Origin of the sequence: Ensifer soli, from assembly GCF_041928815.1 — a bacterium.
In the GTDB taxonomy this organism is placed as follows: domain Bacteria; phylum Pseudomonadota; class Alphaproteobacteria; order Rhizobiales; family Rhizobiaceae; genus JBHFEI01.
The window spans coordinates 57,271-167,981 of record NZ_JBHFEI010000002.1 but is presented as its reverse complement, the minus strand read 5'-3'; the positions used below and the strand labels follow the sequence as shown (position 1 = coordinate 167,981).

General features: G+C 67.3%; 107 protein-coding genes (2 of these 107 only partly in view). 44 read left to right on the top strand and 63 right to left on the bottom strand.

Annotated elements, in window-relative coordinates; genetic code table 11:
- Window positions 1-477 carry the end of a nickel-dependent lactate racemase gene (gene larA / locus ACEVQ6_RS03490; RefSeq protein WP_374887514.1) on the top strand. Its footprint begins 819 nt before the window's first position, so the window shows 477 of its 1,296 coding nt (coding positions 820-1,296); its start codon lies beyond the left edge, outside the window; the stop codon is at window positions 475-477.
- Window positions 478-484: 7 nt separating this feature from the next.
- Here the strand turns inward: larA and ACEVQ6_RS03485 are convergent, their stop codons facing one another.
- Window positions 485-1,234: a FadR/GntR family transcriptional regulator gene (locus ACEVQ6_RS03485; protein ID WP_374887513.1), complete on the bottom strand. Its 750-nt coding sequence runs from the start codon at window positions 1,232-1,234 to the stop codon at window positions 485-487.
- Between the two features lie 122 nt (window positions 1,235-1,356).
- On the opposite strand from ACEVQ6_RS03485, the gene ACEVQ6_RS03480 reads away from it, so the two are divergent.
- Genes ACEVQ6_RS03480 through larB form a run of 4 tightly spaced genes read left to right on the top strand, consistent with a single transcriptional unit; the run spans window position 1,357 to window position 5,074 of the window.
- Window positions 1,357-2,262, top strand: a complete 906-nt coding sequence (locus tag ACEVQ6_RS03480; protein ID WP_374887512.1) for an NAD(P)-dependent oxidoreductase — start codon at window positions 1,357-1,359, stop codon at window positions 2,260-2,262.
- 9 nt (window positions 2,263-2,271) lie between these two features.
- Entirely contained in the window at window positions 2,272-3,570 is a 1,299-nt protein-coding gene (locus ACEVQ6_RS03475) for a LarC family nickel insertion protein (protein ID WP_374887511.1), read from the top strand.
- On the top strand, window positions 3,567-4,388 hold the full coding sequence (locus ACEVQ6_RS03470; RefSeq protein ID WP_374887510.1) for an adenine nucleotide alpha-hydrolase family protein: 822 nt from the start codon (window positions 3,567-3,569) through the stop codon (window positions 4,386-4,388). The genes ACEVQ6_RS03475 and ACEVQ6_RS03470 overlap by 4 nt, the downstream gene beginning before the upstream one ends.
- On the top strand, window positions 4,385-5,074 hold the full coding sequence (larB, locus tag ACEVQ6_RS03465; protein WP_374887509.1) for a nickel pincer cofactor biosynthesis protein LarB: 690 nt from the start codon (window positions 4,385-4,387) through the stop codon (window positions 5,072-5,074). The genes ACEVQ6_RS03470 and larB overlap by 4 nt, the downstream gene beginning before the upstream one ends.
- Window positions 5,075-5,113: 39 nt before the next feature.
- On the opposite strand, the gene ACEVQ6_RS03460 is transcribed toward larB, so the two are convergent.
- The 4 genes from ACEVQ6_RS03460 to ACEVQ6_RS03445 form a co-directional block, all read right to left on the bottom strand.
- The gene (locus ACEVQ6_RS03460) at window positions 5,114-5,962 is read right to left on the bottom strand and encodes a fumarylacetoacetate hydrolase family protein (protein WP_374887508.1); all 849 of its coding nucleotides are present in this window, start codon (window positions 5,960-5,962) and stop codon (window positions 5,114-5,116) included.
- 30 nt (window positions 5,963-5,992) lie between these two features.
- Window positions 5,993-6,736, bottom strand: coding sequence for an SDR family oxidoreductase (locus tag ACEVQ6_RS03455; protein ID WP_374887507.1), 744 nt, complete (start codon window positions 6,734-6,736; stop codon window positions 5,993-5,995).
- 315 nt (window positions 6,737-7,051) lie between these two features.
- Window positions 7,052-7,795, bottom strand: coding sequence for a FadR/GntR family transcriptional regulator (locus ACEVQ6_RS03450; RefSeq protein WP_374887506.1), 744 nt, complete (start codon window positions 7,793-7,795; stop codon window positions 7,052-7,054).
- A 5-nt stretch (window positions 7,796-7,800) separates the two neighbouring features.
- Window positions 7,801-9,246 carry an FAD-binding oxidoreductase gene (locus ACEVQ6_RS03445; RefSeq protein ID WP_374887505.1) on the bottom strand — a complete coding sequence of 482 codons (1,446 nt, stop codon included), beginning with the start codon at window positions 9,244-9,246 and terminating at the stop codon, window positions 7,801-7,803.
- Window positions 9,247-9,410: 164 nt separating this feature from the next.
- Here ACEVQ6_RS03445 and gloA point away from each other — a divergent pair, with 164 nt between their 5' ends.
- A complete protein-coding gene (gloA, locus tag ACEVQ6_RS03440; RefSeq protein ID WP_374887504.1) occupies window positions 9,411-9,824 on the top strand; it encodes a lactoylglutathione lyase in 414 nt (137 codons plus the stop codon).
- A 59-nt stretch (window positions 9,825-9,883) separates the two neighbouring features.
- Here gloA and ACEVQ6_RS03435 read toward each other — a convergent pair whose 3' ends face one another.
- The 4 genes from ACEVQ6_RS03435 to ACEVQ6_RS03420 all read right to left on the bottom strand — a co-directional run bounded on the left by ACEVQ6_RS03435 (window position 9,884) and on the right by ACEVQ6_RS03420 (window position 14,527).
- On the bottom strand, window positions 9,884-10,843 hold the full coding sequence (locus ACEVQ6_RS03435; RefSeq protein WP_374887503.1) for an ABC transporter permease: 960 nt from the start codon (window positions 10,841-10,843) through the stop codon (window positions 9,884-9,886).
- Between the two features lie 10 nt (window positions 10,844-10,853).
- Complete coding sequence (locus tag ACEVQ6_RS03430; protein ID WP_374887502.1) at window positions 10,854-12,356, bottom strand: sugar ABC transporter ATP-binding protein; 1,503 nt, start codon at window positions 12,354-12,356, stop codon at window positions 10,854-10,856.
- 5 nt (window positions 12,357-12,361) lie between these two features.
- Window positions 12,362-13,345 carry an ABC transporter permease gene (locus ACEVQ6_RS03425; RefSeq protein WP_374887501.1) on the bottom strand — a complete coding sequence of 328 codons (984 nt, stop codon included), beginning with the start codon at window positions 13,343-13,345 and terminating at the stop codon, window positions 12,362-12,364.
- 126 nt (window positions 13,346-13,471) lie between these two features.
- Window positions 13,472-14,527 carry a sugar ABC transporter substrate-binding protein gene (locus tag ACEVQ6_RS03420; protein ID WP_374887500.1) on the bottom strand — a complete coding sequence of 352 codons (1,056 nt, stop codon included), beginning with the start codon at window positions 14,525-14,527 and terminating at the stop codon, window positions 13,472-13,474.
- Between the two features lie 321 nt (window positions 14,528-14,848).
- Here ACEVQ6_RS03420 and ACEVQ6_RS03415 point away from each other — a divergent pair, with 321 nt between their 5' ends.
- Window positions 14,849-16,108, top strand: coding sequence for a glycerate kinase type-2 family protein (locus ACEVQ6_RS03415; RefSeq protein WP_374887499.1), 1,260 nt, complete (start codon window positions 14,849-14,851; stop codon window positions 16,106-16,108).
- A gap of 447 nt (window positions 16,109-16,555) precedes the next feature.
- On the opposite strand, the gene ACEVQ6_RS03410 is transcribed toward ACEVQ6_RS03415, so the two are convergent.
- Window positions 16,556-17,605 carry a dipeptidase gene (locus ACEVQ6_RS03410; RefSeq protein WP_374887498.1) on the bottom strand — a complete coding sequence of 350 codons (1,050 nt, stop codon included), beginning with the start codon at window positions 17,603-17,605 and terminating at the stop codon, window positions 16,556-16,558.
- A gap of 355 nt (window positions 17,606-17,960) precedes the next feature.
- Here ACEVQ6_RS03410 and ACEVQ6_RS03405 point away from each other — a divergent pair, with 355 nt between their 5' ends.
- Together ACEVQ6_RS03405 and ACEVQ6_RS03400 are read left to right on the top strand one after the other, a co-directional pair.
- Window positions 17,961-19,196, top strand: coding sequence for an alpha/beta hydrolase (locus ACEVQ6_RS03405; protein ID WP_374887790.1), 1,236 nt, complete (start codon window positions 17,961-17,963; stop codon window positions 19,194-19,196).
- Between the two features lie 19 nt (window positions 19,197-19,215).
- Window positions 19,216-20,232: a LacI family DNA-binding transcriptional regulator gene (locus ACEVQ6_RS03400; protein ID WP_374887497.1), complete on the top strand. Its 1,017-nt coding sequence runs from the start codon at window positions 19,216-19,218 to the stop codon at window positions 20,230-20,232.
- Window positions 20,233-20,260: 28 nt separating this feature from the next.
- Here the strand turns inward: ACEVQ6_RS03400 and ACEVQ6_RS03395 are convergent, their stop codons facing one another.
- From ACEVQ6_RS03395 to ACEVQ6_RS03380, 4 genes are all read right to left on the bottom strand, one after another.
- Entirely contained in the window at window positions 20,261-21,304 is a 1,044-nt protein-coding gene (locus ACEVQ6_RS03395; RefSeq protein WP_374887496.1) for a Gfo/Idh/MocA family protein, read from the bottom strand.
- On the bottom strand, window positions 21,304-22,089 hold the full coding sequence (locus ACEVQ6_RS03390) for a ThuA domain-containing protein (protein WP_374887495.1): 786 nt from the start codon (window positions 22,087-22,089) through the stop codon (window positions 21,304-21,306). The genes ACEVQ6_RS03395 and ACEVQ6_RS03390 overlap by 1 nt, the downstream gene beginning before the upstream one ends.
- Window positions 22,090-22,216: 127 nt before the next feature.
- Entirely contained in the window at window positions 22,217-22,558 is a 342-nt protein-coding gene (locus tag ACEVQ6_RS03385; protein ID WP_374887494.1) for an SMR family transporter, read from the bottom strand.
- Window positions 22,555-23,142: a TetR/AcrR family transcriptional regulator gene (locus ACEVQ6_RS03380; RefSeq protein ID WP_374887493.1), complete on the bottom strand. Its 588-nt coding sequence runs from the start codon at window positions 23,140-23,142 to the stop codon at window positions 22,555-22,557. The genes ACEVQ6_RS03385 and ACEVQ6_RS03380 overlap by 4 nt, the downstream gene beginning before the upstream one ends.
- 133 nt (window positions 23,143-23,275) lie before the next feature.
- Here ACEVQ6_RS03380 and ACEVQ6_RS03375 point away from each other — a divergent pair, with 133 nt between their 5' ends.
- The 3 genes from ACEVQ6_RS03375 to ACEVQ6_RS03365 are packed head-to-tail and all read left to right on the top strand — an operon-like array spanning window position 23,276 to window position 24,388.
- A complete protein-coding gene (locus tag ACEVQ6_RS03375) occupies window positions 23,276-23,671 on the top strand; it encodes a group II truncated hemoglobin (protein ID WP_374887492.1) in 396 nt (131 codons plus the stop codon).
- A 1-nt stretch (window position 23,672) separates the two neighbouring features.
- Window positions 23,673-24,041 (top strand): DUF423 domain-containing protein, encoded by a 369-nt coding sequence (locus tag ACEVQ6_RS03370; RefSeq protein WP_374887491.1) that lies wholly within the window; start codon window positions 23,673-23,675, stop codon window positions 24,039-24,041.
- Window positions 24,042-24,091: 50 nt separating this feature from the next.
- Window positions 24,092-24,388, top strand: a complete 297-nt coding sequence (locus tag ACEVQ6_RS03365) for a hypothetical protein (RefSeq protein ID WP_374887490.1) — start codon at window positions 24,092-24,094, stop codon at window positions 24,386-24,388.
- A gap of 63 nt (window positions 24,389-24,451) precedes the next feature.
- On the opposite strand, the gene ACEVQ6_RS03360 is transcribed toward ACEVQ6_RS03365, so the two are convergent.
- The 4 genes from ACEVQ6_RS03360 to ACEVQ6_RS03345 form a co-directional block, all read right to left on the bottom strand.
- Entirely contained in the window at window positions 24,452-24,712 is a 261-nt protein-coding gene (locus tag ACEVQ6_RS03360; RefSeq protein ID WP_374887489.1) for a hypothetical protein, read from the bottom strand.
- Window positions 24,713-24,909: 197 nt separating this feature from the next.
- Window positions 24,910-25,341 (bottom strand): DUF2325 domain-containing protein, encoded by a 432-nt coding sequence (locus ACEVQ6_RS03355; RefSeq protein WP_374887488.1) that lies wholly within the window; start codon window positions 25,339-25,341, stop codon window positions 24,910-24,912.
- A gap of 337 nt (window positions 25,342-25,678) precedes the next feature.
- A complete protein-coding gene (locus ACEVQ6_RS03350; protein ID WP_374887487.1) occupies window positions 25,679-26,674 on the bottom strand; it encodes an energy transducer TonB family protein in 996 nt (331 codons plus the stop codon).
- Between the two features lie 19 nt (window positions 26,675-26,693).
- The gene (locus tag ACEVQ6_RS03345; RefSeq protein ID WP_374887486.1) at window positions 26,694-27,113 is read right to left on the bottom strand and encodes a hypothetical protein; all 420 of its coding nucleotides are present in this window, start codon (window positions 27,111-27,113) and stop codon (window positions 26,694-26,696) included.
- Window positions 27,114-27,320: 207 nt separating this feature from the next.
- Between ACEVQ6_RS03345 and ACEVQ6_RS03340 the strand changes: the two genes are divergently transcribed.
- Both ACEVQ6_RS03340 and ACEVQ6_RS03335 read left to right on the top strand, forming a co-directional pair.
- Window positions 27,321-27,680: a DUF883 family protein gene (locus ACEVQ6_RS03340; protein WP_374887485.1), complete on the top strand. Its 360-nt coding sequence runs from the start codon at window positions 27,321-27,323 to the stop codon at window positions 27,678-27,680.
- Between the two features lie 117 nt (window positions 27,681-27,797).
- Window positions 27,798-28,226 (top strand): hypothetical protein, encoded by a 429-nt coding sequence (locus ACEVQ6_RS03335; protein ID WP_374887484.1) that lies wholly within the window; start codon window positions 27,798-27,800, stop codon window positions 28,224-28,226.
- 204 nt (window positions 28,227-28,430) lie between these two features.
- Here the strand turns inward: ACEVQ6_RS03335 and ACEVQ6_RS03330 are convergent, their stop codons facing one another.
- The 3 genes from ACEVQ6_RS03330 to ACEVQ6_RS03320 all read right to left on the bottom strand — a co-directional run bounded on the left by ACEVQ6_RS03330 (window position 28,431) and on the right by ACEVQ6_RS03320 (window position 30,894).
- Window positions 28,431-29,936 carry a sensor histidine kinase gene (locus ACEVQ6_RS03330; RefSeq protein ID WP_374887483.1) on the bottom strand — a complete coding sequence of 502 codons (1,506 nt, stop codon included), beginning with the start codon at window positions 29,934-29,936 and terminating at the stop codon, window positions 28,431-28,433.
- A 176-nt stretch (window positions 29,937-30,112) separates the two neighbouring features.
- On the bottom strand, window positions 30,113-30,691 hold the full coding sequence (locus ACEVQ6_RS03325) for an RNA polymerase sigma factor (protein ID WP_374887789.1): 579 nt from the start codon (window positions 30,689-30,691) through the stop codon (window positions 30,113-30,115).
- Window positions 30,692-30,693: 2 nt separating this feature from the next.
- On the bottom strand, window positions 30,694-30,894 hold the full coding sequence (locus ACEVQ6_RS03320; protein ID WP_374887482.1) for a NepR family anti-sigma factor: 201 nt from the start codon (window positions 30,892-30,894) through the stop codon (window positions 30,694-30,696).
- Window positions 30,895-31,028: 134 nt separating this feature from the next.
- Between ACEVQ6_RS03320 and ACEVQ6_RS03315 the strand changes: the two genes are divergently transcribed.
- Both ACEVQ6_RS03315 and ACEVQ6_RS03310 read left to right on the top strand, forming a co-directional pair.
- Entirely contained in the window at window positions 31,029-31,823 is a 795-nt protein-coding gene (locus ACEVQ6_RS03315) for a response regulator (RefSeq protein WP_374887481.1), read from the top strand.
- A gap of 112 nt (window positions 31,824-31,935) precedes the next feature.
- Window positions 31,936-32,943 (top strand): sensor histidine kinase, encoded by a 1,008-nt coding sequence (locus ACEVQ6_RS03310; RefSeq protein WP_374887788.1) that lies wholly within the window; start codon window positions 31,936-31,938, stop codon window positions 32,941-32,943.
- Window positions 32,944-33,228: 285 nt separating this feature from the next.
- On the opposite strand, the gene ACEVQ6_RS03305 is transcribed toward ACEVQ6_RS03310, so the two are convergent.
- The 7 genes from ACEVQ6_RS03305 to ACEVQ6_RS03275 form a co-directional block, all read right to left on the bottom strand.
- Window positions 33,229-34,839 carry an FGGY-family carbohydrate kinase gene (locus ACEVQ6_RS03305; protein ID WP_374887480.1) on the bottom strand — a complete coding sequence of 537 codons (1,611 nt, stop codon included), beginning with the start codon at window positions 34,837-34,839 and terminating at the stop codon, window positions 33,229-33,231.
- A 63-nt stretch (window positions 34,840-34,902) separates the two neighbouring features.
- Window positions 34,903-35,616, bottom strand: coding sequence for an HAD family hydrolase (locus ACEVQ6_RS03300; protein WP_374887479.1), 714 nt, complete (start codon window positions 35,614-35,616; stop codon window positions 34,903-34,905).
- A gap of 91 nt (window positions 35,617-35,707) precedes the next feature.
- Complete coding sequence (locus ACEVQ6_RS03295) at window positions 35,708-37,192, bottom strand: mannitol dehydrogenase family protein (protein WP_374887478.1); 1,485 nt, start codon at window positions 37,190-37,192, stop codon at window positions 35,708-35,710.
- A gap of 157 nt (window positions 37,193-37,349) precedes the next feature.
- Entirely contained in the window at window positions 37,350-38,351 is a 1,002-nt protein-coding gene (locus tag ACEVQ6_RS03290; RefSeq protein WP_374887477.1) for an ABC transporter ATP-binding protein, read from the bottom strand.
- Window positions 38,352-38,385: 34 nt separating this feature from the next.
- The gene (locus ACEVQ6_RS03285) at window positions 38,386-39,210 is read right to left on the bottom strand and encodes a carbohydrate ABC transporter permease (protein WP_374887476.1); all 825 of its coding nucleotides are present in this window, start codon (window positions 39,208-39,210) and stop codon (window positions 38,386-38,388) included.
- A 15-nt stretch (window positions 39,211-39,225) separates the two neighbouring features.
- Complete coding sequence (locus ACEVQ6_RS03280) at window positions 39,226-40,098, bottom strand: carbohydrate ABC transporter permease (RefSeq protein WP_374887475.1); 873 nt, start codon at window positions 40,096-40,098, stop codon at window positions 39,226-39,228.
- 276 nt (window positions 40,099-40,374) lie between these two features.
- On the bottom strand, window positions 40,375-41,685 hold the full coding sequence (locus ACEVQ6_RS03275; protein WP_374887474.1) for an ABC transporter substrate-binding protein: 1,311 nt from the start codon (window positions 41,683-41,685) through the stop codon (window positions 40,375-40,377).
- A gap of 176 nt (window positions 41,686-41,861) precedes the next feature.
- Here ACEVQ6_RS03275 and ACEVQ6_RS03270 point away from each other — a divergent pair, with 176 nt between their 5' ends.
- Entirely contained in the window at window positions 41,862-42,080 is a 219-nt protein-coding gene (locus ACEVQ6_RS03270; protein WP_374887473.1) for a hypothetical protein, read from the top strand.
- 20 nt (window positions 42,081-42,100) lie between these two features.
- On the opposite strand, the gene ACEVQ6_RS03265 is transcribed toward ACEVQ6_RS03270, so the two are convergent.
- Window positions 42,101-43,054 carry a sugar-binding transcriptional regulator gene (locus ACEVQ6_RS03265; protein ID WP_374887472.1) on the bottom strand — a complete coding sequence of 318 codons (954 nt, stop codon included), beginning with the start codon at window positions 43,052-43,054 and terminating at the stop codon, window positions 42,101-42,103.
- Window positions 43,055-43,216: 162 nt separating this feature from the next.
- On the opposite strand from ACEVQ6_RS03265, the gene ACEVQ6_RS03260 reads away from it, so the two are divergent.
- The 5 genes from ACEVQ6_RS03260 to ACEVQ6_RS03240 all read left to right on the top strand — a co-directional run bounded on the left by ACEVQ6_RS03260 (window position 43,217) and on the right by ACEVQ6_RS03240 (window position 50,139).
- Window positions 43,217-44,578, top strand: coding sequence for an NAD(P)-dependent oxidoreductase (locus tag ACEVQ6_RS03260; RefSeq protein WP_374887471.1), 1,362 nt, complete (start codon window positions 43,217-43,219; stop codon window positions 44,576-44,578).
- A 15-nt stretch (window positions 44,579-44,593) separates the two neighbouring features.
- Complete coding sequence (gene preA / locus ACEVQ6_RS03255; protein WP_374887470.1) at window positions 44,594-45,907, top strand: NAD-dependent dihydropyrimidine dehydrogenase subunit PreA; 1,314 nt, start codon at window positions 44,594-44,596, stop codon at window positions 45,905-45,907.
- Window positions 45,908-46,030: 123 nt separating this feature from the next.
- Window positions 46,031-46,570: a biliverdin-producing heme oxygenase gene (locus ACEVQ6_RS03250; protein ID WP_374887469.1), complete on the top strand. Its 540-nt coding sequence runs from the start codon at window positions 46,031-46,033 to the stop codon at window positions 46,568-46,570.
- A complete protein-coding gene (locus ACEVQ6_RS03245) occupies window positions 46,567-49,137 on the top strand; it encodes an HWE histidine kinase domain-containing protein (RefSeq protein ID WP_374887468.1) in 2,571 nt (856 codons plus the stop codon). Before ACEVQ6_RS03250 ends, ACEVQ6_RS03245 begins: the two co-directional genes overlap by 4 nt.
- A gap of 93 nt (window positions 49,138-49,230) precedes the next feature.
- Entirely contained in the window at window positions 49,231-50,139 is a 909-nt protein-coding gene (locus ACEVQ6_RS03240; protein WP_374887467.1) for a DMT family transporter, read from the top strand.
- A 74-nt stretch (window positions 50,140-50,213) separates the two neighbouring features.
- On the opposite strand, the gene ACEVQ6_RS03235 is transcribed toward ACEVQ6_RS03240, so the two are convergent.
- On the bottom strand, window positions 50,214-50,864 hold the full coding sequence (locus ACEVQ6_RS03235; RefSeq protein ID WP_374887466.1) for a TetR family transcriptional regulator C-terminal domain-containing protein: 651 nt from the start codon (window positions 50,862-50,864) through the stop codon (window positions 50,214-50,216).
- A gap of 242 nt (window positions 50,865-51,106) precedes the next feature.
- On the opposite strand from ACEVQ6_RS03235, the gene ACEVQ6_RS03230 reads away from it, so the two are divergent.
- Genes ACEVQ6_RS03230 through hydA form a run of 3 tightly spaced genes read left to right on the top strand, consistent with a single transcriptional unit; the run spans window position 51,107 to window position 54,269 of the window.
- On the top strand, window positions 51,107-52,357 hold the full coding sequence (locus ACEVQ6_RS03230) for a Zn-dependent hydrolase (RefSeq protein ID WP_374887465.1): 1,251 nt from the start codon (window positions 51,107-51,109) through the stop codon (window positions 52,355-52,357).
- The gene (locus ACEVQ6_RS03225; protein ID WP_374887464.1) at window positions 52,354-52,776 is read left to right on the top strand and encodes a hypothetical protein; all 423 of its coding nucleotides are present in this window, start codon (window positions 52,354-52,356) and stop codon (window positions 52,774-52,776) included. Before ACEVQ6_RS03230 ends, ACEVQ6_RS03225 begins: the two co-directional genes overlap by 4 nt.
- Before the next feature lie 38 nt (window positions 52,777-52,814).
- On the top strand, window positions 52,815-54,269 hold the full coding sequence (hydA, locus tag ACEVQ6_RS03220; RefSeq protein WP_374887463.1) for a dihydropyrimidinase: 1,455 nt from the start codon (window positions 52,815-52,817) through the stop codon (window positions 54,267-54,269).
- 9 nt (window positions 54,270-54,278) lie between these two features.
- On the opposite strand, the gene ACEVQ6_RS03215 is transcribed toward hydA, so the two are convergent.
- Window positions 54,279-54,689 carry a cupin domain-containing protein gene (locus ACEVQ6_RS03215; RefSeq protein WP_374887462.1) on the bottom strand — a complete coding sequence of 137 codons (411 nt, stop codon included), beginning with the start codon at window positions 54,687-54,689 and terminating at the stop codon, window positions 54,279-54,281.
- Window positions 54,690-54,786: 97 nt separating this feature from the next.
- On the opposite strand from ACEVQ6_RS03215, the gene ACEVQ6_RS03210 reads away from it, so the two are divergent.
- The 7 genes from ACEVQ6_RS03210 to ACEVQ6_RS03180 all read left to right on the top strand — a co-directional run bounded on the left by ACEVQ6_RS03210 (window position 54,787) and on the right by ACEVQ6_RS03180 (window position 63,737).
- Window positions 54,787-55,596, top strand: coding sequence for an ABC transporter ATP-binding protein (locus tag ACEVQ6_RS03210; protein WP_374887787.1), 810 nt, complete (start codon window positions 54,787-54,789; stop codon window positions 55,594-55,596).
- A 36-nt stretch (window positions 55,597-55,632) separates the two neighbouring features.
- On the top strand, window positions 55,633-55,968 hold the full coding sequence (locus tag ACEVQ6_RS03205) for a hypothetical protein (RefSeq protein WP_374887461.1): 336 nt from the start codon (window positions 55,633-55,635) through the stop codon (window positions 55,966-55,968).
- Between the two features lie 3 nt (window positions 55,969-55,971).
- The gene (locus tag ACEVQ6_RS03200; RefSeq protein ID WP_374887460.1) at window positions 55,972-56,850 is read left to right on the top strand and encodes an ABC transporter permease; all 879 of its coding nucleotides are present in this window, start codon (window positions 55,972-55,974) and stop codon (window positions 56,848-56,850) included.
- The gene (locus ACEVQ6_RS03195; RefSeq protein ID WP_374887459.1) at window positions 56,847-57,722 is read left to right on the top strand and encodes an ABC transporter permease; all 876 of its coding nucleotides are present in this window, start codon (window positions 56,847-56,849) and stop codon (window positions 57,720-57,722) included. The genes ACEVQ6_RS03200 and ACEVQ6_RS03195 overlap by 4 nt, the downstream gene beginning before the upstream one ends.
- A 15-nt stretch (window positions 57,723-57,737) precedes the next feature.
- Window positions 57,738-58,730, top strand: coding sequence for an ABC transporter substrate-binding protein (locus tag ACEVQ6_RS03190; protein WP_374887786.1), 993 nt, complete (start codon window positions 57,738-57,740; stop codon window positions 58,728-58,730).
- Window positions 58,731-59,191: 461 nt separating this feature from the next.
- Window positions 59,192-60,400 carry an efflux RND transporter periplasmic adaptor subunit gene (locus ACEVQ6_RS03185; protein ID WP_374887458.1) on the top strand — a complete coding sequence of 403 codons (1,209 nt, stop codon included), beginning with the start codon at window positions 59,192-59,194 and terminating at the stop codon, window positions 60,398-60,400.
- Window positions 60,401-60,410: 10 nt separating this feature from the next.
- Complete coding sequence (locus tag ACEVQ6_RS03180; protein WP_374887457.1) at window positions 60,411-63,737, top strand: efflux RND transporter permease subunit; 3,327 nt, start codon at window positions 60,411-60,413, stop codon at window positions 63,735-63,737.
- Window positions 63,738-63,836: 99 nt separating this feature from the next.
- Here ACEVQ6_RS03180 and ureG read toward each other — a convergent pair whose 3' ends face one another.
- The 16 genes from ureG to urtA all read right to left on the bottom strand — a co-directional run bounded on the left by ureG (window position 63,837) and on the right by urtA (window position 76,436).
- The gene (gene ureG / locus ACEVQ6_RS03175; protein WP_374887456.1) at window positions 63,837-64,448 is read right to left on the bottom strand and encodes an urease accessory protein UreG; all 612 of its coding nucleotides are present in this window, start codon (window positions 64,446-64,448) and stop codon (window positions 63,837-63,839) included.
- Window positions 64,449-64,488: 40 nt separating this feature from the next.
- Entirely contained in the window at window positions 64,489-65,172 is a 684-nt protein-coding gene (locus ACEVQ6_RS03170; protein ID WP_374887455.1) for an urease accessory protein UreF, read from the bottom strand.
- Window positions 65,165-65,644: an urease accessory protein UreE gene (ureE, locus tag ACEVQ6_RS03165; RefSeq protein ID WP_374887454.1), complete on the bottom strand. Its 480-nt coding sequence runs from the start codon at window positions 65,642-65,644 to the stop codon at window positions 65,165-65,167. The genes ACEVQ6_RS03170 and ureE overlap by 8 nt, the downstream gene beginning before the upstream one ends.
- Window positions 65,645-65,751: 107 nt before the next feature.
- Window positions 65,752-67,464, bottom strand: coding sequence for an urease subunit alpha (gene ureC / locus ACEVQ6_RS03160; RefSeq protein ID WP_374887453.1), 1,713 nt, complete (start codon window positions 67,462-67,464; stop codon window positions 65,752-65,754).
- Between the two features lie 22 nt (window positions 67,465-67,486).
- Window positions 67,487-68,116 (bottom strand): Urease operon accessory protein, encoded by a 630-nt coding sequence (locus ACEVQ6_RS03155; RefSeq protein WP_374887452.1) that lies wholly within the window; start codon window positions 68,114-68,116, stop codon window positions 67,487-67,489.
- The gene (locus ACEVQ6_RS03150) at window positions 68,113-68,511 is read right to left on the bottom strand and encodes a lysozyme inhibitor LprI family protein (protein WP_374887451.1); all 399 of its coding nucleotides are present in this window, start codon (window positions 68,509-68,511) and stop codon (window positions 68,113-68,115) included. The genes ACEVQ6_RS03155 and ACEVQ6_RS03150 overlap by 4 nt, the downstream gene beginning before the upstream one ends.
- 59 nt (window positions 68,512-68,570) lie before the next feature.
- Window positions 68,571-68,927, bottom strand: coding sequence for a GFA family protein (locus ACEVQ6_RS03145; RefSeq protein WP_374887450.1), 357 nt, complete (start codon window positions 68,925-68,927; stop codon window positions 68,571-68,573).
- 1 nt (window position 68,928) lies between these two features.
- Window positions 68,929-69,234, bottom strand: a complete 306-nt coding sequence (locus tag ACEVQ6_RS03140; protein WP_374887449.1) for an urease subunit beta — start codon at window positions 69,232-69,234, stop codon at window positions 68,929-68,931.
- A 10-nt stretch (window positions 69,235-69,244) separates the two neighbouring features.
- Window positions 69,245-69,499 (bottom strand): DUF1272 domain-containing protein, encoded by a 255-nt coding sequence (locus ACEVQ6_RS03135; RefSeq protein WP_374887448.1) that lies wholly within the window; start codon window positions 69,497-69,499, stop codon window positions 69,245-69,247.
- A gap of 9 nt (window positions 69,500-69,508) precedes the next feature.
- Window positions 69,509-69,811, bottom strand: a complete 303-nt coding sequence (locus ACEVQ6_RS03130) for an urease subunit gamma (RefSeq protein WP_374887447.1) — start codon at window positions 69,809-69,811, stop codon at window positions 69,509-69,511.
- 46 nt (window positions 69,812-69,857) lie between these two features.
- A complete protein-coding gene (locus ACEVQ6_RS03125) occupies window positions 69,858-70,688 on the bottom strand; it encodes an urease accessory protein UreD (RefSeq protein WP_374887446.1) in 831 nt (276 codons plus the stop codon).
- A gap of 25 nt (window positions 70,689-70,713) precedes the next feature.
- Window positions 70,714-71,409: an urea ABC transporter ATP-binding subunit UrtE gene (urtE, locus tag ACEVQ6_RS03120; RefSeq protein ID WP_374887445.1), complete on the bottom strand. Its 696-nt coding sequence runs from the start codon at window positions 71,407-71,409 to the stop codon at window positions 70,714-70,716.
- Between the two features lie 23 nt (window positions 71,410-71,432).
- A complete protein-coding gene (urtD, locus tag ACEVQ6_RS03115; RefSeq protein ID WP_374887444.1) occupies window positions 71,433-72,194 on the bottom strand; it encodes an urea ABC transporter ATP-binding protein UrtD in 762 nt (253 codons plus the stop codon).
- 4 nt (window positions 72,195-72,198) lie between these two features.
- Window positions 72,199-73,359 carry an urea ABC transporter permease subunit UrtC gene (urtC, locus tag ACEVQ6_RS03110; protein WP_374887443.1) on the bottom strand — a complete coding sequence of 387 codons (1,161 nt, stop codon included), beginning with the start codon at window positions 73,357-73,359 and terminating at the stop codon, window positions 72,199-72,201.
- A complete protein-coding gene (urtB, locus tag ACEVQ6_RS03105; RefSeq protein WP_374887442.1) occupies window positions 73,356-74,972 on the bottom strand; it encodes an urea ABC transporter permease subunit UrtB in 1,617 nt (538 codons plus the stop codon). Before urtB ends, urtC begins: the two co-directional genes overlap by 4 nt.
- 174 nt (window positions 74,973-75,146) lie before the next feature.
- Window positions 75,147-76,436: an urea ABC transporter substrate-binding protein gene (gene urtA, locus ACEVQ6_RS03100; RefSeq protein ID WP_374887441.1), complete on the bottom strand. Its 1,290-nt coding sequence runs from the start codon at window positions 76,434-76,436 to the stop codon at window positions 75,147-75,149.
- A 304-nt stretch (window positions 76,437-76,740) separates the two neighbouring features.
- Here urtA and ACEVQ6_RS03095 point away from each other — a divergent pair, with 304 nt between their 5' ends.
- On the top strand, window positions 76,741-80,133 hold the full coding sequence (locus ACEVQ6_RS03095; RefSeq protein ID WP_374887440.1) for a hybrid sensor histidine kinase/response regulator: 3,393 nt from the start codon (window positions 76,741-76,743) through the stop codon (window positions 80,131-80,133).
- Window positions 80,126-81,052, top strand: a complete 927-nt coding sequence (locus ACEVQ6_RS03090) for a response regulator (RefSeq protein WP_374887439.1) — start codon at window positions 80,126-80,128, stop codon at window positions 81,050-81,052. The genes ACEVQ6_RS03095 and ACEVQ6_RS03090 overlap by 8 nt, the downstream gene beginning before the upstream one ends.
- A gap of 758 nt (window positions 81,053-81,810) precedes the next feature.
- Here ACEVQ6_RS03090 and ACEVQ6_RS03085 read toward each other — a convergent pair.
- The 11 genes from ACEVQ6_RS03085 to ACEVQ6_RS03035 all read right to left on the bottom strand — a co-directional run bounded on the left by ACEVQ6_RS03085 (window position 81,811) and on the right by ACEVQ6_RS03035 (window position 95,427).
- Window positions 81,811-82,926 carry a branched-chain amino acid ABC transporter substrate-binding protein gene (locus tag ACEVQ6_RS03085; RefSeq protein ID WP_374887438.1) on the bottom strand — a complete coding sequence of 372 codons (1,116 nt, stop codon included), beginning with the start codon at window positions 82,924-82,926 and terminating at the stop codon, window positions 81,811-81,813.
- Window positions 82,927-83,043: 117 nt separating this feature from the next.
- Window positions 83,044-83,388 (bottom strand): DUF6867 family protein, encoded by a 345-nt coding sequence (locus ACEVQ6_RS03080; RefSeq protein WP_374887437.1) that lies wholly within the window; start codon window positions 83,386-83,388, stop codon window positions 83,044-83,046.
- 47 nt (window positions 83,389-83,435) lie between these two features.
- Complete coding sequence (locus tag ACEVQ6_RS03075) at window positions 83,436-84,161, bottom strand: ABC transporter ATP-binding protein (protein WP_374887436.1); 726 nt, start codon at window positions 84,159-84,161, stop codon at window positions 83,436-83,438.
- Window positions 84,158-85,030: an ABC transporter ATP-binding protein gene (locus tag ACEVQ6_RS03070; protein ID WP_374887435.1), complete on the bottom strand. Its 873-nt coding sequence runs from the start codon at window positions 85,028-85,030 to the stop codon at window positions 84,158-84,160. The genes ACEVQ6_RS03075 and ACEVQ6_RS03070 overlap by 4 nt, the downstream gene beginning before the upstream one ends.
- Window positions 85,030-86,586: a high-affinity branched-chain amino acid ABC transporter permease LivM gene (gene livM / locus ACEVQ6_RS03065; protein WP_374887434.1), complete on the bottom strand. Its 1,557-nt coding sequence runs from the start codon at window positions 86,584-86,586 to the stop codon at window positions 85,030-85,032. Before livM ends, ACEVQ6_RS03070 begins: the two co-directional genes overlap by 1 nt.
- A 4-nt stretch (window positions 86,587-86,590) precedes the next feature.
- A complete protein-coding gene (locus ACEVQ6_RS03060; protein WP_374887433.1) occupies window positions 86,591-87,493 on the bottom strand; it encodes a branched-chain amino acid ABC transporter permease in 903 nt (300 codons plus the stop codon).
- A gap of 306 nt (window positions 87,494-87,799) precedes the next feature.
- Window positions 87,800-90,226 (bottom strand): GcvT family protein, encoded by a 2,427-nt coding sequence (locus ACEVQ6_RS03055; protein WP_374887432.1) that lies wholly within the window; start codon window positions 90,224-90,226, stop codon window positions 87,800-87,802.
- A gap of 166 nt (window positions 90,227-90,392) precedes the next feature.
- On the bottom strand, window positions 90,393-90,935 hold the full coding sequence (locus ACEVQ6_RS03050) for a sarcosine oxidase subunit gamma (protein ID WP_374887431.1): 543 nt from the start codon (window positions 90,933-90,935) through the stop codon (window positions 90,393-90,395).
- 3 nt (window positions 90,936-90,938) lie between these two features.
- Entirely contained in the window at window positions 90,939-93,890 is a 2,952-nt protein-coding gene (locus tag ACEVQ6_RS03045) for a sarcosine oxidase subunit alpha family protein (RefSeq protein WP_374887430.1), read from the bottom strand.
- A complete protein-coding gene (locus tag ACEVQ6_RS03040) occupies window positions 93,887-94,165 on the bottom strand; it encodes a sarcosine oxidase subunit delta (RefSeq protein ID WP_374887429.1) in 279 nt (92 codons plus the stop codon). The genes ACEVQ6_RS03045 and ACEVQ6_RS03040 overlap by 4 nt, the downstream gene beginning before the upstream one ends.
- Before the next feature lie 11 nt (window positions 94,166-94,176).
- A complete protein-coding gene (locus ACEVQ6_RS03035) occupies window positions 94,177-95,427 on the bottom strand; it encodes a sarcosine oxidase subunit beta family protein (protein WP_374887428.1) in 1,251 nt (416 codons plus the stop codon).
- A gap of 183 nt (window positions 95,428-95,610) precedes the next feature.
- Here ACEVQ6_RS03035 and cysQ point away from each other — a divergent pair, with 183 nt between their 5' ends.
- The gene (gene cysQ / locus ACEVQ6_RS03030; RefSeq protein ID WP_374887427.1) at window positions 95,611-96,387 is read left to right on the top strand and encodes a 3'(2'),5'-bisphosphate nucleotidase CysQ; all 777 of its coding nucleotides are present in this window, start codon (window positions 95,611-95,613) and stop codon (window positions 96,385-96,387) included.
- Between the two features lie 282 nt (window positions 96,388-96,669).
- On the opposite strand, the gene ACEVQ6_RS03025 is transcribed toward cysQ, so the two are convergent.
- Window positions 96,670-97,077 carry a GFA family protein gene (locus ACEVQ6_RS03025; protein ID WP_374887426.1) on the bottom strand — a complete coding sequence of 136 codons (408 nt, stop codon included), beginning with the start codon at window positions 97,075-97,077 and terminating at the stop codon, window positions 96,670-96,672.
- Between the two features lie 186 nt (window positions 97,078-97,263).
- On the opposite strand from ACEVQ6_RS03025, the gene ACEVQ6_RS03020 reads away from it, so the two are divergent.
- Window positions 97,264-98,298: a DUF2793 domain-containing protein gene (locus ACEVQ6_RS03020; RefSeq protein ID WP_374887425.1), complete on the top strand. Its 1,035-nt coding sequence runs from the start codon at window positions 97,264-97,266 to the stop codon at window positions 98,296-98,298.
- A 9-nt stretch (window positions 98,299-98,307) separates the two neighbouring features.
- On the opposite strand, the gene ACEVQ6_RS03015 is transcribed toward ACEVQ6_RS03020, so the two are convergent.
- On the bottom strand, window positions 98,308-98,664 hold the full coding sequence (locus ACEVQ6_RS03015) for a response regulator (RefSeq protein WP_374887424.1): 357 nt from the start codon (window positions 98,662-98,664) through the stop codon (window positions 98,308-98,310).
- 301 nt (window positions 98,665-98,965) lie between these two features.
- Between ACEVQ6_RS03015 and ACEVQ6_RS03010 the strand changes: the two genes are divergently transcribed.
- On the top strand, window positions 98,966-99,478 hold the full coding sequence (locus ACEVQ6_RS03010; protein WP_374887423.1) for a Dps family protein: 513 nt from the start codon (window positions 98,966-98,968) through the stop codon (window positions 99,476-99,478).
- Window positions 99,479-99,507: 29 nt separating this feature from the next.
- On the opposite strand, the gene ACEVQ6_RS03005 is transcribed toward ACEVQ6_RS03010, so the two are convergent.
- Complete coding sequence (locus ACEVQ6_RS03005; RefSeq protein WP_374887422.1) at window positions 99,508-100,263, bottom strand: Crp/Fnr family transcriptional regulator; 756 nt, start codon at window positions 100,261-100,263, stop codon at window positions 99,508-99,510.
- A 266-nt stretch (window positions 100,264-100,529) separates the two neighbouring features.
- Here ACEVQ6_RS03005 and ACEVQ6_RS03000 point away from each other — a divergent pair, with 266 nt between their 5' ends.
- Entirely contained in the window at window positions 100,530-101,381 is an 852-nt protein-coding gene (locus ACEVQ6_RS03000; RefSeq protein WP_374887421.1) for an SDR family NAD(P)-dependent oxidoreductase, read from the top strand.
- Between the two features lie 23 nt (window positions 101,382-101,404).
- Entirely contained in the window at window positions 101,405-102,037 is a 633-nt protein-coding gene (locus tag ACEVQ6_RS02995) for an alpha/beta hydrolase (RefSeq protein ID WP_374887420.1), read from the top strand.
- A 37-nt stretch (window positions 102,038-102,074) separates the two neighbouring features.
- Here ACEVQ6_RS02995 and ACEVQ6_RS02990 read toward each other — a convergent pair whose 3' ends face one another.
- Entirely contained in the window at window positions 102,075-103,034 is a 960-nt protein-coding gene (locus tag ACEVQ6_RS02990) for a ring-cleaving dioxygenase (RefSeq protein ID WP_374887419.1), read from the bottom strand.
- Window positions 103,035-103,315: 281 nt separating this feature from the next.
- Here ACEVQ6_RS02990 and ACEVQ6_RS02985 point away from each other — a divergent pair, with 281 nt between their 5' ends.
- Entirely contained in the window at window positions 103,316-104,494 is a 1,179-nt protein-coding gene (locus ACEVQ6_RS02985) for an aminotransferase (protein ID WP_374887418.1), read from the top strand.
- A gap of 265 nt (window positions 104,495-104,759) precedes the next feature.
- Here ACEVQ6_RS02985 and ACEVQ6_RS02980 read toward each other — a convergent pair whose 3' ends face one another.
- Window positions 104,760-105,668 (bottom strand): transglutaminase-like domain-containing protein, encoded by a 909-nt coding sequence (locus ACEVQ6_RS02980; protein WP_374887417.1) that lies wholly within the window; start codon window positions 105,666-105,668, stop codon window positions 104,760-104,762.
- Window positions 105,669-106,018: 350 nt separating this feature from the next.
- Here ACEVQ6_RS02980 and ACEVQ6_RS02975 point away from each other — a divergent pair, with 350 nt between their 5' ends.
- The 4 genes from ACEVQ6_RS02975 to ACEVQ6_RS02960 form a co-directional block, all read left to right on the top strand.
- Window positions 106,019-107,932 (top strand): sensor histidine kinase, encoded by a 1,914-nt coding sequence (locus ACEVQ6_RS02975; protein WP_374887416.1) that lies wholly within the window; start codon window positions 106,019-106,021, stop codon window positions 107,930-107,932.
- 74 nt (window positions 107,933-108,006) lie between these two features.
- Window positions 108,007-109,245 (top strand): AGE family epimerase/isomerase, encoded by a 1,239-nt coding sequence (locus ACEVQ6_RS02970; protein ID WP_374887415.1) that lies wholly within the window; start codon window positions 108,007-108,009, stop codon window positions 109,243-109,245.
- Window positions 109,246-109,338: 93 nt separating this feature from the next.
- On the top strand, window positions 109,339-110,709 hold the full coding sequence (locus ACEVQ6_RS02965) for a glutamine synthetase family protein (RefSeq protein WP_374887414.1): 1,371 nt from the start codon (window positions 109,339-109,341) through the stop codon (window positions 110,707-110,709).
- Window positions 110,709-110,711 carry the 5' portion of an NAD(P)/FAD-dependent oxidoreductase gene (locus ACEVQ6_RS02960; RefSeq protein WP_374887413.1) on the top strand. Its footprint extends 1,308 nt past the window's final position, so 3 of the gene's 1,311 nt are visible here — the first part of the coding sequence; the start codon lies at window positions 110,709-110,711; its stop codon lies beyond the right edge, outside the window. Before ACEVQ6_RS02965 ends, ACEVQ6_RS02960 begins: the two co-directional genes overlap by 1 nt.

Here is a 110,711-nt window from a genome sequence, read left to right as displayed (position 1 = left end):
ACGCGGATCGGCCTTTCCCGCCGCTTCTCGACCGTCGTCACCTCGTCCGCCGGCTACCCGCTCGACAAGACCTACTACCAGACGATCAAGGGCATGGTGACGCCGCTCGACATCCTCGCGCCCGGCGGCACGCTGATCATGGCGTCCGAATGTTCGGAAGGATTCGGCTCGCCGGAGTTCCGCGAGGCGCAAGGGAAGCTGGTCGCGCTCGGGGCCGAGCGGTTTCTTTCGACCCTGACGGCGAAGTCGCTGGCCGAGATCGACGAGTGGCAGACGGAGATGCAGTTGAAGCCGATGCGCGTCGGCCGGATCGAACTCTTCACCACCGGCCTTGCCGGGGACGACCGGCGGCTGACCGGCGTCGAGATGATCGGCGACCTGACCGGGGCGATCGCGGCGAGCATCCGCCGCAGCGGCGACCGCCATGTCGCGATCATCCCGGAAGGCCCCTATGTCATTCCGCACCTTGCCGCCTGAGGCGCGCTCAGCGCGCGCCGCCGGCGAGATCGCGCAGTTCGGCGAAACGCTGGGCGCTGCGGCCGAGGTGGTTGCGCAGCGTCCGGCGCGCCGCCTTCTCGTCGCCGTCGCGGATGGCGGAAAAGATCGCCCCGTGTTCGCGGCGCATCCTCGCCATGTGGGCGGCCCTTTCCGCCTCGTCCATCGTGTCGAAACGCGCCCACTGGCGCGGCACCATCACCGAGCCGAACGTATCGAACAGACGGGCGTAGTAGGGATTGCGGGTGGCGACCAGGATCGCCCGGTGGAAGGCGAAGTCCTCCTCCGAGCCGCTGCCCCCGGCAAGGATCGACCGGTCGAGCGCGTCGAGCTTGACGCGCATCCGCTCCAGATCCTCCTCCGTGCGCCGGAGTGCGGCGAGCCCGGCCGCCTCCACCTCGATGCCGATGCGCAGCTCCAGCACGCTCAGCACGTCGTCGATCGATTCGACGTCGGTGACGGCGATCGAGAAGGCGCGCGGCTTCGGATCGCTGGCGACGAAGGCGCCGAGCCCCTGGCGCGTGGTGATCAGCCCCTTGGCCCTGAGCGAGGCCAGCGCCTCGCGCACCACCGTGCGGCTCACCCCCGTCGCCGCCATGATCGCCTGTTCGGTCGGCAGGCGCTGGCCGGGGGCGAGGTCGCCGGATTCGATCTGCGCGATCAGCGTGTCGACGAGGCCGCTGCGCAGGTTCTGCGATTGCGGGATGGTGCCGAAGACCGCTGCATCCTTGTCCGCCATCTCTGTGACACGCCTCCGCCCAGTAGGAATGCTCTTTCGCTTTCCCTGCTAGCCGATGGCGGCGAGAAAAGCAAAACAGGCCACGTTTCGGGCGCGGCCCCGTCTTTCAGGGAGGAAAGATCATGACGGAACGGATCGGTTTCATCGGGCTCGGCGCCATGGGCTCCGGCATGGCCGCCAATCTCCTGCGCAAGGGCTTTACCCTGACGGTGATGGCCCATCGCAGCCGCGAGGCGGTGGAGCGGCTCGTCGCCGAAGGCGCGCGCGAGGTGGCGACGCCGAAGGCGATGGCGCTCGAAAGCGACATCGTCATCCTCTGCGTCACCGGCTCGCCAGAGGTCGAGGCGGCGATCAAGGGCAGGGACGGCCTTGCCAGCGCCGGCAAGCCGCTCTTCGTCATCGACTGCTCGACCTCCAACCCGGCCGTCACCGTGCCGCTCGCCGAGGAACTGGCGAAAAGCGGCATCACGCTCGTCGACGCGCCGCTCGCCCGCACACCGAAGGAAGCGGCCGAGGGCGCGCTCGACTGCATGATCGGCGGCTCGGACGCGGATTTCGCCCGGGCGAAGCCGGTGCTCGACGCGTTCTGCGCCCGCGTCACCCGGACGGGGCCGACCGGCAGCGGGCACACGATGAAGCTGATCAACAACTTCGTCTCGATGGGCTATTCGACCATCTATTCGGAAGCGCTGATGCTCGGCGCCAAGGCGGGGCTGACGCCGCAGGTGATCGACAGCGTGCTGCGCGGCAGCCGCATGGATTGCGGCTTCTACCAGATGTTCTTCGAATATGTGCTGAACCGCAACCCGAATGCGCTGCGCTTCGCCATGCGCAACGCGCTGAAGGACATGACCTACCTCGCCGCCTACGCCCAGAGCGCGCAGGTCGCCAACCCGATCGGCGCGGCCGTGCGCAACAGTTTCGCGAGCGCCGTGGCCGCAGGCCATGGCGACGGCGTCGTGCCGATGCTCTCCGACGTGATCGCCGGACTGAACGGGGTCACGCTCGCCGTCAAGACAACGGAGTAAGGCGACCCTATGGCCGAGATCCACTTCGATCCGCTCGGCGGTGCGGCCGGCGACATGATCGTCGCCGCCCTTCTCGATCTCAGGCCGGACCTCGAAGGACGCCTGAGGGCAGAGATGGCCGCCTGCCCGCTGATCGACAGCGTGCGGCTCGACGTCACCACGCATTCCGACGGCGTGCTGACCGGGCGGCGCTTCCTCGTGGCGAGGGACACGGCCGCGCCGGCACCGCACGATCATCACGATCATCACGATCATCACGATCATCACGATCATCACGATCATCACGATCATCACGATCATCCGCATGGCCACCGCCATCCGCATCGTCAAGCGCAACATCGTCACGACGGCGGCCACGGCCACACCGACTGGCGGGTGATACGGGCCGCCCTCGAAGGATCGGCGCTGGCGCCGGGCGTGATCCGCCATGCGGTGGCGATCTTCACCCACCTCGCCGAAGCCGAGGCACATGTGCACGGGACGACGGTCGATACGGTGCGCTTCCATGAGGTCGGTGCTTGGGATTCGATCGCCGACATCGTTGCGGCCGCGATCCTGATCGAGGCCATCGGGGCGAGCCGCGTCACCGTCGGGCCGCTGCCGCTCGGTTCCGGCCGGGTGCGCGGCAGCCACGGCCTGCTGCCCGTACCGGCGCCCGCGACCGCGCGGCTCCTCGAAGGATTCGAGACCATCGACGACGGCATCGCCGGCGAGCGCGTCACGCCGACGGGCGCGGCGATCCTCAGGCACCTCTGCCATCCGCCCGTCCGGCGCGACGGTCCGCGCCGGCTGACCGGCTCGGGCCACGGCTTCGGCGCGCGGCGGCTTCCGGGCGTCAGCAACTGCCTGCGCGTCCTGTCCTTCGAGACGGCCGAGAATGCGACAGAGGACCGGGTCGCCAGCCTCGAATGCGAGATCGACGACCAGAGCGGCGAGGACCTCGCCATCGCCGTCGCACATCTGCGGGCGGAACCGGGCGTTCTCGACGTGGTACAGGCGCCGGTCTTCGGCAAGAAGGGGCGGATGATGACGCGGTTGACGGTGCTGGCCAGGCCGGCGGCGCGCGACGAGGTGCTGCGCCGCATCTTCGAGGAGACCGCGACCATCGGCGTCCGCCATCACGAAATCCGCCGTGCGCTGCTGCCGCGCTCGGCCGTGATGGCGGAGGTCGACGGCATGGCGCTGCGGCTGAAGCAGGTGGAGCGGCCGGACGGCCGGGGCACCAAGGTCGAGGCGGACGACCTCGCCGCCATCCCCGGGCGCCGGTCGCGTGACAGGCTGCGCCGGGCGGCGGAGGACGAGGCATGACGACGATGGAGCGGCTCGCCGGCCTCCTGGAAACGATCGGGCCGATGGCGATCGCCGTCAGCGGCGGCGTCGATTCGATGGCGCTGGCCGCGCTGGCCCATCGCCGGCTCGGGCCGGAGAAGGTGCTGGCCGTCCACGCGGTCTCCGCCGCCGTGCCCGCCGCCGCGACCGCGCGGGTCGAAACCTGGGCCACGCGGGAAGGCTGGACGCTGCGCCTGATCGACGCCGGCGAGATGGCCGACCCCGCCTATCGCGCCAATCCCGTCGACCGGTGCTTCTTCTGCAAGGGCCATCTCTACGGCGCGATCGCGCGGCTCACCGACCGGCAGGTCCTGTCCGGCGCCAACGGGGACGATCTTGCCGAATACCGCCCGGGACTGGCGGCGGCGCGCGACCATGGCGTGCGCCATCCCTATCTCGAAGCCGGCTTCGACAAGGCGATGGTGCGGGCGCTGGCGAGGGACCTCGGCCTCGACGGCCTCGCCGAACTGCCGGCCTCGCCCTGCCTGTCGAGCCGCGTCGAGACGGCGATCGAAATCGAGCCGGAGATGCTGCTCGCGATCGATGCGGTCGAACGCCGCCTCACGGAACATCTCGTCGCCCGCCGCCTCGCACCCGGCACCGTGCGCTGCCGCGTTCGGCGGAACGGCATTTTCATCGAGCTGGACCCCGCGAGCCTCGACCTTGTCCAAGGCAGCGGGGAAAGGGAGATCGCCGCCGCCGTGGCCGCCCTGCTGCCGCCGCGCCTTGCAGCGCGCGGCATCCGCTTCGCCTCCTACCGCAACGGCAGCGCCTTTGTCGGGGTGCCGGCCGGATGACGGAGGTGGTGTTCGATTTCGACCGCGCCGGACGCATCGGCCTCGACGAAGCGGTGTTCTGCGCCGGAAAGTCGCCGGCGCAGCTGGCGTTCATCCTTGATCAGGCCCAGGCGCGCAAGGCTGGCCTGCTCCTGACCCGGCTCGACGAGACACTGGCCCGCGAGCTGCCCGAGCGTCATCGCGCCGCGCTAGATTGCTGTCCTGTCTCGCGCACTGCCTTCTTCGGGCCGCTGCGGCCGGTCGCCGTGCGGGGCGCGGTCGCCGTCGTCGCCGCAGGCACCACGGACGCGCCGGTCGCGCGCGAGGCGGCGCGCACGCTCCGCCATGCCGGGGTCGAGGCGACGCTGATCGTCGATGTCGGGGTCGCCGGCCTCTGGCGGCTGATGGAAAGGATCGAGGAGATCCGAAATTTTCCGGTCGTCATCGCCGTCGCCGGCATGGATGCGGCGCTTGCGAGCGTCCTCGGCGGCCTGACGGCGTCGACGCTGATCTGCGTCCCGACCTCGATCGGCTACGGTGCCGCCGAGGGCGGCCGCACCGCGCTCAACGCCATGCTGGCGAGCTGCGCGCCGGGCCTCGTCGTCACCAATATCGACAGCGGCTACGGCGCCGCATCCGCCGCCCTGCGCGTGATCGGCCAGGCCCGGCGGCTCGCCGGCATCGTCGGCGGCGACCGGGCCGGCTGAGGGATCCCCGCCGGAAAACGGCGGGGATCCGTCCGGGCCTCAGGCGGCGTCGACCGTCGTCTGCCGCTGTTCGCCGAGCCCCTCGATGCCGAGCCGGATCACCTGCCCCGCCTTGAGGAATACCGGTTCCGGCTTGATGCCGAGGCCGACTCCCGGCGGCGTGCCGGTCGAGATGATGTCGCCCGGCTGCAGGCTCATGAACTGCGAGATGTAGTGGACGAGGAAGGGCACGGTGAAGATCATCGTCCGCGTCGACCCGTCCTGCCGCGACACACCGTCGACCGTCAGCCACATCTTGAGGTTCTGCGGGTCGGCGATCTCGTCGCGGGTGACGACCCAGGGGCCGATCGGGCCGAAACTGTCGGCCGACTTGCCCTTCGTCCACTGGCCGCCGCGCTCGGCCTGGAACGCGCGCTCGGAGACGTCGTTGATCAGGCAGTAGCCGGCCACGTGCCGCATCGCCTCCGCCTCGGAGACATAGCGCGCCTCGTCGCCGATGACGATGCCGAGCTCGACCTCCCAGTCCGTCTTCCGCGATCCGCGCGGGATGATGACGGGGTCGTTCGGTCCGGTGATGGCGCTGGTCGCCTTCATGAACAGGATCGGCTCCTTCGGGATGTCGGCGCCGGTCTCGGCGGCATGGTCGGCATAGTTGAGCCCGACGCAGATGAACTTGCCGACCCGCCCGACGCACGGTCCGAGGCGGCCGGGATCCGCGACGAGCGGCAGTGCCGCCGGGTCGAGCGCGGCGATGGCGGAAAGCCCTTCCGCCGTCAGCGCCGCGCCGGCGATATCCGGCACATGGGCGGAAAGATCGCGGACCTTGCCGTCGCGATCGAGGAGAGCGGGCCTTTCAGCGCCCGGAGCGCCGTAGCGGAGCAGTTTCATCGGAGTGTCCTTAGGGGTTCGGGAAGGATGTCAGGCATTGGTCCAGCCGCCGTCGACGACGACGGCGTTGCCGGTCATGAAGGCGGATTCGTCGCTGGCGAGGAAGACCACGAGTTCGGCGATCTCCTCCGCCGTGCCGAGCCGGCCCATCGGCTGGCGGGCGATGAAGGCGGCGCGCGCGGCGGCGTAGTCGCCTGTCGCCGCCATGCGGTCATGCAGAGAGGGGCTGTCGACGGTGCCCGGGCAGATGGCGTTCGCGCGGATGCCCTTGCCGATGTAATCGAGCGCGATCGACTTGGTCATGCCGATGACGGCGGCCTTGCTGGCGCCGTAGACGAAGCGGTTCGGCGCGGCGATGACGGTCGAGGCGACCGAGGCCATGTTGACGATGGCGCCGCCGCCGCGGCCGATCATGCCGGGCAGCAAGGCGCGGATCATCCGGTACATCGCCTTGACGTTGAGGGCCATCGAAAAATCAAAGGCGTCCTCGTCGCAATCGAGGATCGCGCCGTTGTGGACGAAGCCGGCGCAGTTGAACAGGATGTCAGGCGCGGCGGTCCCGGCGGCAAACTCCGTGATCGCCTTCGGATCGAGCACGTCCAGCCGGTGCGTCGAAAGTCCCGCGATACCGTCGAGGCCGGCGAGCTTTGCCGGATCGACATCGGTCGCGACGACGGTCGCGCCTTCACGCGCGAAGGCGAGCGCGCTCGCCCGGCCGATGCCCTGCCCTGCGGCGGTGACCACCGCCGTCCTGCCAAGAAGTCTTCCTGCCATGATCGTCAAATTCCCGGTTGATGGAACGAGGCCGGGCACGCCCGGCCGATCGTCGGTTGAACGCACGCGGAAACCCCGCGCGGATGGGCGGACGCGCGGTCCGGCGAAGCGAAACGCCGCCTGCGACCGGATCGGGACAAAGGACGCTCGGCCCGGGGCGCGTCTCGATCCCCGGATTGGCGCCTATGCTCCAGGCCGTTGTTTGACGCATGCCTTTTCGCAAGGACCGCAGCACGCTTCTGCGAGACTGCTCTATCCTTTTGTTTTTGCCGCAGTGTCTAACGCCGAAGCGGTCCCGGTCCGGCTGGACATGCTCTAGTTCGCAACAGCCGTGGCGGCTCCTTCGGCGGGAGGTCCCGCGCCGCCGACGCGCTGGGCCGCGCCGGCGAGATGGTCGCGCATCGCCTGCTCGGCGGCCTGCGCATCGCCGGCCGCGATCGCCTCGAGGATGCGCTCGTGCTCGCCGAGCGTCACGCTCGCCATGGCGTCGGAGCGCTGGCGGTTGCCGGCGGCGAGGATGCTGTCGCGCACCCGTTCCGAAACGAAGACGAGGAACTGCACGGTATAGGCGTTCTGCGTTGCCGCGGCGACAGTGCGGTGGAATTCGATGTCGGTCTTCAGCCAGGTGACGCTGCCATAGGGGGCGGCACGCATCGTCTCCTGCGCGGCACGCATCGCGGCAAGGTCTTCGTCCGTGCGCCGCTTCGCCGCCAGCGCCGCCACCTGAACCTCGATGATGCCGCGCAGTTCGAACAGGCTGCGGAAGGCGTCGGCCTGCTGCAGCGAATCGTAATCGATCGTCAGCACCGTCGGGTTCGGCGTGTCGGAGACGAAGGCGCCGCGCCCCTGCTGCGACCAGATGCGCCCCTCCGAGCGCAGCCGCGCGATCGCCTCGCGCACCACATTGCGGCTGACGCCGAAGGTGAGCGCCAGCGCCTGCTCGGTCGGCAGCTGGTCGCCGGGCTTCAGCCTGCCTTGCGCGATCTCGCGCGAGATCGAGCTGGCGACGAGGGTGGAGAGATGGGGGCCGCGATTGACCTTGTCGAGTTTCAGCGTCATGGCCGTCACCTGTAGCCGATTGGCGCCAGGGGCGCCAGAATCCGCCCGGCGCTCATGATTCCCGTCGGATCGAGCGCCTGCTTGACGCGGGTCGCAAGGTCGAGCGAGACCGGATCGATCCTCTCCAGGAAAGCGCTCCGCTTGACCCGGCCGATGCCGTGCTCGGCGCTGATCGAGCCGGAAAAGCGGTCGACGACATCAAAGATCACCGCTTCGGCCGCATGGAACAGCGCCTCCACCGCCTCCGGCCCCATGCCGACGGGCGGCACGACGTTGAGATGGACATTGCCGTCGCCGACATGGCCATAGGTGACCGCGAGCGCGTCCGGATGGCGGGCGGCGAGGGCTTCGAGCGCGGCGTCGACAAAGGCTGCCAGTGTCGAGATCGGCACGGAGACGTCGGTGCGCAGGTAACGGCCGCCGCGTCCCTGGGCCTCGACCATCACCTCGCGCAACAGCCAGAGCCGCTCGCCCTGCGCCCGGCTGGAGGCGACGACGCCGTCGACGACGAGACCGCCGGCATCGATCAGGAAATCCTCAAGGATCGCCTTCAGATCGACACGCCCGCCCGCCGCCGCCTCGATCAGGACATAGACCGGACAGGCCTCCGACAGGGGCTCGGAAAAATCCGGGCGGGCGGCGAGCGCGATCTCGATGCCGCCGCGCAGGATCAGCTCGAAGGCGGTGAGCAGATCGCTGCATTCGCGCCGCGCACGCGCATAGAGCGCCATCACATCCTCGACGGAGCGCAGGCCGACCAGCGCCGTCTCCACCTGCGTCGGCCTCGGATGGAGTTTGAGCGCCGCGGCGGTGACGATGCCGAGCGTGCCCTCGGCCCCGATGAACAACTGCTTGAGGTCGTAGCCGCGATTGTCCTTGCGCAGCATCTTCAGCCCGTTCCAGACGCGGCCGTCGCTCAAGACCACTTCGAGGCCGAGCACGAGGTCGCGGGTCATCCCGTAGCGCAGCACGTTGAAACCGCCGGCATTGGTCGCGACAGTCCCGCCGATGCGGCAGCTTCCCTGCGCGCCGAAGGTGATCGGCAGCAGGCAGTCGACGGCGTCCGCCTGGCGCTTGGCCTCCTCCAGGATGCAGCCGGCCTCGACCACCATGGCGAAGTCGATCGGGCTGACCGTGCGCACCCGGTCGAGACGCTCCAGCGAAACGACGAGCTCGCCGCCGCCGGGATCGGCCACCGCCGCGCCGACGAGGCCGGTCAGCCCGCCCTGCGGTACGACGGGAATGGCGTGCGCGTGGCACAGCGCCAGGATCCGCGAGACGTCCGCGACGCTGCGCGGCCGGGCGACGGCGAGCGGCCGGCCGACATGGTCGCCGGACCAGTCGCGGCTGTAGCGGGAGAGGTCCTCGGCGCCGGTCATCAGAATGCCATCCGGCAGCGCGGCGGAAAGCGCCGCGAGCCTGCCTGCCTCGAGATCGGGAACGACATTCATGCGCGGGTCTCCGGGGGTGGAGGAAAACATCTGGACAACTGAACCTGTTGCATGGTTATCATACAACACTGGTTTTGAACTTCAAGTGAATCCGCATGTCCAGAGACAGTGGAATGCGAAAAACCAGAATGAAAACGATAGGTTGTTGATGGAGGAGAAAAGCGATGGACAACACCGCGTCCGGCTTCCGCATGATGCATACGATGATCCGCGTCCGGGATCTCGACACTTCGATCAGGTTCTACACCGGTCTTCTCGGCATGACGCTGCTGCGCCGCGACGACTATCCCGGCGGCAAGTTCACCAATGCCTTCGTCGGCTACGGCCCGGAGGACACCCATGCCGTGGTCGAGCTGACCCTCAACTGGGGCCGCGAGGAGCCCTATGACCTCGGCACCGGCTTCGGCCATCTGGCGCTCGGCGTGCGCGACATCCACGGCGTCTGCGCCGCGCTCGAGAAGCAGGGCGCGAAGATCCCCCGCCCGCCCGGGCCGATGGCCCACGGCACCACCCACATCGCCTTCATCGAGGATCCGGACGGCTACCGCATCGAGCTGATCGATCTCGACACGATGTGACGACGCGCCGGGGCCGAGCGACAGGCCGCGGCCCCGGAACGTCCCGCCCGAGACCGTCCTCATTTGATGATCGCGATCTTGCTGCGGTCGATGGTGATGGCGACGGCGATGATGAGGACCGCGCCGAAGACGACGTTTTCGAAGAAGATGTTGACGCCGACGAAGGTCATGCCGATGCGCACGATCGAGATGATCAGCGCGCCGACCGCCGTCCGCCCGACCCCGCCGAGGCCGCCGGTGATCGCGGTCCCGCCGACGATGACGGCGGCGATGGCCGGCAGCAGCAACTGGTTGGCAAGGCTCGGCGAACCGCTCGACAGCCGCGCGGCGAGCACCACGCCGGCGATCGCGGCGAGCGTGCCGGAAATCGCGAACGCGATGACCTTCGTCCGGTCGACATGGATGCCGGCGGCAAGGGCGGCCGGCTCCCCGGCGCCGACGGCGAGGCTGTGGCGGCCGAAGCGGCTGTAGCGCAGCACGAGGAAGCTTGCGAGACCGACGACGGCCGCGATGATGACGACGACCGGCAGGCCATGGACCGTGCCGTTGATCCAGCCCGTGTAGAGGCGCCCGCCCTCCTCGATGGTGATCGCCCGCCCGGCCGCGACCCAGAGCGCGATGCCGGCGACCACGCCCCCGGTCGCAAGCGTCGCGACGAAGGACGGCACCCGGAGCCGGACATGGACGAGGCCGCTCATCAGTCCGAAGGCGAGACCGGCGGCGATCGCGATCGGAAAGGCGAGCACGCCGAGCGAGGGGAGAAGCTGGGCCAGGATGACACTCGACAGCGACGCCACCGCCTGGATCGACAGGTCGATGCCGCCGATCAGGATGACGAAGGTGACGCCCGTCGCCAGGATGAAGAGCACGGCGGTATTGGAGAGAAGCAGCGCCAGCGTCTCGCCGGTGAGGAAGCCCGGCGCCGCCAGCTCGATGACGACGATCAGCACCACCAGGAGCGCAGGCGGAATGGCGGCCTGCATCGCGCCGCCGCCGAACCATTCGGATATCCTGTTCATCAAAACCTCCTCACACCATGGCCCGGACAAGATCGACCTGGTCCGGCTTGCTGCCGGGACTTGCATCGAAGCGCGCGGTGATCTCCCCGTCGCGCATCACCAGGACCCGGTGCGACAGGCCGATCGTCTCCTCCAGCGTGTCCGACAGGAGCAGGATGGCGACGCCGTCGTCCGAAAGGTCGCGCACCAGCTCGTAGACCTCCTCCTTGGCGCCGACATCGAGGCCGCGCGTCGGATGGTCGAGGACGAGGATGCGCGAGCCGGCGGTCATCCAGCGGGCAAGCACCACCTTCTGCTGGTTGCCGCCGGACAGCTTGCGGCAGGCGACGTCCGGCCCCGGCGCCTTGATGCGCAGGCGCCGGATCCAGTCGGTGGCGAGCTTTCGCTCCAGGCCGTAGTCGATGGCGCCGCGGCGCATCACCGGCGTCAGGTCGGCGAGCGTAATGTTCTCCGCGATCGACAGGAACATCACCAGCCCCTCGATGCGCCGCTCGCGCGGGATATAGCCGATGCCCCGCCCGACCGCGTCGCCGGGGGAGGAAAGCCGCACCGCCTCGCCCCTGATCTTCAGCGTGCCCTCCGTCTGCGGCAGGAAGCCACCGAGCGTGCGGGAGATCTCCTCTCGGCCCGAGCCGACGACGCCGGCGATGCCGACCACCTCGCCGGCGCGAATCTCGAAATCGACATGACGGTAGGCGCCCTTCAGCCCGAGGCCCTTCGCCTCGATCACCACGTCCGCGCGCGGCGCTTTCTGCCGGGGCTCCTTGTAGTAGGCCGTGTGCAGGCCGCGCCCGACCATGATCTCGTGCAGTTGCGGCGCGGTGACGTCGCCCGCCCGGTGTTCGGCGACCACCTCGCCGTCCTTCATCGTATAGACCCGGTCGGAGATGCGCAGCACCTCGTCGAGCCGGTGCGAGACGAAGACGAAGCTCGCCCTCGCCTTCAGCGCCGTCACCCGGCCGAAAAGCACGTCGATGTCGGCACTGGTCAGAACAGAGGTCGGCTCGTCGAGCAGGATGACCAGCGGCCGCGAGACGCTTTCTTCCAGCGTCAGCGCCTTGGCGAGCTCGACCATCTGGCGGGCGGCGAAGCTCAGTTCGGAGGTGCGCGTCGCCACGTCGATGTCGACGCCGATCTTGTCGAGCTGGCGGCGGGCGGCGGCGCGCATCGCCTTCCAGTTGACGACGCCGAGCCGGGTGAACCGGTCTTCCTGACCGAGATAGATGTTCTCCGCGACGGAGAGATTGAGCAGCAGCGACTGCTCCTGGAACACCATGCCGATGCCGTACCGGGCGGCGTCGCGGGTGCCGCGCAGCTTCAGCGGCGCGCCGTCGAGCGTCATCGTTCCGGAATCGGGCCGGAGCGTGCCGGCGAGCGTGCGCATCAGCGTCGACTTGCCGGCGCCGTTCTCGCCGATCAGGCCGACGACCTCGTTTTCGCGGATGTCGACGCTGACATTCTTCAGGGCCTGAACGCCGAGGAAGGATTTGGAAATGGCCTGGACGGACAGCATGGCGCTCACTTCACGATTTTCAGGCGGATACGGTCGAGCGACAGCGCCACGGCGGCGATGATCATCAGTCCCTGCACGGTCTGCTGGACGTAAGGGGAGATGCCGAGCAGCACCATGCCGTTGGCGAGCACGGTGACGATCAGCACGCCGACGAGCGTGTTGAGCACGCCGCCCTCGCCGCCGGTCAGTGCCGTGCCGCCGACGACGACGGCGGTGACGGCGGCAAACAGCCGGCCATCGGCGATGACCGCGTTCGACTGGCCGAGCTGGGCAGCCGACAGCACGCCGGCAATGCCGAAGAAGAAGCCGGCGAGCCCGAAGGCGATGATGCGCACGCGCTGCGGATTGACGCCGGAAAGCTCGGCCACGTCCTCACCGCCGCCGAGCGCCAGGATGTGGCGGCCGAGGCGGGTGTGGTACTGGACGACGATCGCGAAGAGGAAGGCGCCGGCCGCCACCCAGACGGCGATCGGCAGGCCGAGGAACCGTTCCAGCGCCAGCGCCCGGATCGATCCGTCCATCAGCCGGACGGCCGAGCCGCCGAGCATGAAGACGGCGAGGCCGAGACCGATGAACCAGACGCCGAGCGTCGTCATGAAGGAGGGGATGCGCAGCACCGTCTGCACGATGCCGTTCAGCAGCCCGATCGCCGTGCTCGCGGCGATGGCGGCCAGAACCGCCAGCCAGCCATAGTCGTTGCCGTTGCCATCGTTCGCGGCGAGCAGCACCAGCACCATCGCCGCGACCGACAGCGCGCCCTCGACCGACAGGTCGATGCTGCCCATCAGGATGATGAAGGTCATGCCCATGGCGAGCGTCAGCGGCACCGCGGCGGAATTGGCGATGCGCACGAGATTGCGCGGCTCGATGAAATTCGGATTGGCGATGCTGATCAGGATGCAGAGCACGACCAGCACCACCAGCGGCGCGAAGGCCCGAAGCCGCGCGGCATTCCTGCCCGAAAGCGCGCGCGCGAAAAACCCACCCATCGATGCCTCCCGTTCCCCTCCGGCAACGGGCTTCATGGTTTCAGAATTCAGGGACAATGACCATACTCCGGGAAAGACGGGGCACCGGCGGCACTTCAAGGCGCCGCCGGCAGGGGCGTGGCGCGATCAGACGCGGATCGGCCCGACGACACGGCCCCAGAGGTCGTTCCAGTCGACGCTCGGCTGCGCCTCGACATTGGTCTTGTAATACTCCTCGACATTGTCCTTGGCGATCGTCACGACCTTGCCGTAGAACTCGCGGTGCTCGGGCGGCTCGCTTGCAGGGTCGAACTTCTTCTGCAGCGCCGCCAGCCCGATCGCCAGCCCCATGCCGCCCTGCCAGAAGGGGTCGGAGGTAATGGTGCAGGCGAATTCGCCGCTGCGCACCGCATCGACCGCCGTCTTGATCCCGTCGATGCCGACGACCGGAACCTTGCCGGCCAGCCCCTCGCCGCGCAGCGCCTCCAGCGCGCCGACGCCCATGTCGTCATTGGCGGCCCAGATGCCCTTGATCTCGTCGCCGAAGCGGGTGAGCAGGTTGGAGGTGAGGTCGAAGGCCTCGGTCGATTTCCAGTTGGCCACCTGGAAATCGAGCAGCTTGATGTCGGGATGGGCGGCGAGCGCCTCGTCGAGCCCCTTCTTGCGCTCGATCGCCGCCGTGGTCGAGATCATGCCGCCAAGCGCGATGATGCCGCCCGAACCGCCGATCGTCTTGAACAGGATCTCGGCGATCTGCTTGCCGCTGGCGATCCCGTCGAACTCGATGTGCGAGACATAGTTCGGACTGAAATCGACCGGATGCAGGTCGGCCGGCTTGTTCCACTGGGTGACGACATAGGCCCCGGCCGCCTTGCAGGCCTCCACGATCGGGCGGGCGTCGGGCGTGTCGTTCGGATCCGAGTTCAGCACCATGTTGCCGCCGGTCTTCGCCAGCATCGCCTTGATGTCGGCGATGCCCTTCTCGCTGTTGCCCTCGGAGACGAGCGTGACATGCTCGAGGCCGACGGACGTGGCGAAGGCCTCAGCCCCGGATTTCCACACCGCGTGATAGGGGTTCGAAAGCGAGCGGATCGAGGTCACCAGCGTCGGCGCCCCTTGCGCGTAAAGGCGTTTCGGCAGGGCGGCGATACCCAGCCCCGCCGCGGCCCCGAGCAAGAGGGTGCGGCGCCTGATTTCTCCCATGCGCGTCGAAGTCCACTGGTCCTGCATTCTCGATCCTCCCGTTGAAACGACATCTTCCGCCTGCCGCGCTCCTGTTCCTCCGGGCGGCGGGCGGCTGCGAAGACCTGTCGTCAACGCTCCTCTGTTGTACGACAACCCTTCAAGACGGGAACCTTACCCCTTCTCTTGACGCGACACAAGGGACTTGCGATGTTGCGCCGCCGAAGCCGTCCGGCCGAGGCGCCGGGCGGCACTGAGCGCCCGCATTCTCTTCCCTCCCGCCATCGAGTGTCGGCCGTCAGCGCCGCGACACGGTCGCAACACCAGCCAGCGGAACAGCCGATGACCGATCCGAGAGCCCTTCTTCGCGCCACCTTCGACGCCGCCGTGCGCGCCGCCGATCCGCTCGACGGTATCGCCCGGCACCTGCCCGAACGGCCGAAGGGCCGCACCATCGTCGTCGGCGCCGGCAAGGGTTCGGCGCAGATGGCCGCCGCGCTGGAATCGCTTTGGGAAGGCCCGCTCGAGGGCGTCGTCGTCACCCGTTACGGCTTCGGCGCGCCCTGCCGGAGGATCGAGATCATCGAGGCCTCCCATCCGGTCCCGGACGCCGCCGGCCTCGTCGCCTCGCGCCGGCTGATGGAGGCGGTCCGGGGCCTGACCGCGGACGATCTCGTCATCGCGCTGATCTCCGGCGGCGGTTCCGCCCTGCTGCCGGCGCCGGCCGGCGCCATCACGTTGGCGGAGGAGATCGCCGTCAACGAGGCGCTGCTCGCCTCCGGCGCGCCGATCTCGGCGATGAACACGATCCGCAAGCACATCTCGACGATCAAGGGCGGACGCCTTGCCGCCGCCGCCCATCCGGCGCGCGTCGTCTCGCTGATCGTCTCCGACATTCCCGGCGACGATCCGGCGATGGTCGCCTCCGGCCCGACGGTGGCCGATGCCGGCAGCCGCGCCGAGGCGCTCGCCTTCGTCGAGACCTATGGCATGGTGCTGCCGGACGCGGTAATGGCCCATCTCCGCTCGCCGGCGGCGGACGGGCTTTCTCCGGACGATCCGCGCCTTGCCGGCCATTCGGTTCATATCGTCGCCTCCGCCTCCGTCTCGCTGGAGGCGGCCGCGGCGGAGGCGCGGCGGCAGGGGATCGAGGCGGCGATCCTCTCCGACGCGATCGAGGGCGAAGCGCGCGACGTCGCCCTCGTCCATGCCGCGATCGCCCGCGAGATCGCACACCGTGACCGGCCCTTCACCCGGCCGGTGCTGCTTCTGTCCGGCGGCGAGACGACGGTCACCCTTCGCGCCAGGGGCAAGGGCGGTCGCAACAGCGAATTCCTCCTCGCCTTCGCGCTCGCCATCAACGGCGTCGACGGCATAGAGGCGCTTGCCGCCGATACCGACGGCATCGACGGGTCCGAGGACAATGCCGGCGCCTTTGCCGATGGCGGCACGGTCGCCCGCCTGCGCGGCGCCGGCCTCGACGCGCGCGCGCTGCTCGCCGGCAATGACGCCTGGACAGCCTTCGACAGCATCGGAGACCTGCTCATCACGGGGCCGACCGGCACCAACGTCAACGACTTCCGTGCCATCCTGATCCGCTGAGGATGGACAAACCGGCGCGATCGGACAGAAAAGGCACGCTCTGTCTTGAAAGCGTCACGATCACCCTCTATCTGTTGATCATCGGTTACGGAATTCGTTTCCGGCTGGTGACCACGGATGTACTGGCACCGCTGTCGAGACGAGTAGGAGAGGTCGGGTTCTGCCCGGCCTTTTTCCGTTTTTATCCCTGAGAACACAGGACTGACCTGCGACCGGCCTCGATGCGGCGGGATCGGGATGCCGCCGGAAAAGCAAAAGCCCGGTGCGGGAGGAGGTGCACCGGGCTTCTAAACAGGCCAGCAACCGGGAGGAGGAGTGTTGCTGGCGGTTACGAAACGGTCTGGGAGGAGGAGTGACCGTTTCGATGAGAGGATCATACAGGATCAGCGGTTAAAAAACAGGCAAGACCTTGCAATGCACCATTGCACTCCGCGCATAGCTTGCCGCTCACTCGTGCCAGGCATCGGCGAGAATGCGCAGCCAGTTCTCACGGCAGATCCGCGCCAGGTCGTCCGAACCGTAGCCGGCATCGGCAAGGGCGGCGACGAGCACCTGCGTTCCGGCGGCGTCGCCGATCGCCTCGGGAATGGTGGCGCCGTCGAAATCCGAACCGAGGCCGACACAGTCGATCCCGACCCGCTCGACCAGACGGTCGACATGGCGGACCATGTCGGAGACGGGCGTCGCGGCGTTTTCCTGCCCGTCGGAGCGCAGCATCGTCGTGGCGAAGTTGAGGCCGACGATCCCCCGGCTCTCGCGGATGGCGTCGAGCTGGCGGTCCGTCAGGTTGCGCGCGACGGGGGTCAGCGCATGGACGTTGGAGTGGCTGTGCACGAGCGGCCGGTCCGAGGTCCGCGCCACGTCCCAGAAACCCTTTTCGTTGATATGGGCGAGATCGACGACAATGCCGAGCCGGTTGCAGGTGCGCACCAGATCGAAGCCCGCCGCCGTCAGGCCGGGCCCGATGTCCGGATCCGCGGGATAGGCGAAGGGCACGCCGTGGCCGAAAAGCGTATGCCGGCTCCACACCGGGCCGAGGGAGCGCAGTCCCGCCGCATGGAACACCTCGAGCGCGGCCAGATCCGCGCCGATCGCCTCCGCCCCCTCGATGTGCAGGACGGCGGCGAAGACACCCTTCCTGATCGCCGCGCGGATCTCGCCCGTCGACCGGCAGAGCGCCCAGGCGCCGGCCCGGTCGAGACGGTGCGCGATCGCGGCCATTTCCATCGCCGTATCGAGCGCCGCATGCCGGTCGAGCGGCCGCGGCAGGGGGATCCTGTAGTGGCCGTTCTCGTCGGGGATGCGCGGCTGCATGTCCGGCGAGGAGACGTAGATCGCCGAAAGCCCGCCAACGACGGCGCCGGCGCGTGCGCGCGGCGCGTCGAGATGGCCCTCGGCGGTGCCTTCGACGAACTGGCGCACCGGGTCGCCACCGTCGCGGGCATGGCTCCAGAGCCGGTGAAGCACGTCATTGTGGCCGTCGAATACTGCCTGCATCGATTCCGATCCTGAACGGGGCGTCGGGCGGACCTGTCTGAAAGACGGGACCGCGCTATATCGCCACCTACAGCATGGCGGATGAAAAGGGAATCATCCGCCATGCGGCCGCTCTCCCCTTTCGCCACCGCACCGTCCCGCTGTGGCGCGGGCGCCGCACCGGTGCCGGGCAATGGCGAAAGGGGAGAGCGGAAATGCCGGAGGGGGTGTCGGACGCCCGGCTTTTCTGCCATCAGTCTCGACCGGGCCGTGCGACGGCAAGGCAGCGCGGCGCCTCGTGCCGCGCCGGAACAACGGGTTGGAGCAATCGGGCATGACGCGCGATGGAATGGGGGCCGCGACCGCGGCCCGGGGAATGGCGGCGACCATGACGCGGCTCGCCGTGCTGCTCGTGCTTGGGCTCGCGCTTGGCGGATGCGCCGGACGGGCCGCCGGCGTGCTCGTCGCGGGGCCGACGACAGAGGGCGCCTCCAAGGTCGACCTGCTCGTCGCCACCACCCGTGCGCGCACGGCGCAGCCCGGCATCCTTTTCAACGGCGAACGCGCGACCGAGGTGTCGACGACCGAGATCGTCGTCTCGATCCCGCCCGACGCCAACCGCAAGGTCGGCCAGGTGCAATGGCCGAAGAAACTGCCGCCCGACCCGGCCAAGGAATTCTCGACCGTCAGCATCACCCCGCTGACGCGGCCGGAGGCGAGCCGCGCCTGGGTGAAGCGCAACATGCCGGAAAACCGCCGCATGCTGATCTTCGTGCACGGCTTCAACAACAAGTATGAGGATGCCGTCTACCGCTTCGCCCAGATCGTCCATGATTCGCGCGCCGACGTCGCGCCGGTGATCTTCACCTGGCCGTCGCGCGCGACGATCTTCGACTACAATTACGACAAGGAAAGCACCAACTATTCGCGCGATGCGCTGGAGGAACTGCTGCGCGTCGCGGCCCGCGACCCGGCCGTCGGCGAAATCACCGTCATGGCCCATTCGATGGGCTCGTGGCTGACGATCGAGGCGCTGCGGCAGATGGCGATCCGCGACGGCCGGGTGGCGAAGAAGATCAGCAACGTCATCCTCGCCTCGCCCGACCTCGACGTTGACGTGTTCCAGAAGCAGCTCGACGCCATGGGCGCCGACAAGCCGAAATTCACCATCTTCGTTTCGCGCGACGACCGGGCGCTGACGATCTCGCGCACGATCTCCGGCAATATCGACCGCCTCGGCCAGATCGACCCGACGCAGGAGCCCTATCGCAGCAGCCTCGAGAAGGAAGGCATCACCGTGATCGACCTGACGGCGCTGAAAGGCGCCGACCAGCTCAACCATGGCAAATTCGCCGAAAGCCCGGAAGTGGTGCAACTACTCGGCAACCGGCTGATCGCGGGCCAGACGGTCACCGATTCCGATGTCGGGCTCGGCGAGCGGATCGGCGGCATCGCGCTCGGCACGGCCCAGACGGTCGGCACCGCCGCCGGCATCGCGGTCAGCACGCCGATCCTGATCTTCGATCCGACGACCCGGGAGAATTACGGCGGCCAGTTCGAACGGCTCGGCCGGTCCGTCTCCAACACGGTCGGCTCGGCCGTCGTCCAGTGACCAAGGCGGGAGGGCGGCGATGAACCTCAAGCAGTTCGCCGCCCGGCTCGGCCTTTCCCCCACGACGGTCAGCCGGGCGCTGAGCGGCTATCCCGAAGTCAAGGCCGCAACGCGCGAACGCGTGCTGAAGGCGGCGGCCCTCTACGGCTACCGGCCGAACACCAGCGCGCTCGGGCTTGCGACCGGCCGCGTCGGGGCGATCGGCATCGTCTTCAAGGGCGACACAGAATTCGGCCCGCATACGAGCGAATTCATGGGCGGCCTCGGAACGCGGCTGCAAAGGGACGAGATCGACATGCTCGTCGTCACGGTCGGCTCGGCCGAGGCGGAATTCGCCGCCTATCGCCGGCTGGCGGCGAGCAAGCGCGTCGACGGCATCGTGCTCCATTCGCCCGTGGTCGAGGATCCGCGCATCCCGCTGCTGGAGGAGCTCGGCCTTCCGTTCGTCATCCACGGCCGCGCCACGGCCGAGGGCCGGCATGGCTGGCTCGACATCGACAATGCCGGCGCGATCCGGCAGGCGACCGGCCTTCTCGCCGATCTCGGCCATCGCCGCATCGGCTTCATCAACGGCGTGCGCGGCAGGACCTTCGCCGAGCACCGGCTGGAAGGCTATGTCGATGTGCTGACGGAGCGGGAGATCGCGCTCGATCCGCAGCTCTGCGGCAACGGCGAGTTCACGGACGAGATGGGATTCCGGCTGATGCAGGGCTTCCTCGACCTCGACGACCCGCCGACCGCCGTGCTGGCGGGATCGATGATGTCGGCGCTCGGCGCGATGCGGGCGATCCGCATCGCCGGCCTGAGGGTCGGCGACGACATCTCCCTGATCGCCCATGACGACGTCTTTCCCTATCTCAGCCCGGAAAACCTGGTGCCGACGCTGTCGACGACGCGCTCGCCGATCCGCGCGGCCGGCGCGCGCATCGGCGACCTGATCCTCGACCTCGTCCAGGGCGGCGACGGTCACACGCTCAGGGAGGTTTGGCCCGTCGAGCTGGTGATGCGCCATTCGACCGCTGCCTGCCCCCGCTGAAAAGACAGCATGGAAAAGGCAACGCGGATCAGACGGTCAGTTCCCGCCGGTCGCGCTCCGTCACCACCGCGAGGTCGAGCACCTTCTGCAGGTTGGCCGCATGCCGGAAGCCGGGATCGACCTGTTCGCCCGCGGCGACGGCGGCGGCGAAACGCTGGTAGTTGGTCGGCACCGTCCCGGCATCGATCTCGCGCCAGACCGCGGTTTCGACATCGCTGCCGAGGCAGCCGCTGAGCCAGGATCCGTCGGGCGTGTGGCGAAGGTCGAGCGCGCCCTTGTCGCCGTGCAGCCGGAGGCGGAGTTCGTTAAGGTGGCCCGTCGCCCAGCGACTGGCATGGATCACGCCCATCGCGCCATTGTCGAACTCGGCGGTCATTGCGAAGCTGTCATTGGCGTCGAGGTCGTATTCGCCGATCCGGTTTTCCGGCGCCTTGTCGAAGGTCTTCAGCCGCGCGAAGATGGTGCGCACGTCGCTCGCCGTCGCATAGCTCGCGAAATCGAGAATGTGGATGCCGACATCGCCGAGCACGCCGTTCGAGCCGTGCTTGGTCGACAGGCGCCAGAGCCATTGCGATTCCGTCGCCCAGTCGCCCCAGGCGCGCGAGATCAGCCAGCTCTGCAGGTAGGAGGCCTCGATGTGGCGTACCGTGCCGATCTCGCCGGCCTCGACCATGGCGCGCGCCCGCTGCAGGGGCGCGACATTCCGGTAGGTCAGGTTGACCATCGTCGTCAGCCCGGAACGTTCCGCGGCTTCCGCCATCTCGGCCGCCTTCGGAAAGTTCTCCGCCAGCGGCTTCTCGCAGAGCACATGCTTTCCGGCGGCGATCAGCGCCAGCGTCGTCGCGTGATGGACGCGGTCCGGCGTGACATTGGTCGCAGCGTCGAAGTCGCCCCAGGCGATCGCGTCGTCGAGCGTCGAGAAGGTCTCCGGAATCGCGTGGCGCTCGGCAAAGGCCCTGGCGCGGGTGGGATCGACATCGACGGCGCCGACCAGGTCTACGCCCTCGATCGCCGCGAAGGCATGGGCATGGGCGTTCGCCATGCCCCCGGTGCCGAGCACGAGAAGACGCATCAGCGATACCCCGCCTCGCCCGCTTGGTGCAGCCGCGGTCCCCGCTCCTCGATCGGCTCCAGCGCGCGTTCGACCGGCACGTTGGGCGCGTCGTGGATCGCGGCATAGGTGCCTTGCGGATTGTAGGCCCATTTCACCGCGTTGCGCAGCACCTTCTGCACGGTGGCGTCGTGGTAGGTCGGATAGGTCTCGTGGCCGGGGCGAAAATAGAAGATGTTGCCGGCGCCGCGCCTCCAGGTCATGCCGGAGCGAAACACCTCTCCGCCGGCAAACCACGAGATGAAGACGGTCTCGAGCGGCTCCGGCACCGAGAACTGCTCGCCATACATCTCCTCGTTCTCGAGGACGAAATTGTCCTCGAGGCCTTCGGCGATCGGATGGCGCGGATTGATCACCCAGAGGCGCTCGCGCTCGCCGGCCTCGCGCCATTTCAGCGCGCAAGGGGTGCCCATCAGCCGCTTGAACGGCTTGGAGAAATGACCGGAATGCAGGACGATCAGCCCCATGCCTTCCCAGACCCGGCGCGCCACCCGCTCGACGATATCGTCCGACACGGCGCCGTGATCCTTGTGGCCCCACCAGAGCAGGACATCGGTCCCGGCAAGACGCTCGGCGGAAAGCCCGTGCTCGGGTTCCTGCAGCGTCGCCGTCGTCGCCGAGATCGCGGCATCGGCGTTGACCGCCTCGGCGATCGTCGTGTGCATGCCGCGCGGGTAGAGGCCGCGCACGATGTCGTTGGTCTGCTCGTGGATGTTCTCGCCCCAGACGATGGTGCGTATGGCCATGATCGCGCTCCGCTCGAAGGATACAAACGACGTTCGCCGCCGTGACAGGAAGGAAAAATTGAAACCGCTTTCAATTTTTCCTTATGGCCACGTCTGCGATTCGGCAAGAGGGCCGCCGCCCGTGCCATCAGTGAAACGTCGATTTCGAGAAAAGGTTCAGCACCATCACGCCGGCAATGATCAGCGCGAGGCCGATGACGGCCGCGAGATCGAGCGTCTGGCCGAAGACGAGGAAACCGACGAGAGAGATCAGCACGATGCCGAGCCCGCTCCAGATCGCATAGGCGATGCCGACCGGAATGTAGCGCAGCGTCGAGGAGAGGAAATAGAAGGCGACCGCGTAGCAGACGACCATCGCGAGCGTCGGCACGAGCCGTGTGAAATGCTGCGCGGCCTGCATCGCCGAGGTGCCGAGCACCTCGAAGACGATGGCAAGCACCAGCAGCGAATAGAGCATGACGGGGTTCATGGCCGGGTTCCGGAGGCAGGAGGAGCGGGTGCCGCGAGCGCCGCCAGTTCGACGCGGATCGCGGCGCGGGTGGCGGCGTCGAGATCGTGGCTTCCGAGCAGATCGGCGAGCCAGACGCCGTCGGCGGCAAAGCGGGCGAGCTGATGGCGCGGGGCGCCGTCGGTCGCGCCAAACCGCTCCGCCTTCGCCGCCACCCAGTCGTGCCAGCGGGCGCGCAAGGAGGGGACACCGAGGATCGCGGCGGTGAGGCCGCGCCAGCCCTCGCCCTCGGCGGAGAGGCCGAGGTCGAGGCTGCAGGCGACATAGGCGCGGGTGAAGCGCCCCTCCGCCACCGGATCGGCCGCGATAGCCGCCTCGATCGCCGTATCGAACCGGCCGACGAGATCCTCGAACAGGGCATCGATCAGCGCGTCGCGACCGGGGAAATGGTGCAGCAGCCCGCCTTTGGAGACGCCGACCGCCTTCGAGACGGCATCGAGCGTCAATGCCGCGGGACCTTCGACGGCGCAGAGATCGGCCGCCGCCGCCAAAAGCTTGCGGCGGACCTGTTGCGGCTTCTTCGGGCGGCGATGGGCGTCGGACATGCCACCATAAACATACCAACCGGACGGTTTGTCAAGCAGGCGCGCGATGAATCGCCGCAACCGCTCCTGACCCGCGGAAAGCCGTTGAGGCGCAGGCATTCCCGGCGGTAGAACCGGGCGGAAGGAGACACCGATGAGCGACGCCGGGACCATCACGCTTTACGAGGCCGTCGGCGGCGAGGCCGCTGTGCGCGCGCTCACCCGTCGCTTCTACCAGCTGATGGACACGCTTCCCGAGGCGGCGCGATGCCGGGCACTGCATCCGGCGGACCTGTCGAAAAGCGAGGAGACCTTCTACGAGTACCTGACGGGCTGGCTTGGCGGGCCGCCGCTCTACACCAGCAAGCGCGGCCATCCGATGCTCCGGCGCCGGCACTTCGGCGCCTCGATCGGCGCGGCCGAGCGCGACGAATGGCTGCTGTGCTTCACCCGCGCGCTGACGGAGACCGTGCCCGGCGCCGAGGTGCGGCAGGTCATTCTCGAGCCGGTGACGCGGCTTGCCTTCCACATGCAGAACAGGGACGACTGAGATGAGGGCGTTTTCCGTACGCGCGACGGTGGTGCTGGTCGCGGGGGTGATGGGGCTTTACGGCGTGGCAAGCGCCGCCGCCGCCTCGCACGGCGCCGATCCGCGCCTGCTCGGCGGCGCCTCGGCCATGTGCCTGGCGCATGCGCCGGCGCTGCTCGCCCTCGTCGCCGGCTGGCGGCGGATCCCGACCGCCGCCATCGCCGCCCTGCTGCTCGCCTTCGGCACCGCCGGCTTCGCCGCCGACCTGACGCTCCGGCACATGACCGGCCACGGCCTCTTCCCGATGGCCGCGCCGATCTTCGGCCTCACGATGATGGCGGGATGGCTGGCGATCGCGCTCGGCGCCTTCCGGCTCGGCGACGACGCCTGACCGGATCAGGCGGACGCAGCGGGAATAGGCCCGAAGCGCAGGAGGTTTCCATGCGGATCGTGGACATGGAATTCCTCCATGGTCCACGGCTTCAGGCTGATGGCCGCCAAAGGCGCCGGACCACGCTGCCCGACCTCGGCATGGAGCGCGGCGATGCCGCCGCCGCGGAGATGGACGGACGTGGTCTCGCAGCGCGTGCGATCCGCAGTCGTAGAAAGTGCAGATCGATCCCGGGACGGCGCAGGATCAGGCAGCCTTCGTCGGGATGGACCCGTTCGGCAAAACCCAAGCCTGTCACGGCAGAAGGCAAGCGTTTCGTCGAGATCGAGCGACGGCAGGACGGGTAGCACCTCGATGCGATCCGGCGCGTTCACCGGCTCGTCTCTCGTCTTGTTGCGCGGGTGAAAGTCTCACGCCCTCTCGCGCCGACGGGCGCGGCACCCGTCGCTAGGGGGAAAACGTATCACATTGTCGCGCCCCGGCGCGCCCGCAACCGGCGACGGCGAAAGCGGCGGTCGCGTCTCCTCGACGGGGAAGTCCGTGACGTTCGGCGGCCTCTGCGCACGGGCGGCGAGAAGCTCGTAAAGCTCGGGCACGAGCCCGTCGCCGAACTGGCTGGCGAGCTTGTGCAGGCCGATCATCGTGAAGGAATCCGGGCGCCTGTCGTCCATGGCCATTCAACTCCACTCGGACGAGCGGGCGGCGGCCCGTGCCGCCGGCGCGCGCATGGGATGCAGGGGCCGACCGGCGCGTGCCGGCCGAAGGGAGGATCGGCACTTTCCGACGTGTTCCTGCCGGAGCGGGATCGCTTCAGCGTCGGAAGAGGCCGTGAAAACGGAGCATGTGAGCATGGCGGGTGACTGCGTTTTCATCGTTCGACCGATCGGGAGGGGCGCCCGTCGGGCACCGGCTGGCCATTCATGTCCTGCAGGGCGCGCTCGAGGCTCGACTTGCTGCCGTTGCGCAGCGGCACGAAGGCCTTGCCCCACTTCTTGCAGCCGCTCTTCACGCGCATGCAGGCATCGTGGCTGATACAGTCGATCGGGCAGAAGACGCAGTCGACCGAAGGAAGCACCCGGTCGATGCGCGACACCGCCTCGCGCAGGCCGCCATCGTGATGGATGAGCTCTGCGCCGAAGGCCGAGGCGATCTGGCGCAGATGGGCGACCTGGCAATCGCGCCCGCCGACATAGAGGAAACTGCGGACGCGCACGCCCTCGGAAGCGGCCTCCGCTCCGGATCCGCCGCCCGAAGGGCCTGGCGCGCCCCGCCCGGTTTTCCTGCGCTGCTTGTCCCCCATGCGGCCGCCCTCTCGATCATCGTCGTGACGCTCGGGCCTGCATGCTGCACCCCGGCGCGAAGCCTCGTGCTTCGCCATGACGGGACCCTATAAAACATGATAAAAAGAGTAAAGTATAAACATGAGTTTTTTGATCATATTTTATGGTGGAGATCGGAGGCCTCCGCTACGCGGAGGCGGGCATAGGGGCGGCGACCGCGCCGTAAGGGTAAAGATCCGAAGACCGGGCAGGCGTGAAGCGGGAGCGTTTCCAGCCAGGACGAGAGTGCCTCCGCGCGGAAAATCTGCAAGAACCGCGCATTGAACCTGCGACAATGCGGCGATCGCCGGGCCTGCGCTAGAACTTGTAAACCATGGGAATGGTGAAGACCCAGCGGTCGCGACCGACCCCGTCGGGGAACCGGGGAAAAGGTGCCGCGCGCTGCACCGTGTCCACCGCCGCCTGATCGAGGATGGCGGAGCCAGCGCTCTTGACGACGCGGGCATTGAGGATCGCTCCGCTTGCCGCGAGCGTAAACTGGACCTGCACGGTTCCCTGATGCCCTTCCCGCCGCGCGGCGGTCGGATAACGGAAGGCGCGGTTGACCTTTGAACGGACCTTGCCGTTGTAATTCGATACGACCGCATTGCCGGCGTCGCGCCGCTTGCTGCCCGTCCGGCCCGAGGCGGCGGCACTGCCGGTCACCTGTCCGTCGGCGGCACCCTTTCGCTGGCTGGCGGCCGAAGCACCGTCCTCGCCCGTCTGCGCCGGCTTCCGGCGGGCAGGCTTTTCCGCCACTTTCTTCTTGGGCTTTTCCGTCTTGGCCTCGCGCGCCGGCCGGATCTCGCGCACCGGCTCGACCGGAGCGATCTCCTCCGGCTTCGGCGTCGGCACCACCACCGCCTGCGGCGGCAAAGACGCGACGACCTCAGGCTCCTCCGCCAGGACGGGCGGCATCTCTTCGGCCGGCAGGATCACGTCCGCCGCCTGCGGCGGAACGGCGTCTTGCGGCGCGATCTCGCTCATAGTCTCGGCCGGAACCGGGGAGACCGCCGCTTCGGGCGGGATCTCGGCGGCGTCCATCGGCTGGATCGCCTCGCTCGGCGGCAGCGTCGCCGTCTCGACGGGCGGGGTCTCCTCGACAGGCTCGACGGCGGGAGCGATCACGTCGCTGACGGCGCCGGTCTGCAGCGTCTCCTCAAAGGCGGAACCGAGCAGGGCAACCTCCATCGCCTCGCCGCCGGCGATCTCGACGGAAGGCGGAGCGGGCCGCAGAAGGCTCGCGGCGGCGACATGGACGCCCAGCGACAGGACGATGGCCGCCGTCCATTTGATCGCGGTTCTGAATGTCATGGCCGGCCCTCCGTGGCCGTCAACCCTTCAGTTCGGCGCCGGCCTTCGAGCCCGTCTTTAAGGCCTTCATGCAGGCGGACGTGTCCACGCCCTCGCCGGCGCAGACCGGGGTATCGTTGATCAGCAGCCCCTTCAGCCCCTCGCATTTCGTTCCCGAAACATCGAACTGGCGCACCTTCTGCTTGCCGGCCGGCAGATCGCGGAAATCGAGCACGGCCATCCTCTCGACCCGCCCCTGCAGATCGAAAAAGACGAACTCGAAGGAAACCTTGTCGAGCGACCGATCAAGGCCGTTTTCCGCCAGGAATGTCAGCTTGCAGCCGGCGGCGGAAGACGCCAGGGCGTTGAGCTCGACCGAGAGCGTCGCTGCCGTCTCCTGTGCTGCCGCACCCGCCGTCGCAAGAACGCCCGCCAGCATCGCGCCCAGAACCCGCTTCATCGCCATCTCCGCCACTCGCTCGTTTCGAACCTACCTAGTAAAATATGATATTCATAGTCAAGATAAAATCGAAAAGACGAGCAGGAACAATCCCCTTGTCGATACGTTGTCTGGCCGAGGCTCTGGCCAGGCCTTTGCGTTGCCGGTCAGAGATCGTTCCCGTCGCCGGCTTCCCGGCCCCTCCCAGCGAAGAAGGAGCACACATAGATGGCAACCGGCCTTTTCTCCACCTCCCCGAAGAAGCGCAACGGCGCCTTCCTCCATGACAGCGTCGAGGACCAGATCGCGGAGATCCGCCACGACATCGCCGCGCTCGCGCGGCTGCTCTCCGATCGCGGCAACGCGGCAGGGAAGGATGTGAAGGCGAAGGCGCAGCAGGCGCGCGCCGGGGCCGAGGCCGGGATCGGCGACCTTCTCGCCCACGGCGAGCAGCTGATCGACGACCTGCGCGACCGCTATGCCGGCACCGAACGCCAGGTCGTCGCTACGGTCCGCCGCCACCCGATCGCAACGATCGGCGCCGCCGCAGCGCTCGGCATTCTTGTCGCGTCGCTGCTTCGCCGGTGATAGATACGCTGTCCACCATCCGCCGCGCTGCGACCCCGGTCGCGGCGCGGCCGCGTTGACAGGGGCGGACCGTCGCGGCGGACGAGGTGGCGGCACTGCGAGAGGGGAACTGACATCATGGGTTCATGGCTGGCCTTGCTGCCGGGACTGTTTTTCGGCGATATTGACCTGAAACTGCAGAGCTGCAAACGCAATGCGGGCTTTTCCGCCGTCGTGCTGCTGTTCGTCGTCACCGCCTATGTCTTCCTGATGATCGCCGCCGCCATCGCCCTGTCGGCCGTCTATGGCGCGCTCACGGCGAGCCTCATCATCGGCGGCGCCTCGCTCGGTCTCGCCCTCGTGCTGGTCGGCGTGATGGCATCGCTGAATGCCCGCGACCGGCGCATCGCTGCTGAACGGCGGACCCGGAAGGCGGCTGCGACCAATCTGGCAATGGCGACCGGCCTGACCCTCTTCCGGAAGAACCCGCTTGTTGCCGTCGGCGCCGCCATCGCCATCGGCACTGTGCTCGGCCTGACCGTCGGCAAGCGCCGCGACGACGACTGACGTCGCGGCCGTCCCGACAAGGGCAGGGTCACGACTTCGTCCTCTTTTACAGAATCTACGCTTCCAAACGCACGCGGCGGGACGCAGGCTGCCGAGACCATGTCCCGTGAACATGGGTTTACTGGACAGCTCCATCCCTCTCTTTCAACGCATTGTCCGGACGTCAAACCCGGCCCGAACGGACAACCTCCTGAACGCTCATCTTTAGAGCGGCAAGCGGATCAGGGCGGTGACGCCGGCCGGGAGGTATTCGACCTGGACGGAACTGCCGAGAACCTTGTCAAGGCTGCGCTCGATCAGGATCGAGCCGAAACCGCGCCGGGTGGGCGGCGAGACCGGCGGTCCGCCAACCTCGGTCCAGGTCAGGTGGAGGACAGCACCCTCCTCCTCTCGCACGCTGCGTGCCGTGATGACGATCTTGCCGTCCGGCACCGAGAGGGCGCCATACTTTGCCGCATTGGTCGCGAGTTCGTGCAGCACCAGGCCGAGACCGACCGCCTGGTCGGGGCCGAGCAGAATCTCGTCCTTGTGGATTTCGACCTGCTTCGCATAGTCGCGGGTATAGGGCGAGACCTGCTTCATCAGGAGCGGCGACAGACGCACCACGTCCCACTCATGATCGGAGAGCAGCCCGTGCGCCTCGGAAATCGCCTGCAGGCGCCCGGCAAACGCCGTCATGAACTCCTGCGGATCGCTGGTCTGACGCAACGTCTGGCGCGCCAGCGATTGCAGCATGGCGAGCGTGTTCTTCACCCGATGATTGAGTTCGCGCAGCAGCAGCCGGGTGCGCTGGATGGTCTGCTGCTCGGCCGTGACGTCGATGTTGATGCCGAGGAAAAGCGTCGGGTTGCCCTTCTCGTCGCGCTCGTGCACGCGACCGCGGCCGAGCAGCCAGCGGCCTTTCCGGCGTTCGCGGAAGATGCCGTCATATTCTTCGTCGGCCTTCATCGCGGCGCGCAGCCGCTCCATCATCTTGACGCGGTCGTCCGGATGGATCGCCTCGACGATATCGCGCGCATGGATGTCGCGGCCGGCAGGCAGGTTGAACATCCGCATCATCGCTTCGTTGCCGGACACGATGCCGCTGCGCACGTCCCAGCGCCAGCTTCCGACATTGGCGGCCTCCAGCGCCAGCGCATGGCGGCGCTCGTCGCGGGCGAGCGCCTGCTCCGCGATCGCCCGGCGGCGCGCCTCGTCCTTGTATTCCAGGAGCGAGGCGGCAAGCCGCGCCAGATCGCGCAGCTGTTGCATCAGCACCTCTTCGACGGCGGCGCGCGGCGACAGGTCGAAGACGCAGATCGTGCCCACCGGCTGGCCGGCAAGGACGATCGGCACGCCGGCATAGAACGAAAGCCCGGGGGCGCCGACCACACGCCGCTGTCGGCTGAAGCGCGGATCGCGGGCCGCATCGTTGACGACGAGCCCGTCGCGCGCGACGAGCGTGTGCGCACAGAAGCTCTCAAGCGACGGCGCCCGGGTCTCGGACGTTCCGCTGCGCGCGACGAACCACTGGGTCTCGGCACCGACCAGCGTGACGAGGGCCAGCGGCGCATCGAAGAGCCGGGCGGCGACGGCGACGAGCGGCTCGAATTCGGGCGCCTCCGCTGCAGGATCGATCGTCAGGCCCTTGAGAACAGAGAGCCTGTCCGGCGAATTCAACATCGCCTCGACAGGCTCCGGCACCGTCGTCTGCCCGGAGCCGGAACGCATTTCGTCGGCCGACGCCTCCCGCCCTCCGGCGTCACCTTTCGTCCGATCGTCTGTCAATTCAAACCCACGTTCCTTTTGGTCGGCGCATGCGGGGCATCCTCCCCTTCAAAATGCGCCCGTCACCGCTTACGGACGGGACTATCGACGTTACCACCGGCGGCAGCAAGCCGAAAATTTTAGGAAATGAAGGCCCGGGACGTGACCGGAGCCGATGTCGCGTCGGGGCCGTATTCATGCTCGCCGGAAACCTGCAGCATGTCCTGAAGCCGCTGGCGGGCGCGGTTGACGCGGCTCTTGATCGTGCCCAGCGCGCAGCCGCAGATCTCCGCCGCCTCCTCGTAGGAGAAGCCCGAGGCGCCGACGAGGATGATCGCCTCGCGCTGGTCGGGCGGCAGGCGGTCGAGCGCCTGGCGGAAATCCTGCAGGTCGAGCGAGCCGTACTGCGCCGGATGCTGGGCGAGCGATTCGGTGAAGTAGCCGTCGCTGTCCTGCACCTCGCGGCCGCGCTTGCGCATCTGGCTGTAGAGCTCGTTGCGAAGGATGGTGAAGAGCCATGCCTTCATGTTCGTGCCCATCTCGAAGTGGTCCTGCTTCGCCCAGGCCTTCATGATCGTGTCCTGCACCAGATCGTCGGCCCGGTCATGGCGACCGATCAGCGACATGGCAAAGGCACGCAGGCTCGGCAGCGCCGCCAGCATCTCGCGCTTGAAGCCGGAACGGTCCTGCTGTGTGGGTGTCGTCTTATCCCGCTCCATGGTCACGCTTCGTTCCTCATCCGCTCGGCGGACTTGCTTTCGGCGGCGTCGAGCTTCTCGAGCAGGTCGAGAAAGCGGTCTGGAATGGCCTCTTCCTGTACCGAAACATAAAGTGCGCGCAGCTTTTTCGCAATCTGCGCATTAGGATCCCCGGCGAGACTTCTCTCGCCGCGGAACACGCTCGCCCCTGTCGTGTCGTTCATTGCCACTGCCTTCTGGTCCATCTAAGACCGGAAACGCGCGCGCCAAAATTTTGTTCCCGACCCGGAACCTTTTTTTCCGATCGGCGTTCAAACGACATTCGGTACAGAACCGATACCGACTGAGGGAGCCATTCATGTCACTGTCCACCCGCATCGCCCCGCATCTTCCCTATTTGCGGCGCTATGCCCGTGCGCTCACCGGATCGCAGACCTCCGGCGACGCCTATGTCGCAGCCGTTCTGGAGGCGCTGATCGCCGACATTTCGATCTTTCCGGAGACGTCGAGCGACCGGGTCGGCCTCTTCCGTCTGTTCACCAAGCTGTTCGGGTCCTCCTCGGTGCTGGTTCCGGAGCCCGTCTCGCCCTTCGCCTGGGAACAGCGCGCCTCCCTGAACCTTGCCTCCGTGTCCCCCCTGCCCCGGCAGGCCTTCCTGCTCGTCTCCGTCGAGGGCTTTACGCCAGGCGAGGCGGCGGATGTTCTCGAAGTCGACGCCGACCGGATGGCCCATCTGATCGACCGCGCCTCCCAGGAAATCTCGCGGCAGGTCGCGACCGACATCATGATCATCGAGGACGAACCGCTGATCGCCATCGACATCGAGCAGATGGTCGAGAGCCTCGGCCACAACGTCACCGGCATCGCGCGCACCCGCGACGAGGCCGTGGAGCTCTTCGAGAAGACGCAGCCGAGCATGGTGCTCGCCGACATCCAGCTCGCCGACGGCAGCTCGGGCATCGACGCGGTCAACGACATCCTGAAGACGAGCGCGATCCCGGTGATCTTCATCACCGCCTTCCCGGAACGGCTTCTCACCGGCGAGCGTCCGGAACCGACCTTCCTCGTCACCAAGCCGTTCAATCCCGACATGGTGAAGGCCCTGATCAGCCAGGCCCTGTTCTTCAACGAGACGCGAAAGAAAGCGGCCTGAAAAGCCCAGCAATCACCAAGACAGGCGCACCGGTGACGGTCTGCGCCTGTCGCCGCCTTGCGCGCATGCCAAGGGCCATCCGGATGACAAGAAGGCACGTATCGTGACTGAAATGGATCCGCCGTTGCCCTCTTCCGCGCCCGATGCCTGGCGCCTCGGTCTCCTCGACCGGGCGCTCGGCAGGACGGGCGCCGGATACGTCTTCCAGGATGCGGCCGGGACGATGGTCGCCTGCGGCCATGTGCCCGGGGCGATCGGCCCGCAATTGCGCGAGAATGCCGACGAGCGGACGATCTTCGGCGAACGGGACGGCGGGCGCCTCAGGACGACGAGGGAAACGGTCTTTCGCGACCGTTCGAGCCAGACGATCGAGATCGAATGTGCGGCGCGGGCCTCGATCTACCGTTTCGAGCTCGAATATGTCGTCTTCGGCGAGCGTGCGGGCGTCCTCTCCGTGATCACGGACGTGTCGGAGCAGCGCCACCGCGAGCGTATCCTCAAGACGCTGCTGCGAGAGGTCAGCCACCGCTCGAAGAACCTCCTGGCGATCATCCAGGGCATCGCCACGCAGACGGCGCGGCAGGCACGATCCCTCGACAATTTCCTCGTTGCCTTTCGCGGCCGGATCCAGTCGCTGTCGAATTCTCAGGACCTCGTGACCGATTCAAGCTGGCGCGGCGCCTATTTCTTCGAACTCGTCGCGCGCCAGACGTCCGCCTACTGGCCGGCTTCCGCGCCGCCGATGGTGCCGACGGGGCTCAATGCCCATCTGAGCCCCAACGCGGCCCTGCATGTGGGGCTGGCGCTGCACGAACTCATCGTCAATTCCGCCTCGCACGGCACGATCGCCGCCGGCGCCGACGCGATCAGCCTATATTGCGGCGACACGGTCTTCGAGAACGCGCCCGCCATCGAGATCGTCTGGATCGAGCATCTCGCTCCAGCGCGGGCGCCCGTCGGAGAGGGCGAGCCGAGCTTCGGCCGCACCGTTCTGGAGCGCGTCGTTCCCGCCGCGGTCGCAGGCAAGGCCCTCTATCTCTTCTCGCCAGAGCGCGTCGAGTATCACCTGACCCTTCCCGCCCGCGAATACGAGATCCTGCGCGGTACAGGCGAGGCCTGAGCCGTCGCTTCAGGCCGGAAGGACGGATGCACGTCCTTCCCGCGCCGTGCGAGGGAGGCCGCCTTTTTCGATGGATGTACTGAAAAAGAAACAGCCAGTGCCGAGGGGAGGCACTGGCTGATAACACAACTCACCGGGGGGGCGTGTGAGTTGAGAGAGACGGAGAGTGGGGGCGCTTCGCATTGGGGGCGGTGCGAAGCCTCTTCCGTACAGCCCAAGAACGGCGAAGCAGGCGAAAAGGTTCCGGGCGCCCGACGAAAAAACGCAAGGACCGCAGGAAGGTTTTCAGGCAGCCGGTCCGGCCCGACCGCCGCGCCCGATCGCATCGAGTTCCGCGCGGTGGCGCAGCATCGCCAGGTAGCAGGCATAGTCCCGGTCATAGGCGCCGCGCCGTGCGGGATCCGGAAGGTATTCCTGCCCTTCCGGGCTCATCGCCGCGCCGGCGCCGGCGAGCGTGTCGTGAAGACCTGCGGCGACGGCGGCGCCGATCGCCGTGCCGAGCAGCACCGCATCGACCGCATCGGCGGCGGCCACGCGGCAGCCGGTGATGTCGCTGTAGAGTTCCATCAGCAGCGGGTTTCGCAAGTGTCCGCCGGTCGCGTGCAGGCAGTCCGGCGCATAGCCGGCCTGCCGCATCATGTCGAGGATATGGCGAAGCCCGAGAGCGATGCCGACGGCGGTGCGCCAGTAGAGCCGGCAGAGCGCGTCGAAGGAGGCATCGAGCGTCAGGCCGGAGACGACGCCGACCGCATGCGGATCGGCAAGCGGCGAGCGGTTGCCGTGGAAATCCGGCAGCACATGCAGCCGGCCGCCGAATTCGTCGCCGTGAAGCGCGCGCAGTTCGCGCACCCGCGCGATAATCCGGGCATGCAGCGCCGCGTCCGGCTCGCCGCCGGCACTGTGGCTGCGCACGATATGGTCGAGCAGCGCCCCGGTGGCGGACTGGCCGGCCTCGACCAGCCAGAGCGACGGCAGAACCGCCTCGTAATAGGGCCCCCACAATCCGAAAGCGGGCTTCATCTCCCGGGCGAACGCGACGATGCAGCTCGACGTGCCGCCGACCAGCGCCATCTGCCCCTCAAGGTCGCCCGGGACCCGGGCGAACCGGCCGAGCACGCCGAGCGCGCCGGCATAGGCGTCGATCAGGCCGGCCGCGACGCGGCAGTCGGTGTCGAGGCCGAGGCCGGCTGCCGCCTCGGGGGTCAGCGTGCCGACCGCCGTTCCGGGCAGCGCCGTGTTCTCAGGAAGCCCGGTGCGGGCCAGCAGATCCTCAAGGCCGATCGCGGCGAGGAAGCTCTCGTCCCAGCCCTTCGACCGGTGGGACAGGTAGTTCCATTTCGCCGTCAGCGTGCTGCGCGAGCGCGCGGCACTGCCGGTCGCCCGCCAGGTCATGAAATCGGCGAGATCGAAGACGAGGCCCGCCTTTTCCCACTGCTCCGGCAGGTTGCGCTTCAGCCACATCAGCTTCGGCATTTCCATTTCCGGGGAAAGGACGCCGCCGGAATGAACCAGCACGGGATGGCCGGTCGCGGTGCAGTCGTCGGCTTCCTTCAGGGCGCGATGGTCGAGCCAGACGATCGTGTCCCAGCGCCGGTGGCCTTGCGCGTTGACCGAGAGCGGCGCGCCGGCGCCGTCGCGCACGACGAGCGAGCAGGTGGCATCGAAACCGATCGCGGCGATCCGCGCCTCGCCGACGCCGGCCTTGGCCCGCGCGGTGCGCACCGCGATGCAGACGGCGGTCCAAATGTTTTCCGAATCATGTTCGGCGACGTTTTCCGCGGGACGGTTCATCTCGATCGGGTAGTCCGCCCGGCCGATGAGCAGCCCATGGCGGTCGAAGACACCGGCGCGCGCGCTGCCCGTGCCGATATCGACCGCGACGATCAGATCCCGCATGGAATGCCGCTTCTCCTGCCTCGATTCCGGCACATTGCTCCGACGACGACCCGTCGCCTATGGTCAGCGCACCGCTTCTCCCGCGACAAACTGGCCCAATTCCCGCATGTCGTCAAACAGGAGATCCGGCCCGAGGCCCTGAAGCATCCGGCGGTGGGCCGCGTCGCGGGAGTGGGACGCACCGGCATAGGCGAAGACGCGCATGCCGGCCGCCTTCGCCGCCGCAATCCCCGCCGGGCTGTCCTCGATGACGACGCAGGCGGAAGGCGAAACACCCATCGAACGGCTGGCGTGGAGGAAGAGATCCGGCGCCGGCTTGCCGCGGCTGACCATGGTGGCGCTGAAGATGTTCGGCTCGAACAGGTCGATGAGGCCGGTGACCGTCAGCGACAGCCGGATGCGCTCCGGCTGGCTCGAGGAGGCGACGCAATGGGGAACGGGCAGGCGGCGCACCGCCTCGGCGATGCCCTCGACCGGCTGCAGCTCGGCCCGGAACCGCGCATAGAGCGAGGTCCGCACCCGTTCGAGAAACTCGTCGCCGGCGGCAAAACCGTATTCGGCGCTCAGGACCTCGCACATGCTCTTCATGCTGCGACCAAGGAAGCGCTCGGTCACGTCCGGCAGGCTCATCGTCACGCCGGAGGCGGCGAGTTCGGCGACGAGCACCGCCATCGAGATCGGCTCGCTGTCGACGAGCACGCCGTCGCAGTCGAAGATCACAAGGCCGATCGGCGGGCCGACGGGGGGACGGATGGGAGAGGAAGAAGGTGTCGCCATGCTCCGGCCTTTACCGCAAGCCGGCGGCGGCATCAACCACGATGCCGCCGTCGCCGCGCCGCCGGGCATCTGCCGGGCCGGGCGACACGCCTCAGTCCGCCAGGCTGCCGTCGAGATAGGCGGACAGCGTTTCCCGCGTCCCCTTCTCGTAGAGATGGCGCAGCGCGCGGGCGAACCGGCGGCGGAACAGGTCCGACGTCGCGACCTCGCCGAAGATGTCGGACAGTGCGAGGAAGGCATCCGGATCGGACTTCGCCGCGAGCGCCGCCGCCTGCAGCCGCTCGGCGCTGGCATCGTTGAAGACGATCGCCTTGCCGCTGTCGGAGGTCCCCTCGAAATAGCGGCACCAGAGCGCCGAGACGAGCGCCAGGCCGACGACGTCCTCGCCCGCGGCCAGCCGGTCGGCGGTCGAGGGCAGGATGAATTTCGGCTGGCGGTTCGAGCCGTCCTGGGCGAGACGCGGGATGGTGTCGCCGATCTTCGGATTGGAGAAGCGGCTCTCGATCAGGGTGTAGTAGTCCCGAAGGTCCGTATCGGGCACCGGCGGGATGACAGGAATGATCTCCTCGGTCTCGAGCTTGGCGAGGAAGGCGCGGATCAGCGGTTCCTCCATCGCTTCATGGACGAAATGGATGTCGAGGAGCGAAGCCGGATAGGCGATCGCCGCATGGCCGCCGTTGAGGATGCGGATCTTCATGTGCTCGTAAGGGGCGACGTCCGGGACGAACTGCACGCCGACCTTTTCCAGGGCCGGGCGTCCCTGCGGAAATTTGTCCTCGAGCACCCACTGCTTGAACTCCTCGCAGAAGACCGGCCAGTTGTCCTCGATACCGTAGTCCGACGCGGTGACGTCGATCTCGCGCCTGCTGGTCGCCGGGGTGATGCGATCGACCATGCCGTTCGGGAAGGCGACGTTTTCATCGATCCAGTCGGCGAGCGCCGGATCGGACAGGCGGGCAAGACCGACGACGGCGGCGTGGGTGACCTCGCCATTGCCGGGGATGTTGTCGCAGGACATCACGGTGAAGGGCGGCACGCCCGCCTCCCTTCGCGCCTTCAGTCCGGCGATCACCAGGCCGAACACGGTTTTCGGCGCCTCGGGATGGGCGGCGTCCGCCGCGATCGCGGGGTGCTCGGGGTTGAACCGGCCCGAGGCCGGATCGATGAAGTAGCCGCCCTCGGTGATGGTCATCGAGACGATGCGGATCTGCGGATCGGCGAGCCGGGCGATCGTCGCCGCCGGATTGCCGGGCGAGAGATAGTCGATCATCGCGCCCGTCACATGGGCGGCGGTGCGGTTGTTGTCCTGCTCGACGACGGTCGTCAGATAGTCCTGCTCGGCGAGCCGGGCGCGCATCGTCTCGTCCGAGGGGAGCACGCCGGCGCCGATGATCGCCCAGTCATGGTCGAGGCCGCTGTTGAACAGGTCGTCGAGATAGACCGCCTGGTGGGCACGGTGGAAGTTGCCGACGCCGAAATGGACGATGCCCGGCTTCAGGCTCGCCCGCGCATAGGCCGGGATGCCCGCCCTGTCCTTGATGGCGTCGAGAGTGGCAAGCGAGAGTTTGGTCGTCATGGGTCTCTTCCTTTGCTGCGCGGGGCAGAACGGGTCCGGCTGGAGAAAAAGGCAGTCCCGGCGGGTATCGCGCGACACGGGGAATGCCCGAAGCGCGGCGTTGCCGGATGCTCCTCCTCCATCCGGCAGCCGGTGATTCGCGGCTGACGGCAGCCTTTTAGCGGATCGCCTTGCCCTTGTCGTCAAAACGGTGGATACGGGCCGGATCCGGCGTCAGATAGACCGTGTCGCCATGGGCGACCGGCGTGTCGCCGCCGGCGCGCACCGTCATCATGCCGATCGTGTCCACGTTGACATGGAGGAACGTGTCGGAGCCGAGGTGCTCGGCGACACCGACGGTGCCGCGCCACTGGCCCGTGTCCCGCGAGAGCGCCAGGTGCTCCGGCCGGACGCCGACGGTGGCGGCCTTGTAGGGCGCGGCCAGCGTACCGGTGACGAAATTCATCCGCGGCGAGCCGATGAAGCCGGCGACGAAGAGGTTGTCGGGCCGGTTGTAGAGATCCATCGGCGAGCCGACCTGCTCGATATTGCCTGATTGCAGTACGACGATCTTGTCGGCCATCGTCATCGCCTCGACCTGGTCGTGGGTGACGTAGATCATCGTCGTCTTCAGTTGATGATGCAGTTCGCTGATCTCGAGGCGCATCGTGCCGCGAAGTGCTGCGTCGAGGTTCGACAGCGGCTCGTCGAAGAGGAAGGCCGAGGGCTCGCGCACGATGGCGCGGCCGATGGCGACGCGCTGGCGCTGGCCGCCGGAGAGCTGGCCCGGCCGGCGTTCGAGATAGCTGGTGAGGTTGAGGACGCGGGCGGCCTCCTTCACCTTCCTGTCGATCGCGGCCGGATCCATCTTCGCCATCTTCAGCGGGAAGGCGATGTTCTTGTACACGGTCATGTGCGGATAGAGCGCGTAGGACTGGAACACCATGGCGAGCCCGCGTTTTGCCGGTGCCGCGCCCGTGACGTCGCGCCCGTCGATCTCGATCGTGCCGCTCGTCGTGTCCTCCAGACCGGCGATCAGGCGCAGCAGCGTCGACTTGCCGCAACCCGACGGGCCGACGAAGACGACGAACTCGCCGTCGTTGATGGTGAGGTCGATGCCCGGAATGACCTGGGTGGCGCCGAACGACTTGTTGACCTTCTTGAGTACGATATTTCCCATTTTGTCCCTCCCCGCTTTTTTCCGCGGTATCGATTTACTTGACGGCGCCGAAGGTCAGGCCGCGAACGAGCTGCTTCTGGCTGAACCATCCCATGATCAGGATCGGCGCGATGGCGAGCGTGGAGGCCGCCGAGAGTTTTGCCCAGAACAGACCCTGCGGGCTGGAGAACGAGCTGATGAAGGCCGTCAGCGGCGCCGCATTGGTCGCCGTCAGCCGGATCGTCCAGAACGCCTCGTTCCAGGCGAGGATGATGTTGAGCAGCATGGTGGAGGCGATCCCCGGCACCGCCATCGGCGTCAGCACGTGGACGATCTCGTTCCAGAGCGAGGCGCCGTCCATCCGCGAGGCTTCCAGGATCTCGCCGGGGATTTCGCGGAAGTAGGTGTAGAGCATCCAGACGACGATCGGCAGGTTGATCATCGTCAGCATCACGGTCAGGCCGAAGAGCGAATCGAGCAGGCCGAGATCGCGGAAGATGATGTAGATCGGGAAGAGCACGGCGACCGCCGGCATCATCTTCGTCGACAGCATCCACATGAGGATGTCTTTCGTGCGCCGGGTCGGCGAGAACGCCATCGACCAGGCCGCCGGAATGGCGATCAGCAGCGCGAGCAGCGTCGAGCCGACCGAGATGACGACCGAATTGAAGAACGGCCGGAAGTAATTGTACTGGCCCTGCACCGCCGCATAGCTTTCGAGCGTGCCGGACGGGATAAGCCGGAAGCCGGCGATCGCCTCGGTCTCGGACTTGAACGAGGTGATGATCGTGTAGAGGATCGGGAAGAAGATGATCAGTGCCACGATCCAGGCGGCGACGGTGAAGACGACCTTGCGTCTCGTGCTGACAGCGCGTGCCATGGGCTTGTCCCCCCGTTAGCGGTCGAGATTCTTGCCGACCGCGCGCATGGCGAAGAAGGCGACGATGTTGGCGAGGATAACGGCGATGATGCCGCCGGCGGAGGCCTGGCCGATCTTAAATTCGAGCGAGGCCTTCTGGTAGACGAGGAACGGCAGGTTGGTGGAGGCGTAGCCCGGGCCGCCATTGGTCGTGACGAGGATCTCGGCATAGACCGCCAGCAGGAAGATCGTCTGGATCAGGATGACGACGGTGATCGCCCGCGACATGTGCGGCAGCGTCAGGTAGATGAAGCGCGACAGGAAGCTGGCGCCGTCCATCTCGGCCGCCTCCTTCTGCTCGCCATCGAGCGACTGCAGCGAGGTGAGCAGGATCAGCGTGGCGAAGGGCAGCCACTGCCAGGCGACGATCATGATCACCGAGAAAAGCGGCAGCTGCGCGAACCAGTCGATCGGCGCGACGCCGAAGAAGCGGGCAATGTCGGCGAAGACGCCGTAGCCCGGATGCATGATCATGTTCTTCCAGACCAGTGCGGCGACCGGCGGCATGACGAAGAAGGGCGAGATCACCAGGATGCGCACGATCCCCTGGCCGAAGATCGGCTGGTCGAGCAGAAGCGCCAGAAGGATGCCGCCGACGACCGTGATGACGAGCACGCTCCCGACGATCAGCAGAGTATTCAGGATCGCCTGGAAGAAGGCCGGGTTCGAATAGAACAGCGCATAATTGGCGAAGCCGACGAAGCCGTCGCGCATCGGGTTGAGCGGATTGTACTGCTGGAACGAGAACCACAGCGTGAACGCCAGCGGCACGATCATCCAGACCAGGAGCAGAAGCACGGAGGGCGCGAGCATGACGCGCGCCAGCGAACTGGTATTTTGCGTGGCCATCGGGATTAGGTCTCCTCTCCCCGTCATCGACGTCTTTTGTCTTTATCGAAATCTCGTCTGGCGACGGCGGCGGGGCGGACGCATCGGGATCGTCGGCGCTTCGCACGTCCGGGTCGCCGGCCGGGAGTGCGCCGTCAGCGCCATCCGGCAATGCAGTGCGATGAAACAGGCATGGCACCGTGGCCGATCGACGGCCGGTCCCGGAGGCACCAGGGTCCGGGAACGCTGCCCGGCGCAAGGGCCGGACAGCGTCAGGGGCTCCTTGGGAGAAGCGCCTTACTGGATGTAGCCGCCCTCGGTCATCGTCGCGGTCGCCGCGTCCTGGGCCTGCTTCAGCGCGTCGTCGACCGACATCTGGCCGGCGAGCGCCGCCGAGAACAGCTGGCCGACGGTGGTGCCAAGGCCCTGGAACTCGGGGATGGCGACGAACTGTACGCCGACATAGGGAACCGGCTTGACGGTCGGCTTGGTCGGATCGGCCGAGTTGATCGATTCCAGCGTCATCTTGGCGAAGGGCGCCGCCTTCTGGTACTCGGCATTGTTGTAGAGCGAGGTGCGCGTGCCCGGGGGAACGTTGGCCCAGCCCTCCTTCGAGGCGACGAGGTCGAGATAGCCCTTGCCGGTCGCCCAGGCGATGAACTTCTGCGCGGCCTCGGCCTTCTGCGTGCCGGCAGGAACGGCGAGGGACCAGGCCCAGAGCCAGTTGCCGCGCTTGCCGAGGCCCGTGTCGGGCGCCAGCGCATAGCCGACCTTGTCGGCGACGGTGGAGTCCTTCGGGTTGGAGACGAAGGAGGCGGCGACGGTGGCGTCGATCCACATGCCGCACTTGCCCTGCTGGAACAGCGCCAGGTTCTCGTTGAAGCCGTTCGACGAGGCGCCGACCGGGCCTGCGTCCTTCATCAGGTCGACATAGGACTGCAGCGTCGCCTTCCACTCCGGCTGGTCGAACTGCGGCTTCCAGTTCTCGTCGAACCAGCGCGCGCCGAAGGCGTTCGAGGTCGCCGTGAGGAAGGCCATGTTCTCGCCCCAGCCGGCCTTGCCGCGCAGGCAGATGCCGTTGATGTCGTTGGCGCGGTCCGTCATCTTGCGGGCGGCGTCAGCAACGAAATCCCAGGTCGGCGCGTCGGGCATGGTCAGCCCCGCCTTCTCCATCAGGTCCTTGCGGTACATGATGAAGGAGCTCTCGCCGTAGAAGGGCGCGGCATAGAGCTTGCCGTCGACCGACAGGCCGCCGGCGATCGCCGGGATGATGTCGGCGGCGTCATAGTCGGCGCCGAGATTGTCGAGCGGCAGCAGCCAGTTCTGCTTCGCCCAGATCGGAACCTCGTAGGTGCCGATCGTCATCACGTCGTACTGGCCACCCTTGGTGGCGATGTCCGTCGTGACGCGCTCGCGCAGGACGTTTTCCTCGAGCGTGACCCACTGGAGCTGGATGTCGGGGTTCTTCGCGGTGAAATCGTCGGTCAGACCCTGCATGCGGATCATGTCGCCGTTGTTCACCGTGGCAATCGTGAGGGTTTCCGCGCTTGCAAGACCAGCGAAGGCGAAAGCCGAGCAGGTGCCCAGCAGCAAAGTTCTGAAGTTCATAATCTTCCTCCCAGAAGAGTAATGAGCATTTGCCTAGCTCATGGGCATTTACTCGTACATTTCCGGAAATTGTCAATCGGAAATCGTTGCTGCATCGCAACATCAACGGAACGCACCCTCTTTCCATCGCAGGGGTCCTCTGTCAAAATGCACGCCTTGGTGGAGGACATGGACGGATGACGACAACCTACGAAATCGAGATCCATGCCGGGGTGATCGACGCGACACCGCTGTTCAAATGGGCGTCGCAGGCGCCCTTCATGGTGCCAACCGTCGGAAGTCTCATCGACATTCCGGGCTATGGCGGCGCGCACGCCGTGACGCAGACGGCGATGAACCTCGTCCCGGCCGGGCCGGGCGCGATGCGGCAGATCCTCTATGTCGTCGTTGCGTGACGGCGACCGGCGCGGTGCGCCTATTCGTCCAGAAGCTCTTCGGCCGTCGCCTCGTCGGTGATCAGGCCGTTGATGATCCGCCCGACCAGGGCGGCGCGGATGGCGCCGAGCTTGCGCCGCCCCTTGGCGAGGCCGATCACGGTCGAGCGCCCGGTCGAGGGCAGCGGCACGCTGGCGACGCGCTGGTTGATCGTCTCCGACAGCATCCGGCCGTCGCGGTCGAACATCCATCCGCAGATCTCGCCGGCAGCACCCGACCGGACGAGGCCGTCCATCTCCTCGCGGGCGAGGAACCCGTCCTCGCAGAGCGGTGCGTCGGGGCCGAGCTCGCCGACGCCGACAAAGGCGACATCGGCCTCCGAGCCGAGCTGGAGCGCGGAGCGGACGAGGATCTGGTTGTGCAGCAGGTCGCGCTCCTCCGGCGAGGAGACGAGAACCGGCAGCGGCATGGGGAAATGGCGCGCCTTGACCGCGTCCGCCATCGAGAAGATGACGTTGTAGTAGGCGGCCGAGCCGTCGAGGCCGATATTGCCGGTGAGCGAGACGATGCGATGCTGCGGGCATTCCATCGACGGCAACTGGTCGATCGCCGCCTTCAGCGTTCGCCCCGTGCCGATGGCGAGCACGATCGGCTCGGCCGATTTCAGCCAGCGCTCGATCTCCGCCGCCCCGGCCTCGGCGATGCCGACCGTCGTCGACAGCGACGCCGGGTCGCTCGGGACAACATCGACATGGCGCAGATCGAAGCGCTGCTTCAGCCGCGCCCCGAGCGCGAGGCAGGCGGCGATCGGATGGTCGAGGCGCACCTTGATGAGCCGTTCGGCCATGGCGAGCGAGACGAGGCGCTGCGCCGACTGGCGCGAAATGCCCATCTGCGCCGCGATCTCGTCCTGCGTGCGGCCGGCGACGTAATACAGCCATCCCGCACGGGCCGCGTCGTCCAGCCTCGTATTCGCTTCCGCCTTGCGCGCCATGTCGGTAGCTCCATCCTCCGGCATTTTGCTGGCAAGTTTTCGCCGGGATGTCAAACGGACCGGCAAGCAACCGGCCGCCATTCTTTTACCGATTGATAAAAAAATAAACCGTGCTACCGTTTCTCCATCCTTGCGGACAGGGGAAAAAACGGAGGCATTGGAATGGGAACGATCCAGTCGGGCATCGCAAGCGGGCGCCTGCCGGCCGCCGACTACGAGGCGAACTTCGCCGATCTGCATGCTCCCCTCGACCGGCACGAAGCGCTTGTCGCCGCCGATCGCTGTTACTTCTGCTACGATGCGCCCTGCATGACGGCCTGTCCGACGGCGATCGACATTCCCCTGTTCATCCGCCAGATCTCGACCGGCAATCCGATCGGCGCCGCCAACACCATCTTCGACCAGAACATCCTCGGCGGCATGTGCGCCCGCGTCTGTCCGACCGAGACGCTCTGCGAGGAGGCCTGCGTGCGCAACACGGCGGAGGAACGCCCCGTCGAGATCGGCCGGCTGCAGCGCTATGCGACCGACCGCGCGATGGCCGAGGGCCGTCAGTTCTACACGCGTGCCGCGCCGAGCGGTCGCTCGGTCGCCGTCGTCGGCGCCGGACCGGCCGGGCTTGCCTGCGCCCATCGCCTGGCGATGAAGGGCCATAACGTCGTTGTCTACGACTGTCGCGAGAAGCCGGGCGGCCTCAACGAATACGGCATCGCCGCCTACAAGGCCGTCGACGATTTCGCCGCCCGCGAGGTCGACTACGTCACCGCCATCGGCGGCATCGAGATCAAAAACGGTGTCGCGCTCGGCCGCGATCTGACGCTCGACGGGCTCTCCGCCCGCCACGACGCCGTCTTCCTCGGCATCGGCCTTGCCGGCGTCAACGCGCTGCGCATCGAGGGCGAGGACCTGCCCGGCGTCGACGACGCCGTCGACTTCATCGCGGCCCTTCGCCAGTCGAGGACGAAGACGGACATTGCGGTCGGCCGGCGCGTGGTCGTGCTCGGCGGCGGCATGACGGCGATCGACGCCGCGGTGCAGGCGAAGCTCCTCGGCGCGGAGGAGGTGACGATCTGCTACCGCCGCGGCAGGGAGCACATGAACGCCTCCGCCTTCGAGCAGGACCTCGCGGCCTCCAAGGGCGTCGTCATCCGCCACTGGCTGCAGCCGAAACGCATCCTCGCCCGCGACGGCACGGTCGCCGGCATCGAGATGGAGTATACCGAACTGGCAGACGGACGCCTTGCCGGCACCGGCGAGACCGGCGCGCTCGTCGCCGACCAGATCCTGAAAGCGATCGGCCAGACGCTCGATCCGACGGGCATTGCCGGCCTGGCGCTTGCCGGCGGCCGCATCGTCACGGATGCGCAGGGACGCACCTCGCGCGAAAACGTCTGGGCCGGCGGCGACTGCGTCGCGGGCGGCGACGACCTGACCGTCTCCGCCGTCGCTCAAGGGCGCGACGCGGCGGAATCCATCCATCTCGCGCTTTCGGCTGAAAAGCCGCTGGCGCATGCCGTCGCCTGACCGGGAGGATCGACCATGGCGGACATTCGCAACACCTTCGTCGGCATCAAGTCGCCCAATCCCTTCTGGCTCGCCTCGGCGCCGCCGACGGACAAGGCCTACAATGTCGAGCGCGCCTTCAAGGCCGGCTGGGGCGGCGTCGTCTGGAAGACGCTCGGCTCGGAAGGGCCCCCGGTCGTCAACGTCAACGGCCCGCGCTACGGCGCGATCTGGGGCGCCGACCGCCGGCTGCTCGGCCTCAACAACATCGAGCTGATCACCGACCGCGACCTCTACACCAACCTGCGCGAGATGAAGCAGGTGAAGATGAACTGGCCGGACCGGGCGCTGATCGCCTCGATCATGGTGCCCTGCGTCGAGGAGGAGTGGAAGGCGATCCTGCCGCTGGTCGAGGAGACCGGCGCCGACGGCATCGAGCTCAATTTCGGCTGTCCGCACGGCATGTCGGAGCGCGGCATGGGCTCGGCGGTCGGCCAGGTACCGGAATATATCGAGATGGTGGTGCGCTGGTGCAAGCAGTACACCCGCATGCCCGTCATCACAAAGCTGACGCCGAACATCGCCGACATCCGCAAGCCGGCGCGCGCGGCGAAGGCGGGCGGCACCGACGCGGTCTCGCTGATCAACACGATCAACTCGATCACCTCCGTCAATCTCGACACCTTCTCGCCGGAACCCTCGATCGACGGGCGCGGCAGCCATGGCGGCTATTGCGGCCCGGCGGTCAAGCCGATCGCGCTCAACATGGTGTCCGAGATCGCCCGCGACGCCGAGACCCGCGGCCTTCCGATTTCCGGGATCGGCGGCGTTACCACCTGGCGCGACGCGGCGGAATTCCTGGCTCTCGGCGCCGGCAACGTCCAGGTCTGCACGGCGGCAATGACCTACGGATTCAAGATCGTCGAGGAGATGATCTCGGGCCTGAAGAACTGGATGGATTCCAAGGGCCATGCCAGCCTCGACGACATCTGCGGCCGCGCCGTGCCGAACGTCACCGACTGGCAGTATCTGAACCTCAACTATGTGACGAAGGCTCAGATCGACCAGGACGCCTGCATCAAGTGCGGCCGCTGCCACATCGCCTGCGAGGACACCTCGCACCAGGCGATCACCAGCAGCGTCGACGGCGTCCGCCGCTTCGAGGTGATGGAGGACGAATGCGTCGGCTGCAATCTCTGCGTCAACGTCTGCCCGGTCGAGGACTGCATCACCATGGTGGCGCTGCCGGCCGGGACGCTCGACGAGCGGACGAAGACGCCGGTCAGCGCCGATTATGCCAACTGGACGACCCATCCGAACAATCCGATGGCGCGTCAGGCCGCGGAGTGACAAGGAGACATATGTAAGATCTGGCCTTGGCGGGGATGGGCGCTGGACATTGCGTGTCGCTGCAATATGTATTCGGTGTCGCGATTTGCCATGTTGATCGCCTCATGAACGAAAGACGAGACTATGTCACTTCGCAACGCGCTGCGGGCAGGAACGAGCGCCGACCACGCCACGGTCGATGATGCCTTTGCCCGCTTTAACCTTTCGGACCGCGCCGACTACGGCGCCTTCCTGCTCGCCCATGCCCGCGCCATCCCCGCCTGGGAAGGGGCGCTCGAAGAGGGCGGGATCGCCGCCCTTGTTCCCGACTGGGCGGAACGGCGCCGGACGGACCTCCTGCTCGCCGATCTCGACGACCTCGGGCTCGAGGCGCCCGCCGGGCTCGATGTCGAACCGCTCGACACCGCCGACCGGCTCTGGGGCGCGGTCTACGTGCTCGAAGGCTCGAAGCTCGGCGGCGCGCTGCTCGCCCGTTCCGTGCCGGCATCGCTGCCGTCGCGCTATCTTGCCACCCAGGGGCCGAAAGGGTCGATGAAGGCGTTCATGGACCGGCTCGACGCCCACTTCCCGCAGGACGAGGCGCAGGCGATCGATGCCGCGCGGCGCGTCTTCGAAACCTTCCGTGATGCCGCGGCGGCGGAGAGCAGGTCCGTCCCGGCGTGACCGACCTTCCCTACAGGATCGACCTGACCAACTGCGATCAGGAGCAGATCCACCGGCTCGGCCAGATACAGCCCTTCGGTTTCCTGCTCGCGCTCTCGCGGGACTGGATGGTGGCGCGGGCCTCGGCCAACATCGACGCGTTTTTTCCGGTGACCGTCGAGGACGTGCTCGGTCAGCACGCCTCGCGGCTGATGTCGGAGGACGCGATCCATCGGCTGCGCAACAGGCTGGCGATCCTGCGCGGGCCGGACATGGTCGAGCGCAGCTTCGGTCTGGCGCTCTACGAAGGCGGCCCGCTTCTCGATATCGCGCTCCACATCAGCAACGACATGATCATCGTCGAAGGCGAGCCGGCGCAGGACGCGGCGGCGAGCGACTCCACCATGTCGATCCGCACCACGGTCGCCCGCCTCGACCAGGCGGTGAGCCTCGATGCCTTCTTCCGCGACGGCGCGCGGCAGGCGCGGGCGCTGACCGGCTTCGACCGCGTCATGGTCTATCGCTTCGACGAGACCGGCTCCGGCGAGGTCGTGGCGGAAGCCGCGCGCGGCGGCATCGGCAGCTTCCTTGGCCTGCATTACCCGGCCTCCGACATTCCGGCGCAGGCGCGCGCGCTCTATGTGCGCAATCTGTTCCGCATCATCGCCGATGTCGACGCAGAGGCCGTCCCCATCCTGCCGCTGCTCGACGCGCATGGCGCACCGCTCGACCTGTCGATGTCGGGCCTGCGCTCCGTCTCGCCGATCCACATCGAATATTTGCGCAACATGGGGGTCAAGGCCTCCCTGTCGATCTCGATCATCGTCGACGGCCGGCTCTGGGGCCTGTTCGCCTGCCATCACTATGCGGCGCGCCTTCCCTCGCTCGAACGCCGGACGGCAGCGGAACTCTTCGGCCAGATGTTCTCCTCACGGCTCGAGAGCCGCGAACGGCGCATCGCCATGGACTACGAGACCAAGGCACGGCAGATCGCCGATCGCCTGCTGACCTCGGTCGCCGACAATGCCAGCCTGCTCACCGACCCGACTTGGCTGATCGACGCGCTCGGCGACGCCATTCCCGCCGACGGCATCGGCGTCTGGATCAACGGCCGCTCGGCGCTTTCGGGGATCGCCCCTTCTCCGGACGGTTTCGCCCGCCTGGTCAAGGCGCTGAACCGCAATGCCGCCGGCCGTATCTTCGCTACCGACCAGTTGAACGCCCACTATCCGGAAGCGGCCGAAGACGGGCATGTCGCCGGATTGCTCGCCATTCCGATCTCGCGGTCGCCGCGGGACTATGTCGTCCTGTTCCGGCAGGAAATCATCACCCAGGTGCGCTGGGCCGGCGATCCGCACAAGCCGATCGAGTACGGGCCGAACGGTCCGCGCCTGACGCCGCGCAAGAGCTTCGAGGCCTGGTCGGAACTCGTGCGCGACCGCTCCCATCCCTTCACGGCCGCCGAGCGCCGCGTCGCCGAGACCATCCGCGTCACGCTGATCGAGGTCGTGCTCCGGCTCGCCGACGAGGCCAACGTCCAGCGCCAGCAGGCGCAGGAACGCCAGGAACTGCTGATCGCGGAACTCAACCACCGCGTCCGCAACATTCTCAGCCTGATCGGCGGCCTGATCCGCAAGTCGCGCACGGCAAGCGCCTCGCAGGACGACTATGTCGCCCAGCTCGAAGGCCGGGTCCACGCGCTTGCCCGCGCCCATGACCAGCTGACCCGCGACCACTGGTCGCCGGCCCCCTTCCGCCAGCTGCTCCAGGCGGAGGCCGCCGCCTATCTCGGCCAGGACGCCGACAGGCTGGTCACCGAGGGCGAGGACGTCGTGCTGCAGCCCCAGGCCTTTTCCACCGCCTCACTCGTCTTCCACGAGCTCGTCACCAACAGCGCCAAATATGGCAGCCTCGGCGCCGAAGGCACGGTGCTCGTCTCCTGGGAGCGGGACGATCAGGGGACGCTCCATGTGCGCTGGCGCGAGCGGGACGGCCCCCCGGTCACGCCGCCGACCCGCCAGGGTTTCGGCACCACCCTGATCCGCCGCTCGATCCCCTACGATCTCGGCGGCACGGCGGAGATGCGTTTTGCGGAAAGCGGCCTCGAAGCCGATTTCACCATCCCGCCGGCCTTCGTCGGCGACGCGCCGCCCAAGACGCGAAAAGAAGGCAGGCCGGGCGGCACGGAGCGGCCGACCCAGGCCCGGCGGCCGGCCCGCCCGCTTAAGGACATGCGGGTTCTCCTCGTCGAGGACAACCTCATCATCGCCATGGACGGCGAGGACATCCTGACCCAGCTCGGCGCCGCCGAGGTGCAGATCGCCGCCTCCGTCGGAGAGGCTCTCCGGCTGATCGGCGAGACGCCGTTCGACTTCGCCGTGCTGGACGTCAATCTCGGCGAGGAGAACAGCTTCCCGATCGCCGACCGACTCCTCGAGCGCGGTACCCCGGTCCTCTTCGCCACCGGCTACGGTGAAGGCATCGGCCAGCCGGAAAGCCATGCCGGACACGCCGTGCTGCAGAAGCCCTACACGATCGAAAGCGTCGCAAGCGCGCTGGGCAGCCATCCCGCCATCACCGACGGATAGAATGCCCCTGCCGGCGCCGGCCGGTGTCCGCCGCCTCCATCGCCGCCGCGTCCCGGCCGGCACAGTGTTTCCCCCGTCCGGATCACCCTTGCCTTGAACGCGCACACATCGCATGCCAAAGGCCGCGAGAAGCTTCTTGCCCATCTCGCCATGCTCACCTTCTCGATGCTGGTCGCCGGCTCCTTCTCCTTCGGCGGGATTGCGGCACGCACGCTTCCCGCCGAGCCGCTGACGCTGTTGCGCTATCTCCTGACCGTCGTCGTCCTCGGCGGCCTGACCTTCGGCGTTCTCCGCGTACCGTTCCGCCTTCCGCGCCAGTTCTGGCGCTTCGTCATCCTGGGCGGGCTGATCGCCCTCTACATGGTCACGATGTTCCACGCGCTCGGCTTCACCAGCCCGGTCTCGACCGGGGCGGTCTTCACGCTGATGCCGCTGATCAGCGCCGGCTTCGCCCTCCCCGTGCTCGGACAGAAGACGCGGCCGGACGTGCTGGCCGGGCTGGTGATCGCCGCCTTCGGCGCGCTGTGGGTGATCTTCCGCGGCAGCCTCGACGCGCTCTTCGCCTTCGGCGTCGGTCGCGGCGAGCTGATCTATCTCGTCGGCGTCATCGCCCATGCGCTCTACGTGCCGCTGATCCGCCGCTTCGCCCGCAACGAGCACCCACTCGCCTTCGGTTTCTGGGTGACGGTCGCGACCGTGTTCTGGCTCCTCGTCCCGGGGGCCGGGCCGCTGGCCGCGACGGCGCTGACGGAACTGCCGCCGTCATTCTGGCTCGCGGTGCTCTATCTCGCCGTGGTGACGACGGCGATCACCTTCATCCTGCTGCAGTTCGCCTCCATGCGGCTGCCCGCCGCCAAGGTTCTCGGCTACAACTACCTGACACCGGGCTTCATCATCCTGATCGAGGGGGTGCTCGGCCACGGATGGGCGAGCCCGACGGTGGCGGCCGGCGCGCTGATCACCGCCGGCGGCCTCGTGCTGATCGCGCTTCTTCCCGACTGAACGGCGGAGCCTCTCCGGCCGTCCCGCGCAGGCTTGCGTCTCCGGCACGGCGGCGGGCGCGACCGGACGTGCCGTCAGGCGGGCGGCGCCTCCATCTCCAATCCGACGACGAAGAGCCGCTCGAGAAAGCGCGCCGCATCCTCGAAGCGGCCCTCGCCGTCATGGCCGGGCCCGAGGACGGCGCGCACCTGCACGTCGAAATCGGCGTAATGCTGCGTCGTCGCCCAGATCGAGAAGATCAGGTGATAGGGATCGCAGCGCGCGATCTTGCCCGCCTTCGCCCAGGCGCGGATCACCTCCGCCTTCTCGTCGACCAGCGCCTTCAGCGGCCCCTTCAGTTCGTCCTCGATGTTCGGCGCGCCCTGCAGCATCTCGTTGGCGAAGAGCCGGCTCTCGCGCGGAAAATCCCGCGCCATCTCCAATTTGCGGCGGATATAGCTGCGGATCTCGGAGACGGGGCTGCCCTCGGCGTCGAATTCGCGCAAGGGATCGAGCCAGGTGTCGAGAACCCGGGCGATCAGCGCGCGGTGCATCGCCTCCTTGGTGCGGAAGTAATAGAGGAGGTTCGGCTTCGACATGCCGGCGACCTCGGCGATCTGGTCGATGGTCGAGCCACGAAAGCCGTTCATGGCAAAGACGTCGAGCGCCGCCTCGAGGATCTGCTCTTCCTTCTCCTCCTGGATGCGGGTCCGCCGCTGTGTTCTCGCCGCCCTCGGTAGCACCATCCCGTCCCGTCTCCCTTGCCCTGCGCTGCGTTGCAAAACATCGCGCCTTGCCGGCCTCTTTTTATTTTTCCATCTTGAGGTCCGGGGCGGAAGTTGTAATGTTTACCAACCGGTTAAATTATCCGCCAGTTGATGTTCAAACGCAACGGCCGATCGAAGGGTTCGCCAAGGAACCCGGATCCGACCGTTCGGACAATGAAGACGAGCGCCGCGCCCGCGCGGCCTGCAGGAGAGGGACTGTCATGGCCGCACCCGGCGAAAACATGCGCGTCAACACCGACCGCCTGTGGGACATGCTGATGGAAATGGCGACGATCGGCCCGGGCGTCGCCGGCGGCAACAACCGCCAGACGCTGACCGACGAGGACGCCGAGGGGCGCCGGCTGTTCCAGTCCTGGTGCGAGGCCGCCGGCCTGTCGATGACGATCGACAGCATGGGCAACATGTTCGCCCGCCGCGAGGGCACGGATCCGTCGCTGCCGCCCGTGATGCTCGGCAGCCACCTCGACACCCAGCCGACCGGCGGCAGGTTCGACGGCGTGCTCGGCGTGCTGGCGGCACTGGAAGTCGTGCGCTCGATGAACGACCTCGGCATCAGGACGCGCCATCCGGTCGAGGTGGTCAACTGGACGAACGAGGAAGGCGCGCGCTTTCCGCCCGCCATGCTCGCATCGGCCGTCTTCGCCGGCATCATGAGCGAGGACGAGGGCAAGGCGAAGCAGGATGCCGAGGGCAAGCGCTTCGGCGACGAATTGAAGCGGATCGGCTTCGAGGGGCCGGAGCCCTGCGGGCGGCATCCGCTGAAGGCCTATTTCGAGTATCACATCGAGCAGGGTCCGATCCTCGAGGACGAAGGCATCGACATCGGCGTCGTCACCCATGGCCAGGGGCTCACATGGCTGGAAGTGACGCTGACCGGCAAGGAGGCCCATACCGGCTCGACGCCGATGCCGCGCCGCGTCAATGCCGGCCTCGGCATGGCCCGCATCATCGACCGCGTGCACGACATCGCCTGGCGCTATCCGCCCTTTGCCGTCGGCGCCGTCGGCAACATGACCGTCCATCCGAACTCGCGCAACATCATCCCCGGCAAGGCCGTCTTCGTCGTCGATTTCCGCCATCCGGAAAAGGAGATCATCGCGGCGATGGCGGCAGCACTCGAGGTCGAGGGCCGCAAGATCGCCGCCGAGCTCGGCCTCGGCATCGAGATCCGCGAGATCGGCGGCTTCGCCCCCGTGGCATTCGACGAGACCTGCGTCTCGGCGGTGCGTGGCGCCGCCGAAAGGCTCGGCTATTCGCACCGCGACATCGTCTCGGGCGCCGGCCATGACGCCTGCTGGATCAATGGCATCGCGCCCACCGCGATGATCTTCTGCCCCTGCGTCGACGGCCTGTCGCACAACGAGGCGGAGGAGATTTCGAAGGAATGGGCAGGCGCCGGCGCCGACGTGCTGTTCCACGCCGTGGTCGAGACGGCGGAGATCGCCGAGTGACCGCCTCCGGCGTTGCATGTTCACGGGCGAAGGTGGAGCGGATCGAGCACAGCGTCTGCATTCGAATCCCTGATTGCGTTGAAAGCGACTGCATCGCCCTCGGGGCACGCCATCCGACGCTCGACATTCAGTGGTTAGGGGGCCATTGCGTGATCGCGCCACCGGACGAGGATGGGCCGCAGTCCCCCCACATCGACACCTATCTGGGCGCAATCCTCGACCGGTATGATCAGGTCTTGGTCGAGGTTGCCGGCCTTGGCATGGTACGCATGATCAGCGTCGGACTTTACTATGACGTCGACGCGGTTGCCGCACCCTGTCCAATGCTCGGCGCAGGACTGATGCAGCGGCTCGGCACAGTCGGCTATGATCTCGAACTCTGCATCTACCCCTGCAGCGATATGACATCGACACACTAGAGGCGGCGGAGATCGCCGGTGCTTGAGAAGGAGCGACTATGACCACCGTCATCAAGAACGGCACGATCGTCACCGCGGATCTGACCTACAAGGCGGACATCCGCATCGCCGGCGGAAAAATCACCGAGATCGGCCCGGATCTCACCGGCAACGAGATCCTCGACGCCACCGGCTGTTACGTGATGCCCGGCGGGATCGACCCGCACACCCATCTCGAAATGCCGTTCATGGGCACCTATTCGTCGGACGATTTCGAGAGCGGCACCCGCGCGGCGCTCTCCGGCGGCACGACGATGGTCGTCGACTTCGCCCTGCCCTCGCCCGGCCAGTCGCTGCTCGACGCGCTGACCATGTGGGACAACAAGACGTCCCGCGCCACCTGCGACTATTCCTTCCACATGGCGATCACCTGGTGGGGCGAGCAGGTGTTCAACGAGATGGAGACGATCGTCCGCGACAAGGGCATCAACTCGTTCAAGCATTTCATGGCCTACAAAGGCGCGCTGATGGTCAATGACGAGGAGATGTACGCCTCGTTCAGCCGCTGCGCCGAGCTCGGCGCCCTGCCGATGGTGCATGCCGAAAACGGCGACGTCGTCGCCCAATTGCAGGCAAAGCTGATGGCGGAGGGCAATACCGGCCCCGAGGCCCACGCCTATTCGCGTCCTCCCGAAGTCGAGGGCGAGGCGACCAACCGGGCGATCATGATCGCCGACATCGCCGGCGCGCCGCTCTATGTCGTCCACACCTCCTGCGAACAGAGCCACGAGGCGATCCGCCGCGCCCGCCAGAAGGGCATGCGCGTCTATGGCGAGCCGCTGATCCAGCACCTGACGCTGGACGAAAGCGAGTATTTCAATCAGGACTGGGACCACGCCGCGCGACGGGTGATGTCGCCGCCCTTCCGCGACAAGGGGCATCAGGACAGTCTCTGGGCCGGCCTCTCCGCCGGCTCGCTGCAGGTGGTGGCGACCGACCATTGCGCCTTCACCACCGCGCAGAAGCGGTTCGGCGTCGACGATTTCCGCAAGATCCCGAACGGAACGGGCGGGCTCGAGGACCGGCTGCCGATGCTCTGGACCCATGGGGTCGCGACCGGGCGCATCACCATGAACGAGTTCGTCGCCGTCACCTCGACCAACATCGCGAAAATCCTCAACATCTATCCGAGAAAGGGCGCGATCCTCGTCGGCGCCGATGCCGACATCGTCGTCTGGGATCCGAAGCTCTCGAAGACCATCAGCGCGGCCAGGCAGCAGTCGGCGATCGACTACAATGTCTTCGAGGGCAAGACGGTGACGGGCCTGCCGCGCTACACGCTGACGCGGGGGCTCGTCGCCATCGAGGAGGGCAAGGTTGAGACCCGCGAGGGCCACGGCACATTCGTCGCCCGTCCGCCCAACGCGCCCGTCAGCCGGGCGCTCTCGATCTGGAAGGACCTGACGGCGCCGCGCCCGGTGGAGCGCAGCGGCATCCCGGCCAGCGGGGTCTGACGCATGGCCTCAAGGGACGAGCGCGTCGAGTTCCGGCATCAGCACGACGCTCTCCTGCTCGTTCGGGTCGGTGCGGGCGATGACGGCCGAGCACGGCGCGTCCGACAGGTTCGCCGGCAGGTGCGGAACGCCGGCGGGAATGTAGAACAGCTCGCCCGCGCGCACGATCACATGGTGCTCCAGCCGGTCGCCATACCAGGTATGCGCCTCGCCCGACAGCATGTAGATCGCCGTCTCGTGGCTTTCGTGCCGGTGGGCCTTGGCCTTGCCGCCGGGCGGGATCGTCAGCAGGTGCATGCAGATGCCCTTCGACCCCACCGTTTCCGCCGCGATCCCGGCGAAATAGCTGAGGCCCTGCTTGCCGTCATAGGTCTCCCCCGGCCTGACCAAGTGGCAGGTGGGTTTGCTCACTGCATCCATCGTCCGTCCTCCGCGCCTGCGCCCGTTGCGCCGCTCGCATCTGAGGCCAGAATCAGGGAGCATGCAATTTGAAAATGTCAGGCAGGGGGCAGTGTCGATGAACGGCGCCACGGCACACGGGAATGCGGCGGCAAGCGTGATCCGCGCGCGCGGCCTCGGCCTGACCTTCGCGACCAGCGACGGCCCGGTGCATGCGCTGACCGGCGTCGACCTCGCCATCGGCAAGGGCGATTTCGTTTCCTTCATCGGCCCGTCCGGCTGCGGCAAGACCACCTTCCTGCGCGTCATCGCCGATCTCGAGACGCCGACGCACGGGACGATCACCGTCAACGGCATGACGCCGGAGGAGGCGCGCAGGCGCCGCGCCTATGGCTATGTCTTCCAGGCGCCGGCACTCTATCCCTGGCGCACGATCGAGAAGAACATCGCCCTGCCGCTGGAGATCATGGGTTTTGCGCCGGACGAGCGCGCCGCGCGGATCGCCCGCGTGCTCGACCTCGTCAACCTCTCCGGCTTCGGCAGGAAATATCCCTGGCAGCTTTCCGGCGGCATGCAGCAGCGCGCCTCGATCGCCCGTGCGCTCGCCTTCGACGCCGACCTGCTTCTGATGGACGAACCCTTCGGCGCGCTCGACGAAATTGTCCGCGACCACCTGAACGAACAGCTTCTGAAGCTCTGGGAGCGGACGAACAAGACGATCTGCTTCGTCACCCATTCGATCCCCGAGGCGGTCTATCTCTCGACGAAGATCGTGGTGATGAGCCCGCGTCCGGGCCGGGTCACAGACGTGATCGAATCGACGCTGCCGAGGGAGCGGCCGCTCGGCATCCGCGAGACGCCGGAATTTCTTGCCATCGCGCACCGGGTGCGCGAAGGTCTGAGGGCAGGACACAGTTATGACGAATAGTCGGGCATTGCGGGTCGTGCCCGGAGAACCCATGGCATGAGCATCACCTATCTCCTCTGGCTCGGCTGCGCCACGCTCGCCTACATCGCCGGAGCCACCACGTCGCGCGCCTATATCGCCAACCAGAATCTCCTGGTGCTGATCGGCTCGCTCGGCCTCTATACGGTCGGCAACCTGATCATGCTGAGGCTGATGCGCGAGGGCGGGCTCGGCCTGTCGATCTCGCTCTCGGCCGTGGTGCAGCTCGTGCTGATCAACATCGTCGCGCTCGTCGTCTTCGGCGAGAGGCTGAGCGCGGTCCAGACGACCGGCGTCGTGCTCGGCATCCTCGCCATGGGTCTGATGCTGATGCCCGGCGGCGGGAGGGCTTGAACGATGGGCGGCGTGCTGCGCGAACGGTGCCTGCCCGTCCTCTGCGTGATCGCCGCCCTTCTCGTCGCCTGGTATGTCGCGACCGTCTTCCTCAACGCCCCCTTCGAGCGCGACAGCGCCGCGCGCGCCGGGGCAGCGCTCTCGACCCGGGATCTCGTCGCCAACACGATGGCGCAGGAGCGCCCGGTGCTACCCGCACCGCACCAGGTCGCCGCCGAGATCTGGGACACGACGGTCAACAAGGCGGTCACCTCGAAGCGCAGCCTTGTCTATCACGCCGGCGTGACGCTGTCGGCGACGCTGCTCGGCTTCCTCTTCGGCACCGCGCTCGGCATCCTGCTCGCCGTCGGCATCGTCCACAACCGCGCCATGGACCGCTCGCTGATGCCGTGGATCATCGCCAGCCAGACGATCCCGATCCTCGCCATCGCGCCGATGATCATCGTCGTGCTCAATGCGGTCGGCATTTCCGGGCTGATGCCGAAAGCGCTGATCTCGACCTATCTGAGCTTCTTCCCGGTCGCCGTCGGCATGGTCAAGGGCCTGCGCAGCCCCGAGGCGATCCAGCTCGACCTGATGCGCACCTACAATGCCGCGCCGGCCGAGGTCTTCTGGAAGCTGCGCTGGCCCTCCTCGATGCCCTATCTTTTCGCCTCGCTGAAGGTGGCGGTGGCGATCTCGCTTGTCGGCGCCATCGTCGGCGAGCTTCCGACCGGCGCGGTCGCCGGCCTCGGCGCGCGATTGCTCGCCGGCTCCTATTACGGCCAGACGGTGCAGATCTGGTCGGCGCTGTTCATGGCGGCGGCGCTTGCCGCCGTGCTCGTCGCGATCGTCGGCATCGCCCATCGCCTCGTGCTGAAACGGATGGGGATCGCGCCATGAACCTCGCCTTCGTTCTCGGCGCCGTCCTCTTTTGGCTTTCCGCCTGGGCCTTCAACGAATGGCTGGTGCGCCGGCGTTTCGAGGGCCGCGCCGCGAACCGGATCGCCCGCATCTCGGTGCCGCTGCTCTTCGGCGTGACGATCCTCGTCCTCTGGGAGGGGATCGTCCGCGGCTTCTCCATTCCCTCGGTGCTGCTGCCGCCGCCCTCGATGATCTGGACCCGGCTGGTCAACTCGCTGCCGATCCTGGTGGCCGATTTCCGCCAGACCTTCCTCAAGGCGGCGCTGATCGGCTACGCGCTCGGCTCGGGCCTCGGCTTCCTCGCGGCGGTCGCCATCGACCGCTCACCCTTCCTGCAACGCGGCCTGCTGCCGCTCGGCAATTTCGTCTCGGCGCTGCCGGTCATCGGCATCGCGCCGATCATGGTCATGTGGTTCGGCTTCGACTGGCCGTCGAAGGCCGCCGTCGTCGTCGTCATGACCTTCTTCCCGATGCTGGTCAACACCTCCGCCGGGCTGGCGGCGACCGGCACCATCGAGCGCGACCTGATGCGCACCTATGCGGCGACATGGCTGCAGACGCTGGTGAAACTGCGGCTGCCGGCCGCCTGGCCTTTCATCTTCAATGCGCTCAAGATCAACTCGACGCTGGCGCTGATCGGCGCCATCGTCGCCGAATTCTTCGGGACGCCCATCGTCGGCATGGGCTTCCGGATCTCCACGGAAGTGGGCCGCATGAATGTCGACATGGTCTGGGCCGAGATCGCCGTCGCGGCGCTCGCCGGCTCGGCCTTCTACGGGGTGGTGGCGCTCGTCGAGCGCGCCGTCACTTTCTGGCATCCGTCTGTCCGTGGTGGGCAGGCGTCACGATAAGAAGAGGGAACCATGATGAGCAAACATTTCGCATCCTTGCTTCTGGCAAGCGCCCTGTCGCTCGGCGCCTATTCCGCCGAAGCCGCCGACAAGCTGGTCCTGCAGCTAAAATGGGTGACCCAGGCCCAGTTCGCCGGCTATTACGTCGCCAAGGACAAGGGTTTCTACGAGGAGGAAGGCCTTGACGTCGAGATCAAGCCCGGCGGCCCGGACATCGCGCCGGCGCAGGTGATCGCCGGCGGCGGCGCCGACGTCATCGTCGACTGGATGCCCTCCGCGCTCGCCACCCGCGAGAAGGGCGTGCCGCTCGTCAACATCGCCCAGCCCTTCAAGTCGTCCGGCATGATGCTGACCTGTCTGAAGGAAACCGGCGTCGCCACGCCCGCAGATTTCAAGGGCAAGACGCTCGGCGTCTGGTTCTTCGGCAACGAGTATCCCTTCCTCTCCTGGATGAGCCATCTCGGCATCAAGACCGATGGCGGCCCGGACGGCGTGACGGTGCTGAAGCAGGGCTTCAACGTCGATCCGCTGATCCAGAAGCAGGCGGCCTGCATCTCCACCATGACCTACAACGAATACTGGCAGGTCATCGACGCCGGCATCAAGCCGGAGGATCTCGTCACCTTCAAATACGAGGACCAGGGTGTCGCGACGCTCGAGGACGGGCTCTACGTGCTCGAGGACAAGCTCGCCGACAAGGCCTTCGAGGAGAAGCTGGTCAAGTTCGTCCGTGCCTCGATGAAGGGCTGGAAATATGCCGAGGCCAATCCGGACGAGGCCGCCGACATTGTTCTGGAGAACGATTCCACCGGCGCCCAGACGGAAGCGCATCAGAAGCGGATGATGGGCGAGGTCGCCAAGCTGACCGCCGGCTCGAACGGCGCGCTGGACGACGCCGACTACAAGCGCACGGTCGCCACCCTGCTCGGCGGCGGCTCGGACCCGGTCATCTCCAAGGAACCGGGAGGCGCCTTCACCCATGCGATCACCGATGCGGCGCTGAAATAACGACGGCGGCGGCGGACCGCGCCAGTCCGGGATGCGCGGCCGCCCGCCGCGCATCCCTTTCTTTTGGGAGATGCCGTTGCAGGCGACGGAAAGACGTGGCGGAAAAGGCACATCGCCCCTGTCTTGCCGGCGCTGTATTGCAATGCACAATGGAACGGCGTAGAAATAGTGAGGCACCATCGCATCTGCCTCTTGCAAGCCAAATCCGCTCCTTCTAAATGATCGTAGAAGGCAGAAGCCAAGGGGCATGACACGGTGACGCGGCGGGGCGCCGCAGACCGGCGTGAGGCCGACCGTGCACCATCGCCACTGCGACGAATGTCGCGGGCCGTGGACCGATATCGCAGACAGGCAGGGGCCGGACGACACCGGCGACGGACGAAGCAACGGCGGGCGCCCTTGGCGCCCCGGACGGAAGAGCGGCTCGGATGCCAGGGGCGTCGCCGCAGGCGGGGACAGGCATGACAGGACATCGGATCGTCACACTCGGGATCGTAACACTCGGCTTCTGCGCGATGATCGGCGCGTTTTCCCCCGCCATCGCCGCCGAGGAGGCGGCACCGCCGCAACAGGCCGAGCCCGCCCTTCCGGCCATCGTCGTCACCACTGTCGAGACGCGCGCCCTCACCGATCGCGTCCGCGCCAGCGGCACCATCCGCCCGGTCGAGGAGATCTATGTCGCGCCGCTGGTCGAAGGCCTGTCGATCCGCTCGCTCGGCGCCGATATCGGCGACCGCGTGGCGGAAGGCGCGACGCTGGCGACGCTGAACGACGATGCGCTGATCCTGCAGAAAAGCCAGGCGCAGGCAACCCTTGCCAAGGCAGAGGCGGCGATCGCCCAGTTCGAGGCGCAGCTTGCCGAGGCGAAGGCCAATGCGGAAGAGGCCGAGCGGGTCGCAGGCCGCGCCGAGCGCCTGTCCGCCACCGGCACGGTCGCGACCGCCACGGCGGACCAGGCACGCGCGGCGGCGACCGCGGCGCGCGCGCGGGTGAATTCGGCCGAGCAGGCGATCACCGTCGCCAGGGCCGACACCAAGGTCGCCGATGCCCAGATCGACGACATCGACCTCCGGCTGAGCCGCACCGCCGTCAAGGCGCCGGCCGCGGGGATCGTGGCCGAGCGCACCGCCAAGGTCGGCGCGGTCGCGAGCGGCGCCGGCACACCGCTGTTCACGCTGATCCGCGACGGCGCCATCGAGCTCGTCGCCGATCTCTCGGAGACCGACATCCAGAAGGTCGATGCGGGACAGACGGCGATCGTCACCATCGCCGGCGGCACGCGCACGATCGAGGGCAAGGTGCGCCTCGTCTCGCCGACCATCGACGCCGCGACCCGCCTCGGTTCCGTCCATATCGTGCTCGACGCCCGCACCGGCGCGCGGGCCGGCATGTTCGCCAATGCCGAAATCGTCGTGGCGGAGGCGAACGGGCTCGCCCTGCCCCTGTCGGCCGTCACCACCGACCGCAACGGCTCGGTGGCGCGCAAGGTCGAGGACGACGTGGTCCGGCAGGTGAAGATCGTCACCGGCATCCAGGATGGCGGCGTGGTTCAGGTGGTCGAGGGCCTTTCGGCCGGCGACAGGGTGGTTGCCAAGGCCGGCGCCTTCGTCCGCGACGGCGACCGGATCAGGCCGGTCGCCGAGGACGAAACCGCCTCGGTCGCGAAGTGAGGGATCCCGCATGAACTTCTCCGCCTGGTCGATCCGCAATCCGATCGCGCCGATCCTCGGCTTCGCGCTGCTGGTCATCGTCGGCCTGCAGTCCTTCTTCGCCCTGCCGATCACCCGCTTCCCGAACATCGACGCGCCCTTCGTGTCGGTCACGGTGGTGCAGAATGGCGCGGCACCTGCCGAGCTGGAGGTGCAGGTCACCAAGGAGATCGAGGACGCCGTCGCCTCGATCAGCGGGATCGACGAGATCCAGTCGACCGTTACCGACGGCCAGTCGCAGACGATCGTCATCTTCCGCATCGGCAAGCCGACCGAGGAGGCGGTGCAGGACACGAAGGACGCGATCGACAAGATCCGCGGCGACCTTCCCGCCGGCATCGAGGAGCCGATCGTCGCCAAGGTCGACGTCGAGGGCCAGGCGATCCAGACCTTCGCCGTCTCCGCCCCGAACATGACGCTCGAGGAACTGTCCTGGTTCGTCGACGACACGGTGAAGCGCGCGCTGCAGGGCCAGCCGGGCGTCGGCAAGATCGACCGCTACGGCGGCGCCGACCGGGAGATCCGCGTCGCACTCAACCCGGCCAAGCTCGAATCCTACGGCATCACCGCCGCCGACGTGAACCAGCAATTGCGCGGCATCAACATCGACCTCGGCTCCGGCCGCGGCCAGGTGGCCGGCAACGAGCAGACGATCCGCACGCTCGGCGACGCGCGCAGCGTTCCCGAGCTCGCGAGCCGTTCGATCACCCTGCCGAACGGCCGCTTCGTTCGCCTCGACGAGCTCGGCACCGTCACCGACACCTATGAGGAGCCGAAATCCTTCTCGCGCTTCGACGGCGTCCCGAACGTCACCTTCGCCGTCTTCCGCGCCAAGGGCGCGAGCGAGGTCTCCGTCTCGGAAACCGTCGCCGAAAGCCTCGATGCCGTCCGCAAGGCCAATCCCGATGTCCAGATCGAGATGGTCGACGATTCCGTCTATTTCACCTACGGCAACTACGAGGCAGCACTCCACACGCTGATGGAAGGCGCGATCCTCGCGGTCCTCGTCGTCTTCCTCTTCCTGCGAAACTGGCGCGCGACGCTGATCGCCGCCGTCGCCCTGCCGCTCTCCGCCATCCCGACCTTCTGGATCATGGACATCATGGGGTTCTCGCTGAACCTCGTGAGCTTCCTGGCGCTGACGCTCGCCACCGGCATTCTCGTCGACGACGCGATCGTCGAGATCGAGAACATCGCCCGCCACATCAAGATGGGCAAGACACCGTACAGGGCGGCGCTCGAGGCGGCCGACGAGATCGGCCTCGCCGTGATCGCGACCAGCTTCACCATCATCGCCGTCTTCGTGCCCGTCTCCTTCATGCCCGGCATCGCCGGCCAGTATTTCATCCAGTTCGGCCTGACGGTCGCCTTCTCCGTTTTCTTCTCGCTGATGGTCGCCCGCCTCATCACGCCGCTGATGGCCGCCTACCTGATGCGCGCCGAAGACGGGATGGACGACGACCATCACGACAATGACGGCCTGCTGATGAAGGGCTATACGCGCCTCGTCACCGGCACCACGCGGCGCTGGTACTGGCGCTACACCACGCTGCTCGTCGCCATCGGCTTCCTCTACGGCTCGGTGGTGCTGCTCGCGCAGGTTCCGGGCAGCTTCCTGCCGCCGGACGATTCCTCCCGCGTCGTCCTCTCGGTGGAACTGCCGCCGAACGCGACGCTGGACGAGACCGCCGCCAGCACGGACACGATCTACAAGGCCGTCAAGAACATTGACGGCGTCAAGAGCGTCTTCATCCTCGGCGGCGCCTCGCCGAAGGGCGACCTCGAAATGCGGCGCGCGACGGTGCGCGTCATCCTGGGCAACATCGAGCATTCGCTGCTGAAGACCATCGTCAACAAGGGGCTCGGCAACATTCCGATCCTCGGCGCCTATGTGCCGAGGCTTCCGGAGGAAGGCCGCACGCGACCGCAATGGGATGTCGAGAAGGACATCTTCGCCGCGGTGCGCGCCATTCCGGACGTGCGGATTTCGAAGGTCAACGACCGGGCGGAGCGCGACCTCAGCGTCAACTTCCTGTCGACCAGCGAGGCGGACCTCAACGCCGCGGTCGGACTGCTCGAATCGAAGCTGCGCGCCTCGCCGATCCTCGCCAACGTTTCCTCGGAAGGCGCGCTGCCGCGTCCGGAACTGCAGATCCGCCCGCGCATGGACGAGGCCTCGCGCCTCGGCATCACGCCGCAGCAGATCGCCGAGACGGTGCGGGTGGCGACGATCGGCGACGTCGACGCCAATCTTGCGAAGATATCGCTCGACAACCGGCAGATCCCGATCCGCGTGCAGGCGAGCCTCGACGTGCGCCGCGACCTCGGCGCCATCCGCGCGCTGAAGATCAAGACCGGCTCGGGCGCGATCGTGCCGCTCTACAGCGTCGCCGACATCGACTATGCGGAAGGCCCGAGCTCGATCAAGCGCAACAACCGCAACCGCGTCGTGGCGATCGGCTCGGACGTACCCTTCGGCACCGCGCTCGACACGGCGACAGCCGAGTTCAAGCGGATCGTCGACGAGACGCAGCTGCCGCCGACCGTGCGCCTTGCCGAAAGCGGCGACGCCAAGGTGCAGGGCGAAATGCAGCAGAGCTTCGTCAACGCCATGCTGATGGGGCTGATGCTGGTGCTGGTCGTGCTGATCCTGCTGTTCAAGGACGTGATCCAGCCCTTCACCATCCTGTTCTCGCTGCCGCTCGCCATCGGCGGCGTCGCGGTGGCGCTGATCATCACGCAGAACGCCCTGTCCATGCCGGTGCTGATCGGCATCCTGATGCTGATGGGCATCGTGACGAAGAACGCGATCCTGCTGGTCGACTTCGCCATCGAGATGATGCGCCACGGCATGGAGCGGGTCCATGCCATGGTCGAGGCCGGCCGCAAGCGCGCCCGCCCGATCATCATGACCTCGATCGCCATGTCGGCCGGCATGCTCCCCTCGGCGATGGGCATCGGCGAGGGCGGCTCGTTCCGCGCGCCGATGGCGATCGCCGTCATCGGCGGCATCATCGTCTCCACCGTGCTCAGCCTCGTCGTCGTCCCCTCCTTCTTCCTCATCATGGACGACCTGTCGCGGCTGCTCGCCTGGATCTTCGGCCGTTTCGTCGGCGGCAAGGACGAGGAGGCGCCGGTGCTCGACAACGAGGCGCTGACGACCCGCGTTACCACGCAGACCGACGAGATCGAGGCACTGAAGGAGAAGGTCGCCGCGCTCGAAAAGGAAAAGGTGGTGGTTCCCGCCCGGGTCGGCCCGTCGAACGTGATCAACATCACCTCGCTCGCCGCCGAATAGACCGCGTCGGACCGGAGCAGTGCGCTTCGGCCGGATCCGATCAAAAAGGCCGCTCCTTTCGGGGAGCGGCCTTTTTGCTGCGGTATCGAAGCGTCGCCGTCAGAGCCCGCCCTGCACCGTCAGGAAGTCGACGATCCTGCCCACACCCTCGCCGCGCTTCATGTCGGAGAAGACGAAGGGGCGGCTGGCGCGCATTCGCGTCGCGTCGCGCTCCATCACGTCGAGATCGGCGCCGACATAGGGCGCGAGGTCCGACTTGTTGATGACGAGCAGGTCGGAGCGGGTGATGCCGGGACCGCCCTTGCGCGGGATTTCCTCGCCCTGGCAGACCGAGATGACGTAGATCGTCAGATCCGCGAGGTCGGGCGAGAAGGTGGCCGCGAGATTGTCGCCGCCCGATTCGATGAAGACGACGTCGAGATCGGGGAAGCGCCGGTTGAGATCCGCCACCGCCTGCAGGTTGATCGATGCATCCTCGCGGATCGCCGTGTGCGGGCAGCCGCCGGTCTCGACGCCGACGATCCTGTCCGAGGTGAGCGCCTGCATCCGCACCAGCGCCTCGGCATCCTCCTTGGTGTAGATGTCGTTGGTGACGACCGCGACGGAGTAGTGGTCACGCATGGCCTTGCAGAGCTTGTCGGTCAGCGCCGTCTTGCCGGAGCCGACCGGCCCGCCGATCCCGACCCTCAAGGGCCCGTTTGTCGAACGCATGGCATTTTCCTTTCATGGAAGAGACGGCCGCGCCCCGCGATCATGAGCGGAACAGCCGCGAATTCAAGCTTTCGTGGCGAAGCGTGGCGATGTCGGCGGCAATCGCCGCCGTTCCGAGGTCGTCGAGCGTGCTCGCGGCACCCCGCCGCGCGGCGGCCTCGATCTCCGGTTCGAGCGCGGCGAGGATGCCGACGCCGTCGCGCTGGCCGGTGACGCCGCAGCGGATCGCGACCGACACGGCATTGGAGGCCTGCGCATGCAGATAGGCGGCGATCGCGGCTTCCGTGCCCGTGCCATGGGCGCCGGCGACGGCACCGACAGCGACAGGATAGGCCGTGTCCTCCGGCAGACGATCGAGGACCGCATGCGGCCAGGCCCGCGCTGCCGCCAAGAAAGCGGCACCCTGCGCCACCGTTTCCGCCTGCCGCTCCTTCGAACCGGCCATGGCGACGGCAAGATCGGCGACGGCGAGCAGGGCCGCGCCGTCGCCGGCGCTGCGATAGGCCTCGGCGAGCAGGACGGCATCGTTCCAGCCGGCGCCGCGGGCGATCGCGATCGAGAGCCAGCGATGGAGATGCGGCGCCGAGACGACCAGCCCGTCCCTGACCGCCTGCTCGAGCCCGGCGGAATAGGCGAAGGCCCCGACGGGGAAGGCCGGCGACAGCCAGGTGATCAGCCGCAGCAGCGCCTGCGTCGGCGTGGCCGCCGCTTCCCCGTCAGTCATGGTGGTGGCCGTGTCCGTGATGATGGCCGTGGCCGCCCGTGCCGTGATAGGCGCCGCGCATCGGATGGAAGGGCTCGGAAATCTCGGCGATCTCGGCGCCGAGCCCCTTCAGCATCGCACCGATGACGGGATCGCGCAGGATGACGATCCGCTCCGCCTCGATCTGGGCGGGAAGATGCCGGTTGCCGAGATGCCAGGCGAGTTCGACCAGGTGCAGCCGGTCGCGCGGCGTGACCGCGTAGAGATCCTCCTCGGCGGCGATGATCTCGACGCAGCCGCCGCCCTCGAGCAGCAGCAGGTCGCCATGGGCGAGCATGACCGGCTCCCTGAGGTCGAGCATGACGACGTCGTCATGCTGCATGTGCAGGAGCTTGCGGCGGATGTGCCGCTGGTCGTGGGCGAGCACGATGACGTCGATCGGCACCGGATGCCCGGCATCGGCACGCAGGATTTCAGTCGAACGATAGGGCATGCGGATCACCTTGAAATATCAAGCGCGGAGATGGGGGTCATGGGCATGCGGCGTCCCTCCCGCCCGCTGGTGCCTGCTACGGCCATGATCCGCGTCCCGGCGCGGTCTTAGAACAGGAAGTAACGCTGCGCCATCGGCAGGACGGTCGCCGGCTCGCAGGTCAGAAGTTCACCGTCGGCGCGCACCTCGTAGGTTTCCGGATCGACCTCGACATGCGGCGTCAGGCTGTTGTGGATCATCGAGGCCTTGCCGATGCCGCCGCGGGTGTTCTTCACCGCGACGAGCTTCTTGGCGACGCCGAGGCGCGCCGCGATGCCGGCATCGAGTGAGGCCTGGCTGACGAAGGTCACGGAGGAATTGGTGCGCGCCTTGCCGTAGGAGGCGAACATCGGCCGGTAATGGACCGGCTGGGGCGTCGGGATCGAGGCATTCGGGTCGCCCATGGGGGCGGCCGCGATCGAGCCGCCGAGCAGGATCATGTCCGGCTTGACGCCGAAGAAGGCCGGGTTCCACAGCACGAGATCGGCGCGCTTGCCGACCTCGACCGAACCGATCTCGTGGCTGAGGCCATGGGCGATCGCGGGGTTGATCGTGTATTTGGCGATGTAGCGCTTGACGCGGAGATTGTCGTTGTCGCCCGTCTCTTCCTTCAGCCGGCCGCGCTGGCGCTTCATCTTGTCGGCCGTCTGCCAGGTGCGGATCGCCACCTCGCCGACGCGGCCCATGGCCTGGCTGTCGGACGAGATGATCGAGAAGGCGCCGATGTCGTGCAGGATGTCTTCGGCCGCGATCGTCTCCTTGCGGATGCGGCTTTCGGCAAAGGCGATGTCTTCCGGGATCGACGGCGACAGGTGATGGCAGACCATCAGCATGTCGAGATGCTCGGCCAGCGTGTTGATCGTATAGGGCCGCGTCGGGTTGGTCGAGGACGGGATGACGTTCGGCTGGCCGCAGATTTTTATGATATCCGGCGCATGGCCGCCGCCCGCGCCTTCCGTATGGAAGGCATGGATGGTGCGGCCCTTGAGCGCGCCGATCGAATCCTCGACGAAGCCGCTCTCGTTCAGCGTGTCGGTGTGGATCATCACCTGCACGTCGTATTCGTCGGCGACCGTCAGGCAGCAGTCGATCGCCGCCGGCGTCGTGCCCCAGTCCTCGTGCAGCTTCAGCGAGGTGGCGCCGCCGAGCACCATTTCCACCAGTGCGCCGGGGAGCGAGGCGTTGCCCTTGCCGGCGAAGGCGAGGTTCATCGGGAAGGCGTCGGCCGCCTCGATCATCCGGGCGATGTGCCAGGGGCCGGGGGTGCAGGTCGTCGCCAGCGTGCCGTGCGCCGGGCCGGTGCCGCCGCCGAGCATCGTCGTCAGACCCGACATCAGCGCCTCCTCGATCTGCTGCGGGCAGATGAAGTGGATATGGCTGTCCATGCCGCCGGCGGTGACGATCTTTCCCTCGCCGGCGATCGCCTCGGTGCCCGGGCCGACGATGATGGTGACGCCCGGCTGCGTATCGGGATTGCCGGCCTTGCCGATCGCGACGATGCGGCCGTCCTTGAGCCCGATATCCGCCTTGACGATGCCCCAGTGGTCAAGGATCAGCGCATTGGTGATGACGGTGTCGACCGCGCCGTCCGCCCGCGTCACCTGGCTCTGGCCCATGCCGTCGCGGATGACCTTGCCGCCGCCGAACTTCACCTCCTCGCCATAGGTGGTGAAATCCTTCTCGACCTCGACGATCAGTTCCGTATCGGCGAGGCGCACCTTGTCGCCGACCGTCGGGCCGAACATGTGGGCATAGACTGCGCGCGACATCGTGTAGGACATGGGGCCTCTCCTTCGGTCAATCTCATATCAGCGGATGAAGACGCGCGAGGCGGCCTTCCGAAACCAGATGGTCGACATAGCGGCGCTCGGCGGCGAACGGGTGCCATATCCAGCCCTGATGGCCGAAGCCGGCAAGCACCACCCGGTCGTCTGCGCCCGTGACATTCGCGAGCACCTCGGCAATCACGAGCAGGCCGCTGCTCGGCACGACATAGGCCTCCGGCGCGAAGGCGGCGAGCGCCGCATCCGTCCTCCGGTGCACCGCCGCGTCGAGCCGTTTCAGCCGCTTTCCCGTGGCGGCGGCGAAGGCGGCATAGCCGTCGGTATAGTCGTCGCAGAAATCGTCGAGATCGGGATGGCTGGACCGGAGCGGCGCCCGCAGCGCCGCGAAGGTCGCGCGGTCGCGGGTGCACCAGATCTCGACGGCCTCAAGCACCGCATGCTTTGCCTTCCAGCGCCCGCCGGCGAGCATGGCGAGCGCCGGGCGGCCGGTGTTGCAGACGGCGATCACGTCAGTGCGCGCCCCTCCCGGGCCGATCGAGCCGCATTCGTTGAAGCGGATGACGAGATCGGCCGCGTCGATCGTCCGGGCGCAGCCCTCCGGCACGCGTCCATTGCCGACGATGGCGATGAGACGGCCGGCCGTGGTCATCGGTCGAAATCGGCCAGCAGGTCGCGCAACTCCTCGGTCCGCTTCTTCGTCTGGGTCGCAAGGCAGCCATAGATGATCATCGGCTGGGCGGTACCGCCGACCGCCTGATAGCCGGCGAGGTCGCACTGTCCGTCGCGATAGTCGATCCAGGCGCGCTGCGCCTTCTTCAGCGCCGCGAGCGCGCCGCCCTGCGCCGCGCCGAGATCGTCGTCGATCGATTTCGCCCGCGTGACCACATCCTTGTAGGCGGCATTCAGCGCCTTGTCCTCGGCAAGATAGTCCTGCTCGGCGCAATAGGTGAGTTCGACCTGCGCCACCGCATTGGCACAGTCGACGGGCGCGTCGTCCTGAGCCGCTGCCGCCGCGGGCCACCCGGCCATGAGCGAAAAAAGCATGGCCGCGCCCGCGCAGCGGAACGCGCCTCCCGCAAACCGTTCCGCGCGCATCCTCCCGCTCACGCCGATGCCCCGTCATAGGCCTGCGGATGCAGCGCGCGCGGATCGACGCCGTCGAGGCAGTTGGCGTTGACGGCGGCCATCTCACGCCCGTCCGGAGCCGTGGCATAGGAAAAGCCCTGGATGCCGCAGGTCTTGCAGAAGAGATGTTGGATCTTGTGGCGGTTGAACGTGTATGCGCTCAAGCTTTCCGCGCCCGACAGGAGCGTGAACCGGTCGCGCGGCGCAAAGGCCAGCACCGCGCCGAGCCGCTGGCAGCGCAAACAGTTGCAGATGACGGTCTGGTCCAGGTCGACATCGGCCTCGAAGGCGACGGCGCCGCACTGGCAGCGTCCGGTGTAATGCGCGACGGCCATCTCAGAGTTTCCCCATGACCTTCTGGCGGAAGCCGTAGATCTCGCGCTTGCCGCCGATCGGGATCAGCGACACGCTGCGGGTCTGGCCGGGCTCGAAGCGCACGGCGGTGCCCGCGGGAATGTCGAGGCGACGGCCATGGGCGGCGTCGCGATCGAAGAACAGCCCGGCATTGGTTTCGGCGAAGTGATAGTGGCTGCCGACCTGCACCGGCCGGTCGCCGGTGTTCGACACGTCGATGCTGACGCTGTCGAGGCCGGCATTCAGCTCGATCTCGCCGGCGGCGGCGATGATTTCACCCGGGATCATGGTTTTCTCCTCATACCGCTTGCATGGGCCGGCAGCCGGCGGGTTTCAGCACGCGTTCAGTCGATGCCGGCCATGCCAGGAGCTTCGCGGCGGGGCGCACCGGACGACGCACCAGTTCGCCGGCGCAGTTCGGGCAGATGCCGTCCAAAACATCCGTGGCGCAGGCCGTGCAGAACGTGCACTCGAAGGTGCAGATCATCGCGTCGCGGCTCTCCGGCGGGAGGTCGCGGTCGCAGCATTCGCAGTTGGGGCGCAGCGAAAGCATCGCGAGGCCTCAGCGGATCGGTTCGTGGACGGTGACGAGCTTGGTGCCGTCCGGAAAGGTGGCCTCGATCTGGATGTCGTGGATCATCTCCGGGATACCCTCCATCACCTGGTCGCGGGCGATCACATGGGCCCCGGCCTCCATCAGTTCGGCGACGGAACGGCCGTCGCGCGCGCCCTCGACGACGAAGTCGGTGATCAGCGCGATCGCTTCCGGATGGTTGAGCTTGACGCCGCGCTCCAGCCGCCGTCGGGCGACCATGGCCGCCATGGAAATCAGCAACTTGTCTTTTTCGCGGGGGGTGAGGTTCATGCCGTCGTCCAGTCCTTGCGTGTCATGGGTCGTGTCATCGGCCGGATCAGAGATGCCAGACTTTCGGCACTGAGGCGCCTTTGCGCAAGTGCGAAATCAGCGGGATCAGGATTTTTCTCAAGGCGAAACCGTCCGGCGCCGCGAGCCGCGCGACGATCTTGTCGTGGCCGGCGACCTGCCAGGCATTGACCCCGCCGGCCTCCGCCGGGATCACCCCCCGCATCCCACCGACGAGCGCCTCGCAGTCCGGCCCGGTGTAAAACAGCGTGGCAAAGGCGGAGCGCCCGCCGAGCACGGCCGCCTCCGCCGTCAGCCCTGCGATGTCGCCTTCGAAACACAGGTTTTCCGCATGGATCAGCCGGCCGCCGCGCATGATCCGCCAGCGGTCGCGGAAAAGTCCCGCCGTCATCGCCTCGCCCATCGCCTTGCGGCCGAGCAGCACCGCCTCGACCGCGAGAAACGTGGCATCGGCGGCAAGCGACGCCTCCAGTGTCCGGGTCAGTGACGCGCGGTCGAAGAGGATCGTTTCCTGCGGCAGCCAGGCGACGGTCGTCCCGCTGCCGGTTTGGATGGAGACGGACACCTCCGCGGTGCCGCCGCTCGCCTTGTAGAGCTTTTCGCAGGCCTGCGTCGTCAGCGTCAGGTCGGTTCCTGCGCCCGCCGAAAACGCCCAGTCCATGTAATCACCGCCGGTCAAGCCGCCGGAACTGTTGATCAGCACGGCTTCCATCGCGTGATCGAAGGTGGAGGGCAGGCGGATCTTGGCGCAGCCCTCCTGGTAGAGTTCTGCAATGCGCGTGCGCCCGGCGAAGGGTTTGGCCGTCAGCCGCCCCCTGCCCCATGCCCTTTGCGGGGCGACTGCCGCCATCTTTCCCATGCCTGCCATCCGCGTGCCGGCGACGTCAGACCGTCAGGTGCCGGCGCGCTTCCGCCGTATCCAGCGTCTCCGCCGGCCCCTGGTGCACGATCTCGCCGCGATCCATGATGTAGACATGGTCGGCAAGCTCGCGGCAGAAGTCAAGGTATTGTTCCACAAGCAGAATAGCCATGCCGGTGCTGTCGCGCAGGTATTTCAGCGCCCGGCCGATATCCTTGATGATCGAGGGCTGGATGCCTTCGGTCGGCTCGTCGAGCACGAGGATCTTCGGCCGTGTCACCAGCGCCCGGCCGATGGCGAGCTGCTGCTGCTGGCCGCCCGAAAGATCGCCGCCGCGCCGGCCGAGCATCGTGTTCAGGACCGGGAACAGGCTGAAGATGTCGTCCGGGATGAAGCGGTCCTTGCGCGCCACCGGCGCATAGCCGGTCTCGAGGTTTTCCTTGACGGTGAGCAGCGGGAAGATCTCGCGGCCCTGCGGCACGAAGCCGACGCCCTCGCGGGCGCGGTTGAAGGCGGCCATGCCGTTCAGCACCTTGTCGTTGAAGGTGACGGTGCCGGCGCTGACCGGCTGACGCCCGGTGACGGCGCGGAGCAGCGAGGTCTTGCCGACGCCGTTGCGGCCGAGCACGCAGGTGATCTTCGCCGGCGGCGCCGTGATCGACACGCCGCGCAGCGCCTGGGCGGCGCCGTAATGCAGGTTGATGTTGTCGACGGTGAGCATCGCGTTTTCCCTCGTAAGCGGCGTCAGCGCCCCAGATAGTTTTCGATGACCTTGGGGTCGTTCGAGACGAAATCGATCGAGCCCTCGGCCAGCACGGAGCCTTCGGCGAGGCAGGTGACCTTGACGCCGAGGTCGCGGATGAAGCCCATGTCGTGCTCGACGACGATGACGGAGCGTGTCTTGGCGATTTCCTTGAGCAGGATCGCCGTCTCCACCGTCTCGGCATCGGTCATGCCGGCGACCGGCTCGTCGACGAGCAGCAGCTTCGGCTCCTGCGCCAGCAGCATGCCGATCTCCAGCCACTGTTTCTGCCCGTGCGACAGGCCGCCGGCAAGTTCGTCCTTGCGATGCGTCAGCCGCACCGTCTGCAGGATCTCCTCGATGCGCGCCTTGTCGCCGGCCGTCAGCGTGTAGAACAGCGTGGCGAAGACGCCGCGCTTCCGGTTCAGCGCCAGCTCGATATTGTCCCAGACGGTGTGGCTTTCGAACACGGTCGGTTTCTGGAACTTCCGCCCGATGCCGAGCTGGGCGATCTCGGCCTCGTCCTTGGTGGTGAGGTCGACCTTGCCCTCGAAGAAGACCTCGCCGGAATCCGGTCGCGTCTTGCCGGTGATGATGTCCATCATCGTCGTCTTGCCGGCGCCGTTCGGGCCGATGATCGCCCGGAGCTCGCCGGGCTCGATGACCATGGAGAGCGAATTGATCGCCTTGAAGCCGTCGAAGGCGACGGAGACGCCGTTGAGGTAGAGGAGGCTGGCCGACTTGCTGTCACCGACGACGTTCATGGTCTTACTCCGCTGCCTGGGCGCTGGCATCGGCCAGCGCGACGGTGCTCTTCTCGCGCGCCGCGCGGTGCTCGCGCCTGTTTTTCATCACCTGCTGCACCGTGCCGACGATGCCCTTCGGCAGGAACAGCGTCGTGGCGACGAAGAGGCCGCCGAGCGCGAACAGCCACAGTTCCGGGAAGGCGCCGGTGAAGAAGCTCTTGCCGAAATTGACGACGATGGCGCCGATGATCGGGCCGATCAGCGTGCCGCGGCCGCCGACCGCCGTCCAGATGACCACTTCGATGGAATTGGCAGGCGCGAATTCGCCCGGATTGATGATGCCGACCTGCGGCACGAACAGGGCGCCGGCGATGCCCGCCATCATCGCCGAGACGACGAAGGCGAAAAGCTTGATGTTTTCCACCCGGTAGCCGAGGAAGCGGGTGCGGCTTTCGGCATCGCGCACGCCGACCAGCACCTTGCCGTATTTCGACCGCACGATGGCGGAGGCGATGACGAGGCAGAGCGCCAGCATGATCGCCGACAGTGCGAAGAGCACGGCGCGCGTGCCGTCGGCCTGCACAGAATAGCCGACGATCTCCTTGAAATCGGTGAGACCGTTGTTGCCGCCGAAGCCCATGTCGTTGCGGAAGAAGGCGAGCAGCAGCGCATAGGTCATCGCCTGGGTGATGATCGAGAGGTAGACGCCGTTGACCCGCGAGCGGAAGGCGAACCAGCCGAAGACGAAGGCGAGCAGGCCGGGCACGACCAGCACCATAATCATGGCGAACCAGAACATGTCGAAGCCATGCCAGAACCAGGGCAATTCCTTCCAGTTGAGGAAGACCATGAAGTCCGGCAGGATCGGGTTGCCGTAGACGCCGCGCGAGCCGATCTGGCGCATCAGGTACATGCCCATCGCATAGCCGCCGAGCGCGAAGAAGGCGCCGTGGCCGAGCGAGAGGATGCCGCAATAGCCCCAGACGAGGTCCAGCGCCAGCGCGAGAAGCGCATAGCAGAGATACTTGCCCATCAGCGCCATGACATAGGTGGGCACGTGGAACGGGCTGCCGGCCGGCATCAGGAGATTGAGCATCGGTACCAGGGCGGCGACGCCGAGAAGAATGGCGACGGCGACGAGGATGCGGCCTTCAAGCGCGCGCAGGATGAAGCTCGTGATCATGCTTCCACCGCCCTTCCCTTGAGCGCGAACAGGCCGCGCGGACGTTTCTGGATGAAGAGGATGATAAGGACGAGCACCAGGATCTTGCCGAGAACGGCGCCGACCGAGGGCTCGAGGAACTTGTTGAGGATGCCGAGCGAGAGCGCCCCGACCAGCGTTCCCCAGAGATTGCCGACGCCCCCGAAGACCACGACCATGAAACTGTCGATGATGTAGCTCTGGCCGAGATTCGGCGAGACGTTGTCGATCTGGCTGAGCGCCACCCCGGCGACCCCGGCGATGCCCGAACCCAGAGCAAAGGTGAAGGCGTCGACCCAGGGCGTGCGGATGCCCATCGAGGAGGCCATGCGCCGGTTCTGCGTCACGGCGCGCATCTGCAGGCCAAAGCTGGTGCGTTTGAGGAGGACGAGCAGGGCGAAGAAGACCGAAAGCGAGAACAGCACGATCCACATGCGGTTCCAGGTGATGGTCATGCCGCCGAGCGGGAAGGAACCGGACATCCAGGACGGATTGCCGACCTCCTGGTTGGTCGGCCCGAAGATCGTGCGGATCGCCTGCTGCAGGATCAGCGACAGGCCCCAGGTGGCGAGCAGCGTTTCCAGCGGCCGGCCGTAGAGGAAGCGGATGACGCCGCGCTCGATGACGAGGCCGACCGCGCCGGTGACGAGGAAGGCGAGCGGCAGGGCGATCGCCAGCGACCATTCGAAGGCGCCGGGAAAGGACGAGCGGATCACGTCCTGGACGACGAAGGTGGTGTAGGCGCCGAGCATGACCATCTCGCCATGGGCCATATTGATGATGCCCATGACGCCGAAGGTGATGGCAAGGCCGATGGCGGCGAGCAGCAGTACGGAGCCGAGCGACAGGCCGTACCAGACGTTCTGCGCCATGTCCCAGAGCGCCTGCTCGTCCTCGATCGCGGTGATGGCGGCGTCGATGTCGGCCTTGAGTTCCGGATCGGCGGCGGCACCCGCCTGGGTCAGGATGGAGATCGCATCGCGCCCGCCGAAGGCCTTGATCGTCGCGACGGCCTGGCGCTTCTCGGCGAGCGGCCGGTCGGACGAGATCAGCGACACGGCGCGGGCCTCTTCCATGCGCGCCTTGACGGCGGCATCCGTCTCCTTGGCGATCGCCGCCTCGACGAGGACGAGATTGTCCGCGCTCGGGGCCTTGAGGATGGCGTCGGCGGCCTGCAGCCGCACGGCGCGGTCCGGCGACAGAAGCGTCAGCCCGCCAAGGGCTGCGCGGATGACCCGGCGGAGATTGTTGTTGACCCTGATCTTCGTGACCTGGGCACGCGGCGCGTTGCCGGCGCTCGCCCCCGTCAGCGGATCGGCAAGATCATAGCCGCCCGAGGCGGATGTGCCGATGAAGACGAGCTTGTCGGATTTGCGGAAATAGAGGTCGCCCTCCGCGAAGGCCTCCAGCGCGGGCACGACGCGGGGATCGCCGGTCGCGGCGATCTCGCCGATCAGGCGTTCGGCCTCGGAGAAATCGGCCGTCGCCAGCCCGTCGACCAGCGGCTTGGGGTCGGCGCCGGACTGCGCCTGGGCAAGCCCGGCGACGGCCAGGAACAGGCCGGCCATCAGGAACCGGATGAAAGGTCTGAACATCGTATCGCCCCCATTCCCGCCGGCTTTTCCGCCGCCGTCGAAGGCGACGCCGGAGCGCGAAAGGCGCTCGCTGCGGCGGCGATCAAAATCCCTCTCCCCGCAGATCGGGAAGAGGGCTCACGGGGCGGAGCGCACGCGGACCCTGCGCCCCGCCGGATCGGATGTCGCGAGGGATCAGCTTCCCTTGCCGCCGCACTTGCCGGTGGCGACATTGAAGTTGCCGCAGGACATGGGCTTGCGCCAGTCGGAGATCAGGTCCTTCGAGTCGGGCAGGTAGTCGGACCACTCGTCGCCGACGACGGCCGGGGTTTCCTGGACGATCTCGAACTGGCCGTCGGCCTGGATTTCACCGATCAGCACCGGCTTGGTGATGTGATGGTTCGGCATGACGGTGGAGTAGCCGCCCGACAGGCTCGGGACGGAGACGCCGATGATCGAGTCGAGCACGGCGTCGGTGTCGGTCGTGCCGGCGGCCTCGACGGCCTTGACCCAGGCATTGAAGCCGATGAAGGTCGCCTCCATCGGGTCGTTGGTCACGCGCTTGTCGTTCTTGATGTAGGTGTGCCAGGACTTGATGAACTCGGCGTTGATCTCGGTGTCGACGGACTGGAAGTAGTTCCAGGCGGCGAGGTGGCCGACGAGCGGCGCGGTGTCGAGACCGGCGAGTTCTTCCTCACCGACCGAGAAGGCGACGACCGGAATGTCTTCCGCCTTGATGCCCTGGTTGCCGAGTTCCTTGTAGAAGGGAACGTTGGCGTCGCCGTTGATCGTCGAGACGACGGCGGTCTTCTTGCCGGCGGAGCCGAACTTCTTGATGTCGGAGACGATCGTCTGCCAGTCGGAATGACCGAAGGGCGTGTAGTTGATCATGATGTCTTCCTCGGCCACGCCCTTGGAGAGCAGGTAGGCCTTGAGGATCTTGTTGGTCGTCTGCGGATAGACGTAGTCGGTGCCGGCGAGCACCCAGCGCTCGACGCCTTCGGTGTTCGCCAGATAGTCGACGGCCGGGATCGCCTGCTGGTTCGGGGCGGCCCCGGTATAGAAGATGTTGCGCGAGGACTCTTCACCCTCGTACTGGACCGGGTAGAACAGGATCGAGTTGAGTTCCTCGAAGACCGGCAGCACGGACTTGCGCGAGGACGAGGTCCAGCAGCCGAAGACGGCGGCGACCTTGTCCTTCTCGATCAGCTCGCGCGCCTTTTCGGCAAACAGCGGCCAGTCGGAGGCCGGATCGACGACGACGGCCTCGAGCTTCTTGCCGAGAACGCCGCCCTTCTTGTTCTGCTCGTCGATCAGGTAGAGGACGGTGTCCTTCAGCGTCGTCTCGGAAATCGCCATCGTGCCCGACAGCGAGTGCAGCACGCCGACCTTGATCGTGTCTTCCTGGGCGAAAGCGCCGTGGAAGGCCGTCGTCGCCAGCATGCCGGCGATAAGGGCGCTGTGGATCAGGCTCCTGGATGTCATCGTTTTTCCCCTCTGTTCCAGCGTGACGCAGCGGGGTGGATGTTTCCCCTGAGCCGCTGCCTGGGGCGACTATCGGGCTGAACTGTGCGCTGCAACATACGTCATTTGACGTAGCGTCAGGGGAAAGGCGGGCGCAGGTGGCGGCTCCCCTCCCGTCGCGGCCGCCGGCCCGAGGGGCGCCTCCACGTCAGCCTTCCGCGGGGAGCAACCGGCGATCGCCGGGGCCACGCCCCTTGCCAAGCGACGGATTCTGTTGAAGATGCCCGTTCGATAACCATTCCCGCAGGAGCGCCATTTTTTGGGCATGACGGCACGTCAGCGCATCATTCCCGTCCGTCGCGCCTACAATCGCTGGGTCGCGAACCAGACGCTGGAAGACTATGCGCTGCGCTTCACCGCCAAGAGCGCGAGGCGGTTTTCCTCGGAGCGTATCTCGCAGACGGCGATCGGGGCGATTTCCTTCCTGGCGCTGGAGGCGATCGGCGGCGCGATCACGCTCTCTTACGGCACGACCAACGCCATCTTCGCCACCGTCGTCGCCTCGGTCCTGATGCTCGCCGTCGGCCTGCCGATCAGCCGCTACGCCATCCGCCACGGCGTCGACATCGACCTTCTCACGCGCGGCGCGAGCTTCGGCTATATCGGCTCGACGGTGACCTCGCTGATCTATGCGAGCTTCACCTTCATGCTGTTTGCGATCGAGGCCTCGATCATGACCGGCGCGCTGGAGCTCGCCTTCGGCATTCCGCTCTGGCTCGGCTACATCATCTCGGCCGTGGTGGTCATCCCGCTCGTCACCTACGGCATCCGGCTGATCTCGCGGTTCCAACTCGTCACCCAGCCCTTCTGGATCGTCCTCAACATCCTGCCCTTCGTCTTCATCGCCTTTCTCGACTGGGAGAAGATCGACCTCTGGCGCGCCTTTGCCGGCATCGGCCATTCCAATGCCGAGATCGGCGGGCCGGCGCCCTTCGACCTCGTCGAGTTCGGCGCCGCCTCCGCCGTGATCCTGGCGCTGATGCCGCAGATCGGCGAGCAGGTCGACTTCCTGCGCTTCCTCCCGCCCGAGGGCCTGAGAAAGCTGCACCATCGCATCGCCGTCTTCCTCGCCGGTTCCGGCTGGGTGGTGCTCGGCGTGCCGAAGCTGCTCGCCGGCTCCTTCCTCGCCGTGCTGACGCTGTCGACCGGCGTTCCGGCGGGCGAGGCGGCCGATCCGGCCCACATGTATCTGGCTGCCTTCGGCTACATGATCCCGAACGAGACGGCGGCGATGCTGCTGATGGCCGCCTTCGTCGTCATCTCGCAGCTGAAGATCAACGTGATGAACGCCTATGCCGGCTCGCTCGCCTGGTCGAATTTCTTCTCGCGGCTCACCCACAGCCATCCCGGCCGCGTCGTCTGGCTTGTGTTCAACGTCGCCATCGCGCTGATCCTGATGGAGCTCGGCATCTACCGCCTGCTGGAGGAGACGCTCGGCATCTTCTCGATCATCGCCATGGCCTGGCTCTCGGCCATTTCCGCCGATCTCTTCGTCAACAAGCGCCTCGGCCTCGCGCCGCCCGGCATCGAGTTCAAGCGCGCCCATCTCTACGACATCAACCCTGTCGGCGTCGGCGCTATGGGGATCTCCGCGACGATCGCGCTCATCGCCCATTTCGGCGCCTTCGGCGACATCGCCGCCTCGCTGGCGCCCTATCTCGCCCTCCTCGTCGCCTTCATCGCCTCGCCGGCCATCGCCTACACCACCAAGGGCCGCTACTATCTCGCCCGCAAGCCGCGCGCGGGCTGGAAGACCCGCACTTCGATCACCTGCTCGATCTGCGAGCACCCGTTCGAGCCGGAGGACATGGCCTGGTGTCCCGCCTATGCAGCACCGATCTGCTCGCTCTGCTGCTCGCTCGACAGCCGCTGCCACGACATGTGCAAGCCGCATGCGCGGCTGAACGCGCAGACGGCGGTGGTGGCGAAGGCGCTTTTGCCTGCCACCGTGATCGCGCCGCTCTCGACGAGGCTCGGCCGCTACGCCATCACCGCCCTCATCGCCATCGGCACGATCGGCGGGATTCTCGCCATGATCGCCTACCAGGCCGCCATCGCCTCGCCCGGGACGGAGGACGTGGTCTGGCGCACCATCGCCATCGTCTTCTCGGTCTTCGCCGTCGTCGCCGGTGTGGCGAGCTGGTTCTACGTGCTCGCCCATGACAGCCGGCTGGTGGCGGAGGAGGAATCCTCCCGCCAGAACACGCTGCTGCTCAAGGAGATCGCCGCGCACCGCAAGACCGACGCTGCGCTGCAGAACGCCAAGGAGACGGCGGAGGCCGCCAACCGGGCGAAGAGCCGCTACGTCGTCGGTCTCTCCCACGAATTGCGCACGCCGCTCAACGCCGTGCTCGGCTATGCCCAGATCCTCGAGCGCGACGAGACCATCCCCGCGCCGCGGCAATCGGCGATCCGCGTCATCCGCCGCAGCGCCGAGCATCTTTCCGGCCTGATCGACGGCCTGCTCGACATTTCCAAGATCGAGGCGGGGCGGCTGCAGGTCTATTCGAACGAGATCAACATCCGCGACTTCCTCGACCAGATCGTCGACATGTTCCGGCCGCAGGCGATCGCCAAGGGGCTCGCCTTCGAGCACCACCGCGCCGCAGCCCTGCCGCAATATGTGCGCACCGACGAGAAGCGGCTGCGCCAGATCCTCGTCAACCTGCTGTCGAACGCGATCAAGTTCACCGATGCCGGCACGATCGGCTTTTCCGTCGGCTATCGCAGCCAGGTGGCGACCTTCACCGTGACCGACACCGGGCGGGGCATTGCCGCCGCCGACCTGCCCCGCATCTTCGAACCGTTCCAGCGCGGCGAGGCGGAGCATGTCCGGCCGATGCCGGGCCTCGGCCTCGGGCTGACCATCACGCGGCTGCTGACCCAGACGCTGGGAGGCGAGATCGCCGTCGAAAGCGAGCGTGACCGCGGCTCCACCTTCCGCATCCGGCTGATGCTGTCGGCCATCGCGCGGCCGAGCCTGCCGCTGCCCTCCGTCCAGCGCATCGGCGGCTATCTCGGGGCCCGCCGCACCATCGTCGTCGTCGACGACAACGAGGATCATCGCGAACTGATGCGCGAACTGCTGATGCCGCTCGATTTCGTCGTGCTGACGGCCGCCAGCGGCGATGCCTGCCTGACGCTGATCGAAGGCGTGAAGCCCGACCTCTTCTTCATCGACATCAGCATGCCCGGCATGAACGGCTGGCAGCTCGTGACGCGGCTGCGGGAGCTCGGCCAGCCGGCGCCGATCGTCATGCTCTCGGCCAATATCGGCGACGGCTCGGCGGCAAGCGCACAATCAGGCCACAACGACACGCTCGCCAAGCCCTTCGACATCCGCCAGTTGCACGACCGGCTCGCGGTGCACCTGCGCATCGAATGGACCTACGGCGACACGCAGCCGGCGCCGGGCGTGCCCCTGCCGGAAAAGCCGGTCGTCCGCACCCCCGGCACCCCCCATGTCGAGGAGTTGCTGCGGCTCGGCGAGATCGGCTATATCCGCGGCATCGAGGCGAAGCTCGCCGAACTGGCGCGGCAGCACGAGAACAGGCCCTTCACCGAGGCGGTGCGCGCCTATGTGACGGCCTTCGACCTTGCCGGCTATGCCGACTACCTGAACCGGATCGGAAGCGAGGGGAGACGCGGCGGTGAATGAGGCCCCCCGGGACATCGTGCTGATCGTCGACGACAGTCCCGAAACGCTCGGCTTCCTCACCGATGCGCTGGAGCAGTCCGGTTTCTCCGTTCTCATCGCCACCTCCGGCCATGCGGCGCTGAAGGTCGTCGACCGCATCACGCCCGACGTGATCCTGATGGATGCGGTCATGCCGGGGATGGACGGCTTCGACACCTGCCGCAGCCTGAAGACCCTTCCCGGCATCGCCCCGGTGCCGGTGATCTTCATGACCGGCCTGACGGAGACCGAGCACATCGTCCATGCGCTCGAATCGGGCGGCGTCGACTATCTGTCGAAGCCGATCAACATCGACGAGCTGCGCGCCCGCATCCGGGTGCATCTCGCCAATGCGCGCTCGGCGCAGAGCGCGCGGGCAGCACTCGATGCCGCCGGGCGGCACCTGCTCGCCGTCTCCGGCAACGGCAGCATCCGCTGGTCGACGCCGCAGGCGACCCGGCTCGTCAACACGGCGACCGGCCGGGACGACGGCCTCGACCTCCTGTCCCGGGCCGTCGCCGGCTGGGCGGCGGAACGCGAGCGGCAGGGGTCCGCATTCCGCGACCAGCCTTTCCTCGTGCACGAGGCGCCGGACGCGGCGCTGCAACTGAGCTTCGTCAGCGCGATCGGCGCCGACGAATACCTCTTCCGCCTCACCCGCCTCAGCCAGACTTCCGACGACGAGGTGCTGCGCCAGGCCTTCGCGCTGACGGTGCGGGAAGCGCAGGTGCTGCTCTGGATCGCCAAGGGAAAATCCAACCGTGACATCGGCGAGATCCTCGGCCTGTCCGCCCGCACGGTGAACAAGCACCTGGAGCAGATCTACATCAAGCTCGGCGTCGAGAACCGGGCCTCGGCCGCGGTGCGCGCCGCCGATGCCCTGCGCGGGGCGGCGCAGTAGGCCCGGGCGGCACGAAGAGGCAGATGATGCGTGCAATTTCCTCGCGCCTCCGCCGAACGCCCGTGGAATTCGCCGTCGGGCGCCCCGACGGCGCCCTCGTGTCTTTGCGGGGACGACATCGCCGGTGACGGTGACGAGATGGAACGTGTCCGGTGGACACGGGATCCCGCGTTGTTCTCCTTTGTGGAAGGTATTCGACTCCAGCGGGAAATGCGTCAACTTTGCCGGCACCCCCTGATAGGTTTGATCCTCGGTGGGCGGCACAGATGCCCGCAACAGCAGCAACAGGGCGTGCGTCAGCCGGACGGCCGATCATGGGCGCGGGCACAGCGGCGTCGTGCAATGGCAGGCGCCGGGATCGTCGCCAGCATCGCGGAAAGGCAGCGGACGGCATCGCAGCCATCGCTGCGCCACGCCGCCAGGCATCGACATCGCATTGCGGTGAATGCCCGTGGTCCGGATCGCTGTCGCGTCCTTCCGCGTCCCGCTTCCTGATCCTTTCCGGCGCCCTCGCGGACAAGGTCCGCAAAGGGTGGGTTGCGATGCGAGCAGCGGAGGCCCGGAAGCCGCCTTCCCGTCCGCCAGGCTTCATCCCTGACGCGTTTCCGTCGACGGCCGCATCCGCTTTTCGTGACGTGAACAGACAGGACGCCGCCGACTGCCGCAGGTGAACCGGGTGCAGCAAATAAAAAACGCCGCGCATCCTCGAGGATGCGCGGCGCGATCACGATCCCGTTGCGGCGAAGGCCGCGCCGGACTTACTTCTCGACGTAGGTGAACTTGCCGTCGTCACCCTTCTTCCACTCGTACATGACGTAGTCCGGGCGGGTGATGTCGCCCTTTTCGTCGAAGCCGAGCTCGCCGATCGCGGTCGCGAACGGGCCTTTGGCCTTGATCGCCTCGGCGACGGCCATCGTGTCGCTGCCGCCGGCGGCCTTGGCGCCCTCGGCGATCACCTGCAGGGCGGCGTAGGAGTAGAGCGTATAGGCCTCCGGCTCGAAACCGGCGGCGCGGAACTTCTCGACAAGGTCCTTGGCGGCCGGGTTCTTGCGCGGATCCGGAGCAAAGGTCATCAGCGTGCCGTTGACGGCGTCGCCGGCGATCGAGGCCAGTTCGTTCGAGACGATGCCGTCGCCCGACATGAAGGTCGCCTTCAGGCCCTGGTCGGCCGACTGGCGCTCGATCAGGCCGAACTCGGTGTGCAGGCCGCCCCAGTAGACGAGCGAGACGCCGGCTTCCTTCATCTTGGCGATCAGGGCCGAGAAGTCCTTGTCGCCGATGTTGACGCCTTCGTAGATGACTTCCGTCACGCCGGCGGCGTTCATCGCCTTCTTGGTCTCGTCGGCAAGGCCCTGGCCGTAGGGCGTCTTGTCATGGACGACGGCAACCTTCGCATCCTTGAAGTTCGCGGCGATATAGGCACCGGCAACCGCGCCCTGCTGGTCGTCACGGCCGCAGGTGCGGAACGTGTTCCACAGGCCGCGCTCGGTGAAATTCGGGTTGGTCGAGGCCGGGGTGATCTGCAGGATGCCGTTCTCGGCATAGACTTCCGAGGCCGGGATCGACACGCCCGAGTTGAAGTGGCCGACGACGAACTTCACGCCGTCCGCGACGAACTTGTTGGCGACCGAGACGCCCTGCTTGGCGTCGGAGACGTCGTCGCCGAGCACGATCTTGATCTGCTCGCCGTTGATGCCGCCCGCGGCATTGATGTCGGCGGCGGCCTGTTCGGCGCCCTTCTGGAGCTGGGCACCGAAGGCAGCGTTCGGACCCGTCAGCGGGCCGGCGACACCGACCAGGATCTCCGCCCACGCATTGCCGCTGAAAGCGACCATCGCCGTCAGCGCCACGGCCGACAGAAGAGATTTTTTCATCGTGTTACTCCCAAATTGTTCAAAGCGGGTCTGGTCGTGCCAGCTTGCGCAATTCCCACCACACTTGCGCCGCCGTTTCTGCCTCGTGCCCACGCGGGCGGGCACGGCATGTTCCCGTTATTTTTTCTTCCACGAAAAGGGCGAGGCCTTTTCATAGAGCCAATAGTAATTGTTCGCCATCTGGTTCGTGCGATAGAACCGGAAGCCCGCCGTAGAAAACAGCAAAAGCACGATCGTGTCCACGAGATAGTATTGCAGCGCGAACATCGTTCCGTTGAAAAGGGCGTGATGGATGAAGCGGATAGCGACGCCGAGCAGCAGCGTGTAGAGGATCGCCGTGCGGTATTCCTGCCAGCCTTCGGCGACGCTTTTTCCCGTGCGCCAGGCGGTCCAGCCGCCCATGATCACCGTGATGAACAGGAACTGCCAGATCGACGGCTCTTCGTAGAGTATTCCCTGCATGGCGTTCTATCCCGCGACCGTTCGCAACAACACGTTCATCGACATCGTCAATGCCGCCCGCCCTCGAGATAGGCGGCGCGCACCTCCGGATTGGCGAGCAGTTCCTTGCCGCCGCCGCTCATCGTCACCTTGCCGTTGACCATGACATAGGCCCGGTCGGAGAGCTTCAGCGCGGCGAAGGCGTTCTGCTCGACGAGGAAGACGGTGAGGCCCTGCTCCTGGTTCAGCACCTTGATCGCGGCGAAGATCTGCTTGACGATCAGCGGCGCGAGGCCGAGCGACGGCTCGTCGAGGAGAAGCAGCTTCGGGCGCGCCATCAGCGCGCGGCCGATCGACAGCATCTGCTGCTCGCCGCCCGAAAGCGTGCCGCCGCGCTGGGCCTGCCGCTCCTTCAGCCGCGGGAACAGCGTGAAGATCTTCTCGACGTCCTCGTTGAAATATCTGAGGTTGTCGAGGCTCGCGCCCATCTGCAGGTTTTCGTAGACGGTCATGCGCGGGAAGATGCGGCGCCCTTCCGGCGACTGGGCGATGCGCAGCCGGGCGATCTCATGCGTCGGCATGCGGGTGATGTCCTGCCCGTCGAAGGTCACCGACCCGCTGCGCGCCTGCGGACTGCCGCAGATCGTCATCATCAGCGTCGACTTGCCGGCGCCGTTCGCGCCGATCAGGCAGACGATCTCGCCGCGGTTGACCTCGACGTCGACGCCGGCCAGCGCCCGGATATTGCCGTAATAGGTCTCGACGGCCTTGACCTGAAGCAGCGGCCCACTCATTGCGCGCTCCCCGTTTCGCCTTCGACCTCGGCAATCACCTCTTCGACCTCATCGTCCTCGACACCCAGATAGGCCGCGATGACCTTGGGGTCGTTCTTCACGAAATCCGGATTTCCGTCCGAGATCTTCTGGCCATATTCGAGCACCACGACATGGTCGGAAATCTCCATCACCACCGACATGTCGTGCTCGATGAGCAGGATCGACGTGCCGGTGTCCTTGCGGATGCCGCGCAGGAGATCGTTGAGAGCCAGCGATTCGCGCGGATTGAGGCCGGCGGCCGGCTCGTCCAGGCAGAGAAGTTCCGGCCCGGTGCACATGGCACGGGCGATCTCGAGCCGCCGCTGCGCGCCATAGGGCAGGTCGCCGGCGGGATCGTCGGCCCGGTCGATCAGCGAGGCGCGCTCCAGCCAGTCCTTGGCAAGCTCGATCGACTGCTTCGACGCCTCGCGATAGGCCGGGAAGCCGAGCAGGCCGAGGATCGTGTAGCCGGAGGCGAGCATCAGCTTGTTGTGCTGGGCGACGAGCAGGTTCTCGAGCACGGTCAGGCCGGAAAACAGCCGGATGTTCTGAAAGGTGCGCGCGACCTTCGCCCGCTTGGTGATCTCGAAATCCGGCAGGCGCTCGAGCAGGTATTCCTTGCCCGACTTCTGCTTCAGCGCGATCATGCCCATCGTCGGCTTGTAGAAGCCGGTGATGCAGTTGAACACGGTCGTCTTGCCCGCCCCGTTCGGGCCGATCAGCGCGGTGATGTCGCCGCGATAGGCCTCGAAGGAGAAGTCGTTGATCGCCATCAGGCCGCCGAAGCGCATCGACAGGTGATCGACCTTCAGGATGACGTCCTTGCCGGACGCTGCTGCGCTGGACATCAGCCGTGCCCTTCCTTGGTAAAGCTGCCGGAGACGGCCTTGCGCTCATGGAGGAAGGCGGTCGGTTCGCGCGAGCCGACGAAGCCGCGCGGCTTCCAGACCATCACCACCACCATGGCGAGGCCGAAGAGCAGCATGCGGTAGAGTTCCGGCGTGAAGTCAGCGCCGAAGATCTGTTTCAGGAATTCGAGCTCGCGCAGGATCTCCGTTCCGCCGACCATGACCACCGCCGCGACCGCGATGCCGACCAGCGAGCCCATGCCGCCGAGGACGACGATTGCCAGGATGACGGCCGACTCCAGGAAGACGAAGGATTCCGGCGAGACGAAGCCCTGGCGCGCGGCGAAGAACGAGCCGGCGAAGCCGCCGAACATCGCACCCGTGGCAAAGGCCGTCAGCTTCGTCGTCACCGTGTTGATGCCGAGCGAGCGGCAGGCGATCTCGTCCTCGCGCAGCGCTTCCCAGGCCCGCCCGATCGGCATGCGGCGCAGCCGGATCGTCACATAGGCGGTGAGCAGCGCCAAGGCCAGGATGAGGTAGAAGAGGAAGATCTTGTAATAGGCCGACGACATCGGCAGCCCGAACGCCTTGGCGAAATTGTTCGGCGCGGAAACATCGAACGAATAGATGCCGAAGACCGAGGCCTTCTGGATGCCGGAGATGCCGAAGGTGCCCTTGGTGACCTCCGTCCAGTTGATCAGCACCAGGCGGATGATCTCGCCGAAGGCAAGCGTGACGATCGCGAGGTAGTCGCCGCGAAGCCGCAGGACCGGAAAGCCGAGGATGATGCCCCAGAAGGCGGCGAGGATGCCGGCGATCGGCAGCAGGATCCAGAAGGAGAGCCCGTAGGCGTCCGACAGAAGCGCGTAGGAATAGGCGCCGACCGCGTAGAAGGCGACATAGCCGAGGTCGAGCAGGCCGGCGAGCCCGACGACGATGTTCAGCCCCCAGCCGAGCATGACGTAGATCAGGATCTGCACGCCGAAATTGTCGACCCACTTCAGCGAGCCCTGCACGCCGAAGATCGCCACCATCGCCATCGGATAAAGGATGAGCGCGCCGATCGCCAGCGGCACGAAGTAGGCGCCGATGAAGACACGCAGATAGTAGAAGATCGCCGCGACGGCGTAGATGATCGCGAGGCCGCGCACCAGCGTCGCATAGCCGCCCAGCATCGGCGGCAGGAGGCCGGCGACGACAAAGAGCAGGACGGCGACGGCGACGGCCGCGATGAAGCCCGGCAGCGTGAAGAAGCGCGAGGCGAAGGGCGACGGCGGCAGGCCGGTGACCACGTCCAGCGCCTTCTGCCGGGCGATGAAGGGCTGGACGTAAAGGACGATCAGGAAACGGCCGACCATCGCCACGATAACGAAGATGGCGAGCAGCCCCCAGCGCTGGACGAGAACGAGCTCGTTCAGGATGTTCTGGTCCGTCTTCAACCCGACGAAGAGTATGAAGAGGCCGAGCGAGACGATGCCGGTATAGAAGGCCTCGCGGAAGGCCCGCGCCGTGAGATCCCCGGCGACGGCCTGCGTCTTGTGCGATGTGGTTGCCATTCGTTCAGACCTTCTCGACTTCCGGACGCCCCAGGATGCCCGAGGGTTTGAAGATCAGGACGATGGCCAGGATCGAGAACGTGGCGACGTCCTTGTAGTCGATGGTGAAATAGGCCGACCAAAGCGATTCGATCAGGCCGATGAGGAGACCGCCGAGCACGGCGCCGGGCAGCGAGCCGATGCCGCCGAGGACGGCCGCGGTGAAGGCCTTGACCCCGGGGATGAAGCCGTCGGTGAAGACGACGACGCCGTAATACATCAGGTACATCGTGCCGGCGACGGCGGCGAGCGCGGCCCCCATGATGAAGGTGATCGAGATCGTCCGGTCGACGTCGATGCCGAGAAGCGCCGCCATCTTGCGGTCCTGCTCGGTCGCCCGCTGGGCGCGCCCGAGCGGCGTGCGGTGGACGATGTACCAGAAGGTCGAGAGGAGGGCCGCGGTGATGACGATGATCAGGATCTGCTTCAGCGAGACAGAGATGCCGAAGACGTTGTAGACCGAGGAGACGAGCGGCGGGATCGGCTTGTTGCGCGGGCCCTGCGTCACCTGGATGAAGTTCGACAGCGCGATCGACATGCCGATCGCGGTGATCAGCGGCGCGAGGCGGAACGAGCCGCGCAACGGACGGTAGGCGACTTTCTCGATCGTCCAGTTCCACAGGCCCGCCATCAGCATGGCGACGATCAGCATCACCAGCAAAGCGATGACGACCGGAACGCCGGCGAACAGCCCGGTCAAAATGAGAAACGCGATCAGCGCCGCGAAGCCACCCAGCATGAAGATATCGCCATGGGCGAAGTTGATCATGCCGATGATGCCGTAGACCATAGTATAGCCGATTGCGATCATGCCATAGATCGAACCCAGCGTCAGCCCGTTGACGAGCTGCTGCACGAAGTACTGCATCCATCTTCCCCCGGACCGGATCCGCATCGTGCCGCCCGGTCTCTTGTTATTGACGCTCGTTCGAGCTTGCCAACCAATACAGATTCCATACCGCTTTCAAACGAAAAGGAAAGCTCAAATTTGCGGCAGGTCGGGATTCTTTGGCATCTGCGCAAATCTGGTGCAAATTTGCGCCGATATGCCAGAAACGCGCCGGAAACTGGCGGAATTCTGGACAAAACCCGCCGAAATCCCTTCAGAGTGGCCGATGCCCGTCCCTCGCCCGCAACACCTGAGCGGCCGGCCCATACCAGACGCCAGCGCGCGTCATCCGCGCATTCGCGACCCGTTCGCGTCAAAAAGCGGCTGGCGCTGCAGGCGGGCGGGGAGGATATCCCCAAGAAGTTCGATCGACCAGTCTCCCTCCGCGTCGGCGATCTCCTTCGGCACGTAGCCCATCGCCACGGAAAGGCCCGCGGCGTGGGCATAGCCGCCGGAGGTGACCCAGCCGCGCACCGCGCCGTTGAAATAGATCGGCTCGTCGCCGATCACGTCGGCATCGCGGGCCTCGAGGATGAAGCTGCGCAGCCTCAGGGCGCCGCCTTTCGCCTTCTCGGCGATCGCCGCCGCCTTGCCGATGAAATCCGCCGGCTTTCGGAGCGCGACGAAACGGCCGAGACCCGCCTCCTCGGGGCCATAGAGCGGGCGGTACTCCCGCGACCAGCTTCCGAAGGATTTTTCGAGGCGAAGCGCGTTCAGCGCCCGCAGGCCGAAAAGGCGGATGCCGTGGGCAGCACCCTTTTCGAGGATCAGGTCGAGGAGGTAGCGCTGGTATTCCGGCTTGATCCAGATCTCGTAGCCGAGATCGCCGGTGTAGCTGACGCGGCCGACGATCGCCGGCGCCATGCCGAGGTCCATCGCCCGGATCTCGAGAAACGGAAACGCCGCGTCGCCGACATCGTGATGCGTCAGTTCCGCGAGCACCGCGCGCGCCTTCGGTCCGGCAATCGACAGGCCGACGAGCGACAGGCCGAGGGCCGTCAGCGTCACCGAGCCGTCCCGCGGCAAATGCCGCTCGAACCAGCGCATGTGGTAGTCCTCGGCAATACCGGAGCCGATCAGCAGGAAATCGCCCTCGCCGAGCTTGGCCAGCGTGAAGTCGCCGATGAGCTTGCCGTCCTCCTTCAGCATCGGCGCGAGCGCCATGCGCCCGGTGTCCGGCATGCGGCCGGCGAGCAGCCGGTCGAGAAAGGCCTCTGCGCCCGGCCCCCTGATGCCGTATTTGGCAAAACCCGAAGTTTCCATCAGGCCGACGGCCTCGCGCACCGCCCGCGCCTCGGCGCCGACCGCGTCGAAATCCGTCGAGCGCCGCCAGGAAAAGGCGTCCGTGACCCCTTCCGGCGCGAACCACAACGGCTGTTCGAGGCCGTAGGAGGCGCCGAACACGGCGCCGGCCGCCTTCATCCGGTCGTAGACCGGCGTGGTCATCAGCGGGCGCGCCGCCGGCAGCTCCTCGTTCGGATAGCGGATCGAGAAGCGGCGCGAATAGTTCTCGCGAACCTTGGCGTTGGTATAGCCGAGCGTCGCGAAGCTGCCGTAGCGCGCGACGTCCATGGCGAAGACGTCGAAGCCGGGATCCCCTTCGATCATCCAGTTGGCGAGCGCCAGCCCGACGCCGCCGCCCTGGCTGAAGCCGGCCATGACGGCGCAGGCCGACCAGAAGTTCGTCATGCCACGCACCGGCCCGACCAGCGGGTTGCCGTCCGGCGAGAAGGTGAAGGGCCCGTTGATGATCTTGCGGATGCCGGCAGTGTTGAAGGCGGGGAAGTGGCGGAAGCCGACCTCCAGCTCCGGCGTGATCCGCTCGATGTCCTCGGCGAGCAGCTCGTGGCCGAAATCCCACGGCGTCGTCAGCGGCGACCAGGGCCGGCAGGCCTTCTCATAGGTGCCCATCAGCATGCCGTTGCGCTCCTGGCGCAGATAGATCTCGCCGTCGAAATCGACGCAGTGCATCAGCTCCTTGCCGGTCGTCCTGTTGAAATCGATGACCTCGGGCATGTCCTCGGTGATCAGGTACATATGCTCCATGGCAAGGACGGGGAGTTCGAGCCCGACCATGCGGCCGACCTCGCGCGCCCAGAGGCCGGCGGCGTTGACGACATGCTCGGCGACGATCTCGCCCTTGTCGGTGATGACCCGCCAGGATCCGTCCTCGCGCTGCACGAGATCCTCGACCTTGGTGTGCAGATAGATCTCGGCGCCGTTCTTCTTCGCCGACTTCGCATAGGCATGGGTCGTGCCGTAGGGGTCGAGATGGCCCTCCACCGGATCGAAGACCGCGCCGACGAATTGCGTCGGATCGAGGAGCGGCATCAGCTCGTGCGCTTCCTTCGGCGAGAGCAGATGCGCGTCGAGCCCCATATAGCGGCCCTTGGCGAGGATCGACTTCATCCAGTCGAAGCGGTCCCTCGTCGCCGCCAGCATCATGCCCGAGGTCATGTGCAGGCCGACGTCCTGGCCGGAATAGGCCTCGATCTCCTTGTAGAGTTCGACCGTGTATTTCTGCAGCTTGGCGACGTTCGGATCGCCGTTGATCGTGTGCATGCCGCCGGCCGCGTGCCAGGTCGAGCCCGAGGTGAGCTCGGAGCGCTCGAGAAGGACGACATCGGTCCAGCCGAACTTCGTCAGGTGGTAAAGGACGGAGCAACCGACGACACCGCCCCCGATGACGGCAACTCTCGCGTGACTTTTCATGGACGATTCTCCGGCGCTTCAGCCAAGGTTCAATGTTGGAACGGGACGGAGCGTAGAGAGAAATCCGGGGAGGCAAAAGACATCGGAGCGAACAGCGCTTTCCCGTTTCCGCCATCGGCTGGCGCGGCTGCGCCCCGATTGCGTCATGCCATGGCGCAATCGGGCATCAACCCTCGAAATCGGCGGAAAGCCCGAATTCGCGGCCCATCGCCAGAAGATCGTGAAGGAGCGATTCGGCGAAGCTGCGCATCACGGCGAGCTCGAAACGGTGCGCGCCGGTCCGTGCCAGAAGGACGGGAATATGGCCGCAGAGCGTGCCGGCGGAACCGCCCATGTCGAGCCCGCGAAAGTCGATGCCGATGCCCTTGGACAGGATCGTCCGTGCATTCGGCCCCTCGAGGCGCAGATGCACCCGCCCGTCGCTCTGGTCGATGACATGGGCGATGGCATCGAGGCTGACGGCGAGCCGCAGGCGGAGCCCTTCCGCATCGCCGCCGGGCTGCACCGCGAGCCATTCGCCGGGCGAGACGAAGCGGATCCCGAGGCCGTCTTCGGCCCTGAGCGCCTTTTCGGCGACGATATGGGCGCCGGGCACGGCGAGCACGCTTACGGCCGCGACCCGCCGCAGCACGACCAGCCGGTCCTCGCCGGCGGAACCCTGCGGGAGGCGGCCGTCGAGAGCGTGGACGGGCTCGAAGGGAAGCGACATGTCTCAGGCCTTCATCTTCAGGTTCTCGGGATCGACGAAGACGGGGTTGCAGACCTCGGCTGCCGTCTCGCGGCCGGCGAGCCTGTCCCAGACGATGACATGCTCGCCATAGCGTTCGCGCCCGGACTTGAGGAAGGCGAGCGCAATCGTGTGGCCGAGCGTCGGCGAATGACAGGCGGAACTGACATAGCCCTGGTCGTTCAGCGTCGAGGGGCGGGCGTTCTCGCGCAGGAGATGGGCGCCGGCGCGGATCTCCTGAGAGCGATCGACGGGCGTCAGCCCGACGAGCTGCATGCGGTCGGCGGCCGTCAGCCCGTAGCGGCTCGACAGGCGCTTGCCGATGAAATCCGGCTTCGCGGCCGAGAGCATCCGGCCGAGGCCCGCATCATCCGGCGTCACCCGGCCGTCGAACTCGGCATGGGTGCAGAACCCTTTCTCGATGCGCAGCACGTTCAGCGCCTCGACGCCATAGGCGACGATCCCGTGCGCCGCGCCGATCTCCATGATCCGGTCGGCGACCGCTTCGCCCCAGTTGGCCGGCACCGCCAGCTCATAGGCGCGCTCGCCGGAAAAAGAGATGCGGTAGAGCCGCGCCTTCAGCCCGCCGGCAAGCGTCACGGCGCGGGCGGCAAGGTGGGGGAAGGCGGCGTCGGAAAGATCGTCCTCGACCAGGCTTTCGAGGATCGTAGCAGCGGCGGGTCCGGCGAGCGACATCTGCGCCCACTCATCGGTGACGGAGACGAATTTCACCGCGAGCGAAGGCCAGAGCACCTGAGCGCAATAGTCGAGATGGGAGAGGACGCCGCCCGCGAGCGCCGTCGTCGTCGTGACGAGGAAATGATCCGGCCCGAGGCGGCTGACCGTGCCGTCGTCATAGACCATGCCGTCCTCGCGCAGCATCAGGCCGTAGCGCGCCTTGCCGACGGGAAGCTTCAGCACCGGATTGCAATAGAGGCGATCGAGGAACTGGGCCGCATCCGGGCCGACCACCTCGATCTTGCCGAGCGTCGAGACATCGCAGAGGCCGGCACCGGCGCGCACGGCCGTGACCTCGCGATCGACGCTCTGGCGCCAGGTCTTTTCGCCCGGCCGGGGGAAATAGGACGACCGCATCCACAGGCCCGCCTCGACGAAGCGGGCGCCGTTCTTCTTCGCCCAGCCATGCAGCGGCGAGCGGCGCACCGGCTGCGCCTCCATGCCGCGCGACGGTCCGGCGAGCGCGCCGAAGGAGACCGGCGTGTAAAAGGGCCGGAAGGTGGTCGTGCCGACCTCGGCCGGGCGCAGCCCGCGCATGCCGGCGAGGATCATGGTGGCGTTGATGCCCGAGAGCTTGCCCTGGTCCGTCGCCATGCCGATCGTCGTGTAGCGCTTGGCGAGTTCGGCATGGCCGAAGCCTTCGCGCACGGCAAGCGCCAGATCCCTGACATGCACGTCGTTCTGGAAATCGACGAAGGCCTTCTGCCGTGCGCCGGGCACGTGCCAGAGGGGATGGAAGGTGGTCGTCTCCTCGCCCGCCACGATCGGCAGCGCCGCGGCCGTCGCCGTCCGGCCGAGTTCGCCGGCAAGCGCCGCGCCGCAGTCCGCCCCCTCGCGCAGGCAGGCGGAAAGGGTCGCCCGTCCGTTCGCGGCGCCAGCGACGGGCAGCGTGCCTGGCGGCGCCATGAAGGCCTGGTCGGCGTCGGACCAGACCGGGGCCCGGCCGCGCTGGCAGGCGAGATGGACGACGGGGCTGAACCCGCCGGCCATGCCGAGCCCATCGCAGGCGATCTCTTCCTCGTAGCCGGACCGCTCGACGGTAATGGCGGCGAGCGCCTTTCTGCCGCGGGTGGCGACGATCGAGGCGCCGCGCAGGACACGCGTGCCCTCCGGCGCGCGATCGGCCGCCTCGCTGCGCGGATCGATGATCGCGGCGACGGTGATGCCTGCGCCCGCGAGGCTCTGCGCCGCGCGGTAGCCGGCACTGCCGGTCGTATAGATCGCGACCGTGCGGCCGGCGGCAACGCCGAAGCGGCGCGCATAGGTCGCCATCGCGCCGGCGAGCATGACGCCCGGACGGTCGTTGCCGCCGAAGACGAGCGGTCGCTCCTCGGCCCCCGTCGCCAGCAGGGCGCGCCGCGCGACGATGCGCCAGACCCGCTCGACCGGTTTTTCCGGAAGAGGCGCGGCAAGATGCGCCTGCACCCGCTCCAGCGCGCCGAAGACATTGTCGTCGTACCAGCCGAACACCGTGGTGCGCGGCATCAGCGTGACGTTGGGAAGCGCCGCGAGTTCCGCGACGACCCGGGCGCAGAAGACCGACGCCGTCTCGCCGCCGATCGTCCCCTCCTCCGAGAGCAGCCCGCCGCCGAGCCGGAAATCCTGCTCGGCGAGAATGACGTCGAGGCCCGCCCGGCCTGCCGTCAGCGCCGCCATCAGCCCCGCCGGCCCGCCGCCGACGACGATGAGGTCGCAATGGGCCCAGCTTTTCTCGTAGGCGTCCGAGTCGGGGAGGAGCGGCGTGCGCCCGAGGCCGGCGGCGCGGCGGATCAACGGTTCGTAGACCTTCTCCCAGAAGGCGGAGGGCCACATGAAGGTCTTGTAGTAGAAGCCGGCGGTCAGAAGCGGCGCGACGAGGCCGTTGATCGCGCCGAGATCGTGGTCCAGCGACGGCCAGCGGTTCTGGCTTCGCGCCTCCAGTCCCTCATGAAGCTCGGCGACGGTCGCCCGCGTGTTCGGCGCCTGCCGCGCGCCGGTGCCGATCGTCACCAGCGCGTTGGGCTCGGCCGGACCGGCCGCGACGATGCCGCGCGGCCGGTGATACTTGAAGCTGCGGCCGACCACCATGCGGCCGCCGGCGATCAGCGCCGAGGCGAGCGTGTCGCCGGCAAACCCTTTGAGCTCGACGCCGTCGAAGGAGAAGGAAAGCGGCCGGCTGCGATCGACGAGGCCGCCGGAAGGGAGGCGATACCCGCTCATGCCGGCTCTCCATCGCTGCGCGCCGCGCCGTCGCTGACGGCATGGACCGCGTGGGTCACCGTGTCGCGCTCGACCACCAAGAAGCGGCGGCAGCCGCCGACATGCTGCCAGTGCTCGCGGGTGCGGCCGCGCGGATTGGCCCTGAGATAGACATAGGCGTTCCAGGCGTCGTCCGGCGCCGCGACATCGGGACGGGCGAGCGAGGCATCGCCGCGCACGGAAAATTCCTGGGTGGGGCGGAGGCCGCAATGCGGACAGTGGATCAGGCTTGCCATCGAAACCCCGGTCAGTGCAGGTTGGGCTGGGGGCCGGCGCCCGCCTCGTCGACGGCATAGCCGCGTTCGAAGCGATCGAGCCGGAGCAGGCGCGCCACCGGATGCGGCTCGTCCTTCGCGATCAGGTGGGCGAAGCAGTAGCCCGATGCCGGCGTCGCCTTGAAGCCGCCATAGCACCAGCCGGCATTGAGATAGAGGCCCTCGACCGGCGTGCGGTCGATGATCGGCGACCCGTCCATGCTCATGTCCATCACCCCGCCCCAGGCCCGCAGAACCCGCACGCGCGACAGGCCCGGGATCATCGTCACCCCTTCCTCCATCACGTGCTCGGCGGTGGCGAGGTTGCCGCGTTGCGCGTAGGACGAATAGCCGTCGATCTCCGCGCCGAAGACCAGCCCGCCCTTGTCGGACTGGGAGATGTAGAAATGGCCGGCGCCATAGGTGATGACGTGGTCGATGCAGGGCTTCAGCCCCTCGGTGACGAAGGCCTGCAGCACATGGCTCTCGATCGGCAGGGCGAGGCCCGCCATCGCCGCGACATGGGAACTGTTGCCGGCGGCCGCCAGTGCGAGCTTGCCGCAGCCGATGAAGCCCTTCGTCGTCTCGACGCCGGTGACGCGGCCGTTCTCGCGGCGGATGCCGGTCACCTCGCACTGCTGGAGGATGTCGACGCCGCCGCGATCCGCACTGCGGGCAAAGCCCCAGGCGACCGCGTCGTGGCGGGCGGTGCCGGCGCGGCGCTGCAGGAGGCCGCCGAGGATCGGGAAGCGGGCATGGCTGAAATTGAGGAAAGGCAGCATCTTCATCAGCTGCGCCCGGTCGAGGAGTTCGGCCGCGACGCCTTCCATCCACATGGCATTGCCGCGCCGGATATAGGCGTCGCGCTGGCCATCGCTGTGATAGAGGTTGATGATGCCGCGCTGCGAGAACATCACATTGTAGTTCAGCGCCTGTTCGAGCCCCTCCCAGAGCTTCAGCGAGAATTCGTAGAAGGGCTCGTTGCCGGGCAGCATGTAGTTGGAGCGGACGATGGTGGTGTTGCGCCCGACATTGCCGGAGCCGAGATAGCCCTTCTCCAGCACGGCGACGTTGCGCAGGCCGAATTCGTTGGCGAGGTAATGCGCGGTCGCCAGCCCGTGGCCGCCGCCGCCGACGATGATCACGTCGTAATGCGGCTTGGGCTCGGGCGTGCGCCAGGCCGGCGTCCAGCCCCTGTTGCCGCCGAAGGCGTTGCGGATCAGCGAAAAAGCCGAGTAGCGCATGCGGTCTTCCGTTCGTGTTGCGGCCGCACACTGGCACAGCGCGCCCCGCGCGCAAAGACGGCGCGCATGCGAAAATCCGATGCTGCCCAATATGCCACAGGCGCCGGAAAACCGCAGGCAGCCCTTTTCCATCCCGGCACCCGTGCTGCTAGAGTGACGCCCGCGACACGACGGAGACGAAGCATGCAGGGCCTTCTCGAGGCAATGGCGGTCGACGCCGGACGGGCGATCCTCGACATCTACCGGGCGGGCGCCTCGGTCAGCTACAAGCCCGACTGCTCCCCCGTCACCGACGCCGACGAGGCGGCCGAGGCGATCATCCTCGCCGGCCTCTCGCACCATTTCGGCACGATCCCGGTGGTCGCCGAGGAACAGGCCGCCGCCGGCATCCTGCCCGACATCGACGGCGGCCGCTTCTTTCTTGTCGATCCGCTCGACGGCACGAAGGAATTCATCAACCGCCGCGACGAGTTCACCGTCAACATCGCGCTGATCGAGGCGGGCGCGCCGGTTGCGGGCGTCGTCTATGCGCCGGCGCTCGGCGTCCTCTATTCGGCCGAGAAGGGCCTGGCGCGCAAACAGGTGGTCGCCGCGGATTTCAGCCGCTCGGACCCCGTGCTGATCGGCTGCCGCAATGCCGGCGACCGGCTGGTGGCGATCGCCAGCCGGTCCCACAATTGCAGCGAGACGCTCGCCTATCTCGCCGACCACGGCATCACGGATTTCGAGGCGATCGGCTCCTCGCTGAAATTCTGCCTGCTCGCCGAGGGGATCGCCGACGTCTATCCCCGCTTCGGCCGGACGATGGAATGGGACACGGCGGCGGGCGACGCGATCCTGAGGGCCGCGGGCGGCGAAACGCTGACGCTTGCGGGCGAACCGCTGACCTACGGCAAGCGCCACCAGCAAAACGACAGCGAATTCGCCAATCCCCCTTTCGTCTCGCGCGGCCGGCGCTGAAGCATGTCCCGTCAAACCCGCATCGGATGTGATGTCCGGACGCTGCGTCAGAGCGGAGAGACAGGGCCTGTCCGGCAGACTGCACTGGATCCGTGACAAAAGACGATCAAGAACAGAGACTTAAAGATGGGAACGAATCTGGCAGATCGCGACGCGCGTCCGGGCATGTCCCGCCGAGGCGGGATCGCATCGGCGCCGCGGGGCAGACCGGAGCGCATCGGCCCCGGCGCCGGGCGGCCGGGCGCGACGGGCGCGACGGGCGCGCGCGGGCGGCGCGAGGCGTCAATCCGGATCCCGCTCGAACACCGCGATGCCGTCCGGCAGGCGCAGCCAGGGATGCCGGCGGCAGTCGTAGACGGAGTCCTGCGGCGGCGGAAACGATGGATCGGCGAAGGCGCCGACGGCGACCAGCACCATCGTCTCTTCTCCGCCCTCCTCCGTGTGGAACAGGTTGGTGCCGCAGACCGGGCAGAAGCGGAACCGGGCGCGCGACCCGCGCTTACCGGTGCGCACATAGTCGCGTGCCTCGCCGGTGACCACGTAAGGAGGCGCGAAGGCCGCCAGCGCCGCGAAGACGCTGCCGGTCCGCCTCTGGCAGGCAAGGCAATGGCAGAGGCCGGTGCCGAGCAGCGGCCCCTCGAGCGCGATGCCGAGCTGGCCGCAGGCGCAGGATGCCTGACGCTTCGGCATGGGGAAGACCCTCCGGGAACGGTCTTCCGATCATCGCCGCCTTGCGCCCTCTTGGCAAGACGAAGACACGGCCGGGCATGACGGGGCGAGGCGCTTGAGGAAAATCAGCGCCTTGGGCGAATTGCCTCCCCGCCTTGCCGCCGGCGGCTAGGCTGTGCGGGATCGTCCCTACCGAGGAGCCCGCCAATGAGCGAAACCACCGTCAATCTCGCCTTGCCCTATATCCTGCCATCCCAGGCCCAGAAGCACGTCACTCACAATGAGGCGCTGCAGCGGATCGATGCCGTCGCGCAGCTTGCCGTCGTCGCCAGCCTCGACGCGCCGCCCTCCGATCCGGCCGAGGGCAGCGTCTTCTCCGTCGCCACCGGTGCGACCGGTCTCTGGAACGGGAAGGACGGAAGGCTCGCCTTCCGCCAGGACGGCGCCTGGGTCTTTCTCCTGCCGCGGGCGGGCTGGCGCGGCTGGTTTCTCTCCGAGGAGCGGCTGAAGGTCCATGACGGCGCGGACTGGCGCGACTTCGACGCGACGCGCGACCTGTCGCGCCTCGGCATCAATGCGACGGCCGACGAGACCAACCGCCTGACGGTCCGGGCCCCGGCGAGCCTCTTCGACAACGAGGAAGGCAGCCACCGCGTCACGGTGAACAAGGCGACGGGCGGCGACACGGCGAGCCTTCTCTTCCAGACGGGGTTTTCCGGCCGCGCCGAAATCGGTCTTGCCGGCTCCGACGACCTGTCGTTCAAGGTGAGCGCCGACGGATCGATCTGGACCGAGGCGATCGGCATCACCGCGGCCGGCCAAGTGCGCATGCCCGCGCGCCCGCGCGTGCGCGCGACGCTCGGCGGCGGCCCGGCGACACCGGCATCGGGCAGCGAAACCGGCTTCACCCTGCTGAGCCTCGATGCGGGCGGCTTCCAGCTCGGCAGCGCCGTTGCCGGAGGGAGCGGCAACCGCCTCGTCGTGCCGGTCGCGGGTCCCTATTTGGTCTTCCTGACCGCCAAGGCGGCGGCCGGCAGCGCGTTTACCGTCGGCGTCCGCCTCAACGGCGCCAGCGACGTCGTCATTCTTTACGGCCATGAGGGCGGCACGGCGGACCATTCTGCGGTCGCCAGCGGCATCGCGCATTTCGATGCCGGAGACCTGGTGACGCTTCACCACACCGGCGGCGCCACGCTCGACTTCGGCGTCGGCGCGACCGAGCTGACCGTGATCATGCTCTGAAAGATGCGCTCAGCCGGGAAGGCCGATCGTGCGCGACAGGAGATCGCCAAGCGTCGTTTCGTTGAAGGGCTTCGAGATGCGCGGAACCGCGCGCAGCTCGGGCGGAAAATCCTCGCCGTCGCCATAGCCGCTGGCAAAACCGAAGGGCACGCCGCGCTCGACGAGATGGCGGGCGAAATCGAAGCTGGTCCCCGGCCCAAGATTGACGTCGAGCAGCACGGCGTCGAAGGCGCGCTGGTCCATGAGTTCGCGCGCCTGCTTCAGGCTCGTCGCGATCACCACCTCGTCGACACCGAGCGTCGCCAGGATGTCCTCGGCCTCCAACGCAATGATGAAGTTGTCCTCAACCACAAGCACCGACGTCATGGCCGATCTGCATCCCCTCGCATTTTCCCGCCCGGATCGCGTCGCCGCCGCGTCATTCAAGCCATGCATGAAATACCGCCTCCGTGTGAACCTGTCATGAGACCTACACGGCGGGGCCGGAGGCAGCATTTAAATAAGACACGTCCGGGGCGGCGCGCGGCGGATATTCCTCCCGTTTGCGTCGTTTTCACGGCGCAGGAGGAACATTGGCGGCTGTTTCGCGTTTCCGCAAGCGCCTTGGCCGCGCGACGCGGCCCCGACGAATCACCGCAAAGCCACTCCCACGAAGAGGCATCCCCACATGGCCAGATCCGCATCCGTCCTCAAGCCGGCGGCAAAAGACGAAGAGTTCGACATCGGCCTCGCCGACGACTACCGCCGCCAGATGGCCGCGTCGCTTTCCGATATCCTCGCGGGCACCTACGCCCTGCTCATCAAGAGCCATGTCTACCACTGGAACGTGGTCGGCCCGCTGTTCAAGCCGCTGCACGAACTGACGGAGGACCACTACAACACGCTGTTCAAGGCGACCGACATCATCGCCGAGCGCATCCGCGCGCTCGGCCACCTGGCGCCAGCCAACCTGTCGGAGGCCGCCCGTTTTGCCCCCAAGGGTCGCGACGTCAATCACGTCACCGCCGCTGACATGATCGCCGATCTCATCCGCGACCACGAGTCTGCCGTGCGCGGGATGCGCGACGCCGCGACCGCCGCCGACGATGCGAAGGACGTGGTGACGGCCGACATGCTGACCGACAGGCTGACCTTCCACGAGAAGGCCCTGTGGATGCTAAGGGCGATCGCCGCCGCGTGAGGGCGAGCGTCGCGAGCGGGCAGGCCCTTTCACAGGAAGGGCCTGTTGCGCTCGTGATACCCCTCCCAGCCGGCGATCTCGCACAGGCCGCGGTCGTCGAGCACGGTGCAGCCCCGGTCCATCCAGCGGATCAGGTTGCGTTCCGAAAGCTTCTTCAGCGTCTTGTTGGTGTGGACGATCGAGAGGCCGAGCGTGTCGGCGACATGCTGCTGCGTGATCGGCATGACCGTGCGCTGCGCGTCGAAGAGCTTCAGCGACACGGCGCGCTGGTGCAGGAAGGCGAGCAGATAGGCGGCGCGCTCGAGCGCCGAGCGGCGACCGATGCTGAGGAGGTTCTCGTCGAGAATCCGTTCCTCCCGCGCCGCGATCCAGGTCGTGTCGAAGGCAAGGTCGGGATGCTCGCGATAGATCGACATCAGCCGGTCGCGCTCGAAGACGCAGAGCGTGACCGGCGAGAGCGCCTCGACCGAATGCTGCATCTCGCCCATCAGGCTGCCCTGCAGGCCGACGAGGTCGCCGGGCATCATGTAGTTGAGGATCTGCCGCCGGCCGTCGTCCAGCATCTTGTAACGGAAGCCCCAGCCGGAAAGCACCGTGTAGAGATGGGCGCTGTGCGCGCCCTCGACGAGAAGCGTGGCGCCGGCATCGACGGTCAGTTCTCCGGTCTTGAAGTCGGAAATAAAGGCGAGTTCTTCCGGCTTGAACTCGCGGAAGTGGGGGAAACCCCGCAACGGACATTGTTCGCAAGGGGTCCGATACGCACTCTTCACCCGCTGCCCCGCCATGGTCGTCCGTCCCGCCCCATCCTTTTGTTCGCCCAGTGAAAATCTAGGGCGAGACGCGCAGCAGGGCAAGAGAAAGCCGTGCGGAGGGCACGGGCTTCGAAGCGGTTGCCGGCGCGATGGCGCACGGGATCCGGCCTGGCGCCGGATTGGCCGGGCTCCGGCGGGATTGGATTTGCCGAAGGCGTCGTCGCACTCTAGAAGGAAAAAGGCTCGAACGCAGGTCCTACCCTCGGACCTCTGTCCCTTTGAAGGAGGCTCGCTTCACCATGGCGCATCCCGCCTTTTCCCCCGGCAACACCGCCCTCGTCACCGGTGCCGCGTCGGGTATCGGCCGCGCGGCGGCCGAACGCTTTGCCGCGCTCGGCCTCCATGTCGTGATGGTCGATCTCGCCGGCGACCGCCTGGACGAGACTGCGGCAAGCGTCGCCAGGTCGGCGAAAGGCGGCCGGATCGCGGCGATGTCCGCCGACGTCTCCGATCCCGCGGCGATGGCAACCCTCGCCGCCGATGTCGCCGCCGCCTTCGGTCCGGTGCATGTGCTGATGAACAATGCCGGGATCCAGCCGGGCAGCGCCCTCTTCGGCGATGTTGCCGCCTGGGACAGGGTGCTTGCGGTCAACCTCCACGGCGTCATCAACGGCGTGCGCGCCTTCGGTCCGGAGATGATCGCCCACGGCGCGCCCGGCGCGATCATCAACACCGGCTCGAAGCAGGGCATCACCACGCCGCCCGGCGATCCGGCCTACAATCTGTCGAAGGCGGGGGTAAAGGTGTTCACGGAAGCGGTGGCGCACGACCTGCGCAACAGGCCGGACTGTCGGATCACCGCCCATCTGCTGATCCCCGGCTTCGTCTTCACCCCGCTTGCCGCCGGCGGGCGGACGGAGAAGCCGGCAGACGCCTGGACGCCGGAACAGACGGTCGGCTTCATGATGGAACGCCTGGAACGCGGCGATTTCTACATTCTCTGCCCCGACAACGCCGTCGACCGCGCCACGGACGAGAAACGCATCCTCTGGGCCGCGGGCGACATCGTCGAGAACCGTCCGCCGCTGTCGCGCTGGCATCCGGACCATGCAGCCGCCTTCGCGGCCCATCTGGCCGGCGACAAGTCCTGACCGGCCATTCCAAGGAGACGCCCATGAGCGAGCCCGCCTTCGTCCACCGTTTCGAACCTTCTCCGGACGGGCGCGGCCCGACCCTCGTGCTGATGCATGGAACGGGGGGCAACGAGACCAGCCTTCTCTCCTTCGCCCGCGAGATAGTGCCGAACGCCGCGCTTTTCGCCGCACGCGGCCGCAGCCTCGACGAGGGCTTTCCGCGCTGGTTCCGCCGCAAGACGGCCGTCACCTTCGACCAGGCGCAGATCCGCTCGGAGGCCGCGGCCTTTTCCGCCTTCCTCGTGGAGGCGGGCCGGAGCTACGGCTTCGATCCCGCCGCCGCCGTCCATCTTGGCTACTCGAACGGCGCCAACATGATCGGGGCGATGATGTTCCTGACGCCGGGGCTGATCCGCAGGGCGGTGCTGCTGCGGGCGATGAACATCCTCGAATCGGTGCCTGCGGCGGAGCTTGCCGGCGCCGCCGCGCTGATGACAACGGGCGCCCGCGATCCCTACAGCCCCTATGCGACGGCGCTCGAGGCCAATCTTCTTGCCGCCGGCGCCGCCGTCGAGAATGTCGTGGTCAATGCCGGCCATGACCTGGTGATGCAGGACGTGGCGCTGATCCGCGCCTGGCTTGGCGGCCAGGCGCCGGGCAAGGCGATGGCCTGAGGACGAGGGGCGCCGCCCTCCGGCGGCGCCATCCGCCTCACGCCTCGACGAGAGGCTTCAGCCGCGCCTCGATCTGCTGGCGCTTGTGCTCGAGGAAGGGCGGCAGCGACAGGCTCTCGCCGAGCGTTTCCATCGGTTCGTCGACGGCGAAACCCGGTCCGTCGGTGGCGATCTCGAACAGGATGCCGTTCGGCTCGCGGAAGTAGAGCGAGCGGAAATAATAGCGCTCGACCTCGCCGCTCGACGGCAGGCGGAACCCTTTCAGCCGCTCTGTCCAGGCCTTGAGGCCCTCGGCATCCGGCGTGCGGAAGGCGACATGGTGCACCGCGCCGGCCCCCTGCCGGGCAACCGGCAGGCCGGGCTGCACCGCGACATGGAGCTCCGCCGCCGGTCCGCCTTCGCCCATGGAGAAGACATGCACCGTGCCCTCGCCGTCCGGCGACGGATAGGTCCGGCTCTCGGCCATGTTCATCACATGGGTGAGCACGGCCTGCGTGGTCTCGAGCGCCGGTACGCTGAGGACGATCGGGCCGAGGCCCTTGATCTGGTGCTCCGCCGGGACGGGGCTGCGCTCCCAGGGATGGGAGGGCGCGAGGCCACCATCGTCGAGCAGCCGGAACCGCTGGCCCTCCCCATCCTCGAAGTCGATCGCGGCGCGGCCGTCGATCTCGGTCACCGCGCCGGACGTCACGCCATGCGCGTCAAGGCGCGCCTTCCACCAGTCGAGGCTGGCGCGGCCGGAGACCCTGAGCCCGGTGCGCGCGACCGAATGGGTGCCGCGCCGCTCCGGCCCGACCGGCCAATCGAAGAAGGTGAGGTCGGTGCCGGGCGACGCCGCGCCATCGGCGTAGAAGAGATGGTAGGCGGTCGTATCGTCCTGGTTGACCGTCTTCTTGACCAGCCGCAGGCCGAGCACCTGCGTGTAGAAGTGAAGATTGGCCGGCGCGTTCGCGGTGATCGCCGTCAGATGATGAATGCCGGTGAGTTGCAGGCCCATGGCCGCCTCCTTTGATCCTGTGGTTGACGGCTATATTGGCGAAGACGCGACGGGCATAAAGGGGCGGAATTCAGAACGCAGAGTTCAGTCATTGAACGATGCCGACGGATCGTCGCCGATTTGTCAACGACGCGCCCCCTGCGACAGGATGGAGCGCGGCAATTGCGCCGGGCCGCGTTGCGTTTCGCCACGCGCCGGCCCATATGCTCGGCAAGGACGAGGCCGCGAACGGGAACCGCGGCGGCCGTGCGTCCGGACGATCCCTCCAGGACCCTTTGCGCATGTCGAGCCTCAATCCGCTGATCAGACGCCTCGCTCCCCCGCCGATCCCCGCCGCCCAGGCCTGGGCCCGGGACTATGATGGAGAACGGGGACCGCTGATCGATCTCTCGCAGGCAGCACCCGGCCATCCGCCGCATCCCGACCTTTTGTCCTGGCTCGGGGAGGCGTCCGCCTCGGCGGCCGCCGCCGGCTATGGGCCGATCGAGGGCGAACGCGCGCTCCGCCTCGCCTATGCGCAGCATCTCGGCACCCTCTACGACACGCCGGTGTCCGCGACCGCCATCCAGATCACCGCCGGATGCAATCAGGCCTTCGTCGCCGCCCTCATGGCCGTCGCCAGGGCCGGGGACACGGTCCTGATCACCAACCCCTTCTATTTCAACCACCAGTCGACGCTGTCGATGCTCGGCATCGAGGCCGAGCTCCTGCCCTGCAACTCGCAATCGGGCTTTCTGCCGGACATCCGGGCGATCGACGCTGCGCTGCGCCCGGACGTCAAGGCGCTTGCCCTCGTCTCGCCGAACAATCCGACCGGCGCCGTCTATCCGCCGGCGCTGATCGGGGAAATCTTCGAACTGTGCCGGGCGAACGGCACCTGGCTGATCCTCGACGAGACCTATCGCGACTTCCTGCCGCCCGGCGCCGGCAAGCCGCATGGTCTCTTCGCGATCGACGGCTGGCAGAAGAATTTCATCAGCCTCTACAGCTTCTCGAAATCCCACGCGGTTCCGGGCCACCGGGTCGGCGCCATCACCGCCGGTGTCGGCGTGCTGGCGCAGGTGGCCAAGATCATGGACAATCTGCAGATCTGTGCGCCGCGCCCGGCCCAGATCGCGCTGGCGAAAGCGCTTCCGGCCCTCGAGGGCTGGCGGGAGGCGAACCGGGCGGAAATTGCCGCGCGGGCGGCGGCGCTGCGCATGGCGATCGAAGGAGTGGAGGGCTGGAAGCTGCTGTCGGTCGGCGCCTATTTCGCCTATCTACGCCATCCCTTCGGCGACATCCGCGCGCAACTCGTAGCGGAGCGGCTCGCGGCGTCGGCCGGAATTCTCTGCCTCCCCGGCGAATTCTTCGGAGAGGCCCAGGAAGGCCATCTCCGCCTCGCCTTCCCGAACGCCGATCTCGCGACCATCCGGCAGGTGGGAGAGCGCCTTGGGGGCTTCGTCATGCCCGGCATCTGAGGCGCCGCGCCGGTCATGGAGACGTCAGATAGCGCCAGCGACGAGAGCGATCACGAAAATGAAGGCGGCCGCCACCAGTCCGGCGTGGAGCAGCGCGGACGGAGCGGAATGCGTCTGGCGCATGGCTTTCGTTCTCTGCATGGCGATCTCCGTATTGGGGTCAGATACGACCTACTTCCCTTATCGTGTCGCAATGCCGACCTAATTGATAGGGATAGTTTTCTCCGTTTTCCAGCATTGGAGAAAAAACGCTGCGGCGTTCTCCCTATCGTCCCCTTTCCCGTTCGTGCAGGTGGCGAGCCCAGCGCGTACTGAACCACGGGCTGACCAGCGACACGTCCGCATCCTCGTGCGGCCGGCCGAGCCGACCCTCGCTCTCGCGCCGCGTCCAGATCTTGAAGGTGGTCAGTTCATGGCTGCCGAATGTCTGGATCAGCGGGATGTCGGCCGCGTCCCGGCCGCGGGCGACGGCGATGCGGCCGGTGGCGATGTCGGGACGGAACGCATCGAACGTGTGCCATCCGCTGGCAAGGTAGACCTCGAACCAGGCGTGGAAGTCCATCGGGGCCGGCTGCGGGTCGGCGGCCGTATCGGCGACGAAACCGTTGACGTAGCGTGCCGGCATATTCATCGCCCGGCAGAGCGTCACCGCGAGATGGGCATAGTCGCGGCAGACACCGACACGGTCCACATGCGCTTCCATCGCCGTGCGCAAGCCGGTCGAGTAGCCGTAGCTGAACACCAGTCTTTCCCGCACGTAATCGCAGATCGCCTCGACGCGCGCGCGTCCTGCCGGAACGTCGCCGAAGAGCTTCCAGGCGAGCGTGCCGAAGCGGTCGGTCTCGCAGTAGCGGCTTGCCGTGACGAAGGGCATGCAGCCCATCGGCAGCGCCTCCACCGACACCGCCGCGCCGTGGGCGCGCGGCATGGCCGGCGCCTCGTCCCGCACCAGGGCATCGTAGACGAGGCTGAAGGCACCCTTTGGGGCCACGAGACGCAGGCAGGTGTTGCCGAAGACGTCCGAGGTCTCCTCCATGGCGACCACGGGCGTGGAGACGGGGCCCTTTTCCTGGAGGATCCGGCCGCGCGTGTCGGCTGCCGGCGAAAGGTAGGTCATCATCGGCGTGGGCTGCGGGCATTCAATGCCAATCTCGTATCCGAAACGTATGTACATCGTCGACCTCCCAATCGCTGATGGAACGTTCTGCGGGGCATTTTGTTCACGATGGCTTACGCGGCATGCGATCACTGCGAGTGAGCGCCATTCGAGGCGACTGCGGCCGGACATGCCGGCCGGCGGCGCCCACGAAGGAGCGGGGCGCGGTGCCGGCTCGAAGGAGACCGACGGGGGCCCGGGGCGCGATGCGCCTTTCCTACCCTTCAGCCTATGCCGATTTGCGCGTTCATGCAATCGCGCGCGAGTGGCCCGGCATCGCCGGTTTCAGGGGGATGACTTTCCGCGCCGGACGCCTATATCGTCGGTCTTACGATCGATTTGGAATGTCGGGTTCAGACGCGAAGGTCATGGAAGCACCTTTTTTCACGCCGGGCGGCGCGCCGCTTCCGGGACTGCTGGCCGAAAGCCGGACGTGCCGGCTTTTCACCGGACACGACTGGTCGACAACCCCGCTCGGCCCGGCGGAGCGATGGCCGGTGGAGCTCGTCGTCGTGGCCCGCACCATGCTCGCCTCGCCGGTGCCGATGGTGATCCTCGCCGGTCCGGAGGCGGTGCTCCTCTACAATGACGGCTATGCGCTGATCGCCGGCAACCGGCATCCCGGCTGTTTCGGCATGTCCGCCTTTGCCGCCTGGCCGGAGGTCGTGGACTTCAACCGCGACGTCGTGGCCCGCGTCCATGCCGGGGAGGTCGTCTCGCTCGCCGACCAGCACATGGTCCTCAACCGCAACGGCGCGCCCGAGGATGTCTGGCTCGACCTCGACTACAGTCCGATCGTCACCGCCGACGGCGCGGTGGTCGGCGTCGTCTGCATTCTCGGCGAGACCACCCAGCGCGTGTCCGCCGAGCGGGCATTGGCGAAAAGCCGCGACCAGCTCGCCGTCGCGCTCGGGGCCTCGCGCGTCGTCGGCATCTGGGACTGGGACGTGCAGGCCGACCGCGTCTATGCCGGGGCCGGTTTTGCCGACCTCTACGGCGTGAGGGCCGAGGATGGCGACACGGGCGTGCCGATCGCGGCCTATATCGCCGGCATTCATCCCGACGATGTCGGGCGCATGCGCGAGGCTCTCGAAAGATCGATGGCGACCGGCGAGAAATTCACGGAGGAGTATCGCGTTGTCAACGCGGCAGGCGGCGTCAGGTGGGTGCTCGCCGAGGGCACGCCCCAGTTCGACGCCGAAGGCAGATGCATCCGTTTTCCTGGGCTCTCCGTCGACATCACCGCGCAGAAGGAGGCGGCGGAGGCTCATGCGCGCTCGGAAGCCGCCTTCCGCACGCTTGCCGACGCCATGCCGCAGATGGTCTGGTCGACGCGGCCCGACGGCTTTCACGACTACTACAATGCCCGCTGGTACGAATTCACCGGCACGCCGCCCGGCTCGACCGACGGCGAGGGCTGGAACGGCATGTTCCACGAGGACGACCGCGAGACGGCCTGGGAGCGCTGGCGCCACGCGCTGGCGACGGGCGAGCCGTACCAGATCGAATACCGCCTGCGTCATCACAGCGGCGTCTACCGCTGGGTGCTTGGGCGCGCCGAGGCGACGCGGGATGCCGAAGGGCGGATCATCCGCTGGTACGGCACCTGCACCGACATCCACGACGCCCGGCAGCTGGCCGCCGAGCGCGAGATGGTGACCCACGAACTCAGCCACCGGATCAAGAACATTTTCTCGGTTCTGATGAGCATCATCAGCCTTTCGGCCCGCTCCGCGCCCGAGGCGCGCGCCTTTGCCGACCAGTTGCGCCGCAGGGTCGAGGCCATGGGCCGCGCCCATGACTTCGTCCGGCCCCACTCGCGCGCATCGCGCCCGATGCCGGTTGAGACCACCGTCTTCGGCCTGATCCGCGAACTCCTCATTCCCTTCGCCACCGGGCAGGACGGCCAGATCGTCTATCTCGGCGACGATCTCCCGATCGGCGACAGCGCGGCGACGCCGCTTGCCCTGCTCCTGCACGAACTGGCGACGAATTCCGCCAAATATGGCGGCCTGTCGCGGCCGGAAGGCCGGCTGGAAATCACCGGCGTCCTCGACGGGGATGCCTACGGTCTCACCTGGCGTGAGACCGGCGGGCCCGGCGTCACCGGCCCGCCGCAGCAGGAAGGGTTCGGGTCGCGCCTGATGCGCATCAGCGTCGAGGGTCAGCTCGGCGGCCGGCTCGAACGGGCCTGGAATCCGGAGGGCATCCGCGTCGGCATCACCTTTCCGGTGCGCGCGCTGACCCGCAACAGCGCCCTCGTCCAGGCAGCGTCCATCTGATCCCTCCCGTTTGACGGCTGCGCCGGCCTGTGCGAAAGCGGCCCGGGGCAGATGGAACCCGATGGGAGGCAGGAATGACGGACACGACTGCGGCAAGCTGGCTCAATGCGGCGTATCACCGCCGCTGGCTCTGGGACCGGGCCGAGGACCTTTTCGACGTCTTCCAGTATGCGGCCTTCAATCCCGCAGGCGGCTTCCACGACCTCGATGCGGCAGGCCGCCCGGTTGACACCGCCAATCCCGTTCGCGGCATCCATTCCACCGCGCGGATGGTCCATTGCTTTGCGGTCGGCAGCCTGATCGGCCGGCCGGGCTCCGACGCCGTGGTCGATCACGGCATGACCTATCTCTGGCACCACCACCGCGATGCCCTGAACGGCGGCTATGCCTGGACCGTCGACGACGACGGGCCGGCCGATGCGACAAAGCAGGGCTACGGCCATGCCTTCGTCCTGCTCGCCGCATCGAGCGCCAGGCGCGTCGGCCATCCGCTCGCCGACCGCATGCTCGCCGACGTCACCGAGGTGCTGGAGACCCGCTTCTGGGAAGAGCGCCACGGCGCGATCGCCGAGGAATTCGACGGCGCATGGAACCCGATCCCCGGCTATCGCGGCCAGAACTCGAACATGCACCTGACCGAGGCGCTGATGGCCGCCTTCGAGGCGACCGGCGACGGCACCTATCTCGACAAGGCGGAGCGCATCGCCGACCTGATCATCCGCCGGCGCGCCGGCGAGAACGGTTTTCGCGTGGCCGAGCATTTCGATGAGGAATGGCAGGTCGACAAGGCCTATCGCGGCAACGAGATGTTCCGCCCGAGCGGCACCACGCCCGGCCACTGGCTGGAATGGTCGCGCCTCGTGCTGCAGCTCTGGGTGCTCGGCGGCAAGCGCCACGACTGGATGCCGGAGGCGGCGGAGGCGCTCTTCGCCCGCTCCATGGAGCTCGGCTGGGACGAGGTCCATGGCGGCTTCTTCTACACGCTCGACTGGGACGACCGGCCGGCGAAGCGCGCGAAGCTCTGGTGGCCGGCCTGCGAGGGCATCGGCGCGGCCGCCTTCCTGATCAACCACCGCCCCTCCGCCTTCCACGAGGCTTCCTACCGCCGCATCTGGGACACGGTGGCGGCGCATTTCCTCGACCGCACCCATGGCGGCTGGCACGAGGAGCTGACGGAGGACATGCGGCCCGCCCGGACGATCTTCGCCGGCAAGGCGGACATCTACCATGCGCTGCAGGCCTGCATGATCCCGCTCTTCCCCGCGACCGGAAGCCTGACGGCGGCGATCATCGAGGCGCGCGGCACGACCTGAGGGCCGGTCCTGCCGCCTTTTTGCCGTAAACCGGTTCCCGATCCGCCGCGGCTCGGCTAGGAAGGAGGGAGGCATGCGGCAAAGGGGAAGACGATGACGTCCGGCAGCGACGACGACCGCCACAGGTTCAGCGAATGGCTGGCGGCGAACGGGCCGATCGAAAGCATCCAGGCGGTCGTCTGCGACCTCAACGGCATCCTGCGCGGCAAGCGCGTGCCGGTGGAGCAGGCGTCCAAGGTGCTTGGCGGCGGCATCCGCATGCCGCTCTCGATCGTCGGCGTCGATGTCTGGGGCGAGGACATCGTCGGCAGCGACCATGTCTTTGCCAGCGGTGACATGGACGGCATCTGCGGCGTCACCGGAAGGGGGCCGCTTCCCGTCAGCTGGACCTCGCGGCCGAGCGCGCTGGTGCCGCTCTGGCTCTTCCGCGAGGACGGCACGCCCTTCCTCGCCGATCCGCGCCAGGCGCTCGCCGCCATCGTAAGGCAGTTCTCCGAGATCGGCCTGACCCCGGTCGTCGCCACCGAGATGGAATTCTACCTGATCGATCCCGAGCCCGACGACGCCGTGCCGCCGATCTCGCCCTATACCGGCAAGCGGCTCGACAGCGACGCGATCCTCTCGATCGACGAGCTCGACGATTTCGGCGAGTTCTTCTCCGACGTCTATCGCGAATGCGCGCGGCAGGACGTGCCGGCCGACGCGGCGATCGCCGAGAACGGCATCGGCCAGTTCGAGATCAACCTTCTCCACAGCGACGATGCGCTGAAGGCCGCCGACGACGCGGTCTTCTTCAAGCGCATCGTCAAGGGCGTGGCGCGAAAGCACAATCTGGCCGCCACCTTCATGGCCAAGCCCTACGGCACGCGCTCGGGCAACGGTATGCACATGCATTTCAGCCTGATCGACGGCGAGGGCAACAACGTCTTCGACAACGGCACCGACGAGGGCTCGCCGGTGCTGCGCCACGCCGTGGCGGGGCTCCTGCGCGGCATGGCGGAGACCACCCTGCTCTTCGCCCCCCATTTCAATTCCTACCGGCGGCTGAGGCCCGATACCCATGCGCCGACGGCGATCTCCTGGGGCTACGAGAACCGCACCACCGCGATCCGCATTCCGGGCGGCAAGCCGGCCGCGCGGCGCATCGAGCACCGCGTCGCCGGCGCCGACGCCAATCCCTATCTCGTGATGGCGGCGATCCTCGGCGCGGCCCTCGTCGGCATCCGCAACGGCTGGGAACCGCCCGCCCCCGTCGCCGGCCGCGCCTATTCGGCCGAGCGGCTGGCGAAGATCCCCGCCGAATGGGGACAGGCCGTCGATGCCTTCGAGAACGGGGCCATCGCCGCCGAGATCTTCGATCCCGTGCTGCGCTCGATGCTGATCGCCTGCAAGCGCCAGGAGATCGCCGGTTTCGCCGAGCAGGTCACGGATTACGAGTTCAGCGCCTATCTGGAGATCGTCTGATG

Bases quoted from the DNA above. Each gene is read 5' to 3' on its own strand.
- ACEVQ6_RS03460 (WP_374887508.1), bottom strand. From the start codon at position 5,962: ATGAAACTGCTCCGCTACGGCGCTCCGGGCGCTGAAAGGCCCGCTCTC.
- ACEVQ6_RS03070 (WP_374887435.1), bottom strand. From the start codon at position 85,030: ATGTCCAGCGCAGCAGCGTCCGGCAAGGACGTCATCCTGAAGGTCGAT.
- ureC (WP_374887453.1), bottom strand. From the start codon at position 67,464: ATGTCCTACACGATGTCGCGCGCAGTCTATGCCCACATGTTCGGCCCG.
- ACEVQ6_RS02985 (WP_374887418.1), top strand. From the start codon at position 103,316: ATGTCGAGCCTCAATCCGCTGATCAGACGCCTCGCTCCCCCGCCGATC.
- ACEVQ6_RS02975 (WP_374887416.1), top strand. From the start codon at position 106,019: ATGGAAGCACCTTTTTTCACGCCGGGCGGCGCGCCGCTTCCGGGACTG.
- ACEVQ6_RS03310 (WP_374887788.1), top strand. From the start codon at position 31,936: ATGGATCCGCCGTTGCCCTCTTCCGCGCCCGATGCCTGGCGCCTCGGT.
- ACEVQ6_RS03145 (WP_374887450.1), bottom strand. From the start codon at position 68,927: ATGGCCGTCGCGCATTACACCGGACGCTGCCAGTGCGGCGCCGTCGCC.
- urtB (WP_374887442.1), bottom strand. From the start codon at position 74,972: ATGTTCAGACCTTTCATCCGGTTCCTGATGGCCGGCCTGTTCCTGGCC.
- ACEVQ6_RS03015 (WP_374887424.1), bottom strand. From the start codon at position 98,664: ATGACGTCGGTGCTTGTGGTTGAGGACAACTTCATCATTGCGTTGGAG.
- ACEVQ6_RS03095 (WP_374887440.1), top strand. From the start codon at position 76,741: ATGACGGCACGTCAGCGCATCATTCCCGTCCGTCGCGCCTACAATCGC.
- ACEVQ6_RS03190 (WP_374887786.1), top strand. From the start codon at position 57,738: ATGAGCAAACATTTCGCATCCTTGCTTCTGGCAAGCGCCCTGTCGCTC.
- livM (WP_374887434.1), bottom strand. From the start codon at position 86,586: ATGGCAACCACATCGCACAAGACGCAGGCCGTCGCCGGGGATCTCACG.
- ACEVQ6_RS03410 (WP_374887498.1), bottom strand. From the start codon at position 17,605: ATGCAGGCAGTATTCGACGGCCACAATGACGTGCTTCACCGGCTCTGG.
- ACEVQ6_RS03000 (WP_374887421.1), top strand. From the start codon at position 100,530: ATGGCGCATCCCGCCTTTTCCCCCGGCAACACCGCCCTCGTCACCGGT.
- ACEVQ6_RS03080 (WP_374887437.1), bottom strand. From the start codon at position 83,388: ATGCAGGGAATACTCTACGAAGAGCCGTCGATCTGGCAGTTCCTGTTC.
- hydA (WP_374887463.1), top strand. From the start codon at position 52,815: ATGACCACCGTCATCAAGAACGGCACGATCGTCACCGCGGATCTGACC.
- ACEVQ6_RS03370 (WP_374887491.1), top strand. From the start codon at position 23,673: ATGAGGGCGTTTTCCGTACGCGCGACGGTGGTGCTGGTCGCGGGGGTG.
- ACEVQ6_RS03045 (WP_374887430.1), bottom strand. From the start codon at position 93,890: ATGAGCGGGTATCGCCTCCCTTCCGGCGGCCTCGTCGATCGCAGCCGG.
- ACEVQ6_RS02965 (WP_374887414.1), top strand. From the start codon at position 109,339: ATGACGTCCGGCAGCGACGACGACCGCCACAGGTTCAGCGAATGGCTG.
- ACEVQ6_RS03010 (WP_374887423.1), top strand. From the start codon at position 98,966: ATGGCCAGATCCGCATCCGTCCTCAAGCCGGCGGCAAAAGACGAAGAG.
- ACEVQ6_RS03250 (WP_374887469.1), top strand. From the start codon at position 46,031: ATGTCACTTCGCAACGCGCTGCGGGCAGGAACGAGCGCCGACCACGCC.
- ACEVQ6_RS03385 (WP_374887494.1), bottom strand. From the start codon at position 22,558: ATGAACCCCGTCATGCTCTATTCGCTGCTGGTGCTTGCCATCGTCTTC.
- ACEVQ6_RS03475 (WP_374887511.1), top strand. From the start codon at position 2,272: ATGGCCGAGATCCACTTCGATCCGCTCGGCGGTGCGGCCGGCGACATG.
- ACEVQ6_RS03425 (WP_374887501.1), bottom strand. From the start codon at position 13,345: ATGGGTGGGTTTTTCGCGCGCGCGCTTTCGGGCAGGAATGCCGCGCGG.
- ACEVQ6_RS03205 (WP_374887461.1), top strand. From the start codon at position 55,633: ATGAGCATCACCTATCTCCTCTGGCTCGGCTGCGCCACGCTCGCCTAC.
- ACEVQ6_RS03380 (WP_374887493.1), bottom strand. From the start codon at position 23,142: ATGTCCGACGCCCATCGCCGCCCGAAGAAGCCGCAACAGGTCCGCCGC.
- ACEVQ6_RS03055 (WP_374887432.1), bottom strand. From the start codon at position 90,226: ATGAAAAGTCACGCGAGAGTTGCCGTCATCGGGGGCGGTGTCGTCGGT.
- ACEVQ6_RS03395 (WP_374887496.1), bottom strand. From the start codon at position 21,304: ATGCGTCTTCTCGTGCTCGGCACCGGGGGCATGGCGAACGCCCATGCC.
- ACEVQ6_RS03130 (WP_374887447.1), bottom strand. From the start codon at position 69,811: ATGAACCTCACCCCCCGCGAAAAAGACAAGTTGCTGATTTCCATGGCG.
- ACEVQ6_RS03340 (WP_374887485.1), top strand. From the start codon at position 27,321: ATGGCAACCGGCCTTTTCTCCACCTCCCCGAAGAAGCGCAACGGCGCC.
- ACEVQ6_RS03185 (WP_374887458.1), top strand. From the start codon at position 59,192: ATGACAGGACATCGGATCGTCACACTCGGGATCGTAACACTCGGCTTC.
- ACEVQ6_RS03470 (WP_374887510.1), top strand. From the start codon at position 3,567: ATGACGACGATGGAGCGGCTCGCCGGCCTCCTGGAAACGATCGGGCCG.
- ACEVQ6_RS03420 (WP_374887500.1), bottom strand. From the start codon at position 14,527: ATGGGAGAAATCAGGCGCCGCACCCTCTTGCTCGGGGCCGCGGCGGGG.
- ACEVQ6_RS03170 (WP_374887455.1), bottom strand. From the start codon at position 65,172: ATGACTGACGGGGAAGCGGCGGCCACGCCGACGCAGGCGCTGCTGCGG.
- ACEVQ6_RS03305 (WP_374887480.1), bottom strand. From the start codon at position 34,839: ATGCGGGATCTGATCGTCGCGGTCGATATCGGCACGGGCAGCGCGCGC.
- ACEVQ6_RS03405 (WP_374887790.1), top strand. From the start codon at position 17,961: ATGGCGGCGACCATGACGCGGCTCGCCGTGCTGCTCGTGCTTGGGCTC.
- ureG (WP_374887456.1), bottom strand. From the start codon at position 64,448: ATGCGTTCGACAAACGGGCCCTTGAGGGTCGGGATCGGCGGGCCGGTC.
- ACEVQ6_RS03050 (WP_374887431.1), bottom strand. From the start codon at position 90,935: ATGTCGCTTCCCTTCGAGCCCGTCCACGCTCTCGACGGCCGCCTCCCG.
- ACEVQ6_RS03355 (WP_374887488.1), bottom strand. From the start codon at position 25,341: ATGGGGGACAAGCAGCGCAGGAAAACCGGGCGGGGCGCGCCAGGCCCT.
- ACEVQ6_RS03300 (WP_374887479.1), bottom strand. From the start codon at position 35,616: ATGGCGACACCTTCTTCCTCTCCCATCCGTCCCCCCGTCGGCCCGCCG.
- ACEVQ6_RS03315 (WP_374887481.1), top strand. From the start codon at position 31,029: ATGTCACTGTCCACCCGCATCGCCCCGCATCTTCCCTATTTGCGGCGC.
- ACEVQ6_RS03200 (WP_374887460.1), top strand. From the start codon at position 55,972: ATGGGCGGCGTGCTGCGCGAACGGTGCCTGCCCGTCCTCTGCGTGATC.
- ACEVQ6_RS03265 (WP_374887472.1), bottom strand. From the start codon at position 43,054: ATGGCGCGCAAGGCGGAAGCGAATACGAGGCTGGACGACGCGGCCCGT.
- gloA (WP_374887504.1), top strand. From the start codon at position 9,411: ATGGACAACACCGCGTCCGGCTTCCGCATGATGCATACGATGATCCGC.
- larB (WP_374887509.1), top strand. From the start codon at position 4,385: ATGACGGAGGTGGTGTTCGATTTCGACCGCGCCGGACGCATCGGCCTC.
- ACEVQ6_RS03025 (WP_374887426.1), bottom strand. From the start codon at position 97,077: ATGCCGAAGCGTCAGGCATCCTGCGCCTGCGGCCAGCTCGGCATCGCG.
- ACEVQ6_RS03195 (WP_374887459.1), top strand. From the start codon at position 56,847: ATGAACCTCGCCTTCGTTCTCGGCGCCGTCCTCTTTTGGCTTTCCGCC.
- ACEVQ6_RS03210 (WP_374887787.1), top strand. From the start codon at position 54,787: ATGAACGGCGCCACGGCACACGGGAATGCGGCGGCAAGCGTGATCCGC.
- urtC (WP_374887443.1), bottom strand. From the start codon at position 73,359: ATGATCACGAGCTTCATCCTGCGCGCGCTTGAAGGCCGCATCCTCGTC.
- ACEVQ6_RS03480 (WP_374887512.1), top strand. From the start codon at position 1,357: ATGACGGAACGGATCGGTTTCATCGGGCTCGGCGCCATGGGCTCCGGC.
- ACEVQ6_RS03345 (WP_374887486.1), bottom strand. From the start codon at position 27,113: ATGAAGCGGGTTCTGGGCGCGATGCTGGCGGGCGTTCTTGCGACGGCG.
- ACEVQ6_RS03280 (WP_374887475.1), bottom strand. From the start codon at position 40,098: ATGGCCACGCAAAATACCAGTTCGCTGGCGCGCGTCATGCTCGCGCCC.
- ACEVQ6_RS03235 (WP_374887466.1), bottom strand. From the start codon at position 50,864: ATGGTGCTACCGAGGGCGGCGAGAACACAGCGGCGGACCCGCATCCAG.
- cysQ (WP_374887427.1), top strand. From the start codon at position 95,611: ATGCAGGGCCTTCTCGAGGCAATGGCGGTCGACGCCGGACGGGCGATC.
- ureE (WP_374887454.1), bottom strand. From the start codon at position 65,644: ATGCCCTATCGTTCGACTGAAATCCTGCGTGCCGATGCCGGGCATCCG.
- ACEVQ6_RS03005 (WP_374887422.1), bottom strand. From the start codon at position 100,263: ATGGCGGGGCAGCGGGTGAAGAGTGCGTATCGGACCCCTTGCGAACAA.
- ACEVQ6_RS03150 (WP_374887451.1), bottom strand. From the start codon at position 68,511: ATGCTTTTTTCGCTCATGGCCGGGTGGCCCGCGGCGGCAGCGGCTCAG.
- ACEVQ6_RS03290 (WP_374887477.1), bottom strand. From the start codon at position 38,351: ATGGGAAATATCGTACTCAAGAAGGTCAACAAGTCGTTCGGCGCCACC.
- ACEVQ6_RS03295 (WP_374887478.1), bottom strand. From the start codon at position 37,192: ATGACGACCAAACTCTCGCTTGCCACTCTCGACGCCATCAAGGACAGG.
- urtE (WP_374887445.1), bottom strand. From the start codon at position 71,409: ATGCTCACCGTCGACAACATCAACCTGCATTACGGCGCCGCCCAGGCG.
- ACEVQ6_RS03350 (WP_374887487.1), bottom strand. From the start codon at position 26,674: ATGACATTCAGAACCGCGATCAAATGGACGGCGGCCATCGTCCTGTCG.
- ACEVQ6_RS03330 (WP_374887483.1), bottom strand. From the start codon at position 29,936: ATGCGTTCCGGCTCCGGGCAGACGACGGTGCCGGAGCCTGTCGAGGCG.
- ACEVQ6_RS03060 (WP_374887433.1), bottom strand. From the start codon at position 87,493: ATGCAGTACTTCGTGCAGCAGCTCGTCAACGGGCTGACGCTGGGTTCG.
- ACEVQ6_RS03135 (WP_374887448.1), bottom strand. From the start codon at position 69,499: ATGCTTTCGCTGCGCCCCAACTGCGAATGCTGCGACCGCGACCTCCCG.
- ACEVQ6_RS03020 (WP_374887425.1), top strand. From the start codon at position 97,264: ATGAGCGAAACCACCGTCAATCTCGCCTTGCCCTATATCCTGCCATCC.
- ACEVQ6_RS03260 (WP_374887471.1), top strand. From the start codon at position 43,217: ATGGGAACGATCCAGTCGGGCATCGCAAGCGGGCGCCTGCCGGCCGCC.
- ACEVQ6_RS03085 (WP_374887438.1), bottom strand. From the start codon at position 82,926: ATGAAAAAATCTCTTCTGTCGGCCGTGGCGCTGACGGCGATGGTCGCT.
- ACEVQ6_RS02995 (WP_374887420.1), top strand. From the start codon at position 101,405: ATGAGCGAGCCCGCCTTCGTCCACCGTTTCGAACCTTCTCCGGACGGG.
- ACEVQ6_RS03390 (WP_374887495.1), bottom strand. From the start codon at position 22,089: ATGGCCATACGCACCATCGTCTGGGGCGAGAACATCCACGAGCAGACC.
- ACEVQ6_RS03275 (WP_374887474.1), bottom strand. From the start codon at position 41,685: ATGAACTTCAGAACTTTGCTGCTGGGCACCTGCTCGGCTTTCGCCTTC.
- ACEVQ6_RS03180 (WP_374887457.1), top strand. From the start codon at position 60,411: ATGAACTTCTCCGCCTGGTCGATCCGCAATCCGATCGCGCCGATCCTC.
- ACEVQ6_RS03075 (WP_374887436.1), bottom strand. From the start codon at position 84,161: ATGAGTGGGCCGCTGCTTCAGGTCAAGGCCGTCGAGACCTATTACGGC.
- ACEVQ6_RS03430 (WP_374887502.1), bottom strand. From the start codon at position 12,356: ATGCTGTCCGTCCAGGCCATTTCCAAATCCTTCCTCGGCGTTCAGGCC.
- ACEVQ6_RS03155 (WP_374887452.1), bottom strand. From the start codon at position 68,116: ATGACCACGGCCGGCCGTCTCATCGCCATCGTCGGCAATGGACGCGTG.
- ACEVQ6_RS03400 (WP_374887497.1), top strand. From the start codon at position 19,216: ATGAACCTCAAGCAGTTCGCCGCCCGGCTCGGCCTTTCCCCCACGACG.
- ACEVQ6_RS03320 (WP_374887482.1), bottom strand. From the start codon at position 30,894: ATGAACGACACGACAGGGGCGAGCGTGTTCCGCGGCGAGAGAAGTCTC.
- ACEVQ6_RS03450 (WP_374887506.1), bottom strand. From the start codon at position 7,795: ATGACGCTGAAACTCGACAAGGTCAATCGCGGCCCCCATCTCTCCACC.
- ACEVQ6_RS03125 (WP_374887446.1), bottom strand. From the start codon at position 70,688: ATGGGAAAGATGGCGGCAGTCGCCCCGCAAAGGGCATGGGGCAGGGGG.
- ACEVQ6_RS03140 (WP_374887449.1), bottom strand. From the start codon at position 69,234: ATGATCCCGGGTGAAATCATCGCCGCCGCCGGCGAGATCGAGCTGAAT.
- ACEVQ6_RS02980 (WP_374887417.1), bottom strand. From the start codon at position 105,668: ATGTACATACGTTTCGGATACGAGATTGGCATTGAATGCCCGCAGCCC.
- ACEVQ6_RS03485 (WP_374887513.1), bottom strand. From the start codon at position 1,234: ATGGCGGACAAGGATGCAGCGGTCTTCGGCACCATCCCGCAATCGCAG.
- ACEVQ6_RS03035 (WP_374887428.1), bottom strand. From the start codon at position 95,427: ATGCGCTACTCGGCTTTTTCGCTGATCCGCAACGCCTTCGGCGGCAAC.
- ACEVQ6_RS03435 (WP_374887503.1), bottom strand. From the start codon at position 10,843: ATGAACAGGATATCCGAATGGTTCGGCGGCGGCGCGATGCAGGCCGCC.
- ACEVQ6_RS03445 (WP_374887505.1), bottom strand. From the start codon at position 9,246: ATGAATGTCGTTCCCGATCTCGAGGCAGGCAGGCTCGCGGCGCTTTCC.
- ACEVQ6_RS03040 (WP_374887429.1), bottom strand. From the start codon at position 94,165: ATGGCAAGCCTGATCCACTGTCCGCATTGCGGCCTCCGCCCCACCCAG.
- ACEVQ6_RS03270 (WP_374887473.1), top strand. From the start codon at position 41,862: ATGACGACAACCTACGAAATCGAGATCCATGCCGGGGTGATCGACGCG.
- ACEVQ6_RS02990 (WP_374887419.1), bottom strand. From the start codon at position 103,034: ATGGGCCTGCAACTCACCGGCATTCATCATCTGACGGCGATCACCGCG.
- ACEVQ6_RS03230 (WP_374887465.1), top strand. From the start codon at position 51,107: ATGGCCGCACCCGGCGAAAACATGCGCGTCAACACCGACCGCCTGTGG.
- ACEVQ6_RS03285 (WP_374887476.1), bottom strand. From the start codon at position 39,210: ATGGCACGCGCTGTCAGCACGAGACGCAAGGTCGTCTTCACCGTCGCC.
- urtD (WP_374887444.1), bottom strand. From the start codon at position 72,194: ATGAACGTCGTCGGTGACAGCAAGTCGGCCAGCCTCCTCTACCTCAAC.
- ACEVQ6_RS03455 (WP_374887507.1), bottom strand. From the start codon at position 6,736: ATGGCAGGAAGACTTCTTGGCAGGACGGCGGTGGTCACCGCCGCAGGG.
- preA (WP_374887470.1), top strand. From the start codon at position 44,594: ATGGCGGACATTCGCAACACCTTCGTCGGCATCAAGTCGCCCAATCCC.
- ACEVQ6_RS02970 (WP_374887415.1), top strand. From the start codon at position 108,007: ATGACGGACACGACTGCGGCAAGCTGGCTCAATGCGGCGTATCACCGC.
- ACEVQ6_RS03215 (WP_374887462.1), bottom strand. From the start codon at position 54,689: ATGGATGCAGTGAGCAAACCCACCTGCCACTTGGTCAGGCCGGGGGAG.
- ACEVQ6_RS03365 (WP_374887490.1), top strand. From the start codon at position 24,092: ATGCGGATCGTGGACATGGAATTCCTCCATGGTCCACGGCTTCAGGCT.
- ACEVQ6_RS03335 (WP_374887484.1), top strand. From the start codon at position 27,798: ATGGGTTCATGGCTGGCCTTGCTGCCGGGACTGTTTTTCGGCGATATT.
- ACEVQ6_RS03415 (WP_374887499.1), top strand. From the start codon at position 14,849: ATGACCGATCCGAGAGCCCTTCTTCGCGCCACCTTCGACGCCGCCGTG.
- ACEVQ6_RS03375 (WP_374887492.1), top strand. From the start codon at position 23,276: ATGAGCGACGCCGGGACCATCACGCTTTACGAGGCCGTCGGCGGCGAG.
- ACEVQ6_RS03325 (WP_374887789.1), bottom strand. From the start codon at position 30,691: ATGGAGCGGGATAAGACGACACCCACACAGCAGGACCGTTCCGGCTTC.
- ACEVQ6_RS03360 (WP_374887489.1), bottom strand. From the start codon at position 24,712: ATGGACGACAGGCGCCCGGATTCCTTCACGATGATCGGCCTGCACAAG.
- urtA (WP_374887441.1), bottom strand. From the start codon at position 76,436: ATGACATCCAGGAGCCTGATCCACAGCGCCCTTATCGCCGGCATGCTG.